This is a genomic window from Acinetobacter sp. I-MWF, from assembly GCF_025433935.1.
GTDB lineage: Bacteria > Pseudomonadota > Gammaproteobacteria > Pseudomonadales > Moraxellaceae > Acinetobacter > Acinetobacter guillouiae.
Window position 1 is genome coordinate 2,123,229 of the sequence record NZ_JAMBAR010000001.1, and the last position, 115,343, is coordinate 2,238,571.

Below are 115,343 nucleotides of genomic sequence, written 5' to 3' on the forward strand. Positions count from 1 at the left end.
TACGGTATTGCATGGGGTGCGATGGGGGCGGCAGAGTTTTGCTGGCACACTGCACACCAATATACGATGGATCGTAAACAATTTGGACGCCCACTGGCTGCGAATCAATTGGTGCAAAAGAAACTTGCAGATATGCAAACTGAAATTGCTTTAGGGCTGCAAATCGCATTACGTTTTGGTCGTATGAAAGATGAAAGCATTGCTTCTGTTGAAGGCACTTCACTGATTAAACGCAACAATTGTGGTAAAGCTTTAGATATTGCGCGTGTTGCTCGTGACATGATGGGTGGCAATGGTATCAGTGATGAATTCGGTGTCGCTCGCCATCTGGTCAATCTGGAAGTGGTCAACACCTATGAAGGTACCCATGATGTACATGCCTTAATTCTCGGGCGTGCACAAACTGGTATTGCTGCCTTTAGTAACTAAAATCAACTGTTTTAAAACAGGGATGCTTAAATCTAGCATCCCTAGTAGGATTTTTTGCCTTAAATTTTATAAAAACTAAGGTAAAAATAAATCAATGATAAAAGGATTCATCGTGAAAAATATCTGATTATTCTTTTAACTCTCATACTTAACTCTAGATTGATGCAATAAAAATAACAAAGAAATAAGTAGAGAGAAAGATAAAAAGTGACCGATGACTCATTTGGGAAAATGAGGTAGAGGAAAAATGAACAATGATGTTCGATCAGTTACAACTTCAACAAAATTATCCATGCCATCCAATATTGGAACCTTTGAAAAAATAGGCCCAAATACTTGGAAATGGGCACTTTTATTCGCCTATTTCGCTATGGTCGTTGATGGCGTGGATATCATGTTGTTGTCCTATAGCTTAACCAGTTTAAAAGGTGAGTTTGCATTATCTACTTTTCAGGCTGGCGCCTTAGGCAGTGCCTCTCTGGCAGGTATGGGAATTGGTGGAATTTTAGGGGGATGGGCATGTGATAAGTTTGGCCGCGTACGTACCATTGCCAATTCTGTATCGTTTTTCTCAGTTGCAACATGTTTGTTAGGCTTTACCCAAAGTTTTGAACAATTTATGGCATTACGATTTATTGGTGCGCTAGGGATTGGGGCACTTTATATGGCATGCAATACCCTTATGGCTGAATATGTTCCTACAACGTATCGGACTACGGTATTGGGTACATTACAAACCGGGCAAACCGTTGGATATATTGTTGCTACATTATTAGCTGGTGCGATTATTCCTGATCATGGTTGGAGAGTCTTGTTTTTTATCACGGTTATTCCAGCATTTATCAATATTTTCTTGCAACGCTTTGTACCTGAACCAAAGTCTTGGCAGCTCAACAAAATCAATCAGCTTCAAGGCAAAAAACCAGTTGAAGCTACAGTTCCCGAGAAACCGAAAAGTGGCAGTATTTATAAACAAATTTTTGCCAACTTTAAGCACCGTAAAATGTTTTTATTGTGGATGACTACGGCCTTCTTCTTACAATTTGGTTACTACGGAATCAACAATTGGATGCCAAGTTATCTAGAAACAGAAGTGCATATGAACTTTAAAAACATGACCAGCTATATGGTGGGTTCATATACAGCAATGATTCTAGGCAAGATCTTAGCGGGATATTTGGCAGATAAATTTAATCGTCGTGCGGTATTTGTGTTCGGTACTATAGCCAGCGCTGTCTTCTTACCTGTGATTATTATCTTTAATACACCAGACAATATTTTGTACTTATTGATCACTTTTGGTTTCTTATATGGCATTCCTTATGGCGTAAATGCGACCTATATGGCGGAATCATTTTCTACCGATGTCCGAGGTACAGCAATTGGTGGTGCATATAACATTGGGCGAGTGGGTGCAGCTATTGCCCCAGCAACCATTGGTTTCCTTGCTTCGGGCGGAACATTTATGACGGCATTTATCGTGATGGGTGCAGCTTACTTTGTTGCAGGGGTACTGCCTGGCTTATTTATCAAAGATCGTCAATATGACCCACAACAACAATAGTCAACGCTTGTTTAAACAGATTTAGTAAATCGTAAAATTGAGGGGTATTCACTTACTCCTGACATAGAGGTAAACATATGGGTGCATTACAAGGAATTCGAGTTTTAGATCTGAGTCGAGTACTTGCCGGTCCGTGGTGTGGGCAAGTTCTCGCAGATTTAGGCGCCGAAGTGATTAAGATTGAACGCCCTAAAGTTGGTGATGATACCCGTATGTGGGGCCCGCCTTGGATGCTTGATCAACAGGGTAAAGCGACACGAGAATCTGGATACTATCAATCTGCGAATCGCAATAAATCCTCCGTGGCAATTGATATGGCAACGCAGGATGGACAGCGATTACTACAACACATGGTGAAAACCGCAGATATTGTGATTGAAAACTTTAAAGCAGGTGCATTGAAAAAATATGGATTGGATTATGAAACCCTCAAGCATATTAATCCAAAATTGATCTATTGCTCTATCACTGGTTTTGGTCAAGATGGGCCGCGTGCAGAAGAACCGGGTTATGACTTTATCATTCAAGGTATGTCTGGCTTGATGAGTATTACTGGCGAGAAAGAAGGTGAGTTAGGGGCAAGCGCACAAAAAGTTGGTGTGGCGGTGGTTGATATTCAGACTGGGCTATATGCAACAATTGCGATTCAGGCGGCACTGATTTCTCGTCAGCAAACAGGTGTTGGACAATATATTGATATGTCTTTGTTGGATGTACAGGTTGCTGGACTCGCCAACCAAGGTATGAACTATTTAAGTTCAGGTATCGCACCTCAACGAATGGGTAATCATCATCCCAATATTGTGCCTTATCAGACTTTTAAAGCGCAAGATAAGGAGTTTATTCTGGCCTGTGGCAATGATAAACAATTTAAAGATTTATGTATTGCGATTGGAAAACCTGAATTGTTAGATCAACCAAACTATCTCCGTAATCAAGATCGGGTGAAATATCGTCAAGAATTGGTTGCTTTGTTGTCTGAATATTTTTTATCAAATACCGCGAAGCATTGGGTCGATGCAATTCATGCGATGAAAGTACCTGTTGGCGTGATTAATTCAGTTGCAGATGCTTTAGATGAACCCCAAATTCAATATCGTAAAATGGTGGTCAATATTCCACATACAGATAATCCTGATTTTAATGTGATTGGTTCACCGATTAAAATGACAGGAACACCTGTTGAATATCGTAATGCACCGCCACGCTTAGGAGAACATACCAAAGCGATTTTAGAAGAATTTTGTTCAGATGATGAATTGTTACAGTTAAAGCAACAAGGTGTTATTGAGGGTATTGGCTTATAGTCGGCTGATTTTAAAGAATATTGAAATCAACGCATAGGACCAATCAAAGTGATACCTTGATTGGGGTGCTGCAATGCCGCATTAATCATTCAAACCCTCCTTTTTAAGGAGGGCTGTTCTGAATTAATGATAATAACAATATGGAAGAATTACGCTGTAGTGGGAATAATCCGTTGTTGCATCAACACCTGTTGGGCAATATAAGGTTTTTCATCATCTTTAGGTTGAACTGCATGCCATTGATCATTGGCATCGAGTTCCCAAGCACGAATATTGTCCTTTAAATAACTGAGTAGCCCATATTCAATAATCTGTTTTTTAAGCTTTTTATCTTCAATTGGAAAGCAAGTTTCGACCCGAGAAAATAAGTTTCGACCCATCCAGTCAGCACTTGCGCAGTATAAGTCCTCATTGGCATTATTATAAAAATAATAAACACGAGTATGTTCTAGAAAGCGCCCGACAATAGAACGAACTCTAATATTTTCAGAAAGTCCTTCAATTTGTGGTCTTAAACAACAAATCGAACGAATAATCAGCTCTATTTTAACCCCAGCTTGAGATGCTTTATACAAAGCTGTAATCAGCTTAGGTTCAGTCAATGCATTGACTTTAATGATGATACGGGCTTTTTTACCCGCTTTTGCATGTGCTGTTTCTTGCTCAATCAAATGTAACAGCTGAGAGTGTAAGGTGAAGGGAGCATGAAAGAGTTTTTTTAACTTTAACAATTTACCCATACCTGTTAGCTCTTGGAAGATTTTATGTACATCTTCACAAATTTCATCATTTGTAGTCAGTAAACCATAGTCGGTATACATCCGTGCATTTCCAGCATGGTAGTTGCCTGTGCCAAGGTGTACATAACGTTTAAGTTTGTCGACTTCACGTCGCACAATTAAAATCATTTTGGCATGGGTTTTATAACCGACAATACCATACACCACAACTGCGCCAGCTTCTTGTAGAAGATTTGCGACGATAATATTGGATTCTTCATCAAAACGCGCACGTAACTCGATAATCGCTGTAACTTCTTTCCCATTGCGAGCAGCTTCTGCCAGCACTTGTACAATTTCTGAGTCTGGGCCACTACGATATAAGGTTTGTTTAATTGCTAAAACATTGGGGTCTTTTGCCGCTTCTTTGAGTAGATTGATAACGGGCTGGAAAGAATCAAATGGATGATGTAATAGCAAATCTTGCTTGCTTAATATTTCAAATATTTTATTTGAATTTCTTAAGGCTTTGGGAATAACGGCTTGATAAGGTTTAAACCTTAATTCTGGAATATCAAAATCAGTAATCAGACGTGTTAAATTGACAGGACCATTCACTTGATAAAGATGTTGTGGATCTAAATCAAATTGTTCTAGTAAATAATTATTAATTGAATTTGGGCAATTATCTGCGATTTCTAAACGAACTGCACGACCAAAACGACGTGAAGATAATTCATCTTTCAATGCCACTGCCAAATCATCGACATCTTCTGCCAAAGTTAAGTCAGCATTACGGGTGACACGAAATTGATAGCATCCTGTTGCCGTCATGCCGGGGAATAAATCACTGATATGCTGTTGGATAATGGCTGACAATAAAATGTAATGTTCTGCGCCGTCTGTGAGCTCGTTTGGTAAGCGTACAACACGCGGTAAGGAACGAGGTGCGGGTACAATGGCCAATTCAATCTGACGACCAAAAGCATCTTTTCCTTCTAAGGTGACAATAAAGTTTAAGCTTTTATTGACCAAGCGAGGGAAAGGATGAGCAGGATCTAAGCTAATTGGTGTTACAACAGGTTGTACTTGTTTAAAAAAGTAATTTTTAATCCATTCCGCGTGTTTTTCTAAAATATCATTATATTGGATGAATTTGACGCCATAATTTTCTAACTCAGGCAATAACACATGGTTTAAGGTGTCGTATTGCTCTTGAATCGCAAGATGTGCGTTATGTGAAATTTGCTCAAGAATGACTTCGTTTGGAATACCATCTGGCGCTGTGGTAATGGTTTTGAAGTCCAGTTGTTTCATTAATCCAGCGACACGAATTTCAAAAAACTCATCTAAATTACGTGAAAAAATAATGAGAAAATTCAACCGTTCAAGCAAAGGATGAGTTTCATCTTTAGCTTGGGCTAACACACGTTTATGAAATTCCAGTAAGGAAATTTCACGATTAATATAGCTGCTAGAGCTATGTTGAAATTCAGGCGTGGTTAAACTTTTTGAAGCGGGCATGATCTGCGTCATTTGAAACTGTCTTAACGACCTTGAAGGGCATAGTAAGTATTCTACATGACAAAATTGTTACAGATAGCTAAAATGTTAAAAATTGTCTTAATCTTAAACGATTAAAAAATATTAATTTTTTTTAATCGTCTGATCAGCTAGAAAAATAAAATCTGTTTAGACAAAATGCGAATTGATACAATGCACCAAGACAATATTATTACAAATTAAAATTTGCATTGCTCATTTTTGAGTTTTAGCTCATATGCTTTCTGTTCAGACATCAGTTTTATTTTTACATAATAAGGATTTTGACGTTGGAATTCATTTTCAAAAAGTAAATGACAATTTTCAAGCATTCCTTCCATCAAAAGTTGCTGAGTTTTTTCTTTACCCATGCTATTTGAGAACTGATTAAAATCTTTAGATGTAATTAAACCTTGCAAATCAACATGATCATGATACATATGAATTTTCTCAATCACTGTGTTTTGGTCGACTTGTACAGGCAGCACGCGAGAGTCTTCTTCACTTAACGCAGTTAAAACATCATCTAAATTTTGTTGATCTATAATTTTATAATCCTGTCCAATCAAATTCTTTTGAATCAAATAATCATCTAATTCAGTTGCATAACTACTTTGAGAAATGAGCATGTACATTGACATTGCGAATAAAGGAATTATTTTAAATTTCATTTGAATTATACACATATTAAAAATATGGATTTTATTATACTGAAACAAAAAATAAGCACCATAGTTGGTGCTTATTTATCTTAAAACAAAACAAATTAGTCTTTGTTTAAATTTTCATTGATTAAAAATTCAACCAAGGCTTTTTGTGCGTGTAGGCGATTTTCTGCTTCATCCCAAACCACAGCGTTTTTGTGATCCAGCATATTTTCAGAAACTTCTTCACCGCGATGTGCAGGTAGGCAATGCATAAATAGACAATCTGGATGTGCTAAATCCATTAATTTTTCATTCACTTGATACGCAGCAAACGCTTTTTCACGAATTTTTTGTTCTTCTTCTTGGCCCATACTTGCCCAAACATCTGTCACGATCAGATCTGCATTGACCGCTGCATCTTCTGCTGATTCAAAAAGTTCTACGCAATGTGCAAATTCTGAAAGAAATTCAGGTTTTGGTTCATAACCTTTTGGTGACGCGATTTTTAACTTAAAGCCCCACATATGCGCAGCTTCAATATATGAATTACACATATTGTTGCCATCGCCAATCCAAGCCACAGTTTTGCCATTGATCGAACCACGATGTTCAACAAATGTTTGTACATCCGCAAGTAGCTGGCAAGGGTGATGGTCGTCAGTTAACGCATTGATAACAGGGACTGTTGAATATTCAGCAAAACGTTCAACAATATCATGACCAAATGTACGAATCATCACGATATCAAGCATGCTCGATATCACACGTGCAGAATCTTCAATTGGCTCACCACGACCCAATTGAGTGTCGCGTGATGAAAGGAAAATTGCACTGCCTCCAAATTGGCTCATACCAGCTTCGAAAGATACACGAGTACGGGTACTCGACTTTTCAAAAATCATCCCCATGACTTTTCCAACAAAGGGTTGAAATACTTCGTTGTTGTGTTGTTTTCGCTTTAACTCTTGAGCACGTTCAATGATACGGTTAAGTTCAGCAGTGGATAAATCACGTAAAGTAAGAAAATGTCGTAGAGCCATGGTTACTCCACAATAATTGTTTAGTCAAAACCAATAGGGAAATTGACCAACAATTCATTGTTGGTGGTTGATGAAAATAAAAAGGAGAATCAGCTAATATACTATATGAATATGAAAACGCAAAAAAATTAGACCTTTTGATGGCCCTCTAAGAAGCGATCTACACAATAACTTACGCAATTGAATATTTCTTGATCAGATTCTTTGATTTCAATCCCCATTAAAATTCGCCATTCCAAATTTCTAAGAATTCCAAAATAAAATTGTGCTGAAAATAAAGGATTTGCACAGGTTAATATTTGATTTTCTACACAACGTTCCAAGGCACATGCAATAGAGTGTTGTACTTGCTTTGGTCCTTTTTCATGAATATAGACGGCCAATTGTGGGTCTTTTTGTGAACGTTCTAAGACCAAACGTATAAAAGCAATATTTTCAGGAATGATCATATGCTTATAAAAGTTAATCAAGGTATTGATCAAATATGCTCTGAGCTCATTCAACGCGGGGTTAAATGGAATGCAGATATCTTTAAAGAATAAATCACGACGATAGTCACAGATCGCTGTAAATAGACCTTCTTTACTACCAAAATATTTGTAAATCGAGGCTTTTGATCCGCCTGCATGATTCACGATGTCATCTAAAGATACCGCATCATAACCGTGCTCTAAAAAAAGATCGTTTGCACTAATCAGTAATGCCAAGCGACGTTCATGCCCACGTTTAGTTTGTGGAAAATCACATCCTGTAGCTTCAACTTGTGCTAAATCTTCGTTCATAAATTACTGAGGAAAAATGGGTTGTCACTATTATATCAAAGATGTCAATAAATTTCTTAGCAAACGTGCTATTGGAAAAAATGATTAAAAAAAGTGCATAAAAATGAAAAAATGAATCAAAATTCATTTTTCTTTGACTAAAGTTTTAGAGTAATATACCTAAATGGTCATATGCGAAATATAAATTATGGCTATACTCAAAACTCAATAAACAAGTGACCACTGTGGAAGGGAATATGACACAACAGACGTCTGCAGGCTTAAGATTTAGACAAGCTCTAGAAGTGGAAAAACCATTACAAATCATTGGTACAGTCAACGCTTATGCAGCGATGATGGCGAAACAGGTGGGTTATAAAGCCATCTATCTTTCAGGTGCTGGTGTGGCAAACTATTCTTATGGTTTACCTGATTTAGGGATGACCAGCTTAGACAACGTATTGGAAGATGTTCGTCGTATTACAGAACGTGTAGATACACCATTACTTGTTGATATCGATACAGGTTGGGGTGGTGCATTTAATATTGCACGTACAATTAAACAAATGATTAGTGCGGGTGCGGCAGCTGTCCATATTGAGGATCAAGTTGCACAAAAACGTTGTGGTCATCGTCCAAATAAAGAAATTGTTTCTCAACAAGAAATGGTTGATCGCATTAAAGCAGCAGTTGATGCAAAAACAGATTCGAACTTTGTTGTGATGGCACGTACAGATGCATTGCAAAAAGAAGGTTTGCAAGCCGTGATTGATCGTGCCTGTGCATGTGTCGAAGCTGGCGCAGATGCGATCTTTGCTGAAGCAATGACTGACATTACCATGTATAAAACAGTCTGTGATGCAGTAGGTGTTCCAGTTCTTGCAAATATTACAGAGTTTGGTGATACACCTTATTATACCACCCAAGAGTTAGCTGAACAGGGCATCAGCATGGTGCTATATCCATTGTCTGCAACACGTGCAATGCAAAAAGCAGCCCTCGAAGTTTTTCGTTCAATTCGTGAAAATGGTACACAAGTTAATGTACTGGATAGCATGCAACAACGAAAAGAACTTTACGAATTCCTTGATTATCACACTTTCGAAAACACCCTAGACAAACTGTTCACGCAGGAGAAATAATAAAATGGCTGAAGGAAAAGTACTTACAGGCGCTGGATTGCGCGGTCAAGTTGCAGGTAAAACAGCACTTTCTACAGTAGGTAAGAGTGGCGCAGGCTTAACTTATCGTGGTTATGATGTGCAAGACCTTGCGGAAAATTGCCAATTTGAAGAAGTTGCATACCTTATTTTCTTTGGTGAATTGCCTACAGCAGAACAGTTGGCGACATATAAAGCCAAATTAAAATCACTTCGCCAGTTACCGCAAGCTTTAAAAGAAGTGTTGGAACGTATTCCTGCTGATTCACATCCAATGGATGTGATGCGTACAGGGGTTTCAATGTTAGGAAATCTGGAAACTGAAAAATCATTTGATCAACAGCAAGATGTGGCAGATCGTATTCTTGCAACTTTGCCAGCGATCATTTGTTATTGGTACCGTTTTAGTCATGATGGTGTACGTATTGAAGAAAATACCGATGACGATTCAATCGGTGCACAATTCTTGCATTTACTACGTGGCGAAAAGCCAAATGAATTACATGAACAAGTAATGAATGTTTCATTAATTCTTTATGCTGAGCATGAGTTTAACGCGTCAACATTTACTGCACGTGTATGCGCTTCAACATTGTCTGATATGCACTCGTGTATTACTGGCGCAATTGGTTCACTACGTGGACCTTTGCATGGTGGCGCAAATGAAGCTGCGATGGAAATGATTGAAAACTGGACATCTCCAGAACAAGCCGAACGTGAAATGCTGGGTAAACTTGAACGTAAAGAAAAGATCATGGGCTTTGGTCATGCGATCTATAAAGACAATGACCCGCGTAATGGCATCATCAAAATTTGGGCTGAGCGTTTAGCAAAAGATGTTGGTGATACAGTGCTTTACCCAGTATCAGTACGTTGTGAAGAAGTGATGTGGCGTGAGAAGAAGTTGTTCTGTAATGCGGATTTCTTCCATGCATCTGCATATCATTTCATGGATATTGCAACAAAATTATTCACACCAATCTTTGTGATGTCTCGTGTTACTGGTTGGGCAGCGCATGTAATGGAACAACGTGCTGACAATCGTATTATTCGTCCAAGCGCGGATTATACTGGTCCAGAACTCCGCAAAGTTGTACCAATCACTGAGCGCTCTGCGGCGTAATGAATTGATCAAGATTGATAAAAGCAGTAAAAATAAAGCCTCTTAAGAGGCTTTATTTATTTAGGAAGCTGACCTGTAGGAAATAAAACAATAGCTTCTTCACGGCTATATCCTTCATCAAAAGGTAAGCTGAGTGATTCAAAAGTAATCAGCACCCCTTTGTTTTTTGGCAGTTCAAAAGCCTGTTTAAGTTTAATTTCTGGACTGTAACTGGTTAAATTCTGTTGAAGACTTTGATATTGCGGACTGGATATTGTAAATATCGAGGCATAAATTGTTTTAAATGAGTCAGAGCTTTCAGTATCAGATGGTCTTTGTTCGAGTAGATTAACGTTAAAGTCTTGAAGCACGATCTTTTTAAGCGGTTTAAGCTGAGTCTTTATGCTTGAAAGTTTTTGCTGAAAGGTTTGTTGATCTGTAATACCTGTAAAATTTTCATCGTATTTGAGCAGATCATAGCGTTTTTCACTCAGTGAATAGCGATAAACTCTTGGAATGTCATAGCTTGCTGAATTTTCAAGAATTAAAACCGCTTTTTTATCTGAATCATAGCCGAGGACTTCAAGTGAAATATTGCTATAACTTTTTGCAAAAGCGAGAGCGCTAAAACTGAATAAGAGCGTTGATGTGATTATTTTTAACACGATTTATCCTCATTATTGTATTGGTAAGAGCAAAACAGCATCTTCAACATCATAGCCTGTTTCTTCTGGAATGCCGAAATATTTAACCACAATCAGCAGCTTATTCTGATTTGGCACGACATAGTTCTGAGTGATTTTTATTGTTTTAGCATACTGTATAGCTTGTTGGTTTTTGCTTTTTAAAGAAGCTGTTGTAACTTTGTATATGGTTTTATATTGAGGAATCTTTTGGGATTGATCATGCCAAGCAGGGACGTAATGAGTTTGACTTTGCACCACTTGAATTTTTGCTGTATTGGCATTTCCTATAAGTAACGGTGTTAAACGCTTTTTAATTTTATTTAGGTCTTTTTCAAACTGGATAGCATCTTGATCATAGTCAATTTGATGCGTTTTGGGATTAATATATAACGATTGTACTTCAATCAACTTGTCAGGTGTTTTACTATTGAGCTGATAATAGTATAACTGTGGCAAGCGCCCACGCTCATCTTCATAGTGTCGTAACAGATAAAGTTTTTGTTGTTTTGCTTCATAACCCAATACTTCTATTGTTTGTCCACCACCGACAGTTGCATAACAATGTAATGACGTTGTAAGGATAGTGGTGGTGGTTATGTGTTTTAGAAATTTCATCCGCAAATATTCTTGATGTGTTTTAAGATATCTTGCTTAAATATTGTTTAGATTAAAATGGTGTTTGAGTAAAAATAAAAGCCAATATAAACTTAAAAAATGCGGAAGAATCAAAAACAGAAGATTAGGCTTCTTTTAACTATATAAATGCTAGATATAAAAAAGGAGATCATGATGATCTCCTTAATGAAATTTCGCTTGCAAATAATTAGAAATGTTCAGCAGTTGCTAAGTTCCACATTCTAAAATAGAAGTTTTCTTCATCTTTATTTTCACAACTGAGCAATTCGCCGTCTTTCATCCAAAAGTGCAATTGAGCATAGTTTTTGATTTCACGGTCATTGATTCGTTGTGCCAAATGATGTGCTTTAATCTCAGCAGGATGTTGTAAGCCAGCTGCAGCAATCATTTCCGCAAGCGCTTTTAAGGTGTTTTTTTGGAAACTAAACACACGGTCTGCTTTAGATGGCACATCAAGTGCTTTTTGACGTTCTTTGTTCTGCGTTGCAACGCCAACAGGACATTGGTTGGTATGACAACTTTGTGCTTGGATACAACCCACCGCAAACATAAAGCCACGTGCAGAATTGACCCAGTCGGCACCCATAGCCATCGTACTGGCAATATCAAAGGCACTGATAATTTTACCACTTGCACCAATCTTGATTTGCGAACGTAAACCTGCGCCAATTAAGGTATTGTTTACAAATAGCAGGCCTTCACGTAAAGGCGTACCCATATGATCAATCAGTTCAATAGGGGCAGCACCTGTACCGCCCTCTGAACCATCAACTACAATAAAATCTGGGGTGATTTTGGTCAGCAGCATGGCTTTTACAATGCTCATAAATTGCCAAGGTTGCCCGATACACAATTTAAAACCAACCGGTTTACCGTTGGATAGCTCACGTAATTGCTGAATAAAATGCATCATTTCAATAGGGTTGCTAAAAGCAGAATGGGTTGCTGGAGAAATACAATCCACGTCCATAGAAACCCCGCGTATTTCGGCAATTTCTTTGGTGATTTTATCTTTAGGAAGAATACCGCCGTGCCCTGGTTTTGCCCCTTGTGATAGTTTGATTTCGATCATTTTGATCTGAGGCAAAGCCGCTTGTTGCTTAAATTTTTCAGGATCAAACTTACCATCTAAAGTACGGCAACCAAAATAGCCACTGGCAATTTCCCAAACAATATCACCACCCGGTTCCAGGTGATAAGGACTTAAGCTGCCTTCACCTGTGTCATGATAAAAGTTGCCTTTTTTTGCACCAGTATTTAAAGCAAGAATGGCATTTGCACTCAAACTACCAAAACTCATTGCTGAGATATTCATGATCGAAGCGCTATAAGGTTGTGAGCACTGATCATTACCAATACTAATTCTAAATGTATTAAAATCAGCAGGTGTTTTGGGTGTCATCGAATGGGTTAAAAAACGATAGTCATCTTGATAGACATCAATAATAGAACCAAAAGGCTTATCTGCATTTTCATTTTTAGCACGTTGATAAACTAAGCTTCTTTGTGCACGTGAAAAAGGTAAGGCATCATCATCAGATTCAATGAAATATTGACGAATTTCAGGACGGATATCTTCAAAGAAAAATCGGAAATGTCCCATTAAAGGGTAATTTCTTAAAATAGAATGCTGTGTTTGGATGATATCGGCAAAGCCAATTGCGGCCAGTATGGATGAAATAATCCAAGCTAAATTCAGTACAGTATCTGAAAAAAAGTAATAAATATAATGACCTTCGTTAAAGAAAATAATCCAAGTCAAATATAAAGATACAAATATACAAAGGAACCAAACGGAATAACGGGAGAAAAAAGTATTGAGAAGTTGATGTCGAATTGCTTGAGCAGGACTTGCCATGAAGTAAATATCTCATTCTTTATATAGCGCTAAATTGCCCAAATTGATGAAAAAGCTCAAGTAATGATTTGTTAGACTTGAGAATGGTTCTAGATTAATAATTGAATGATTTATTTTCTAAACAATTTGAGTTAATTTAACTGAAATATTTATTCAATATTCGATGAAAACAAAAAGGAATCGAAAATGTTTGAAGAGTTTCTGACAAAATTGTTAAACCCCAGTATCAGTTTTTTAGCCATTTATGTTTCTGTGATCGTTGTTATTGCGTATATCGGGCTGTTCTTCCAGTTTTTTAAAATAAAAAATCTAAAGCAGGAAAACGAGACATTAAAGCATCAGTTAAATTCTCAAGCTCATTCAAATATCAGCTTGAGTAAGGATGAGGGAATTATTTCTTAAAACTATGTTGAAAGTAAATTGATAGAAATAAAGCCTGAATTTTCAGGCTTTATTTGATAAGTTTTAATTATTTAGCTTTGAAATTTTGACAGTAATTATATGATCGACCTTACTTCTGATGTAGAACAGGAATTATTAACAGCAATGGACAACTATAAAGCCATTGCTGAAGTGCTTATTGATAAATTAATTACAGAAACAGACCAACCTGAAAAAGAAAAAATTAACGCAGGACACTATTACGAAATACAAGATGCTGATTTTTTAAATGGACAAAAAACGCTATCGGAAGATTGGTCTTTTTTTGTGCATGGAGAACACTGTATGTTTGAGAATTTAATAACAGGACAAATTCTTGAAGTTTCGCTTGGAAACAAAGAAAGTATTGGCAATCTTGACCCATATTTCTTTTATAATTTTCTCAAGACAACAGTTGAATTCAATCACTTAACAAAATGCTTCGTTAATCCCTTTAGTAGTACTTTAGACTTTTTTGAAAAACTTGAACGACAAAAAATATTGACAATAGATTTCGGAGTTTATCGAAAACTATGAGAAAAAATAGTCTGATAAAAGGACAATAAAGTCACAGCAAAGTCTTTATCTCTAGTGGGATGAAGTGTTTACTTTTCTAATACCTATGAAAATTTATACTTTAGCAGAACTGAAGTGACTTAAACTCAATGCTTCGGTTAAGTCCTCAAGCTCACTCAAATATCAGCTTGAGTAAGGATGAGGGAATTATTTCTTAAAACTATGTTGAAAGTAAATTGATAGAAATAAAGCCTGAATTTTCAGGTTTTATTTAAGCGTTAAATTGTTAGAGTTAGATTGCGAATTTTATTCGTCAGTTGGAACAAGCATCAAGATAGACTCATTCAACAATCCCGCAATGTCTTCTAATATTTCATCATCAGACAATTCATGATTGAGTTTGACACTTTGTCCATCTGCAATCTGCTTTAAATGGGGTGCAAATTGTTCAGAAATACAAATCGATTCACCATTTGCCCAGAATAAAAATTTATGATCCTGTTCAAGATAAATTAATCGAGAAGCCGGCTCAATTTGTAGTAAATAGCCTTGTTCAAGAACTTCTTCTAAATCTCCAGTGCCAATCGCTTCAGCATCTGGAATATTTTCAGGGTACTTTGCTTCAGCCATTAGACTCATAATGGCATCTTCTAACACTTTAGAATTATTTAATTTCGCCAACAATTCAGCTTTTAAATAATCGAGTTCAGCTTGTGTTACTTGCCCAATCGGGTTTTGTTTATTCCGTAAGATGTCGATAAGCGGATTACGTAGTTGTTGGTCTTCGACAAATTTATCGCTGACACGATCCATCATGTCGGCAATATTCGGCATACGGAAACCAAAAGAGTAGGTTAGGCAATCGCCTTCTGCGACACCATAATGTGACAATCCTGGTGGGACATAAAGTAAATCACCTGGCGCTAAAACTTCATCAAAATTGATCTCCATTTCTGGAAGTAGCTTTAACGGCTGCCCTTCAACAAATTCAGATTCAGCATCACACATTTGTCCAAGTTGCCAACGACGGTGTCCATAACCTTGTACAAGAAATACATCATAAAAGTCAAAATGCTGACCTACAGAACCACCTTTAGCAGCATAAGAGACCATAATGTCATCACGACGCCACTGTGGAATAAAAGGAAATTTCTTCCAAAGTTCTGCTAAATCAAATGAATAATGATCTACAGCTTGAATCAATAAGGTCCAAAGCTTTGGCATTTTTTGAAAATCACCTTTGATGAGTGGTGATGATTTTACTGACCATTGATTTGGATCTTTGTCTTTTTGTTTGATTAGGCGTGCTGTGATGTTTTCATCCAGAGCAAGCTCCATGACATCATCTGGAACAAGGATATTGGCAATTTCAGGTAAAGCATTACGAACCAATAAAGGTTTTTTTTGCCAGTATTCTGAGAGGAATTGTTCAGCAGTAATTCCGCCAAGAACATCTAAAGGTAGGGACATGAAAATAGCCTAAGCAAATTTGAATCTATAATGTGGCTATTGTCTTATGTTAAGTAAAAGGGTGCAAGTTGATTTCTAAACCATAATTTTTAAATTTAGATTATAATGAATCAATCTTAAATTACTTTATATAAATTTAAAAAATGTTAAAAATCAAAGGATTATGCCTAGTTTTATGTTTGATTGTAAATGTATTTAGCATTAGTTACGCAGAACAAAACGTAAGTAATGCCTTTAAAATGCAGAATAAATATACTTATAGCAAAAAAATTAGAATAATAAAATCAGATGATTTTGATAAAAGTTTTAAAGAATTATTAGAAGAGGGCTATATATCTATTAAGTCTGAAGTTTTTAAAGAAAATACAGGTGACTATGATTATAAAAAAGTTGTAGAGCGAATGAGCGATAATGCTAAAAAGATAAGAGCAGAGCTAATTTTATTTAGTAGTGAAAATCAGGGTTCAAGTATATTTCAAAGTAAAACTGTTCACGCAATTCCTCGTATGGCTGGTTCCAATAAAAGTAATAATGTTTTTAACAATAGTTTAAATCAAGATAATATGGATGGGACCTATATGGGAGCTTTTACTAGAACTTCTAGTACCACCAAATATAACGTTAATTATTTAATTTTTTTTAATTCTAGAATGGGAATATATCCAGTCAATTTGTCAGATATTGACAAGTCAAATAATGGATTGCAAACTGGGGTAAAAGCAATGTTTATAAAGAAAAATACTCCAGCTGATGGCCAAATTCAAGAAAATGATATAATTATTAAAATAGGTAATGACGATATTATGAATGTGAATAGTTTTGTTGAGTCCTCAAATAGCTTGAAAAGCGGTTTTATTACCCTACAGATTCTACGTAAAGGGCAAAAAATGAATAAAATAATTGCTATAAATTAACATTAGATTGAACATGAAGGTAAATATCAAAAATACTTTCACCTTCAAATCCATAGCAAACTAAGGCAGTTGAACTCCCAACTTCCTTAAAATTCCACATAACTGAATCATTGGCATACCCATCAAAGTGGTTTGGTCTTGCCCAATCATTTGCTTAAATAAACCAATACCAAGACTTTCACACTTAAAGCTACCCGCACAATGCAGAGGTTGATCAATTTCGATATAACGCTCAATTTCAGCCAAAGTTAAGTCACGAAATTTCACATGATAATGCTCGACCAAGGTTTGTTCAAAACCAGAAGCCAAATGTTGCACACTTAAGGCTGTACTAAAAAAGACATTTCTGCCTGAATTGGCTTGTAGCTGTTGAATGGCTTTTTCTACAGATAGAGGTTTACCAATAAAATCTTGTGGTGCATGTTCACGCCAAGCCACCTGATCTGACCCAATCACAATTGCATTTGGATGATCTTGTGCAATGACTTGGGCTTTTTCAAAAGCCAAGCGCTTAGCCAAGTCATCGGCATGAGACTCGCCCTGTGGTGATTCATCGATTTCAGGAGAGATACAATGATAGTCTAAGCGCAAACGATTCATTAAATCTTTACGGGTTTGGCTGGATGAAGCCAAAATAATTTCAGGGTGATTCATCTTTGAATAATTCATGCCTAGTTATACTGCATATTCCATCAAGAGATCTAAGGGAACATACGCCAAAACAGCTTGATGACAGGCTTGTAGTTTTACACGAGGTGCCATATCGTTTTGATAGGCCTCAACCCAACGCGTCACACATAAACACCAAAAATCACCAGGTTGTAGTCCCGGAAAGCCGTGTTCTGGCAGCGGTGTAATTAGGTCATTTCCCACTTTTTGTGAAAAATTTAAAAATTCTGAAGTCATTTCAGCGCATACAGTGTGCTGACCGAGATCGGTTGTTGCTGTATGGCAGAAACCATTACGAAAATAACCTGTGATTGGAGAAAAACAACAACTTGCTAAAGGTTCACCTAAGACATTTAAACCATTGATTTTAGGATCGGGATGAAAAGACATAAGCGTATAGAATTTAAAAGTTCGCCCTATAATAATCAAATCTCAACTTTTCTACAGCTTTTCTACAAAAGTATCTAACCTTTTTTTGTGTAATCATTTAGAATCTACGCGATTTTTAATATCTATAAGAGAGCTATACATGAATTTTCAGCGTATGACTGACCTCGATTTAGCAGGCAAGCGTGTACTTATTCGTGAAGACTTAAACGTACCTGTTAAAAATGGTGTGATTACAAGTGATGCACGTTTACGTGCTGCATTACCGACAATTAAATTGGCACTTGAGAAAGGTGCTGCGGTCATGGTGTATTCTCATCTTGGTCGTCCCGTTGAAGGTGAGCCAAAAGCGGAACAATCATTAGCTCCTGTAGCAGCTTATTTAACTGAGGCACTTGGTCAAGACGTTAAATTATTTACAGATTATTTAGATGGTGTTGAAGTTGCAGCAGGGCAAGTGGTATTACTTGAAAACTGTCGTTTCAATGTAGGTGAAAAGAAAAATAATGCTGAACTTTCAGCAAAATATGCAGCGCTTTGTGATGTATTTGTGATGGACGCATTTGGTACAGCGCATCGTGCAGAAGCATCAACTGAAGGCGTAGCACGCTTAGCAAAAGTTGCAGCAGCGGGCCCTTTGCTTGCAGCTGAATTAGATGCTTTAGGTCGTGCGTTGCAAACACCTGAAAAACCAATGGTTGCAATTGTTGCTGGTTCTAAAGTTTCTACTAAACTTGATGTTTTAACTTCGCTTTCTGATATTTGTGATCAATTGATTGTTGGTGGTGGTATTGCCAATACATTCTTAGCCGCAGCTGGCTTCAATGTCGGTAAATCATTGTGTGAACATGATTTGATTGACACAGCGAAAGCGATTGCGGCAAAAGTATCAGTTCCACTTCCAACAGATGTTGTTGTGGCAGATGCCTCTGCAATCGACTTTGCCGATTTCTTAGGTTCATTGGCAAATGCTAAAGCAACAGTAAAAAAAGTTGAAGATGTTGCAGACAATGACATGATCTTAGATGTCGGTCCTGAAACTGCAAAAGCTTTTGCAGAAATTTTAAAAACTTCTAAAACGATCCTTTGGAATGGTCCAGTTGGCGTGTTTGAAGTGGATCAATTTGGTGAAGGTACAAAAACACTTTCTTTAGCGATTGCGGAATCTGAAGGATTCTCTATTGCAGGTGGTGGTGATACTTTAGCGGCAATTGATAAATACCAAGTTGCAGACAAAATTGGTTATATTTCAACTGGTGGTGGTGCATTCCTTGAATTTGTTGAAGGCAAAACACTTCCAGCTGTAGCGGTATTGCTTGAACGTGCTTAATTGAAAAATTATTTTAATTATGACGTTTATATGAAAGGCTGACCTCGTGTCAGCCTTTTTTATCTGAGAGATTCATTGTAAAGTAATAAAAATGAAATATAACTGCAATAAAATAGATCAAATCCAATCACCAACACTGGGAAATGTGATGAAATTTAAATTTACACTTGCAGCACTTCTTATTGCTCCTTTGGCATTTACTGCATGTTCTAAACAAGAAAAAGCACCAGCCTCAGAACAAACATCTTCTTCTGAAGCCGCTTCAGCAGAATCAGCAAACACATCTGCAGAACAACAAGCTGTGATTGATGCGCTTGATCAGCCTGTTTTGGATGAAAAAAATACAGATGTAGCTGCTGAAAAAGCAAATGCTCCAGCAGATGCGGCTACGCCAGCGACTGAAGAAGAAGCACCTAAAGCTCAATAATCTTTCTAAATGTTGTTATTTGTTAAAAGTCCCTGCAAACGCGGGGATTTTTTATGAAATAGTCAATATTGTTGCTGAATTGAAATAAAGCAACATGTAGAATATGGGGCATTACTTGGGAGGATATTATGGCTCTTATCTCATTGCGCCAACTCTTGGATCATGCCGGTGAACATAGTTACGGCGTTCCAGCGTTTAATGTGAACAACTTAGAACAAATGCGCGCAATTATGTTAGCCGCTGACGCAACAAATTCACCTGTAATTGTGCAAGCTTCGGCTGGTGCACGAAAATATGCAGGTGCTCCATTTTTACGTCATTTAATTTTAGCTGCAATTGAAGAATGGCCACATATTCCAGTGGTAATGCATCAAGATCACGGTACAAGCCCAGATGTTTGTCAACGTTCGATCCAGCTTGGATTTTCATCTGTAATGATGGATGGTTCTTTAGGTGCAGACGGTAAAACACCAACATCTTATGAATATAACGTTGATGTAACACGTCGTACTGTTGAAATGGCACATGCATGTGGTGTTTCTGTAGAAGGCGAAATTGGCTGTTTGGGTAGCCTTGAAACAGGTTTGGCTGGTGAAGAAGATGGTGTTGGTGCAGAAGGTGTACTTGATCATTCTCAACTTCTCACTTCTGTTGAAGAAGCTCGTCAATTCGTTGCAGATACCAATGTTGATGCTTTAGCAATTGCAGTCGGTACTTCTCATGGTGCGTACAAGTTTACTCGTCCACCTACAGGCGATATCTTGGCAATTGACCGTATTAAAGAAATTCATGCGGCACTTCCAAATACTCATCTTGTTATGCATGGTTCAAGCTCGGTACCACAAGAATGGTTAGCGATTATTAACCAATATGGTGGTGACATCAAAGAAACTTATGGTGTTCCAGTTGAACAGTTGGTTGAAGCAATCAAGCATGGTGTACGTAAAATCAACATCGATACAGATTTACGTTTAGCATCTACAGGTGCAATGCGCCGTATGATGGCTGAAAAACCAAGTGAATTTGACCCACGTAAATTCTTCGGTGAAACTGTTGAAGCAATGAAACAAATCTGTGTAGACCGTTATACAGCATTTGGTACTGCGGGCAATGCAGACAAGATTCGCCCAATTTCTTTAGAAAAAATGGTTGATCGTTATAAATAATCTTTGATGGTTGTTGATCACCTAAAAGCCCACTCATACCAGTGGGCTTTTTCTTGAATTATAGGGACTCGGTTCCGCATAAATTTTGCAATGATTGGTGAGATAAGAAGTAAATTATGGAACTCATATTTTCAGCAGCACTTTGTAGTGTGCTGGTTTCAATGCTTTTAAAATGGACCAAACAAAAAGGTTTTGATGCATTGCAAATGATTGCTTGGAATTATGCAATCGCCAGTGTATTGAGCTATATTTGGTTTAAGCCTGATTTGGCCCATATTTCAATCTCAAATACACCATGGTGGTTGATTCTTGGTTTAGGCGTTGTGTTACCCAGTATTTTTTTATGTCTAGCAAAATCATTACATAGTGCAGGAATTTTAAAAACTGAAATTGCACAGCGATTGTCTGTGGTTTTATCATTATTGGCTGCATATTTTTTATTCCAAGAACAATTTAACCAATTAAAAATGCTTGGTATCGGTTTGGGTATTGTGGCAGTTTTATGTATTGTACTTTCCCAGTCGAGTTCATCAAATTCATCCCTCAATCAGAAAGGGATCCTTTATTTACTCAGTGTTTGGGTAGGTTATGCTTTGGTTGATGTTTTATTGAAATATACAACCAGTCTGGGCTTACAGTTTCCAGTTACATTAACCTTGATGTTTATCTGTTCATTCCTATTATCTGTCGGTTACTTACTGATTCGAAAAACTCAGTGGAAGCTTCAGAACTGTATTGCTGGTTTGGCCTTGGGGATCATAAATTTTGCCAATATTGCTTTATATGTCAAAGCGCATATTTTATTAAAAGATTCTCCAGCCATTGTTTTTGCAGGGATGAATATCCTTGTGGTGTTATTTGGGGTCATTGCAGGGCTGTTAATTTTTAAAGAAAAGCTTAAAGTGATTACCGCTCTAGGACTGGTTTTAGGTTTGGCTGGGGTGGTATGTTTAGCCTTGGCAATATAATGACTTAACAGCAAGAAAGCTTCGCTGTTAATACGATTGCTGATCACTTTACAATGACATCAAACGGTAAATTTATAGATTAACTTGGTGGATATGAGATGGATGCATTTGAACAATTATTTATTCATTTAGATTTACAACTAAATAATATTCGCTTAGTACCACTGTCTTTTGAACACGAGCAAGGACTCGCTGAAGCGTGTCGTGATGGTGAATTGTGGAATTTACGAATTACCTCTACACCACATTACACAGAAGTTAAAAATTATATTGAAAAAGCACTGATCCAAAAAGCACAGGGCAGCCGTTATCCCTTTGTTGTCATAGAGCAAAGCTCAGGGAAAGTCTTGGGAACGACCAGTTATCACGATATTTTATTAAACGTAAAACGTTTTGAAATCGGCTATACATGGTATGCACAATCGGCACAACGGACCCATGTCAATACAAGCTGTAAACTATTGCTATTAGGGTTCGCTTTTGAACAACTTCAAGCCAATACCGTGGCGTTGCGGACTGATCAATTTAATTTTAAAAGCCAAAAAGCCATTGAACGTTTAGGTGCTAAAAAAGATGGCATTATTCGGGGTGATCAAATGCGTAAAGATGGTACGATTCGAGATACGGTGTTGTACAGTATTTCGCAAGGTGAGTGGAACAATGTAAAAGCACATTTACAAGACATGTTGGCACATTATAAAAAATAACTATTTTGTTGAATTATATTCGATTCAAGGGCATGCAAATGCCTTTGAAATCATTTGAAAGATCGTCATGGTGATTTCATATTTTGATCATAAAACTTTCAAAAACATAGCGGACAATGGAGGAGCATTCTTTACATTGGTGTAATTGCTATGAATCAAGATATCTTTTCAACGCTTTATACATCATTACAAACCCATCAAGTGCAGCTTTTACCACTACAAATAGAACATGAAAATGCTTTAGTTGAGGTATGTAAAGATGGCCGCTTGTGGGAATTGGAATATACATCGGTTCCACATTATTCTCAGATCAAGGCTTATATTGCCAAGGCACTTGAACAAAAATCTTTAGGAATACGCGTACCTTTTGTTGTTTTAAATCAGCGGAATGGTCGTATTGTAGGAACCACCAGTTTTCGCGATTTTATTTGGGAGGTACGCCGTGTTGAGATTGGTTATACATGGTATGCACAATCAGCACAACGCAGTCATATCAATACCAGTTGTAAGTTGTTATTACTTGAGTACGCATTTGAAAAACTACAAGCCAACTCGGTTGTATTAAGGACGGATATTCGCAATGTTAAAAGTCAAAGCGCCATTGAGCGTCTAGGTGCGCATTATGATGGTGTGCTACGTCAAGATGCGCTACGAAAAGATGGAACTGTTCGCGATACTGTTATATACAGCATACTCAAAGATGAATGGCAGGGCATTAAACAGCATTTAAGCCAGTTACTTAGCCAAAGCTATAAGGTTTAACTTATAAAGTTTGATTATGTATTTAACTACAATCTATATGTAAGCGATGTTGTTGGCAATGAATGCATTGAAACAGATAGCCTGTTAAATCACCGTCGATACTGAGGTGATCTTGGATAAGCTCTACTGGATAACCATTTTCCTCGATATCGGCTTTAACCTCATCCCAAATTGGTTTAAGCATTTCACTATCCGCATAAGCGATAAACTGACATGGTTCATTGCAATGCACGAGCCAAACTTCTTGTTGCCAACTATGATAACTTGGCGTTTTTAAGCAGATTTCATCTAAAAATTCAGGGTTGATTTTTTCGGAAGGAACATTTGGGTTTGAAGAAATACCTTCAATGCCACAATAGTCATTGTATTCTCCATCGTATTTTTGCGCTGCTGCACCATTGGCAATACACCACGGACAGATATAATCGGGTTCATCTATGCTATAGAAAGAACATACGTACTTTAAGTCGCGTTGTTGATTGCAAATTGAACAAATACCATCTTCTTTTTCAAACAGATCAAGTTTGTATGCATTGGGATGATATTTAAACTGAGGGTAATTCATATTTTTGATTCTTCTAGGCAAAGATTTTAACTATTGAATGCTAACAATAAAATTCTACCCGAAAACTTTCAATCAGTTCAGGTGGAACGCGTGTTGTTTGTCCATTGGTGCGCATAAACAGTTCGCCTTTGTAATACAAAGGACGGTCCGATTTATTACATTTAAAGACCAATATGGTTTTTCCTCGAATCTGTATTTCTTCTAGTGTGGTATAAATATTTGAAATTTTGTTACTTTCGTGTGCCAGTTTATCAATCAAACTCCGCTTCATTAAGTCGAGTGAATTATTAAAGTGTTCCGCAAGTTCATTTTCAATCCCTACAATGGTTAAATCATCAGCAACGCCTATAAATACATAGCCATTGCGGGTATTCATAAATGCAAAGCACGCTTTGACCCATTTATCTGATTTGCGGTTGGTTAATAGGTCAGTGGTACGTTCTTTAAATTCAATCCGTTGATTTTCACCCAGTTGAATTAAATTAAAATAGTACTCTGAACAGGATTTTTGCCGATAATGATTGAGTGTGGTCTTAATTTTTTCTAATGATTTATATGCGGCAACAGTTTCTAAATTATGAATATCTTGCCATTGGTAAATTAATTTAATCTTTAACTCGTTGGCTAAGTTGGGATCAGCAAGGTATTCAAAGCTCAAATTGAGATATTGTAAAATTTCTGTGTAAATAGCATGACTGGCAATTGGAATGGAAATTTTATTAAAGGTATTTCTTATTTTTTCTAAATTTTTGTGAAATTCAAAAGCTTCTTGGTAAAAGCTTAAATATTTAAACTCATTTAAAATATGTTCATAAGGGCGATGAAATGAGTTAGGAAACAGTTGCTTGGGCGGTATATGGATATATTTTTCAATCTGTTGAAAGTAATATCTTAAGGTTGGATACTTTAAGGCCTGATCAATATTGATTTCAAATTTCTCGGAAAGTGGCTTGGTGGTATAGGCTTGAAAAAACAGCAGTGTTTGGATTTCTTTGTATTTATTGGGGTAGTCATGCCAATGCGTTTCTAGAAACTCATTAAAATTCTTAAATTTATTGGTGAGATACATGTTCAAATCCATAGCAACACCTTTGATCCTCTATTGTTTGGTGTTCGGTATTTACAACAAATATGTCATCAGACTATTTATATATAGTTATTTATAAGTTAATTAAGTCAGGAAATAAAGCGTAAAACTTTAAATCGGATCGTGAAAGTTGTTAGAAAATATAACAAATATTTCAATTTGGTGAATAGCGCATTTGACTGCTTCATTTCGTCATTCATCGATAATTTGCGGAATCGCTAAACTTGGATTTTGGATAAATGATGCTAATCGTTCTTTTAATGAGGTGGCTCGTTCAGGAACAGCATCAATTGCAATCTCAGCGAGCCTCTTGACCAATTGTAAATCACCAGCAGCACCAGCTACATAGCAGAGGGTACACATGTGTGCGGGATGTAAGGGATTCATACAGGCCTGATGCGCTTTCTTGAGAAAATCTTCAGGCCAATGTGCTAATTGATTAAAGAAATTTTGGCTTTGACGATTCCACTCAGATACTAGAAATTGCACCATTTCGTTAGCATCTTGTTCATTTGAGGTATATGACCAGTCGTTGTCATGATCATTGATCAAATAAGGCAGGATCGAACTACGCCATGCACAATCGAAATCACGCATTTTTTCAATATCTAAAGCGTTACCTGTACATCGCATAACATATTCACCTAATGGGATGAGGTGAATACCGAGATTAACTTGAAAACAATGTCTTTTAATGGAGTGCTGTATATCGACGATTCGAATAACTTCTCCCTCAACCTGCCTAAATACATCGCCTTTTTTTATAAAGCCTTGTGCTTTTAAAATGGGATAAAACTGACGTTGTAATAGTTTGGAAATGACTTTTTTATCCATTAGATATATCCATGGTGAAGGCTAGCATTGCCATAGAAATTTAGCAGTTTTACCCTGAGGGCAAACAAACAGCCATTCAACTTGTAAGCCAAACGTTTTAACAGGAAGACCGCCAAAAGAGGTTTGATCAAGGTGTTGTGAGATTTGGTCTAAAATTAACAGTTGAGTCATGTTTATACCTTATTTTATTTGTATTTTAGCGCTGGGGGCGTTAGATCTTAACTGTGTACAACATATCCAAAGATTCCAACCAAGCTGCTCTTCTGGGTTAAGCCCAATGCAAGTCGAGGCAAGACACAACCTGTAATGATTGTTCCTTTCGGGTAATTATCAGAATTGATTTGTTCTAAAAGTGCTGAGTCACCAATCCGAACAAATGCACAGTCGATAAAATCGTGTTGTGCTGCAAACCAATCCATCATCTTGTGCCAAGGCTGAAAATATTCTGCTGGAGATTCTTCACCATCTTGTTCTACTTCTTTCCACCACTGTGTATTGGTTGTAAGCGGTTCAGTCGTAATGTTTGCCAAAGGAAAAATAGTATTGGCAAAGTATTGTTGAATCAGCTGAGGCGTAATTTTTTGGCTAGCTGAGTTTTGTGAATGCATGATATAAAAATCTTGAAAATAATCACCCGAGTTTGAACCCATGCCAACTTCAATATTTGCCATGATATTGGCGATTTCAGTGCTTAATTTTTGACAAAGTTTTAATTCATCGGGATCAATTTCATGCTGCAATGGGATATTTTGCTTTGAAATAGACCCATCATTATAAACGCTGGTAAAGCGCGAAATGATATTGTTAGGCCATTCATCTGTATCAGCACCCACATCATAATTCTGCATGCATTCAGATAATATTTTTAATCTTTCTTCACTTAACGCTAATTTTATACTCATGATTTTGCCAAATTTAATGATAAATCTTAATCATATAAACGGTAAATTCCAGTAAAGCGCTCACAGCCTTTTTGTGTTGTCGTCACAGACAAAATTGCTTTTTGGAAATTAAGCACATATTTACAGTCATGTTCATTGTCTAAAATTTGATTCTTTTTTTCAGGCGTGGTGTAAGCCAACAATGAGACAATTTGACTATCTTTACGGTTATTGGGATTTCGGTAGGCGATGCCTTCAACTTTAATCCGATCTTTAGTCAGTTGATGGATTTGTAAATGGGCGGGTTGCTTCGAAATTTTACCATGTTCATATTTAATGAAATGTTGGGTTAAACTTTGATTCATTGAGGTGTAAAAATTTAAGTCTTCTAGGCGAATATCGAACTGTTGTTTAAAACAATCGTTGCTTTTACATTGACTTAAACGGTTGAGCCACAAACGATGTGTATCATTGATTAAGCGTATTGGTGCATCTGTGACCAGATATGCAGTGAGATAGCTCTCATTTAATTGAGCGCGTAGTTCACTATACTGCGAACCACATAACTTTTTTAAAAGTGATGAATCTTGGTGCTTACAGTCAAGAGGCAGGGCATAAACAGCTGATGTACTGATACAGCTCAAAATGAGACCAGACAAGAGTGTTTTAATTTGATTAAATTCTGTATTCAACAGCATGATCGCTTATACTTTCACAATGTTTGCATACGTACTATAGCGAAAGAGAAAGTACGAATACAAGATTTTTAAATTTTAAAAACTGCAAAAGGAGCTAAGAATGATCATACCGATTCGTATTGGGCAGGGAATGGATGTACATGCTTTTGAAGAAGGTGATTTTGTAACTTTGGCAGGCGTTCAAATTCCACATACCCATGGTTTAAAAGCACATTCTGATGGTGATGTCGTATTACACGCATTATGTGATGCTTTATTGGGTGCATTGGCTTTAGGGGATATTGGACAGCATTTCCCAGACACAGATGCTGAATTTAAAGGTGCGGATAGCCGTAAGCTCTTAAAACATGTTTATCAATTAATTTTAGACCGTGGTTATAAATTAAATAATGCTGATATTACTGTGGCATGTGAACGGCCTAAATTAGCCAAACACAATTTGGAAATGCGTCAAAGTATTGCAGATGTGTTAGATGTTGATGTGACTCAAATTAGTGTTAAAGCAACAACCACAGAGAAATTGGGCTTTACTGGTCGTCAGGAAGGTATTTTATCCACTGCAACAGTCTTAATTTCTCATTTAGCAAAATAATTATTTTTATAGTTTAGAACTCTTACTTATCTATCTACTGAGAAATATTGATGCAGTGGTAGATAAGTTTTGATGTTTTCCGATTTTAAAGTGTTATAGTCAAATTTTAGCTACAAAAAAAGCCCTTTAAAGGGCTCTTTTCACATGCAAAAATTAGTTAGCTAACGCTTTAACTTGTGCATTCAAGCGGCTCTTGTGACGAGCAGCTTTGTTTTTATGGATGATACCTTTATCCGCCATACGGTCAATAACTGGAACTGCAGCTTTATAAGCTTCAGTTGCGGCAGCATATTCACCAGTAGCGATAGCAGCGATTGTGCGTTTGATATAAGTACGTACCATTGAACGCAAGCTTGCGTTGTGTTTACGTGCTTTAACGTTTTGACGAGCACGTTTTTTTGCTTGAGCAGAGTTTGCCACTCGTGCACTCCTTGAATTAGATGGGTCTGGGCGGGCTGAAACCACATCTGAAAACCACATCAGAGGATTATCACCAGCCCGTAAACAAGTGCCATATTGTGATTAAAGAGGCCAGTAAAGTCAAGTGTTGACATGCTTTGACAACATTTTTGTTGAAGAAAAATTTGAAATAAAACGTTAGATTAGTAATAAATCTAGGAGATTGTTTAAAAAATGACTAATTCGATAAAAAATGCGATTGTGATTGGAGCAACAGGTTTAGTGGGGCAGCGTCTCATTGAACAGCTCGATTTATTGACTGATTGTGAAAAAATTACAGTTGTTGTGCGACGAGAAAATCCCGACTTTTCAAAATTTAAAAAAGTTGAACAATTTGTATTGGATGATTTCCTTCTACTCAATGATCAAGATGTCAGCGGTTACACTCATGCATTCAGTTGTTTGGGAACGACCATTAAAAAGGCAGGTTCTAAAGAAGCTTTCTATAATATTGATTTTGAGATCAATGCACATTTTGCAGATTTATTTGAAATGACTGAAACTCATTTACTTTTAGTCAGTGCGATGGGGGCAAAAGCCTGCTCGCCAATTTTTTATAATCAAGTGAAAGGTGAACTTGAGGACTATATACAAAAGTTGAATTTATATCGTTTTTCAATTATTCGCCCATCGTTACTCCTTGGTGATCGAAATGAAAAGCGATTCTTGGAAGATGTAACGCAAAAGCTGTATGGTAAATTTTCGCATTTGGTACCCAATTCTTTTAAATATAAGCCAGTGACAGCACAACAAGTGGCTCATACTATGGTCGAGGCTGCTCAAACACAAACTCAAAAAATTGAAATTTATGATAATTTGCGTATACAAAATAGCAAATAATGGAGTGATAACGTGACTACAGTACCTTTTGTAACTTGTGATTTATTAGATGATCACCCAGACCAAGACATTCAAACCTTGATTCCATCTCTAGATGGCAAATTTTTTAGAAGTTATGGGGCGCGTAAAACCTTTGGTGGTCAAATCGTGACAGTCAAGTGTTTTGAAGATAACTCACGAGTGAAAGAGTTACTTGCTACAGATGGAACTGGCAAGGTTTTGGTTGTCGATGGTGGAGCATCCATGCGTTGTGCCTTGATGGGTGACATGATTGCAGAGTCAGCGGTTAAGCATCACTGGAATGGTGTAGTGATTTACGGCTGTGTACGTGATGTAGATGCGCTAGTTGAACTTGATCTAGGTGTCCATGCATTGGCTTCAATTCCACAAAAAAGCAATCGTAAAGGCATAGGTGAGGTCGATATTCCTGTGTATTTTGGTAGTGTCACTTTCAATTCTGGTGAATATATCTATGCAGATAACAATGGCATTGTGGTTTCAAAAGAAAAATTAGTGGATTTATAAAAAGCTTTATTTAAGCGAAAACAATCGTCTAGGGGGGTATAAAATGGTGCATCATCAAATTAAAGTTGTACAAGCTTTGGCTTCATCACTGACTGAGGGAGGCCGTGGTGTAACAGGAACTCCGTTTCCAAACCAGCCAGAAAAGGCTTTAAAGTTATATGAGTTTGAGGGTTCACCATTTTGCCGCCGTGTACGAGAAGTAATGACCTTGCTCAATTTGGATTATGAAGTCTATCCATGCCCTAAAGGTGGGACCAAATATCGTCAGGTTGTAAAAGAAAAAGGTGGAAAATTGCGTTTTCCGTATTTCATTGATGAAAATACGGGAACAGCAATGTACGAATCGAAAAAGATTGTTGATTACTTATTTAAACATTATGGTAAAACTGGCAAAACACCAAAGAAATATTCTCATTATCCTAAATACCCAACTGTAGCCATGGTGGGAACTATTATTAATGGTGCACGTGGGGTTTGGGTAAATAAAAAAATTGTTGATCGTGCAAGTCCAGCGCAATTATTGGAATTATGGGGGTTTGAAGCAAGTCCATATACACGAGTTGTGCGTGCTGTGTTAACTGAATTAGAAATTCCATTTATCTTTCATAATGTGGCTAAAGAGTGTTGGCAAGATCTAGGCCCAGCAGTTTTACGTTTAAAACCTGGTAAATATGTTCCTTTGGTCGGTGGCAAACGTGAAAAAATTATTCCTGTTATGGCGCGTGCAAAGCAAGATATTCAAGTGCCTTATTTAGAAGATCCAAATACAGGTGAAAAACTCTTTGAGTCAGCAGCAATCGTATCTTATTTACAGAAACAATATGGTTAACTCTATGTGTTAAAAGCACCTAACATAGGTGCTTTTAATTGAAGGATAAATGTGGGTTTACAAGAAAATTATCTTGAATATCGAAATCATATAAATACTTTAAAGACTGACCAAGGCTATATAAAGTATATTTTGAAAATTCAGCAGGTCGTGCATCAACGGCAGTTGGTATCTTGTATGAGTGATTCAAAATGGCTCAAACTTCTGCATGCAATGACAGACTTGGATTTTCCACCTGCATTTATTGTCAAATTGGTGACTGAAAATAAAGATCTACAAGCTGAAGATCAATTTGTGAAGAAAATTCCGTGGTATTTGGGTGATTGGCATCCTTTCTATCACGATGCTATGCCTGTATTTATTGCAATTGAATATTTAATTGTAAAGCCTATGCTGAGCAAACCGAGAGGAAGATTGATCAGTGATTTGATTTTAGATCAAACAGATCAATTTCGTACTTTGTTGCAGCATTTGAATATTGTGTTTGATGAAAAAAACAGTTGTTTTAAAATTTATGCTTATTACTCAAAGTAATTTTAAAAATAATGACAATAGAGGTGTCTGAACAAATAAGTCAAAACAGATTGCTTTAATCATTTTTCGCAACATTTCTATCCATATAAATATTGTGAATTAGTGGATTGTTAACGATAAAAACTTAAGCTTTAAAACAGCCTATGTTAGATTGTAACCAATAGAATATTTTGAGATAAATTATGACTTCAACTCGAATTCAACCTGTTATGAATCGTCCAGGGGAAAATGCCTTATTTATTGTTTTAGGATTAAGGCTTGGGGCTGAAGTAATAGATACAGTAATCGATTTTGCAGCAAATTTTTCAGCATTAACACGTAGTTTAACCAACCGTTATCCAGATGCACAATTTAGTGCGGTTATGGGATTTGGGGCAAATGCGTGGGAGCGTTTATTTCCTGATCAGGCTAAACCACAAGAATTAGAACAGTTTAAAGAAATTAAAGGGCCAAAATATACGGCTGTTTCAACAGAAGGTGATTTGTTTTTCCATATTCGTGCTGATCGTCAAGCGTTGTGTTTTGAAATGGCAGATATGATCAATACGCAATTAAAAGCCGTAAGTTATCCAGTGGATGAAGTGAATGGTTTTCGATATTTTGACGGTAGAGCGATTATTGGCTTTGTCGATGGGACAGAAAACCCAGAGCCTGAAATTGCAGCTGAATATGCACTGGTGGGTGATGAAGATCCAGACTTTAAAGGTGGCAGCTATGCATTTATTCAAAAATATATGCATGATATGGACAAGTGGCGTGCGCTCAGTGATGAAGAACAAGAAAAAGTCATCGGACGTAAAAAGTTTAATGATGTTGAACTGAGTGATGATGTAAAGCCTAAAACAGCACACAATGTAGTGAGTAAGGCGCATGATGCGGATGGCAATGAAATTAAAATCATGCGTGCAAATATGCCGTTTTCAAATCCATCTAAAAATGAATATGGCACCTTCTTTATTGGTTATGCACGCAAATTTAGTGTGACCCGACAAATGTTAGAGCATATGTTTCAAGGTGATGAAGAGGGTAATTTAGATCGTTTATTAGATTTTAGTACAGCAGTGACAGGAACCTTATTCTTTGTGCCTACTGTCGATTTCTTAGATGATTTAGGTGACGAATAACGCTGATGGTTTATGTTCAGGTAAATGGTCGTTTTAAAACGGCCTTTTACTGCGAAACTTTGTCATCTTTGTTATGATGAATCTCTGATTTAATTGAGTTTTAATGATGTTTGATAAAATTACAGCATTATTTAAGGGCAATAAAAATGGTCCTGAACAAGTTTTTCTACAAGAAAATAATATTCAAATTGATGCTGAGCATGGTTTTATAGTAGATGGTATTGTTTTAAATCGTGAGTTATCTGAACGGCTGGAATACTTTTCTAACCGAAAACTCAATAATTTTGATGATTTAAAGGCTTTGTTCTATAAAACAATTTTGATCAATGAAAAGATTGATTTAGAAATCGCGACGAACAACTATGTGCAAAGGCTTGGCAATACAGAAGAAAATTTAAAACAATTTAAAGAAATTATTCGAAAACTCAATGATTATTATAAAGCGTTTAAACGAGAAAAATAAATCCACTTAAGGCATGGATAACATTTAGTGGAATCAGAATATTTCACCAAAGAATAATGTGTGATGTAGCTTAGTTTTTTCTCTGTTATACAAATGACTATTCTCAATTCATTTGCAAGAGCTTCCATAGGCCTATAATCCTGTGAGTTTGTCTTGAGACTGATGTGAATTCTATCCTGATGAAGAAAATGCTGCTGTTGAGTCACTGCACAGATAAATAGAATAAATAAAATCACTCAACTGAATAAAGTCATCATGTTAAACTATTGCTCATGTCTTTTAGACCCTATGCGATTATGTTTAAACAAGAAATCTCTGACCTCAATTTAAAACAACTGAAAGCAGGCGAAAAACGCTGGATTGGCACAATGCTCGGTTCATCTGCAGCCTTATTGTTTAAGGAGATCGCAGAGAAATCGGATCAGCTTTTTGTATTAGTTGCAAAAAATAATCAGCACTTGGGACAGTTGGAAAGTGAATTAGAATTTTATGGGGTAAAACCAACAATATTTCCAGACTGGGAGATATTGCCATATGATCGTTTATCTCCGCACCAAGATATTGTCTCTGAAAGACTGTCGATACTTTCCAATATGCCACAAAAAGGTATTTTATTGGTCTCTGCAACCACCTTGGCACAACGTGTTGCCCCTACATCATGGGTATTGGGTGAGCATTTTGATATCCGCGTTGGTCAGAAATTTGCATTAGAACAACAAAAATTAAAACTGGTTCAGGCGGGTTATCATCTGGTTGATACCGTTTATGACCATGGTGAGTTTGCGGTACGTGGTAGCATCATGGACATTTATGCTTCTGGGCAAAATGCACCTATTCGTATTGATTTATTTGATGATGAAATAGACAGTTTAAAATTCTTTGACCCTGAAACCCAAAGAACAACAACAAAGTTAGAGCGTTTTACCGTACTTCCTGCAAAAGAATTTCCGTTAAAAGAAGCGCGTTCAACATTTCGTGATCGTTATGCAGAAAGTTTTCCAACTGCAAATCCCAAGAAAAACCCAATTTATCAAGATGTGTTAGAAGGCATTGCTTCTCCAGGATTAGATTTCTACTTCCCATTATTCTTTTCACAGCAAGCCATGCAAACACAAAGTTGTTTGGTATCGTACTTACCAAGTAATGCGATTGTCATTACAGATAAGCACATTGACGAAGGATTGTTGAGTTTTTGGACAGATGTGATGCGTCGTTACGAGGACCGACGCCATAATGCTGATCAACCGCTATTACCACCTGAAGAAATTTTTATACAACCGAATCAACTGTTTGAGTATTTAAATCAATTTTCAAGAATTATTGCCTCAACAGAAGCCATTGAATTAAAAGCAGGCTGTATCAATTTGTCGGTTGAATTACCACCACGATTGCCTGTAGACCCTAAACAAGACCAACCATTTAAAGCAGTGAAGCAGTATGTGGATGAGGCCAATCATCCTGTATTACTAGTGGCTGAAAGTGCTGGACGCCGTGAAACTTTAAAAGATGCTTTACGTGCAAGTTTAGGTGAAATTCCAGTTGTTGAAAGTTTTGCTGTATTTCAACAATCTAATTTCTCTGTGGCGATTACCAATGCGCCTTTGGATCGTGGATTGGTCATCAGCAATGATCTATCGGTTATTTCTGAAAACCAACTGTATGAACATAGAGTTGTACAGCGCCGTAGAAAACGTCAACAAGAGGTTTCAGAAGAGTTTCTGATCCGAAGTTTGACGGAACTCAATATTGGTGCGCCAGTGGTGCATATTGATCATGGTGTTGGGCGTTATGCAGGTTTAGTCACCTTAAATATTGATGAACAAGACTATGAGTTTCTGCAATTAAACTATGCAGATGATGCAAAAGTGTATGTTCCTGTGACCAATTTACATTTGATTAGTCGTTTTAGTGGAGGTGATCCTGATTTAGCGCCTTTACATAAATTGGGTACAGATGCATGGAATAAAGCAAAACGTAAAGCACTTGAACAGATTCATGATGTGGCAGCTGAATTGCTACATATCCAAGCACGTCGTCAGTCTAAACCTGGGATTAGCTTTGAGCTGGATCAAAGTGCATATATGCAATTTTCCAGTGGTTTTGCTTATGAGGAAACACTGGATCAGGCCAATGCCATTGAAGCGACCTTATATGATATGCAACAAGCCAAACCAATGGATCGATTGGTTTGTGGTGATGTTGGCTTTGGTAAAACGGAAGTGGCGATGCGCGCGGCATTTGTTGCTGTTCAAAATAATAGGCAAGTGGCTGTTTTAGTACCTACCACCTTATTGGCGCAACAGCATTTTGAATCATTTAAAGATCGCTTTGCCGATTGGCCAATTCGTATAGAGGTACTTTCGCGTTTTGGAACCAATAAAAGTCATACCAAAACCATTGATGATTTAATCGATGGTAAAGTCGATATTGTCATCGGCACACATAAAATTCTTCAGGAAAATGTGCAGTTTAAAAACTTAGGTTTAATGATTGTCGATGAAGAACATCGTTTTGGGGTACGTGATAAAGAGCGTATCAAAGCCATGCGTGCAGATGTTGATATGTTAACCTTAACTGCAACACCAATTCCTCGTACCTTGAATATGGCTTTTGGCGGAATGCGCGATCTTTCAATTATTGCTACACCGCCTGCACGTCGTTTAGCCGTCAAAACTTTTGTCAATGAACAAACCAATGAAACTATGAAAGAGGCAATTCTGCGAGAGTTGTTACGTGGTGGTCAGGTTTATATCTTGCACAATGAAGTAGATACCATAGAACGTGCTGCGGAAAATATTCGTCAACTTGTACCTGAAGCGCGTGTCGCGGTTGCGCATGGTCAAATGCGTGAACGTGAACTTGAGCAAATCATGCAACAGTTCTATCACAAAGAATTTAACGTGCTGGTCTGTTCAACAATTATTGAAACGGGGATTGATGTTCCCAATGCTAATACGATTATTATTGAACGTGCAGACAAACTCGGCCTAGCACAATTACATCAATTACGTGGTCGTGTTGGACGTTCCCATCATCAAGCCTATGCATATTTGATGGTGCCATCGATTAAAGGCCTTAAAGGTGATGCCGAAAAACGTTTAGATGCGATTCAAAGAGCTTCAAATCTTGGCGCTGGTTTTATGCTGGCTACGGAAGACTTAGAGATCCGTGGGGCTGGTGAATTACTGGGTGAACAACAAAGCGGTTCAATGAATGCAATTGGTTATAGCCTATATATGGAAATGTTGGCCAAAGCGACCAAAGCAATTCAACAGGGCAAGACCCCTAATTTTGATACACCACTTTCACTTACTTCTGAAATTACCCTGCATATGCCTGCTTTGATCCCAGATGAATATTTGGGAGATGTACATCAGCGTCTTATGTTCTATAAACGTATTAGTAATATCGATACTCAGGATAAACTTGACAACATCCGTATGGAGTTGATTGATCGCTTTGGTGTACCGCCATTACCAGTAAAACAACTGTTTAGTGTTCATCAAATTCGGGTTAAGGCTGAAGCCTTAGAAATCACCAAAATTGATATTGGGGCCAATGGCGGGGTGATCGAATTTTCACCTGATACACCTGTGCAAGCGATCAGTATTATTCAACTTATGCAGAAGCATCCAACTTGGTTCCGTATGGAAGGTGGGCAACGTTTAAAAGTGATGGTGATGCTTGAAGAAAATGACAAGCGAATTCAGTTTATTCAGGATTTGTTAAACAATTTACTGACAGAATTAAAGCGTTAATTTATCAGGATTTTGAGCTTAAAAAATGCTCAATCTGAGATTAAAAGTGCTTATGAATTTTTTCAGGTAAATCACTTGAAAAAATTCTGTGATTCTTTAAAGTGTAATTGTGATCAGGTTCAAAACAAACTGTGTTTATTTGTACCAAAACACAAGATAACCAATATTCACACGAAAACCGATGTGTTAGTATTAGCCATCCTTTTAATTTTGCGTCATTTATAAAGATATGTTTAGTTTGCATCCACAACTTGCTCAAGATACTTTTTTTGTAGGCGATTTTCCGCTTTCAACATGTCGTTTAATGAATGATATGCAATTCCCGTGGCTGATTCTTATTCCACGTGTTCCTGGTATCACTGAGTTATATGAACTAAGTCAAGCTGACCAAGAGCAGTTTTTACGTGAATCAAGCTGGTTGTCTAGTCAGCTTTCTCGTGTTTTTCGTGCAGATAAAATGAATGTCGCTGCACTTGGAAATATGGTTCCGCAATTACATTTTCATCATGTAGTTCGTTATCAGAATGATGTAGCTTGGCCTAAACCTGTATTTGGCCTGCAAGCAGTTCCTTATAGCAATGAAGTATTAGCTCACATGCGTCAAACTCTGATGTTGGCGTTACGTGGTCAAGGTGAGATGCCATTCGATTGGCGTATGGATTAAGTGTAAACAGCACAAGGGAAGTGTTTAATAAAATGACATTCGAGGTAAAATATTTTGCCATTTGAACGTATGTTAGATAAAGAGCCAAAGCAATTTGAGATATTCCAGCGATTTATGGGGTATTTGATTATTGCTTTGGTGGTCATGGTTTATTATTTCACCTCCCCAATTGCAAATTATCAATTTTATGTTCCTTTTTTTATAGGCTTTATTTTTATTGTTAGCCCTAAGCTATCGCGCTGGCTAGAATATTCATATGGCTCTAAAATTCGGAAAAACATCTATTTCTTAATTGATGTCATCGTAGTTTCTACCGCATTGGCTGCTGTACATCTAAGCCTCGTGGTTACTTTTGTGTTGTTATTTGCACTGATCTATACAGCGATTAACAACAAAATTTCATTTATGATGGGCTCTCTGGCAATTTTAGTTGCCTTTGTTGTATTTTATACCAATATTATTTTTATCTTTGGTTTTTATGATTATTTTCAGCAAACCAGCCCAGAGCTATCAGTCCTGTCTTTTATTAGCATCATTTTGTTTGTAAACATCGGAAATTATTATCAAAATCGCCGTATCAAAAGTGTAGAAACCAAGAAAAACACCTATTTCAATGAAATGAATCGCTATATTGAGTTATCAAATCAACTCAGTCGTTATGCGCCATTACAGCTTTGGCAAGCGATCATGCGTGGTGATACAGAAGCCAAGATTGAATATAAACGTAAAAAAATGACGGTTTTCTTTTCTGATATTCAAGGGTTTACAGAATTATCAGAAACATTGATTCCAGATGATTTGGCCTTTGTATTAAATGACTATTTAAGTCATATGACTGAAATTGCCAAACAATATGGTGCAACCATTGATAAGTTTATGGGTGATGCAATCCTGATTTTCTTTGGTGATCCTGACTCACAAGGTGTGGAGCAGGATGCGAAAAACTGTATTGATATGTCCATTGCAATGCGCCAGCAGATGAAATTTCTCCGTGAACGTTGGGTGAAAATGGGCTATGCACCTTTACATATTCGTATGGGGGTAAGTACCGGTTATTGTCACGTTGGGAACTATGGTGCTGTGCATCGTATGGCGTATACCATTGTGGGGCGTGATGCCAATTTAGCAGCGCGTTTGCAATATGCTGCGGATATCGATGAAATTTTGGTTTCAGATGAAACCTATAAGCTGATTAAAAATGATTATCTCTGTGCACCAAAAACTCCGATTGAGCTGAAAGGGATTCAAGGTAAGGTACGCACTTGGCAAGTGATGGAAAAATATTCAGCGACCAAGAATGAAAATCAACAATGGTTTGATTATGAGTATAAAGGTTTCCACTTGGTGCTGAATTTAGAAGAAGTGCAAAACTTTGAATATCCAGAGCTGGTTGAAGTATTAGAAAAAATGGTAGAACGGATTAAGGTTCAGCAAAAACTTACTAACTCTCAAGGCGTTGCAAAGCTTAATATTGAAGATGAAGTCAACTCAAATTATTTGTAAAATCCTTAAATATTAAATTAAATACCTAAGCCATCAAAAATTATCAAGACATTAAAAAACCACTCATAAAGAGTGGTTTTTTGCCTACATGAAAAGCAATTTAGTGGTTTTCAGAAGCGTGGTTAATTGTATACTTTGGAATTTCAACTTCCATATCTTCGTCTGTGATTTTAACTTGGCAAGATAGACGCGAATCGGGTTCTAAGCCCCAAGCACGATCAAGTAAGTCTGCTTCAACATCATCCATCTCTTCGAGCTCATCAAAGCCTTTACGTACAATCACATGGCAAGTGGTACATGCTTTAGACATGTCACAGGCATGTTCGATTTTAATACCATTATCGAGCAAGCTTTGGCACAGATTGGCGTTTGGTTCAACTTCAAACTCAGCACCATTTGGACAAATTGTTGCATGAGGTAGTACTTTAATACGTGGCATAGTCGTTACCTTAAATTAGTTTGAGTTAGACCAATCATCAAGTTTGGTGCCTTTGAGTGCATGATCAATGTGTTGATTCATACGTTCTGCAGCAAAGGCATCGCTATAAGTTTTTAACTGTTCAACAGCATGCTCAATCGATTTGATATCGTTTGTTTCAAGCTGGGCTTTTAAAGCTTCAGCGGCATGGGTGAGTGCAGTCAGTTGTTCAGTGCTGAGCAGATTGGAGTCAACCTTTAATGCTTGTGTTAAGGCTTCAAGTTCACGCTGTGCTTCAACTTTAGTTTCATTGAGATGACGAAGATTTTTATCTTCTTCAGCGAATTTATAACCTTCTAAAAGCAAACGTTCAGTATCGGTTTCAGACAATCCATAAGAGGGTTTAATGTCGATTTGCGCATTGACCCCTGATGTGGTTTCTTTGGCTGAAACAGTAAGCAGGCCATCTGCATCGACCTGAAAAGTGACTTCAATACGTGCCTGACCTGCGGTCATTGGTGGGATACCATGTAATACAAAACGACCTAAGCTGCGGCAATGCTCAACTAAGTCGCGTTCGCCTTGCAAGACATGGATCAACATGGCAGTTTGACCATCTTGATAGGTGGTGAACTCTTGACGGCGTGCAACAGGAATGGCTGTATTGCGTGAAATTAAACGTTCAACCAAACCGCCCATAGTTTCTAGACCAAGGGACAGCGGGGTAACATCTAACAGTAATGAACCATCTTTAGAATTTCCAATGAGCTGATTCGCAGTGATCGCAGCGCCAATCGCCACAACTTCATCAGGATTGATGGTACAAAGTGGTTCTTGCTTAAATACTTCACGCACGACTTTTTGTACAGCATAAGAGCGGGTTGAGCCACCAACAAGAACTACATTTTGAATATCATCGAGTTCAAGTTTTGCATCACGCATGACACGTTTACATACATTGATCGTCTTATCTAATGCCACTTGAATGATTTCTTCAAATGTCGTGCGATCTAGCGTGAGGTGGTGTGTTAGAACTTTAATATCAACGGAGGTTGCATCACTGAGTGCTTCTTTGGCTTTACGCGCAGAAACAATAAAGTGCGCATATTCTGCATCATCTAAAATTTCAATATTGAGTTGTTTTTTTGCCCATTTCACAATAAGGCGATCTAGGTCATCGCCACCTAGTGCGGTATGACCGCCTGTGGCTAAAACTTCAAATACACCTTGAGAAAAACGCAAAATAGACACATCAAATGTACCGCCACCTAAATCATAAATGACATAGTTACGGTCTGTTGTTAGGTTGCTCTCTTGATCCAAACCATATGCAACAGCTGCAGCGGTAGGTTCATTGAGTAAGCGTAATATATTTAAACCCGCGAGTTCAGCTGCATCACGTGTAGCTTGGCGTTGCGCTTCATCAAAGTAGGCTGGAACCGTAATCACAGCGCCATTCACCGGATTGCTTAAACTTTGTTCAGCGCGATCTTTCAGTTGTTTTAAAATTTCTGCGGAGATTTCTACGGGTGTTTTACGACCTTGCGCTGTTTCAAATGCTGGCATTTCATTATCAGCACCCGCAAGCGTGTAAGGGTGTTGAAATTTAACATCTGCTTTAGAACGGCCCATAAAGCGCTTAACAGAAACAATGGTATTTTTAGGGTCAGCAGTAATAAACGGTTTTGCTGCATCGCCATATTCGGTTGAATTTTTAGAATAATGTACAATAGAAGGAAGTAACACGCGACCTTGCTCATCGTTCAGTACTTTGGCTTTGCCTGATAATACCGTAGCAACAAGAGAATGGGTTGTCCCTAAGTCGATACCAATCGCAATACGGTGTTCATGTGGCGCACTTGATTGTCCTGGTTCAGCAATTTGCAAGAGTGCCATTTGTCACATCCTTAAAATAAAAACTAAAAACAAATTCGGGTAAAACATATAATGAAAGTTAAAATTTAGAAATCATCATCTAAACTAAAATCTTCATCATCTAAAAGCTGATCTTCGGCTTTATCAATATCATTCATGACTTTTTGGAAGAATCGTAACTTGCGCACAGTGTCGCGTGCTTCAGCCCAATCTTCATCCTCAAAATCAATTTTGAATTCACGAACTAAGCCATCAATCCATTGTTGGACTTCTTTTTTTAAAGAATGCAATTGTTCAGTATTGGTTGCTTCATCAAGCTGCTCACGAATTTCTAAAGCAGATTGTAAGAACTCAAAATCACTAATTGATTGATCTAAGTGATGATCTTGCTTTTTGAGTGAAAGTAGATAAGCAGCACGACTGTCTACATTGGATAAAGCTTTATATGCCTGATTAATTTCACTTGATTTAATCAAAGCTTTGTCTTTATCTTCAGCTTTATCAGGATGATATTGCTGTTGTAGTTTTAGGAAATTAGCTTTTAATGTCGCTAAATCAATATCGAGTGCTTCCGGGAGATCGAACAACTCAAAATGACTCATGGGAGATACTCATCCACGATGTTTTACAGGAAAACGGTGTAATTAAATGTGATTAAAACAGTGCAAGACACTGTTTTAACATGAGAAAAAGCAGGGCAGATTATACAGTGAAAGATTCACCACAGCCACATTCACCTTTTTTATTTGGGTTATTAAACTCGAAGCCTTCATTGAGACCATTTTTAACATAGTCCATTTCCATACCATCGAGATAAACCAAACTTTTTGGATCTACAAAAACTTTTACACCAAACTGCTCGAACATTTGATCATGAGTGTCGATATCATCAACAAACTCAAGTACATAAGCTAAGCCAGAACAGCCTGAAGTTTTCACACCAAGACGAATACCTTCACCCTTACCGCGATTCTTTAAGTAATTGCTGATATGAGTTGCAGCATTTTCAGTTAGATTGATCATGAAAACTCCGTTAAAAAATCATCTGCTAAATTTGACGAACAGATATTAGGCTTTAGTTTTCTTGCTACGGTAATCTTCAACAGCAGCTTTAATTGCATCTTCTGCAAGTACAGAACAGTGTACTTTTACAGGAGGAAGTGCAAGTTCAGTTGCGATGTCGATATTCTTAATCGCCTGTGCTTCGTCAAGCGTTTTACCTTTTAACCATTCGGTTACGAGTGAACTAGACGCAATTGCAGAGCCACAGCCATAAGTCTTAAAGCGAGCTTCTTCAATTACACCACTGTCATTCACTTGGATTTGTAAACGCATTACATCGCCACATGCAGGTGCACCCACCATACCTGTACCAACATTTTCTGCATTTTTATCCAACACACCAACATTACGAGGATTTTCGTAATGATCTATTACTTTTTCGCTATAAGCCATGTTGCTTCTCCAAACCTCGGGGTCAGCGTTGATAATATGTATTTCTACAATCTAATTTGGTGGCATTTTACTGATTTTCAATAAAATGCCGCGTTTTGATTTCAAGGAACTTAGTGTTCAGCCCATTCAACTGAATTTAAGTCGATCCCTTCTTTGTACATATCCCAAAGCGGAGAAAGCTCACGCAATTTCTCAACAGCAGCTTTAGTAATCTTAATTACATGATCAATGTCTTCTTCAGTCGTATAGTGACCAAAGCTAAAACGAATTGAACTATGTGCTAACTCGTCAGAAAGACCGAGGGCACGAAGTACGTAAGAAGGTTCAAGTGTTGCAGATGTACATGCTGAACCAGAAGATACAGCAGCATCTTTTAACGCCATCATCAATGATTCACCTTCTACAAAGTTGAAGCTAACATTTAAGTAGTTTGCAACATTGTATACAGGGTGGCCATTTAAGAAGACTTGTTCTAAATCTTGTAAACCGTTCCAGAGTTTGTCACGGAGTACACGTAAACGAGTTTGTTCAGCCTGTAAAGATTTGCCAGCAAGTTCAAATGCTTCACCCATACCGACGATTTGATGAGTTGCAAGTGTACCTGAGCGCATACCACGTTCATGACCACCGCCATGAATTTGTGCTTTGATACGAACACGTGGGCTACGGCGTACAAATAAAGCACCAATGCCTTTAGGTCCATAAACCTTATGACCTGAGAAGCTCATCAAATCAACTTTCATGGTAGAAAGATCGATTTCCACTTTACCCGCAGCTTGTGCAGCATCTACATGGAAATAGGTTTTATTAGCACGTGTTAACTCACCAATTGCAGCAACATCTGTCACAGTACCAATTTCATTGTTCACCATCATCAATGAAACAAGTAACGTATCTGGACGAAGTTCAGCTTGAACCATTTCTGGGGTAATTAAACCAGTTTTAGGTTCAGGTTCAAGATAGGTAATCTCAAAACCTTCTTCTTCTAATTCACGACAAGTATCTAAAATTGCTTTATGTTCAATTTTACTTGTGATGATGTGTTTGCGTTTAGAACCGTAAAACTGAGCAACACCTTTAAGGGCAAGGTTATCAGATTCAGTAGCACCAGAAGTCCAGACAATTTCGCGTGGATCGGCTTTTACTAAATTTGCGACTTGTTCACGTGCATATTCAACTTTTTCTTCAGCTTGCCATCCATAAGCATGTGAGCGAGAAGCAGCATTACCGAATGTACCATCAAAGGTTAAACACTCCATCATGCGTTCTGCTACTTGAGGATCAACAGGCGTAGTTGCTGCATAGTCAAGATAAATCGGACGTTTCATGTCAAATACCTGTAACCGATAAAAGGGCTGAATCAAGAGGTGCTGAATTTTGGCGAACCGCAACGGTTTGTACGTTGTCACGAGCTACTAAATCCGCAAGGGTGATTTTAGCTAAATAATCGGCAATATGGAGAGAGAGTTCTTGCCATAAATCGTGAGTTAAACACATTGCACCATTTTGGCAGTTGCCTTTGTGGTCACAACGAGTCGCATCAACGGTTTCATTTACAGCTTCAATAATTTCTAAGACAGTAATTTCTTCAGCATGGCGCGCTAAGTGATAACCGCCATTTGCTCCACGAACACTTGAAACTAAGCCATGACGTTTAAGTTTAGCGAACAATTGTTCAAGATAAGCGACAGATATCGTTTGGCGGGTTGCAATTTCTGCAAGCGTAATCGTTTGTTCAGGTGGCTGCAATGCTAAGTCAAGTAGTGCAGTCACTGCATAGCGACCGCGAGTAGTTAGGCGCATGATTCGATACACATGTTTTAGACTAGATGTATGAATTTTATGAATCCTGACTAAAATAGTCAAGTATTTTTAAGTTTAATTCTGACTAATTTAGTCAGAATTTATTATTTGAACAAAAATTACTGGAAAATTTCAATTTTTGTTCAAGTTTTATGAAAATATTTGCCAAAGATTATACACGACTAATGCCATAAATAGGAAGCCCAATACGCCTAAAGCCGTATATAAACGTTGTTGGTTGAGCTGCAAGCGTTTAACACGATTTTGATATTGTTTCACTTCAACTTGGAGTGTGTTGATCTTAGAGCGTTGCTGATCAATCTTTTCAAGCAAAGGGGCAATGCGTTTTTTTGATGCTTTTGTCTGGCTGTCATCATCTGGATTGGTTAACCATTGCTTCCAGTCTGAAAGCAATTTAGGTGCAGTTAAGTGTACAACCAGATCACGGAACTGTTCCTTGAGCAGGTTATCGCCTTCCAGACGCATTTTTTTCATGCTACGACGATTAGCAAAGACAAAAATTTGGATGAAATCGATGAGTGTGCTACTCACAGAAAGGTCAATGGCTTTTTCTGGAGGCTGTAAATCAAAAAGAATACCACGATCTGTAAATTGAACATAAAAGTCAAAATAAGGAATATAACTATTCATTTTAATTGTAATCTGCTGTCCGACGAATTTTTTTGCCTGTAAGCGAACAACACGATCATGTTTTAATACGAAAGAATAAATGGTTTCCAATATAATCATGACAATGTTTAGCAACAAACGAGAATGACCTTGCTTTTGTTGCGATTCATTCATAAAAAATTCCTATAGCAAAACAGAGAGTCCGATCTCTAAATAAATTTGAAACAATCTCATCCATGACTTGAAACACAATATTTCAACAATGATATAAAAATTATCTTAATAACCATTGTCGAATTGCCAAGTGTTCCTTAACATTAAAACAATTACTTTGCTTTGTAGAACAGTTTAGCAAAAGGTTCAATAGTTTTATTTGATAATATAGCAATATTTTCTACATAATTTGGTCATATAGGTCATTACACGCTGGAGTTTGGGGTAAATGGAGCAAGATATGAAAAAGAGCAACAAAGAACAAACGGATCTTTATGAAGATCAAAATGAGTTTGATGAATCTCAAATAAAGCCTAGAAATCATAAAAAGTCAGCATTAGATTTCAGAAAATATACAAAACAAATCTGGTTGGCAGGGTTGGGAGCGTTCTCCAGAGCCGAAGAAGAAGGCAATAAACTCTTTGATTCTTTAGTCAAGGTGGGTGAGGAGCTTGAATCCAAGACAGTTGAAGTCACAGATCAGACAGTCAATAAAGTCACTGAAAAAACCAAAGAGTCAGTTGCAGAAACCAAAGACAAGGTTGAAAAACTTTTAGATCAGCGTGTAAATCATTCATTAAACAGAATTGGTTTAGTGACTGCTAAAGATCTTCAGCATTTGGAAAACTTGATCCTGCAACTCCACAATAAGGTCGATGCATTGGCTGAAGAGAACCAAAACTTACGCGACCAATTGCTAAAAAAAATGAAATAATTACCATTAATCCAAAAAAATCGTAAATTTTAGTCGTAATTTTTGTGAAAAGCGTGTTTGGAGTCTTGCGTTTCCCCCCAAAGCATTGCTATAAAGTCGTCATGGCCTTTGATCTACAGCCTTGGAACTTAAACAAACGATATAAGAGGACGTAATCTTCATGAATAAATCAGAATTAATCGATGCGATTGCAGAAAAAGGGGGATTGTCAAAGTCCGATGCTGGTAAAGCATTAGATGCGACTATTGCTTCAATTGGTGAAGCGCTTAAAAAAGGCGACACAGTGACTTTAGTCGGCTTTGGCACATTCAGTGTTAAAGACCGTGCTGCTCGTACTGGTCGTAACCCTAAAACTGGTGAAGAGCTTCAGATTAAAGCAAGCAAAGTACCTAGCTTTAAAGCTGGTAAAGGCTTAAAAGACTCAGTAGCTTAATCTGAGCTTGTTAAAAGCGCGCCTTTGTGGCGCGTTTTTTATGAAATATATTAAATTATCAGTGATTGCTCGTTCATTCATTTCACAATTTCAGTTAGAATCCTTACGAAATATAATATTGGAATACTCATGGAATCGTTTCGCACTCTCATAAGGGGCTGGTTTGGTAAAGTTCTCCTTGTGTTATTTTTAGCGCCATTTGCTGTGGTTGGTATTGAAGGCTATTTCAGCGGTGGGCAAAAAGCAGACGTAGCTAAAACTGTTAATGGTCAAGATATTTCTAAAAAAGAGTTAGAAACGGTTACAAAAGGCTATACAGATCAATTATTGGCAAATCCTGCTATACATGGGGATGAGTCTTTATTGAACAAAGAATTTATTGCAAATAAAGCACTTGATTACCTGATTAGCCAAAGTCTTTTAAGACAACAAGCTGATAAGTTAGGTGTGACTTTGAGCGATGCTCAAATTGAACAGAAAATTGCACAAATTCCAGCATTTCAGGAAAATGGTAAATTTTCAAATACACTATATGCAAATTATTTACGTTCACAGGGTTTAACTAGCCAAGCATTTATCCAAAATATTCGCCAAGATTTTGCCTTAAGCATTTTGAGCTCTACAATTTCGGATAATGCACTGATCAGTAAATTGGATATCCAGCAAATTGCCAACTTGCAATCTGAACAACGTGAATTATTCTTATCAAGCGTTAAACTTGATGACTATAAAGCCAATGTTAAAGTGACCAATCAGGAAATTGCGGATTATTACAACAAGCATCAAAATAAGTTTAAACAAGTTGCTTCAGTGGATGTGGACTATGTCGTGCTCAGCCCAGCGACATTGACACAGCCAAATGCGGCAGTGACTGATGCTGAATTACAACAAGCTTATACTCAGTTTGTCGAGAAATATAAGCAAAGTTTGAAGCGAGATGTTAAACATATTCTGATCACGACTGATTCTCGTACGCCTGAGCAAGCTGCTACACTTGCAAATGAAGTGTATGCAAAAATTCAGGCAGGTACATCATTTGCTCAAGCTGCTGCGCAATATTCAGAAGACCCTGATTCTAAAGCGAAAGGTGGTGCACTTGCTGCCTATGCGCCAGGTGCCTTTGGTGATGATTTTGATAAAGCTGTCAACTCAACCAGCAATGGTCAAGTGTCTAAGCCTGTTAAAACTCAATTCGGTTATCATTTGATTGAAGTGAATACACCAGTAGATTCAGTACCATCGTTTGAGTCAAAAAAAGCTGAATTGACTGCTGAAGTTTTAAAGAATAAATCTGCTAACTATTTCTCTGACACTGTAAATAGTTTAAATGAGCAAGTGGTCAACAGTGATGCATTGGATGTGGTTTCACAAGCAGTGAAGACTGTTCAAGTTCAATCTGCAAATAATGTGAATTTAACGACAACCAATCCAGTTCTTGCTGATCCTGCTGTTAAATCTAAACTGTTTAATGATGATGTGAAAAGCGGAAATACGACGGCATCAAGTAATATCCAAACTGCCAATGGTGATGTTGTCTGGGTTAAAGTTCGTAAGTATCATCCAGCCGGTGTACAGCCTTTAGCGCAAGCAACTGCGCGTGTAAAAGCACAATTGATTGAACAAAAAGCGTTTGATGCTGCGCATGCAAAATTAAATGCCATGATTGCGGATTTCAAAAAATTGCCAGCGCAAGAGGTTACTGCGAAATATCAGTCTAACTTTGTCCATGCAGGAACATTTACTCGTTCAAAAGGCCTTAAGCGTGAGATTGAGCGTGTTGCCTTTAGTCAGCCAGTACCTAAAGCAGGCATGTGGTCTGTCAGCACTGCGAAACTGCCAAATGAGTTAGTTGTTGTGGCTGTAGCGAATGTGAAAAAAGTAGATACTGCTCAGATGGATCCTGCTGAAGTTCAGCAACTTACGCAAATGTATCAGAAGTTCCGTGGTGAACAATTATTAGATGATTATTCGCGTTATTTAAAAGCACAAGCAAAAATTAAATAATTGATCTTCTCTGATAAAAAAAGCGCCTCGGCGCTTTTTTTATGTGAAATGGAAAATAGCGTGAGTACAGGAGCTATATCACTAAGATGTGATTAGCGGATGTCTCTAATCTTTTTTAGATCTGATTGCGATATTGGCTTGGGCTAAGTTCAAATTGTTTCTTAAACGCCTGGCTAAATGCAGTTTCAGATGAATATCCCACTTGGTGTGCAATCTGCTGAATAGGCAGTTGTCCCTGTTTGATTAGCTGGCTGGCAAGACGTAAGCGATGTTGTTGCAAGTAGGCTAAAGGTGTTTCCCCAATAATTTGATTAAATAAACTGGCAAATTTAGAACGCGACATACAACAGGTTTCAGCTAAGCTTTCTACGGTCCAGCTCTGTTCTGGACGGCTGTGGATAGCAGCAAGGGCATTTGAAAGTTCAGGGTGCACGAGGGCATTTAACCAGTTATTGTGATCTTGCATTTGCTCAATATAGTCACGTACACACTCGATCATCAAAATACTGACGACGTGATCCATAATTTTATTTTTACCCGCCATGGTTCTACGCGTTTCAGCAGAAACAAAATATAATCCAATTTTAAGCCATTCAGGTGCTTCATCACTCAAGGCATTTTGTATATGCAAATATGGTGGCAGTGCATTGATCAATGGACGAGCCATGATTGCATTCATATGGCATCGTACAGAAAGGATAAGGGTCTTTTCTGAGCTTCCTTGACCAAATTCGATTGCGTCTTGTCTTAATCCATCAAATAGTGATTCTATATTGAGGCTTTCAACTAACTGCGTGTCTAAATGATTTTTTACCGTGTGTGCTAATCCTGCTGGGATTAAAAACATATCGCCGGTTTGTAGTGCAACAGTCATTTTGGGTGAAAATTCTAAATAAGCATTTCCATACAGAACTATATGTGCGATCACGGCATCTTGTTTTGGGCTCTGAAATGACCAATCACCTTGAGCTTGAAGGTAAATATATTCTGAATGGTTGAGATGAATATCATCAAAAATTTTACTTAAAGCATCCATAGATTCAGTTCAAATTTCCTGTTCTCAAATAATAAAAATGTTTCATGCTATTAAAACATGTGCGCAAAGGACAAACTCTATGTTGAAGATGCCAAAGACTTTTTCATAGGTTTTATGGACGCTTACAACTGTCTTTAAGTTGAATTTTACATAAATATATAACTAAGTAGAAAGATAGGGAAGATATAGCCATGAATGCACCAGTTCAACTGACAGAGCAGCAATTGCAACAATTAAAACCAAAGTCAGGTTTGGCACTTGATAAAAAGCGTTATCTTTGGATGATTAGTCCATCACTTCCAGTGATTGGGTTAGGAATTTTAGCGGGATATCATGTTGCACCTAAGCCACTGAAAAAAGTTTTTGCATTGGGTGGGCCACTGGTACTGCATGTGATTATTCCAGCCATAGATTCATTGATTGGTAAGGATAAAAACAATCCGACCAGTGAAGATGTAAAATTACTTGAGCAAGATCCATATTATTCACGTTTGGTTAAATCCTTTATTCCGATTCAATATGTCGCCAATGTATATGCTTGTTATTTGGTGGGACGTAAACAAACATCTCTTTTAGATAAGATTTTGCTAGGTGTCTCAATGGGTGCAATTAATGGTATTGCCATTAACACAGCACATGAGTTAAGCCATAAGCATGACCGTATGGACCATATTTTATCGCATTTGGCATTGGTTCCATCAGGTTATAACCATTTCCGTATCGAACATCCTTATGGACACCATAAACGCGCTGCAACGCCTGAAGATCCAGCCTCATCGCAAATGGGTGAAACGCTCTATGAGTTTTTACCACGTACCGTCATTGGTTCATTTAAATCAGCGATTGAAATTGAAACTAACCGTCTTAAACGTAAGGGCCTTGGATTCTGGTCTAAAGATAATGAGTTATTGCAAGGTTGGACAATGACCGCAGCATTCCATTCATCCATGGTCGGGTTATTTGGTAAAGGTATTTTGCCTTATTTGGCAACCCAGTCAGCTTATAGTATTACGTTGTTTGAGATCATCAATTATATTGAGCATTATGGTTTGTTGCGCCAGAAAGATGAAAATGGCAAATATGAACGCACAATGCCTGAGCATAGTTGGAACAATAACAACATCGTAACGAATTTATTCTTATATCAGTTACAACGTCATTCAGACCATCATGCCTTTCCGACACGCCCATTCCAAGCATTACGTCACTTCGATGAAGCACCTGAATTGCCAAGCGGTTATGCAAGTATGCTGTTGCCAGCGATGATCCCGTCGTGGTGGTTTAAAATTATGGATAAGCGGGTATTTGATCATTACAAGGGTGATTTAAATAAGGCCAGTATTTATCCAAAACGCCGAGCAAGCATTTTTAAAAAGTTTGGTGTCGTGGACAAGTTGTTGAATAAGTAAAATTTAATTTTAAGATAAAAGCCCAGAATTGGGCTTTTATTGTTTTTGAGCATTAAAAATATCCCAGCATTTTTTAATGTTGACTAACGCTACTTTTGGTTGTGAGCCATCCTTATTAAAGCATAGGCACTTGTCGCTTAATTTTAATGAATGTAAAAAAAATCCCTGAAATACTATCTTTCTTTTTCTGTTTATTTCATAGTATTCATTAATGGTATTTTAAATTTACAAATGTAATTTGGAACTTCGTATGAAATGGGAAGAAATAGGCAATCAACCGTGTTCAATTGCGCGTACATTATCTGTATTGGGTGATCGATGGACCATGCTTATTTTACGTAATGCTTTTATGGGCTTACGTCGTTTTGATGATTTTCAAGAAAATTTAGGTGTGACAAGACATGTATTGTCTGAACGGCTAAAACGTTTGGTTGAGCATGAAATACTGGTTAAAGTGGCTTATGTCGATCGACAAGAGCGTTATGAATATCGCTTAACTGAAAAGGGCTTAGATCTATACCCTATTTTATTAACCATGGTGGCATGGGCGGATAAATGGATGGATGAGGGGCTGGGTGCACCTATGGTGTATCAACATACCGTCTGTGGGCATGAGTTTACTCCGGTATTGGTATGTTCAGAATGTCAGCAGGCGGTGAATGCGAGACAAGTGAAGCCAATCGTTACCTCAGCGTTTTTTCAATACTTAGCACAGAAAAAATTAGCTTGATTTAATTACTCGCTCGGTGTGTATAAAAAATATATAGAACGCAGATTTATAATGTTAATATTTTTATTTAAAAATCAGTAATTTTTCTGTGAATAAGGATTTGCATAAACACGATGACAAGATACGATCAAAGTAGTATTTTTTGATATGGATTATAAATTTAATTAAAATTCATATGCTTATGTTGTGGGTGTTTGAGATCAATAAGCTGACTACAAAAATAAACGCAATTACATCCAAAGTTCTTTTATATTTCTTAAAGTAAGCTTAAAAATTTTTATTTGTATATTTAGAAGAATATTATGAGTTACACAAAAAAGATGGAACAACTTGTTGCTTCAATTCAGCAACAAAACAGGATGTTAAAACTAAGTTTTCCTGATAATAATGTGCCTTTCGCAAATCAAATGGTTGCCAACCATATTGTTGCGACAGAAAATTTTAATCAAGATTTTGAGTTCAAAATAGAAATTCTTGCGGATAGTTTAGACATCCCACTCAAAGAAATGATCGGAAAAATGGCAACTGTGGAAATGAAGCGTTTCGATGGTTCTTCACGTTTTTTTAATGGCTATATCTTTAGCTTTAAATTTTTAAAGAATGACGGCGCATATGTCAGATATGAAATGGTGCTTAAACCGTGGTTAGCATTTTTAAAGTATCGTCAAGATTGTCAGATATTCCAAGAAAAAACATTAAAGGATAGAAGTTCTAAGCTTTTTGAAAAATGTATCAATCACGATGTTGCTTGGAATATTCGTGGTGAAGATCCTGAAACAACTTTTTCTGTTCAGTTTAATGAAAGTGATTACAACTATTTGCAACGCCAATGGGAAGCGGCTGGGTGGATTTATTGGTATGAACACCGTAAAGATAGTCATACGTTGCATATTATTGATCAATCCACAATTACAAACTCGATTCAAAATCAGAACCAAGAACTCATTTGGAGAGGTAATGAAGCACATAATACTGGTGTGGGCGTTATTTCAATTGCTGATCAATCACAAATGAGTTTTAGCAAATATACAGCGAGCAGCTTTGATTTTAAATCACCTGATCCTTTACAGGCTGAATTTAGTTCGTCTCATGCACCAGACCAACTTACGGATTTAGAAAACTATACGTACTCAGGCGCATATGGGTTTAAAGACTTTGATCAAGGTAAAAACGATTTGGTGTCAAGAAGCCAAGCTGATTTTGCGTTGAATAATCAAAAGTTTATGGTTGCCAATGATGCTTATGCTGAGATTGGTCATTGGTTTAAGCTATCTCGGACCGGAGGTGAAGAAAAAGAATATTTGGTGACAGGTATTCAGCACAGCGCAGGAAATAATTATTTATTCGAAACAGATCGTGAAACTGCGCAATATCGCTGTGAAATGACATGTATTCAACGAGATGTTCCTTGGAAGCCTATACTTTACTTAAATAGTCAAATGACTCGAATTTATGGATTACAAACAGCGATTGTGGTAGGACCATTAGGTGAAGAAATTTATACCGACAAGTATGGTCGTGTTAAAGTCCAATTCCATTGGGATCGTTTAGGCAAAAAGAATGAAGAATCATCTGCTTGGGTGCGTGTAGCTACGGCTTGGGCGGGCAGTAATTTTGGTATGGTTTCTATTCCTCGGATAGGACAAGAGGTTATTGTGCAATTCTTAGAGGGTAACCCTGACCGACCGATTATTACGGGAAGTGTTTATAACGAAGATAATTTACCACCTTGGGATCTTCCGAATAATGCAACACAGTCAGGTATTCTTTCACGTTCGTCCACAGGTGCGACGATCGATAATGCCAATGCGATTCGCTTTGAAGATAAAAAAGGTGCTGAGGAAGTCTGGATTCACGCAGAAAAAGACCAACGAATTGAGGTTGAAAATAACGAATCTCACTCTGTCGGTGTGGATCGCTCCAAAACTGTCGGTAGCAATGAAACAGTTAGCATTGGCGCTGATCGTACAGAAACGGTTGGAAATAATGAAACGATTAGTATTGGTGTAAATCGTACGGAAACCGTTGGAAGCAATGAGACTATTAATATTGGAGCAAATCGTACCGAAACCGTAACAGGTAACGAAACCATCACCATCCAGCAAAACCGTACCAAAACTGTTGTTGCAAATGAAAATGCCAGTATTTCACAAAATCAGTCAGTTTCAGTGACTCAGAATCAATCGACTTCAGTAGGACAAAATCAAACAGTCAATGTGGGTTTAAATAAAGTTGAAAGTATTGCTGTTGCTAAAGCTTTAAATGTAGGTGCTGCTTATGCTGTGACAGTTGGCGCAGGGCACGCTTTAACTGTTGCTGGTGCGATGAATACAGCTGTTGGCTTAGCACAATTTGAACAAGTGGGTTTGGCAAAAAATGTCAGTGTAGGAAATAGTTATAATATTGATGTTGCAGATAAATTTGAATTGCAGGTGGGCTCAGCAAGTTTAGTATTGAAGTCTGATGGAACGATCACAATTTCAGGGGTTAAGATTTTAATTGAAGGTGAAACTTTGGTACAAATTAATGGTAATGATGTTGATATTAATTGATCTACATAGTTTCAAATATTTGATTTGATAAATCAGAAAGTGGGTATTTTAAATATTTATATTTTTATATTGAGAATTTAAAGTGGAATTAGAAAATCAAACACCATTTCCTGCATTACTTTATAGTGCAGCAGATCCAAATAAAGAAGAACATCAAATTGTGGTCATGAAAGTGAGTTACAAGATTGTTCGAAATGGCAATGATCAGTGGAGTTTGGAGTTAATCACAGATGGTTCTATACCATTATGTCTTGCTGATGAGTTTTGGGGGGAAGTTGGACACAGTAGTGTAAAAGTCGAGAGTGATTTAGCCCCTTATAAACCTTTTTGTGATGTTATTTTAAATGGCAATGCATATACGCCTGAAGCGAAGGAAATGACTGCAATTGCAGTGCGCTTAAAAATCAGCTACCCAGAACCTCTGTCGGAAATTGACAAACCTCAAGAACCTATACCATTAAATCCTTTAATGTCTTTGACTGAATCACAAAAAAGACAATGGCAAAAAGATCAGGAAATTTATCAACACGCGTTAAAGCAACAACAACATCGGAAATATATTACTCAACTTGAAAAAACCTTAAGTGTGTTGGGTGAAAGTGAGTTTAAACAAAACACTTTGATGCCTGGATGGAAACGAACATCAATAAAACCGTTTACACAACTGCCTATACGTTGGGATTATGCTTTTGGAGGGCATCATCATTTAAATAAAAGCAGTGATGGCACAGGTATCACTTTATATAATGAGATGTGTTTTACCAATCCACTTGGGCGAGGTTGGGTTGAAGATGGTTATTTCGATGCGTGTGAAAAGGTAAATTCTTATCGTAAAAAAGATGAAAAAATCGAAAACTTTAAAACAATTGCAGCTCCACGTATTGAATATCACATGCAACGTCAGCCGAAGCCTGCATTTGTTAAGCATCCTAAAAAGACCACACTTACTGCAAAGATCATGGACAAGGTGAGTGAACAATATCCTTATCAACCTGCAGGTTTTGGATTTCTGGGACGACCATGGTCTCCTCGAATTGCTCTAGCAGGCACTTATGATGAAAAATGGTTAGAAGAGCAACATCCTTACCCACCCCAGGATACAGACTATGCGTATTGGAATGGTGCACCTAAAGATCAGCAAATTGAATTTTTTTACCCCAATGCCCGTTTAGAACTTTGGAATTTAACCAAACCAGAAGATTCAAATAAAGGTTATTTAAAAGTTGATTTTTTAGGGCACCGTCCCTTTATTGTGATGTTTTTTGAAAGTGGTGGAGTAGTTCCGTTTCCAATGATCACTGAAACGGTATTCATTGATACAGACAATATGACCATCAGTTTAACCCATAAAGCATGGATTCGTTCAGATACAGCCCCAATCACCAAAGTTGAAGCACGTTTTAGTGACCAAGCTGAAGGTGTGTTATTTGAAATGGCATCTTAAAAATAATAGAAAATAATAAGGAAAAAATATGGCTGATAATTTAATGCTTCGAAAAGAGTCGGGTTGGATGGTGGTATTTACATGCCCAGATGTATGTAAGACACCACCCAATATCCCTGTGCCTTATCCAGTTGTGGCATTTTTAAAAGATTCAGCTAAAGTTCAAGATAATGTTAGAGCGAATAGCCATCCTTTTGTTTTACATGATAAAAGTTGTGTATCACGTACCATTGGTGATCAACTCGGTATTTTAAAAGGAATTAAAAGCCAAACGGTGGGTGGCGAGTGTTATCCACTTGATAAAAGTAATACTTTTAAAGTTCATGGAAAGTGGACGGTTCGAGTCGATGATGGCTTTTGGATGAATGGCTCTGACGGTAAGACAGGCAATACACGGGGTAAAGTGGTCAAAATGCCATCTCTTAATGAGATGTTAAATACTGCTTTGGATGGCTTGCAACTCGCGTTAGATGTGGTCGGATTGATTCCAGGGCTAGGAGAAATTGCTGACGGTTTAAATTGTGTCATATGTCTTGCACGTGGAGATTATGCTGGTGCGGCACTTTCGGCTGCTGCTATGATTCCCTTCGCAGGTTGGGCTGCGACAGGTGCAAAAGTCGGACGTAAAGTTGTTAAAGCTGCTGATAAGGCAGCCGATGCAGCAAAATTAGCGAAAAAGGCAAAAAAAGCTAAAAATGGAGCAAGTTTTAAGGGCAAAGGTAAAAAACCGAAAAAGTGTAAGCCTTGTAAGAAAGCCGCAAAAAAAGCTTTAAAAGGGAAGCCTGTAAATCCTATGCAAGGTTGTAAGATTTTAATGGGAGATATGGATACTGATTTCTCATTAAACTCAGCATTTCCTTTAGTTTGGCAGCGTAGCTACGCGAGTAATAGTGAAATAGGCACTGTACAGAATCCATATACATGGTTTGGTCAGGGATGGGATTGTCCATATGCGATCCAAATTAAAGTTCTACCTGCACATGATCGAATTGATGTGCTATTGCCTTTTGGCAGAGTGATTGAATTTCCTTTTTTAGAGGTGGAGGATAGTTTTTATTCAATTCATGAGGATTTCACACTCATTCGTGAAGTTGAAAATGAAACAAATGAATCTAAATCTTATAAATTTCGCATTGCCATTGGTACACTAGAGTCAGCATCCACTTATTATGAATTTCACCATCAAGTCGAAAACCTAAGCAAAAAGCCTGAACACTTGCTATTGTGCACAGGCACTTACGACCTTTATGGTAACCGAATCGGGCTGGAGTACTTACATAAAGATGAAGTCAGAAAAAATTATCCAAGTCATATTGTAGATAGTATAGGACGTGTACTGGCATTCGATTTTATTGAAGTTCAAGATCACATACGACTGAAACAGATAAAGCTCTTACAAGGTTTGGAAACACGAGATCCTTTAGACATCGCATCTGCAATGCATGCCTTTTCATTACAAGAAAGATTGTTTCAAGCTGAACATGAAGCCCATCGAAACTTTGAAAATTTAGACGATGTTTTAAATGTCAAAGTTTTGGTGCGTTATGAATATTCCAAAGATGCTGACTTAATCAATGTTTACATTGATGATAGTCCTGTTGAAGCGAATGAACCTTCACAATACAAATTGCGTCTAAGTCGCAAATACGAATGGAAAAATCATATTCTTACTGCACATCACGAGATTGGTGGTGTGAGTAGTTTTTATGAGTATAATGAATATTCGCCTCTAGGGAAGGTTACTCGACATTGGATCAATACGGGTGAAGAGTTTATATTTGATTATCAGGCAGGATTTACCAATGTTATTTCAGCACCTAATACAGTAATAGAAAAAGTAGAAAAATTTTACTACAATGATACTTTCGATTTAATCCAATATGTGGATCCAAAAGGTTATTCCGAATATTATACTTACAATAATTCAGGTCAGCTTCTCAAAAAGACCGATGCTGATGGCGGTATTACAGAATACCAATATAGTGGTGCAGAACTGACAAAAATTAGAAGCCTAATTGACTATCATCTGGTCACAAAACTTCCTATTTGGCGTGAAATTTCATTATCTTGGACAAATGGTCATTTAACTCAAGTGACTGATCCTTTAGGGCATAATCAAACAACAGCTTATGACTTTGCTGGACAACCTCTAGTCGTTACTGATGCTTTGGGACAAAAAACTCAAATTAAATATACGCCTACAGGCATGGCTTATGCTGTTGTTGATGCCAAAGGGGGTCATAAGCATATGTTATGGGACAGATATGCAAATTTGCAAAAATACAAAGACTGTAGCGATAAAATTACCCAATATGATTATGACCATTATGGGCGTTTAATTGCTGTCAAAAATGCTTTAGGTTATGAAACTAGATTTAAATACTATGCTCGTCAGGAGCAACCGTGTGAAATTATTTATCCGGATCAAAGTATTGAGCATTTTAAATATGATGTTTTAGAACGTTTAGTAGAGTATCGAGATGCTTTAGGACGAACGACTGGCTATCAATATAGCCATGACAGTTTACCTATACGTCGTATAGATCCTGCCAATGGTGTTGTCAGCTATCATTATGATCAATTGCGCCGTTTTGTTGGATTAACCAATGAAAATGGTCAAATGTGGACTTTGGAGTACGATAGCAATGATCAAGTCATTGCTGAAACCACGTTTGACAATATACGAACTGAATATGAATATAGCCCAGCAGGGAAATTGGTTAAGCATCGACAATACACTGAAAACAAGCAAGTACGATATGGTACAGTCTTCAAACGGGATATGCTTGGACAGTTATTAGAACAATATATTGTCGATCATCAAGATTTGACAGAGAAAAAGCGTATACGTTACGACTATGATTTAGCTGGGCAATTGCTACAAGCTCGTAATATGGACAGCCACGTTAAACTGAGTTATGACGAGATTGGGCAACTTACAAAAGAGCAGTTAATTGCACACTGGTATAATGAAATTTCCCAAGAACATGTACAACGTTCACATAATCTGACACATTTATATGATGAACTGGGTAATCGCATAGAAACAATATTGCCCGATGGTCGAAAATTGAAAACCATGTACTATGGTTCTGGTCATGCTTGGCATTATGCATTGCAAGACAGCGAAGGTATACATGAAATCAGCAGTTTAAAACGCGATAACTTACATCAGGAATGTGAACGGACACAGGGACAACTCCATACTACCTTTAAACTTGATCCAATGGGACGACTGACTGAGCAGCAAGTAGCTTGGGAGAGAACTCCAGCTCGTAAACGTTTAGAGCGCTTGTATGATTATGATAAAGCGGGTCAGTTGAAAGAGATTTTAGATAAGCGTTATCTTTATCAAACCGCTTCTCAACAAAATGCTCTGGCAATTGGAACGACTGATAGTCATGGTTGGCAACGTAAACAGATCTATCAATATGATGTATTGTCACGATTAACAAGTAGTGAATTGATAACACAAGGTCAGAGTGAAAACTTTATACAAATTCGTGAACGTTTTGCATTTGATCCTGCAAGTAATATTTTACCAATTACATCGAGTGATGAAAATAATGCTTCAATATCTAATCATCAAATAAAAGACAATCGTGTCAAACATTTAGAGCAATCACATCAAACTGTTGATTTTGAATATGATGACCTAGGGCGGGTAATTCAAAAACGGATTCAGATGAAAGATCAACAAGCATTTGGTTATATTCAGCAACATTTGAGCAATAACCATGTCTTACATCAGTTGAGCACTCGACAGATTGATTTAGATTGGGATGAGCAGAACCAGTTAAAAGCATCGACATCGATAAAGCCTGATGGTTGTGGTGGACAAGAAATTATTCAAACACAATATTGTTATGATCCATTTGGTCGCCGTATCGCTAAACAAAGCCAAATCTATAAAAAGGCATTAATTACGCATCAAGTAAAGCTCAAAACGAGAGCTATCGAAAAACAAGACATTCAACCCAATCTTGAAAGTTCGAATCGGCTTGGCTCTTCAATTAATTTCAGTTTAGGTGGTATGAATTCGAGTCAGCCGAGTGCACTGAGCCGCTCCATTACCCAACCTACTTCAAAAACAGTACAAACAGAACAATTAACATTGATTCAAAAACAAGCCGTCTGGAATGTTTGGGATGGGAATAGAATTTTACAAGATTATAATGGCCTGCATGTTTTTACGACTGTATATGAAGCAGATAGCTTTGTGCCTCTTGCCCGTCTAGTCTGGCTTGAGGATAAATTAACTGAAGCAGCCAATGATGATCTATTACCCCATGTGGACACAGAAAAGATCAATCAGCTGAAGCACATTGCTTTACAGAATATTGGCGAACTTGAAGGGCTAGGTAGTCTCCAAACAATACCTGAAGTTGCAAATGATGAACAGCGACGACACTCAGCATATCAGATCTATTGGTATCAAAATGATCATTTGGGAACACCACGAGAACTGACATCTCACTCAGGTGACATTGCATGGGACGCAGTATATCAGGCGTGGGGTAATACAGTTGCAGTTGAGTGGCAAGCTGTTGAAGCACAGCCAATTGAATTGAATGCCATCGAAAAATCTTATCTTTTACAACCGCATCGTTTTCAGGGGCAGACTTATGATATAGAAACAGGTTTGCACTACAACCGTTTTAGGTATTATGATCCTGATGCTGGAAGATTTGTGAGTCATGATCCGATTGGTTTATTGGGTGGTGAAAATCAATTTCAATATGCGCCGAATCCTGTTGAATGGGTGGATCCATTTGGATTAAGTTGGTTGGGTATCGCGTTAAGTAATGGACATTCTATTCCTATAGGAATGACAAATCCACATGGGCACCATATTGTTTTTAAAGGGGATTATATAGGTAAAGCTCAAGCGCCATTTTTAAAACGTTCGAAGAATATCTTAGCAAAATATTCAATTAATGTTTTAACTGATCCTGCTAACTTAATGATTGCGAATAATGGTGAAGGAGTACATACCGCGAAAAATGCTGAGAAAGTAACTAAAGGGTTAGAAAAGGCTGATAAAAAGATTCAAAAAGATTTAGCGTGTGGAAAAATAGCACAAGATGATGCAGATAAAGCTATGAGAGTTGCATTACAAAAAATTGGTAAGAGTGTGTTTGGAGGATATAGATAATGTTAGATTGGCAAAGTAGGCAAATTGAATTTTTAAAAGAGTGTATAATGAATGAAACTATTTGTTTATATCATTACATGAAAGATAAACAGGACGAGATTTATGCTGTGAGTTTAATTGTTGATTCTGATATTCTAACAGCTTATTTAGCTGTTTCTACATACGGTAGTCTTAAAAATAAGCACAAAAAAAAGAAATGGGATTCTGAAGAATGGTTATTTACGATAACTGATGATAGTGTGAAACCATGTTTAGACGATTTTACCCAAATTATTGTAAAAAGGTATAGGGAAGAAATTATACCTAAATTTAAAGATGGTTTTAAATATACAGATGAGAAAAAGGCAAATTTAGAAATGTATATTGAAAGTTTAAAACAAACGAAGTTGGATTTGACAGGAAAAATTGACTCGTCATTTAATAATGTTGTTTTTTTTATAAATTTACCTGGTGAACCTAAAATTATTAAAAAATCGGCAAAAAGTATTAATGGGAAATCAGAACTTTTGGATGAACTATTGAAAGAAATTTAATTTTTACAGGCTGTTATATTCTAACATGTGTAATTAATCTATATATGCATTTTAATGGTTTAATAAATATTTGATAGGTTAATAATGGACATTACTTATTCTTTAATTCATGGTTAAAACACTATATTTATTAAGAATTATTTAAATGATGAAAAAATTAAATAACTTAGAAATATGTAATTCGGAGCGATCATATGGGAATTGGTTCAAGCCCAAAAGTTGGAAAAACAAGTCAAACCTGTCTTCAAGAATTTACAATTCATTTTAGACGTGCAGAGGACAGAGTGTATGATGGTCGTTATGGTTTTGATTGGTACCGTCCAGAATTTTTTAAAAAAATGACCTATTATCAACCCTTAACATCTAGTGAAAAAAGGATTGAAGTTGCTTTAGTGACTGGCGATATAGATACACTCAAAAGCACTTATACACATGGGCAAAAAACAAAAATTTTGCCTTATGGTAAAGAATATATACCTGCATGGTTGGCTATTTACTCAACAGAGTGGCTTAATGTTCATCGTTCGGGTCAAGGTGAGAACTATAGTGTATCACTAGATTTAGAGCTAAATCTAATTGAAGATAAGAATGATGGTGAATTAAATCCAATTGATAAAAATAAAGAATTTGAGTTAAAAAATAATGGAACTATTCTTAAGTTTGAAGCATCAAACCCAAATATTGTCATTGATCCTTCAGAAATGAATATTAATCGATTTCTTAGTACTTTTGGAAATAACAAAAAATTATCAAATCAAGAAAATGATCAGAAATATTTAGTTTCAAATGCAGTTAATATTGTATGTAAAAGTGCATTGGAAAACCATGAAGAGATTTTAGTCTATGCAGAAAAAAATGGTTGTAAAGAAGTTGTTGGTCAGCTCATGCTATACCATAATGCTGTGATTCCGACTTTAAAACTTATATTTGTAGATGTGATTACTAATGAAGAAAAAACTATACGTTCATATGATTATGAAGATTTTTTACAAAATAGATCATTTAACCAAGCTTTAATTAATGTAGAAATAATAAATGCTCCAGCATTCGATTTTAGAAAGTATCGTAAAAATGATGTTGATGTAAATATTTCTTTAAACAAACTTAATATCAATGATACCAGTTATTTTTTAAGTGATTTAAGTAAATTTTATAAACAATATCAAGATAAAAATTTAGCAATAAAAAACTATGTTTTTGTAACAAATGTTTCTAAAAAAGAAGGCGTTGGTAGTGGGGGAGAAAGTGTCGTCTTATTAAAATGTCCTGAGAATATATTTAATCAAGTTGTTGTACATGAGTTGGGACATCGTTTTGGCTTGATTCATTTGTTTGACTCCCAAAAAATTAATCCCCAAGGCAAGTCTTTTCAGTTTTTACGGGGTTTGACAGGTAATTTTTTGGATTATGATCATATAAAAATTGATGAGAAAGAAAAAAATAGTAAGACTAAGTCAAGGGCTATACCCAATCCCACTTTTTCGTTGAGCTATTTTTTCAAGTACCAATGGGATTTACTTAGAAAAAGAGTGAAATAATCTATTTATCTAAGCCCTAATCTAGAGGGGGTTCATTCACCTTAACATATATGTGAACGGATCACTGTCTATAAATAGATTACAAGCAATTTGCAGGTTTAGGGATACCCGCCAAACGGCTTAAATGGCGGGCAACCAGTCCTGTATTAAACTTATCTTGTAGAACAGCATTATCAATTGCTGGATTGATCGTTTTCATTAAAAATTTAATCAGTGGACGAGTTGCTGGAGAGTGGCCAAACTGGGTATAAAATTGACGTACTGCATGCAACACTTCAAAATGCCATGGGGTCAGTTGTAGATCTAAACTTTGTGCCAACTCTTGGGCAACCTGTTCATTCCAAATGGTGTAATCTACTAAATGACCATCTTGGTCTAACTCAAAGCTCATAAAACAACCTAAACAAAACAACTTAAACAATGTAACTTTTGATCAACAAAACATCAAAGATTGATTTTTAAAAAATCGAAGATAATTGACAACCTAGCTCACTATTTTAAACTGATACAACGGCTAAAGTCTAAAACCAACTGAGCAAATTGTGGGTAAGAAATTGATTTAAAATTTTCAGGAATGGATTCAGATAAAATTTCAGCATCATTTTCAAGAAGATAAAGATTCTGTTTGTTTGTTAAACGCTGATCTGCTGCAAACAGTACCGCATCACCCATTAAAACAATGTGATCATGAGAACCATACAGTTGATCCAACTGATTCAATATATGGTCTGTATGTATAAAAGAAGATTGAATTAAATAAAGTGTTTTATCTGACATTTGAACTTTCCATCCACAGCTTACCAATACAACACATGATCAAAAGACTGAATAAATTCAGCATTCAGTTCTACAAATTCCAACTCTTGTTGTGATTGAGTAACAAAAGTCGAGGATTTATTCATATTTTCTACTAAAACTGGTGTTAAATCATAGAATTCAAAGCTATCGACCAGATTTGAAGCAAGCTTAAATACGTGATTTAATTGGCTAAAAGCCATTTCTGATTTAAGTAGGCTTAATCCAGCGTCTTTAAGTAACACTTTGACTTTAAAGCCAAAAGTTGCAAGAACCATGGTTGCTGACAAACTTTCATGTACCTGCAATGTATTTAAATTTGCTTGGGTTATCACAACGAGCACAGTATTCACACAAATTACCTTTTAAATGCAACACGCTAATGGGATGATCAACTTAGAATTGAATGATACGATCTGTAGATTGAACAGCATCTGCAAGTTCGCCTAAACCCACAAGTTCAAAGCCTTTTGCAAGATTATCGGCTGGAATTTGGTGACGTTTGGCATTCTCTTGATCTGTTATCCCCCGCGCTAATGCAGCACTCACACAGACAGGAAGTCGAATTGAGAGTTTTTTCCATTCTACAGATAAATTACGTTGATCGTCAGGAACCCATTGCAAGTTGTTCGCAACTTGTACACCATCTTGATAAAAGAAAACACGAAATTCTTGATCTTCAGCTTGCAGTGCTTGAGCTAAACCCAATGCATGCCATGCATGGATTGAAGTCGGTGCTGCGGTGATTAGTAATAAAGTACTCATTTGATGGCGATTCACTTGGAGAATGGACAGTTTGCAACATTCAAACTTGATAATGATAGGTAGTATACAATGATTTTAGTGACTGGTGGTTTAGGCTTTATAGGCTCGCATGTGGTTTTAAGTTTGCTAGCTCAAGGGCAAGCGGTCGTCATTGTGGATAATCTAGCCAATGCCAATCTGCAATGCTTAGAGCGCTTAGAATTTATTACAGGAATGTATATTCCTTTTGTCAAAATTGATATTCGTAATACTCCCGCTTTAAATAAAGTATTTGAACAATATTCCATAGATACCGTTGTGCATTGTGCGGGTTTTAAGTCCATTGAAGAGTCAAACCTAAAACCACTTGAATATTATAATGACAATCTCAGTTGTATTATGAGTTTATTACGTGCGATGCAGCGTACCGGTGTCAGAAATTTGGTACATCTTTCTAGTCTTATGGTTTATGCGCAATCGAGTTTAGAGCTGAATGAACAAACCACATTTAATTATAGTTATCCCAATCCTTATATAAAATCTCAGCAAATGATTGAAGAAATCATTAAAGACACCTTTAAAACTGATGAAGAATGGAAAATTGCCATTTTAAGGGTTTCAAATGTAGTTGGTGCATTTGAGCATGGTATCTTGGGTGAATTTGTTGCACCACTACCTAAAAATGTTGTCCCTTTGGCTTTACAAGTTGCAGCTCAACAACGTGATCTAATTGAAGTACAACGTAATTCTGAGACTGAGGATAAAACGACTGAGCGTAGCTTTGTGCATGTACTTGATGTATGTGAAGCAATTAAATCAACTATTCTTTGGCTACATGAGCAGGGTAATGTTTATCAAAGTTTTGATATTGCAGGTCCTGTCAGTTCGATACAAAACCTGATCCACTTGATCGAAGAGGTTACGGCGAGTCAAATCCATCAAATTGATGCGGTGTATAAATTAGATGAATTGGATCAGGTTGCATCTACCAGCCAAAAAGCTTTTGAGGTTTTAAAATGGAAAGCACAACGCTCGCTTAAACAAATGATTGAAGATGAATGGCGTTTTTATCAAAATACCTTAAACAATCGATAAAAATCCAAAATAGATGATTATTGTAAATAATTATCATTTACATGTTTGGTTGATTTGTTTAGCATAATCGCTTCGCTGAAGCTGGTGTTTTTACGCACATGTTGTCAAAACAAGCTTTAACTTGAAAATAAGATATGGATAAAGAAGAGGTTGAAAATGCAAACACGTATTGAACATGACACAATGGGCGATGTTGAAGTCCCAAGCGAAGCAATGTGGGGCGCACAAACTCAGCGAAGCGTAGAAAACTTTAAAATTGGTACAGAACATATGCCACGCCCGATGATTCGAGCGATGGGGCTGGTCAAAAAGGCAGCGGCAATAACCAATGCCAGCTTAAACCAAATTCCGCATGATCTGTCACAGTACATTGTCGATGCTGCCGATGAAGTAATTTCAGGCAAATGGGATTCACAATTTCCTTTGGTGGTTTGGCAAACAGGTTCAGGTACGCAAAGTAATATGAACTGTAATGAAGTCATTGCCAATATTGCCAATCAAAAATTAGGTAATCCATTAGGTTCGCAAAAGCCAGTGCATCCGAATGATCATGTCAATCGTGCACAATCTACCAATGATTCATTTCCAACAGCGATTCATGTGGCTGCTGCGGTACAAATCAATGAGTTGCTTATTCCAGCAGTAAAACGCTTACGAGACACTTTACATCGCAAATCTGAAGCGTTTGACGATATTGTTAAGATTGGCCGTACTCATTTACAGGATGCAACACCACTTACATTAGGACAGGAATTCAGTGGCTATGTTTCACAGCTGGATCATGGACTAAAACGTTTACAACAGGCATTGGTGTGGCTCTATGAGTTACCACTTGGTGGAACCGCTGTTGGTACAGGTTTAAATGCGCATCCTGAATATGCAGACAAAGCAGCGGAAGAATTAGCCAAACTGACGGGATTACCATTTATCAGTAATCCCAATAAGTTTGAAGCACTTGCTGGTCGTGATGCTGCTGTATTTGCTTCTGGTTCATTGAAAACCTTAGCTGCGAGTTTAAATAAAATTGCCAATGATATACGTTGGTTAGCAAGTGGACCACGTTGTGGTTTGGGCGAGTTGCGTATTCCTGAGAATGAACCAGGTTCAAGCATTATGCCTGGTAAAGTCAACCCAACCCAATGTGAAGCAATGACCATGGTGGTTGCGCAAGTAATGGGGAATGACACCACGATTAACTTTGCAGGTGCAGCGGGAAATTTTGAACTGAATGTTTATATGCCTGTGATTGCATATAATCTTGTTCAGTCGATTCAATTGCTTGGCGATGCATGTAACAGCTTCGACGAACACTGTGCTGTAGGGATTGAGCCAAATCGTGAAAAAATTGATTACTTCTTACATAATTCATTGATGCTGGTAACAGCACTGAATCCTGTGATTGGTTATGAAAATGCTGCTAAAGTTGCTAAAACGGCTTATAAAGAAGATAAGACTTTAAAAGAAGTCGCGATAGAACTTGGTTTTGTCACGGCTGAACAGTTTGATGAAGTGGTACAACCTGAAAAAATGGTACGTCCAAACGCGAAATAATGAGTTATAAGCGACTATGCTTTTGATGATTTATTGATTAAGCATCAGTTGTCTAAAAAAGCACCTTAAGGTGCTTTTTATTTTGAATTTGGAGGAGTTATAGGACTCGCATTAACCATGTTTCTTCCGAGCTTTATAGTCACTTTTATTATGTGATGACCCTCTAATTGAGCGCCGTTTTCTCAAAATACTGAACAGCAGGTGAACGTGACATATAGGCTAAAGCCTGCTCAGTATCGCCTTCATGAATTGGGTTAAACTTTGGAGAGGTCCAACGTAGAGTGGCTTTCCATAAGTATTTAATGGTCGGTAGGTGATCTGTTTTGGTTGCAGTTTTTTCAAACTCTCGAATAAAAGCAAAGAATCCACGGCGCATTAATTTTTGGATTTGTTGATGTTCAGTATCTTGTTGGCCCAGACTACGAGCAAAATCAACGAGGAAGTAAATAAAAAGCGGAAAAATTCCCATCATAATGATTTGTCTGGAAACATAAAAACCTAGCTTTTGTTGTAATAAATGCTCAAACAAATCATAAGCGACACAACGATGTTCAACTTCTTCCGCAAGATGCCAGCGGAATAAATCAGCCATAGCTGGATCTGCTTTATCCCAAGATTTGCTATCAAGTGTCCATTGCCCAATTGTACCTGTAAAGTGCTCGATCGCTGCAATAACACCTACACGAAAGATTAACCAATATTCGTCAAATTTTTTTCCTTTTAAAAAAGGAATTCCTAATGGTTTGTCACCTAATAAAATGTTGAAAACAAGATGGGCACGATTTAATGGTTCTTGTATGTCATAGCCATTTTCTCTTAAAAAGTCTTGTACTTTTTCATGCGCGCGTGCATGTGCAGCTTCTTGACGGACAAAGCCAATAACGTCTTGTTTTAATTTTTCATCGCTAATATGTGGAAGGGTTTTATTAAATACTCGACAGAACCAAAACTCGCCCGCAGGCAAAAGCATATTGATACCATTGGCGATATGTGAACAGAGTGGATCATCTGGCATCCAACATACAGAAGACTCAGAAAAATCGAAATATACTTTTCTTGCTTTAATTTGATGACTTTCCGTGATCATTGTGGTTATCCAACATGAAACTGTTAAGAGATTAAAAGTTTTTACCATTTAGAATAATTAGCGACCATATCCTTTGAGGACACTTTTTTTGTGATTTGTACTCTTTTGAATAGAAAATATTGCTTTAGAAATTTAATATTATTTGTTTAAGTTATTGATATTGTTATTTCTTAATTTAAAAATCCAGAAAATAAAGACGTGAAAAGCAATGTGGATTAGATGATATAAAAATAATTTTAATGGGTTGAATCATCTATAGAAATATCAAATTTCTATATTGAAATACTGAGATTTAAACTCAGCGATTGTTCAACAAAAAAAGAAGGATAATTCACGAATTATTGATTGGTTTAGATTGATGATTTTACTAAGTTTTATTTTATAAGCTCTGCATTGTTTTTAAGTTGTAATATTTATTTTTATTTATATATCATATATTTATAATTTTACAGTACTTGGGTTAGTTGTTGGTTTTATCGATTTTATTAACAATTTTTAATTTTATTTTTCAATAAAAATTAATTTATAGTGTCAGCTCAACTTTATAATATTGACTCAGGTATAACATGAATAAAAGAAAAGTTATTACAGTCTTCATTACAAGTGGCATGGTCACTTTTGCCATAGCCGCAACCACGCTATCACCAAACCAGAATAACCAGAGTGGGATCATTCCAACAGGCTATGATGATCTGATATTTAGTGTATCCAATGGCAATTGGGTAAAGAATATTTCCTTACCGAATGTAGCAAAAGAAGGTGCCTTAATTACAATTCAATCAACTGCGGGTTATGACAGTGATATTGATTTAAGTAATGTAAATATTGAAAAAAAAGGCGTTCTCACACTAAAGTCTGGAAACAGTTATCGTTTTAAATTTAGTAATGGAAAATGGGAGTTTTATGCGCCTGAAATTGCCAATTTTACGCCTGAAAAAAATGGCAATACCATTCCAGTATTTCAACAATCACAGGCTCAATATGTTGTAAGTGATGCTGCTTGGACTGAGACAATTCATTTACCGCAAACAGGTCAGAATGGCCAGATCCTTGTGGTTAAGTCTAATGCGCTTAAATCCTCCAAAATTAATTCACAAAATGCATTATTTCCAAGTACATTGGTTGTCAATAAAAATGATGCATATATCTTTCAATATAATCAAGAACTGAGTAAATGGGTTCCACTGTCTGTTCCGACACGTATTATCAACGTGATCAATGGTAATACTGCGGCATTAAATACGGCTTTGCAAAATTTAACTGCACCTAAAACAGAAATTCGTTTTGCTGATGGGGCATGGGTGTCTTCATTAAAATTACCGCAAACAGCAAACGACCGAGATCGTATCATTGTTAGCTCAACTGCAAGCTGGCAATCAGTGATTGAAAATGAAAAAACCAATACCACTGCAACCCTAAAACTTAACAAGGGCAATCGTTACGAGTTCATTTATATTGCAGATAAATCGTATTGGGTGTTGGCTTCGTCTCCTAAAACCTTATTCACTGCAAACACCGCTGCACAGGGATTCACATTTAAAACCCCTGTCGTTGAAATAACCGCTGATAATGCGCAATGGGCGCCTGTTGTAAACTTGCCAGCGGCTCAGTCTGGTGACAAGGTTATCTTATCTAATTCTGCGGATACAGCGTTTACAGTTTCGGCTAGCAATATTAGCGCAAGTTTGAAAAAAGGCGATAAAATCCGTTTGGTATTTAACAATGGTGTTTGGAATACCGATAGTTATCAGATTGATTTGCTACTTGTGAATAGTCCCGTAGTCAATGACAAACTTGGTGCAACTGCTGCAAAAATTCAAGCCCGTGAAGCACTTAGATTAACCAATGAAGCGCTTGAAAACTCGCAAGCAAAAGCCTACTACAAAGAAGTCGGATACTTGGATTATCGAATTCCTGGAACGACACTCGGTGATGCGATTAATTTAGGGCGTTCAGATACCACCGTACAAGCGGAAAGAACCAGAACAGGTGCTGATGCGATATATACCATTACAGATCATTTGGGTTGCGGTCTCGCTTATGTAAATAGCACACCGAGCAAGTACAACATGATCGGATCACATAACTATGGTTGTGGTATCACCGCAATGCGGCATGAGTTAGGGCATAACATGGGACTCGGACACAGTTTTGATCGAACCACAGGTTATAACTGGGGATTTGGTCATCCTTTAGGCAGTACCATTATGGGTGGAAATCAAATTGGCTTATATTCGAGCCCAGATATCTATAGCCCTGAATATGGCGTGCGTTTAGGTGAAACTGACAAATTTGATGGCTTAAGAAAAATTAATGAGAATGTTGAAGCCATTTCAAAATTTCTAGTGGCGGTTAATCCATAATGAATAAACGGATATATCTCTTTATTTCCGTTGTTTTAACTGTTTTGGTGGTTTCTTTGTTGGCTTGGTTCATCTCAGGTCAACAGGAGACAGCTGATACAGCTAAAGCGATTGCGCCTAAACAAAATGAACAAATCGATCAAGTGAATTCACTGCAGCTAAATACAAATCTAACCGAAACACAAGTATTGCAACGTATAAAAGACAGCCATGCTCGCCGTAAACTTGTAACGCTGGATGAAGACAAATTACGTGCAGGAATTTTCAATCAACAGATGTTCAATTTGAGTACTGTTGATACCGTGTCTATGCATAATCCTGTTCCTTTGACAGATGCACAAAAAAAAGATGGGCGAATATTTCTGAGGAATGACCTATATACCTTAGAGGCGAAGAATGTCGGCGATCAAATCGTATTTAATGTGCCAGGCTATGGTTTAAACAGACAGGCCGCTATAGAACGTATAGAGGTAGATCCGGATGAAGATATTGTCAGTTGGTCAGGCTCTCTAGAAGGAGGAGATCAAAATAATGAGAAGTTTCATATTACTCAAACCATTAAAGACAATTTTACCATGGGTATGATTACAGCAGATGGTAAAACCTATGCCATTTTGATGAAAAATGGCTATGGATGGGTCAATGACGTTGCCAATGAATCTGCCGCACTTGAGGCAGCGGAAAAGGAGACGGATCATGTACATTAATTTTTTTAATCTAAAGACATGATTTATTCTCTAAACTTGAAGTAGCAACAAAATGAGTGTAGTAATTACTGCGTCATAACAAAGATTTAGACACCTCGAAAGGTGTCTAAAATCATCATTTATTTAAAATTATTTACGAACTGAATCAAGTACTTCTTTGTTTGTCACAACTTCTTGTGCTTTTGAATAACTTTCAATCAGTAATTGATAAGCAGGGAAGATTTGAGTGTACACTTGAGCCCATTCAGCAGCATCTTCACGGTTCCAAGTTTGTTGAATTTCTGAAGCAACCGCCGCTGTATCCATCGGTACCGCACCTGCTTGAACCACACGTGCTAAGGTAATTTCTTGTGCCATTTTGCTATACGTACCTGATGCATCAACCACAACAAAAACTTTATAGCCATCTGCAATTGCACTAATCGCTGGAAAAGCCATACACACGCTGGTAATCGTACCCGCAATAATCAGGGTCTTTTTACCTGTTGCTTTAATCGCTTCAACGAACTCTTGATTATGCCAAGCATTAATTTCGCCTTTACGTGCGACATATTTTGCATGGGGTGCATTTGCGTGTATTTCAGGAATAAGTGGGCCATTGGGGCCTTGAGGAACTGATGCTGTGGAAATGACAGGAATGTTTGATAATGATGCTATTTTAGCTAAGGCTGCTGTGCGTTGGCGTAGTTCTGTCATTGGCATATCTGCAACGGTTTGAAATAAACCACTTTGATGATCAATTAACAGCATAACGGAATCATTTACATCAATCACTGGGGCTTGGCCATTAAAATTAGCTGGAGTAGACATTTTATATATCCTTAGTTAAGCAATCATTTGCTGTTTTAATACTAACAGTAGGACAAATATTGAATTATGCTATTTATATGACATATTGTCTTATATGGAGAACAGTTGCGATATTTAAGGGGATATGATGAAAGACTTAAATGACCTATATTATTTTACCAAAGTGATTGAATATGATGGATTTTCAGCTGCAAGTAATGCGTTGGGTGTGACCAAATCATTGTTAAGTCGAAGAGTTGCGGAATTGGAAAACCGTTTAGGAGTAAAACTTCTCAATCGAACCACCAAAAGAATTTCGATTACGGATGTCGGGAACATATATTTACAACACTGTAAAGCAATGCTTGTGGAAGCTGAATCAGCTGATGAGGCAATTGCATTGTTAAGCGCAGAGCCAACTGGAATTGTAAAAATTTCTTGTCCTACAAATTTATTGCATATTAATGTCAGTAAAATGTTGAATAAGTTTTTAGCACGTTATCCGAAAGTTAAATTACATGTTGAAGCGACAAATAGAAAGGTAGACTTGTTTAATGAACGTTATGACGTTGCAATTCGAATCAGACCCTTACCTTTAAAAGATAGTGATTTGATTGTACGTAGCCTATCCATTTCAAAACAATTTATTGTCGCAAGCCCTGATTTGTTGAATCAACATTTCTTGATTAAAACACCAGAAGAATTAACAAAATTACCTATTTTAATGATGGAGTCTTTGTCCTTTGAATATCATTGGGATCTTTATAATTCTAATAATGAATTATATGTGGTTAAGGATGAGCCGAGGCTAACCACTACAGATTTAAGTGCATTGCATTTAGCGACCTTAGATGGCTTGGGAATTGCAAAACTACCAGAATTAATTATTGCTGAAGACTTAAAAGCGGGCAGGCTGGTTAAAGTGATTCCTGAGTGGGAACCGATGCCAGAGCTTATTCATTTGGCCTATACTTCTAGAAGAGGTCTATTACCATCGGTAAAAGCTTTAATCGAGTTTTTGGTCACTGAGTTTGATCAAGTTTAGTTCTTTACAAGAATCAGCTTTATTCGCCCACCAATATCTTTGATCGACCACAGGTGAATACTGCAATTGGCATTGAATAAACTGTCATAATTGTTAGAATGCATTTCTTTCGCTGTTTTCATGTTATTTTTATTTTGTATTTAGGCTGCAAGATGACCAATAACGTTATAGTAAACAGTATTTTAATTAAGGATTTTTTAATGTTATCAATTTATTTAACAGATGTTCAGGAAAATGTGCAGTTTAAAGATTACCCTGGTGAGCACCCTGTTAAATTTATTTTAAATTTCAAAAAGATTTTTCCAAGTGTAATGGAAATTTTACTCCCAGTACTTCCTGATGATGAAGACTTGGATAAAATGACTTGGGAATCTACAACTGAAGATTTTGAGATTTTTAAGAAACTCCTTACAGGTTGGGGTGTGATTGAGTTACGTTTACAAGCGATTAGCCAATATAAGAATAAAAATTTCGCAGACCAACTGCTTAAACAAGCTCAAGCCAAACGTAAAGAATTTGCAAAAAAGCAGCAACAATTGTCTACGGTTGAACTGGACTACTTATTTATGCATGAAACACATGCATTGATTGACGCTGAATTGGTTGAGTTAGGTGAAAAATTCTATTTACCTACTTTGCGAGATATTTGGAAAAATACTGTACCTGCCAAAGTGCTGAATGCTAATTTCTAGTCAAACATAAGCAATAGATTGAAATAATCAAATTCATACATAAAAGGCAGTTTAAAACTGCCTTTTATTTTTTATTCATCTGTTTAAGTTTTTTAAATTGTAGGCCCAAGCGTATAAAACATAAAAAATAGAATAAATATTGAACTGATGATACTTAATACATTTAAAACTTTCATTTTTTAACCAATTGCGATATCTAAATTTTGAGTGGAAATATTTTTAATGCTTAGATTTTATTCGGCAGTTGTTTAAGCATGATGACAATGATTTAAATGAGGTCATTCATTTAGCAAGTCTTTATGATTTAATTTTAAATGTTGGCACTTCTTATTCAATCTTCTTTATTACGCGTTTGTACGATAAAACTTATGATTGTGGCTAAAATTATCTCAGTCTTCGTTATGAAAGTCGAAAATAGATTCGCTATTATCCTTCATGCTTTACGATGTATACATCTCATGCTCAATTTTAAACTACAACGCAAGCCAGTTATGAAATGTCAACAGCCCCTTATATTTCTGCTAATTCACTTTTGCTTAGAAACATATGACAAAAGTAGATATTTCTAGCAAGATTTTTTATGTTGTAATACTTTTGATTTTAATCAATTCATACTTGTTATGATTTTTTAAAATATCTTGATAATCTTTTTTAAAGTATCGGATTTCCCCGGGGATATATCCAAGGATATTCAGCAATGTCGAATAATTTTTTAGATTTAATTCATAAACGCCGTACAATTTATGCGATTGGACGTCATGTTAATCAATCTCCTGAGCATCTTACTGATTTGATTCAGCAAGCGATCAAGCAAAGTCCATCTTCTTTTAACTCGCAATCATCTCGTGCAGTGATCTTGTTTAATGCTGAACATGAGAAGTTCTGGAACTTTGTAAAAGTTCAACTGAAAGCTTATGCCAAAGATGAAGCAAGTGCCTTAAAAACAGAGACTAAAATAGACAGTTTTATCGCAGGCTTTGGTACCGTTCTTTTCTTTGAAGATTTAGATGTGATCCAAAACTTACAGGAAAAATTTCCAGCATATGCAGAAAACTTTCCGATTTGGGCTGAACACTCTACAGCAATCGCACAATTTTCAACGTGGACAGCCTTAAATAGCGAGGGTATTGGTGCGTCCTTACAGCACTACAATCCAATTGTCGATGAACAAGTTCATGCGGAATGGGATATACCCAAAACTTGGAAACTTCGTGCACAGTTGGTATTTGGTTCAATTGAAGCAGAGGCTGCTGAAAAAGCCTATATCGATGATGCTGTGCGTTTTAAAGTGTTTAAATAATTGTTTTATTTTCTCTAGCTTCTTGGCTTGCTCAGCCAAGAAGCTTTGCTATTGAAAATGCTAATCAATCTATTGATCTAATTATACAAAGTGTTGGTTATCTAGACCCAATTTCTTTTCGCAGATTGTTTAGAAAAAAAATCGGCTTAACACCCTTAGAATATCATTGTAGATTCAGTCGTCGGGTATAAGCTTTTCAATTGAATTTAGCTTGAAAGTTGGGCTGGTGCTATTTACTCACTAAAAGCTGAGGCGATGATGGATGCTTTTTTAAGTTTTATTGATCATTGCTATATAATAAACAAATCATTAAAAAAGAAAACGATTTCCAAAAAAGTGCTAAAGAGGCTTTGATTTAAAATTTAAATGTACTATAGTAAAGCTAGAAAAGTTGAGTAATATGCTTGGTTTTTATGCAGTTGATTCTTTATTTCAAGTTAAAGATCTACAGTTAAAAGCAAACTTATACTTTTTTCTATCTCTCTCAATATGAGCAATCAATTGTGTTAAGAAGCAGTGGTCTGTTGCTGGCATTTGCAACAGTATTTTTACAGCTTGCGGTTTTTTTACAGCCGTTATTACCTGAGCAGTATCAAATTGCTCCGGTCTGTGAAGACATCACTCAAGCTTTATTGCGACCAACACATGCACATCTTCATCATGAGCAAGAATCTAGTTTTATTCATCACTATTTGCATTTAGATCAAGCCCAGCAAGCAAGCAGCTCAAGTCATGATCATCATGACATTAACCATCAATGTCAGTATTGTGTGGTATATGGCAATTTAGTGATGCCACCAGAAATTGGCGTAAAAGAAATCCTAGTGCGTATTCAAGTACGTTTAATGGCTTATGTTGAAAACTTTCAGCATGTCTATTTTCAATTACAACGCCTGTTTCTGATTCCTCAAGGGCGAGCCCCACCTGTAGTCTTTGCATAACACATTCACCGATCCATAGGTTTAGCATTTTTAAATAAAGGCTTTAAAGCCATGCGATCGTATTTCGAATTTATTGTGTAGAGAATGATCATGATTTTTCAAAATTTCCTCGATTTGCAGGAAAGCAGGTTTTGCATGCTATTTTTAGCATTGTTTAAAAATACAGCAAAAAGAAAACAACAGATTGTACGGAATGTTCAGGCGTATGCTGAGTTTGTACAACAAAAAATGTTTAACAATGTATTTAAAACTCAATCTTTACCAACTTTACCAATGAATAAGGTGATGTCATGGATCTAGGATTAACTGCTTTAGAATTGGCGCGTATTCAGTTTGCTTTTACTGTTTCTTTCCATATTATTTTTCCTTCAATTTCTATCGGGCTTGCAAGCTTTTTGGCTGTGCTTGAATGGCGCTGGTTAAAGACTCAAAATCCTGTTTACCAAGATTTATTTAAATTCTGGGTGAAAATTTTTGCTGTCGCTTTTGGAATGGGCGTGGTTTCTGGTGTGGTGATGAGTTATCAGTTTGGAACAAACTGGAGTGAATTTTCACGTGTTGCGGGCTCGGTAACCGGTCCATTACTGGCTTATGAAGTGCTGAGTGCATTTTTCTTAGAAGCCGGTTTCCTTGGTATTATGCTTTTTGGTTGGGGGCGCGTAGGTCCTCGGGCGCATTTCTTTGCAACGGCTATGGTGGCGATTGGTACCTGTATTTCAATGTTTTGGATTTTATCTTCAAACAGTTGGATGCAAACACCACAAGGCTTTAGCATCGAAAATGGGATTATCGTGCCGCAAGATTGGTTTGCAATTGTGTTTAACCCCTCATTTCCTTACCGTTTAGCCCATATGGCTGCTGCAGCATTCCTTGTTTCAGCCTTACTGGTGGCTGCAACTGCTGCTTGGCATTTATTAAAAGGACGCCGTGACGCATTAATCAAAAAATCGTTTTCTATGGCATTGTGGATGATTCTGGTCCTTGCACCATTACAGGTTCTCATCGGTGATAATCACGGTCTAAATACCTTAAAACATCAGCCTGCTAAACTTGCGGCGATTGAAGGGCATTGGGAAACCAACAAAGGTGAGGGTATGCCGCTATATCTGTTTGGTATTCCAGATATGCAAGCAGAAGAAACTAAATATGCTATCGGTATTCCAAATCTTGGTAGCTTAATCATGACCCATACACTGGATGGTGAGGTAAAAGGCTTAAAAGAGTTTGCACCTGAAGATCGTCCTAATTCTACTGTGGTGTTCTGGAGCTTTAGAATCATGGTTGGAATGGGCATGCTGATGATTTTACTCGCCGTGATGGCATTGTTTCTACGCAAAGGCGGCAAGCTTTATGAAAACAAATGGTTACACCGTTTTGCTTTTGCTATGGGACCTTCAGGATTTATTGCCTTGCTTGCAGGCTGGTTTACCACAGAAGTTGGTCGTCAACCGTGGGTGGTATATGGAGTGATGCGAACCAAAGATGCTTTATCTCCAGTTTCTGCGGAACAAGTCGGCCTCACTTTAATTATTTTCGTTGTGGTGTATTGCATCGTATTTGGCATCGGCATTTACTATATGTTGAAATTAATGCACAAAGGTCCACAATTTATCTACGCCACACCAGAAAGTGTAGCGCATAGTGAAGAAGCGGTTATTTTAGCCTCTAAACGTCCATTGACGAGTGTTGAAGATAGCGTTGATTCCAATGAACAGGAGCGGAAATAATGATTGATTTATCTCTGATTTGGATTGTCATTATCGCCATTGGTGTATTCATCTATGTAGTATTAGATGGTTTTGATTTAGGGATTGGGATTTTATTTCCCTTTGTTAAAGATCAACACGAACGTGATGTGATGATGAACACTGTTGCACCTGTTTGGGATGGTAATGAAACCTGGATGGTATTGGGCGGTGCAGCATTATATGCTGCGTTTCCAATGGTCTATGCCACTGTATTGTCTGCATTATATATGCCAGTTATCCTTATGGTGATTGCTTTAATTTTCCGTGGTGTGGCTTTTGAGTTTCGTTTTAAGGCCAATCGAACCAAGCATTTATGGGACAAAGCTTTTATTGGTGGATCAATTCTTGCCAGTTTTTTCCAAGGGATGATTCTTGGTGCGTATATCCAAGGGATTAAAGTTGAAAATCATATGTATGCAGGTGGTGGTTTAGACTGGTTATCGCCGTTTACTGTGTTTACAGGTATTGGTGTTGTTGTACTTTACGCAGCACTGGGTTGTGGATGGTTAATTTTTAAAACTGAACTTGATTTACAAGATCGTATGTATCAGTTGATGCCTAAATTAATCGTTGCTTTGTTTGTCATCTTTGGCGCAGTCAGTATTTATACCCCGATGGCGCATCCTGAAATTGCAGCACGCTGGTTTAGCCAACCACAATTGATGTATTTTAGTCCTGTACCAATATTGGTGGTGCTGTTTACTTTTCTTGTGCTTCGCGCATGTAAAAAGCGTTATGAACTAAGCCCATTCCTTTATACTTTGGCTTTGGTTTTCCTTGCTTATACTGGGTTTATCATCAGTTTGTGGCCTTATGTGATTCCACCATCAGTGACCATATGGGAAGCTGCCGCGCCACAGAGCAGCCAGTTATTTGCTTTAATTGGTGCATTGATTTTAATTCCAATTATTTTGATCTATACCGGGCTTTCGTATTGGGTGTTCCGAGACAAAGTTCGAATTGGTGATGAAGGTTATCACTAAACTTAAAAGTCGCATGTTTAGTTTTTGGCTTGAGTAAAAAATAGCCTAAGCAAGATTAAACATGCTGCAGAGTAAAAAATTAAAGCTTTAAATGAGGTAAGCAAATATGAAACTATCTCAAACGCAATGGTTTGTCGTGTTATGGCTAGGTGGATTTCTAACATTGGCGATTATTGCTGGTTTTTTTAGAATGTTGATTCAATTGGCCTACTAAGGTTTTGCTAAATTAAAAATGAGGAACTGTGTTCCTCATTTTTAATTTAATTTTTTGTGTTAGCGAATGGACAATAAAAATAATCTGTATCTAAGCGGCTTCTAAAAAATTAATAAATCTTTTTCATTAATCAAAAAATGATCATCTTTGATTAAATCAGACCAAGGGTGAAAACGGTTTGGTTTTTATTGAATGGGTTATATGACGTGACAAAGGTAAATTGTTTTTTTAAATAGATGTTACTCGGATTGGGCTTAATTCTATGTGGTTAGAATTCTCTCTAGTACTTTAAAAATAATTTGAAAATCATCCTCCTCTAACCAAGCTGAATTACTAATAGTAAAACTTTGTGCTGCGAAGCTTGTTGCGTTTGGTGTATCGGCATGTATATGCGATAACGCTGGATAGTGGGAAATTGAACGTACAAAAAGTTTGGTTATGCCTAAACCTGAGCACCAAAGTTCATCTAATATTTTTTGACATAATCTTTCATTTTCTACAAAACAAATCAAAAATGGAAAAGTTGCCTGAGTATTTATCTGTTCATCAAATATATGTAAGTTTGGCAATAATCTTAATTGTAAGATACGCTTTTTAGCTCGCTGTCTTGCTTGTTGCCAATGTAGCGGAAGGCGTGTGCTGGCATGTGCTGCAACTTGACTGCGCCATTTCCCAAGTTGATGAATAGGAATGCTGTCTAGATCAAAGTTATCGCCTACAGCTGTGATTTCATCATGGTTTTCTAGCGCCTTACGCAATGGTTTGCCATAGAGCCATGTTAAAGTTGCAGGACGATAAAGCAAACTATACGCCATCAATTCCAAACAACGTTTCAGCTCCCATTGCTTGAGCAAAGGTAATGTTAAGGAACTTTCATAAAGTTGCTGGTTGATTTCTAGATCCCGACTAAACAATACACCTCCTTCAGCACTGGTTAGTCCTTTGCCAAAAGCCAGACTAAAAAATGCAATATCTCCAATTTGCCCTACGCTTTGATAATGGGTTTTAGCACCCATAGATTGAGCAGCATCTTCAATGATAAAGGTCTGATAATGTCGGGCAATTTCTTGGACTAAGCTAAAATCATAAACCAGACCGGCAAAATGAGTCACCACAATTGCCAAGGTATTTGCATTGGTTAACTGTTGTAGTTGTTGAATCTCAAAATTTAAGCTATTGGTTTCTATGTCACATAGAACGGGCGTTAATCCTATTTTCTCAATCGCCAGTGCCACCAACGGACATGTCCATGCTGGAATAATGACTTGTTTACGTTGTGGTTGTCTTTTTTCTAGCGTTTGCAAGGCAAGAATTAGAGCAACTGTACCTGAGCAAGTTAAACTCGGTTCAGGAATATTGAGTAAATGGCTTAGATATGTGGATAGATCTGTTTGATGAGCAGAAGGAAACAGATCTCTAAAATTAATCGTGAGGCCATTGGTCGGTGGGATTTCTTTTTTCATATTTAGATGTCGTAAGTCATATTCCTATGTATTGGTTCAAAGAGGGTGTGGTTTTACTTCAGTACTTCATTGGTTGAAAGATATTGTTTTGACTCATCTTTTGCTAAGAAAAGTACACCAATTAAAATCAGTGTTGCGCCTAGTACTTTTGCAAAGGTGAGTGGTTCATTAAACAACCATATAGATAGAAGCGTGACGCTAATCAACTCCAAATGTGATGCAGCAAAGGCAGGCCCAACAGGTGCATGTTTGAGTAAAGTCATCCATGTAAAAAAGGCCCCGATATAGCCAATAATTGCCCCATAAATCCAATAATGACTCAAGATACGGATTAACCAAGCCATATCATAAGTCAGTGGCATTGCATGGATGGACGCAAATTTAAAACTGATTTGGGCCAAGGTGTCAAAAGACATTAATATGATAAAACCGATGATATAAAATAACTTCATGTGCCTAATCCCACAACAGTGACGCCTAAACTAATTAAGATGACACCGATCAGTCGATTACGTGTGAGCTTTTCATTAAAAAATAAACGCCCAGCGATAAGGATGACAACGATATTGATACTGCCTAACATCACACCATCAGACAATGGGACTAAGGAAAGGAAAATAAGCCAAGTGAAAAACTCAATGATATAACTGGTGATACCAATCCAAATCCAGGGGCGTATTGCCATTGCTTTCCAATGTGCAATGCCATCATGTTGAGTATTTTCTGACGCTGCTGCCTTAAAAGCCAGTTGACCGACAGTATCAATGACAATAGTTAGAAACCAGACAGCAGCAATAGCTAAATTCACGCAGGTTCACCATGTTTTAAATTCGCTTCAACAGTGCTTATTTCAGCTGACTTTTCTACAGGGTTGGAAATAACAGCCAATTGTTGATGTTGTTTGATGAAATTTAATGATGCTTCAATGACTTGTTTACGATCGTTATCAATCGTGATCATATGGTAGCTTTCGTAAAGCCAAATTAATTGTTTTTGGCCCGATACTTTGTCATAGATCAACTGACTATTTTTTTTATCCGCAATATCATCATGAAATGCATGTAAACAAAGCGTCGGAGCGGTAATTTTGTATAAATTTTTACCAACATTTTTGGATAAGCGCTGCATCTGATAAAGTGAATGCCAAGGATTACCTGGCAATCCAGCTTTACTACTATCGTCACTTTTCATGGCTTCTAGAATACGCATACGCAATTGTTGGTTTTTAATGCCGTAAGGCTCAGTTTCATCAAAGGCACTATTTTTAAAAATATTTAAATGCGAAACGATAGGTAAAACGATAGGGGCGAGTATTTTTGACCATCGTGGAATACTCCAACCATCAAATTTAAATGTTGGGCTATAACAAATCACTCCAGCAACTGGATGTTCTGAAGCATATTTAAGTGCCAATAACGAGCCCATAGATAATCCAATGACAAATATTTCATCAGTATGCTTTTTTAATTCTTCAGCAGCTTGGCAAATACTTGAATACCAGTCTTCCCATTTGGTTTGGACTAAGTCTTGCATTGTTCCGCAATGTCCTGCGAGCTGTACGGCTAAGACACTATAGCCCATTTGCTGACAGGGCTTTGCCACACTACGCATTTCATTAGGTGTGCCTGTTAAACCATGGATCAGTAGTACACCAGTACGACTTCCATTGATGAAGAATGAGTTATCTTTAATCATGCAAGCACCATAATCGTTGGATCAAGTTCAAAATCACTCATCAGTAACTTTTCTAAAGGTTGATGAATTTCTGTAATATTTTTAAAAGGCGTATATAAAATTTGTTTTTCGCGGCAATGTTCAATCAGGGATTTTTTTGCAAAGACATAATTTGCACTTTCGGCAAGACAAAAATCTGAACGACCATCGCCAATTAAAATAATATTTGCCTGATGATTCATCTCAGCAATTTTGCATTTACAGGTGCCACTTGCACTTTTACAGGCTAAATTGGTATTTGGAAATTCTAATCGCCATTGGTATTCATTTATTTGAACCAAATGATTCGCGATAACTGGAAGATGTCCTAGATTATACTTAGATAAAATATATTGAATCACCAGATCTAAACCATCGCTGACAATGGTCAGTGGTATTTTATGTAAGGCACTCAATTGCACCAAATCTAAAAAACCAGCATCAATTTCTATTTGATCTAAGCATTGATAAAACGCTTGTTGATTCATATGTAATAAAGCAATTTGTTGTTGCATACATTGCTTTGAGCCAATCAATCCTTGTTCCCATTGCTGCTCAATGGCTTGCCATCCATCTAAGGCAAAAGTTTCCAATAAATGATCAGTTGTATCATTTAAACTAATAGTCCCATCAAAATCACATAATATATGCCAAAGGTTTTGTGAGGTCGTATTCTGTTGCGGGCTTATCAGGAACATAATAAGTTTTACCACTGTTATTTTAATAAACTTGTCACATAAATTAATTTTCGATTCTTAATTAAATCTTATGAGGAATTAGTGGCAAAAAGATGACGTCGCTGTATTGTAAAAAAGTGTAATTTATTAAAATTATTTAATTTATTAAAAATGAATAGCTTATTTTTTTATCGCCTCAAATTAAAAGAATTTAAAATTCATATTTTTGACTGAATTAAGTTTCGGATCACAAAACAAAACAATGTTAATGGAATTTTACTTTTTTTTAAGATTCGCATAAGAAAGCAAATTCATATTTAGCCCACATCGCAAATATGCTGATTTCAGATTTGAAGTCATTATAAAAATGCGTTGAATGGACCGAAATATGAATAATCATTTAAAACCCATAAAACTTGCGCCGATTATCGGAATACTACTTAGTTCATCATATGTATATGCAAATGGTGATCAGCCAGCAACTTTAAGTATTGGTGCAAATTACACTGTCGATTTTCAGCCATATAAAGGAAAACGTACCTATCAGAGCTTACTTCCTACAGCTTTCTATGATAACGGTCGCGTTTATTTAGAAGGCGATGAAGCTGGTGTTTATCTTTTAAATGATGATCACAATGAACTGCGGTTAAATGCTGCATACGATGGTAATAGTTATGACCCAAGTGGAGAGCTGACTGGACTACAACGCCGTAAATGGTCAGTCATGGCGGGTGGTAGTTATATGCGAATTACACCATTTGGTGGTTTTAAAGCTCAGATTGGAACAGACGTACTTTCTCGAAGTAAGGGCACGATTGCCACAGTATCTTATTTAGCCGAAATCAGTCGTGGTAAATGGTCTTTTTATCCTGAAATCGGCGTGCAATGGAACAATGCTAAATATAACCAATATTACTATGGCGTAAGTTCATTAGAAGCCCAACGCACAGGTATCAGTTCTTATCAACCCAGCACAAGCTTTCATCCTTTTTTAGGGATCGCAGCTGATTACCAGATTTCAAAAGATTGGAGTGCTTTTGGCACTTTAAACGTCGATTTTCTTTCAAAGGAACAAACAAATAGTCCAATGATTGACCGACGTACAGATATTTATCCATCCATCGGCATCAAATATAAATTTTGAATGTAACTCATTTCTCCACTCAGATTTTGTTTCAAAACAAAACTGAATCAATTAAAAGCTCGAAAAAGGTAACAACATGAATATCAAAGAAAACCATCTTTTTTCAGAAGGTCAGGCCATGACAAAACGTGAACCATTAGATGAAGCACAACTCTTGGCGGATGAAGCCAAATATTGTTCATATGGCGATACCGTGCATTATGTCAATCCGCCTAATATTTTTACAGATTGTCGAGGTAGCTATGTTTACAATGACCAAGGCACACCGTTTCTTGATCTTCAAATGTGGTATTCAGCAGTTAATTTTGGTTATAAAAACCCACGCCTAGACCAAGCATTAATTAATCAAATTCATACCTTACCTCAAATTGCCAGCCAATATTTACACCCAACTAAAATTGAATTGAGCAAAGTCATTGCCGAAGATATGTTGAAAAAGACCGGCGAAAAGGGACGTATTCACTATAATGTTGGTGGATCACAAGCGATCGAAGATTCATTGAAATTGGTGCGAAATTTCTGTCATGGTAAAAGCCGTATGTTTGCTTTTGAAGGCGGCTATCATGGTCGAACTTTAGGGGCTTCTTCAATTACCTCAAGCTATCGCTATCGCCGTCGTTATGGTCATTTTGGTGAACGTGCTCAATTTATTCCTTTCCCATATCCTTTTAGACGTCCTAAAGGGATGACAGCTGAAGAGTATGCAGTAAAACTTGTGGCTGAGTTTAAACGCTTATTTGAAAATGAATATCATGGTGTTTGGGATCCTAAAGTTCGCGAAAGTGAATTTGCCGCTTTCTATATTGAAACGATTCAAGGAACAGGTGGTTATGTCATTCCACCTATGAATTTTTATCCAGAGTTAAAAAAAGTTTTAGATGAGCATGGAATTTTATTGGTTGTTGATGAAATCCAAATGGGCTTTTATCGTACTGGTAAATTGTGGTCATTTGAACATTTCGGTATCACCCCAGATGTATTGGTATTTGGTAAAGCTCTGACCAATGGTTTAAATCCGCTTGCAGGCGTTTGGGCAAAAGAAGAAATCATTAATCCTGAAGTTTTCCCTGTTGGATCAACGCACTCGACTTTTGCATCAAATCCATTGGGTACGGCAGTGGGGCTTGAAGTCATGAAAATGCTGGCCGAGAAAGATTATGAAAAACAAATTATGGAAAGTGGTGCATATTTCCTTGAAGGCTTAAAAGATCTACAGAAACGCCATCCTGAAATTGGTGATGTTGATGGGTTAGGCTTAGCTTTACGTGCAGAAATATGTCAAGTGGATGGCTTTACTCCAAATAAAGCATTATTGGACAAAATGGTAGATATTGGTCTTTCAGGTACTTTGGAGTATCAAGGTGAAAAATGTGGTCTAGTCTTAGATGTGGGCGGCTATTACAAAAATGTGATTACATTTGCACCAAACTTGGAAATCTCACGTGCTGAAATTGATCAAGCAATGGTTTTATTAGAGCAGTTATTACTACGTGCTAAAAAAGAGCTGTGATTCAGTAGGTTGAATTTATGACAATGCAAACCGATCTCAATCAATTGGAACCACATTCACTGGTAGGTGCTTTTATTCAGCATCCACCTAAGATGTTTGATGTAAATGATTCAAGCGATTTTTTAACTTTTTTTACAACAGATTTTAATCTACTCACGACTTTAGATCTTCCTGTAAAAAAACGCATTGAATCTACATTAGGTTATTCATATTGGGGTCGGTTTTTGCATTTAAAAACATGTTTTATTGGAACGACCGTAACCGAATATAGCCCGCTTATCAGTAGTTTACCGGTCAGTGATTTGCTGCAACAACTCAAGCAACGCATAGGCCAGCAAAGTTTAACGATTATTAAAGATTTACCGATAAATTCGCCCTTATTAACTGCGCGGGAGAATCTCTATAGTCAGCAATTCATTGAAGTTGCAGAGCGTGCCGGTTTTCTGGCGATAGAAGGGCAAGCTTTGGCTTATGTGCCAATTGATTTTGAAAATCGAGAAGATTATTTAGCAAAATTTTCAAAAAGCCGCCGTAAAAATTTGAAACGCAAGTTGAAAAGCTTAGACGATTTACGGGTTGAGATACTCGATACAGGTGCACAACAATTTGCACAGCACGCATTTCGAGCGCAGTTATATCAGTTATTTTTAAATGTTTACAATCAAAGTGAGGTTCACTTTGACTTACTCACTGCTGAGTTTTTTGATGAAATTTTGCAAGATGCTGAGAATGGTGGCAAAGTCTTTTTGTATTGGAAAGCGCAAATTTTAGTGGGATATAACATTTGTTTTGAGTACCAAGGGAATCTTGTTGATAAATATATTGGTTTAAATTATCCCTTAGCCATTGAATATAATCTTTATTTTATCAGTTGGTTCATCAATCTGGATTATGCCAAACAACATCATTTAAAATTTTATATTGCTGGCTGGACAGATCCAGAAGTAAAGGCTCAGTTGGGTGCTAAGTTTACTTTTACACGGCATTTAGTATGGATTAAACAACCTATATTAAGATTTGTACTCAGACGACTACGCCATTTGTTTGAAGCAGATGCACATTGGCATGAAAGTATGCAGGAGTCAAAATCATGAATAGCATTAGGCAACATGTTGTTCTCAATTTTGATGGTTCAGTTGAGATTTCGAATGCTGCCCAAAACATCGATCTTGCCAGTTGGCAAGAACAAATCCGTTTTGGATGTCATTGGAAAAAATTTCAGCAGCTTGAAGATTATCTAGCCAAGCAATTACCTCCATCAGATCAATTGGGTTGTGTATTTATGGGAAGTGGTGATTATCATCATATAACCCAGCTGCTTTTAAAACGGATAACAAACAATGAACCTGTTCATTTAATTGTTTGTGACAATCACCCTGACAATATGCGTTATCCGTTTGGAATACACTGCGGTTCATGGGTGTATTGGGTCAGTCAATTGCCACAGGTTGCCCGGATCGATGTGATCGGCATCAGCTCAAGTGATATTAGCTTAAAACATGCATGGGAAAACCATTGGTCTCCTTTATATAAGGGCAAATTGCATTATTGGAGTATTCAACAAAAGGCGAATTGGACCCAATGGATTGGCGCACAACATGCATGGCATGGTTATGATGAGCCAGACCAATTAATGTCAGATTTTTTTAATGAAATACAAAAAATTGATCTACCCATATATTTATCTATAGATAAGGATGTGTTGTCTAAAGATGTGGTGATGACCAATTGGGATCAAGGGCATTTTTTAGAAAAACATTTGCAGGATCTAATTCAAACTTGTTCAGCGCGTCTAATCGGAGCCGATATTACTGGGGATGTCTCAGCTTTTCATTATCAAAGTCGATTGAAAAGGTTTTTAAGTGAATCCGATGGGCAACAAGAGCCGACCCAAATTGAAATTGCTCAATGGCAAATACATCAGCAAGCATTAAATCAAAGATTGCTTAACAGTATTCATCACGCCTGGAAAATAGATGAATAAAACAGATCGTATTCGGTCTCATGTTATAACAACAATTATTTTTGATTTACGATCTTGATCATGTATACCGCAGCAAGAGTTTTTTCTGATGTTTTAGCTTATTATCTTAAAAAAGTAGGACTAAGATCATTGTAAAACAACAAAATAGCCTAAGCAAAATTATATAAATACAATTGGATTTTCTCTTTTATAATGACATAAAAAGTACTTTATCTAATTTAAAATGGATTTTATGTCGTGTTTGAATCATTTTCTTGCCAAGATGAATGGTTAAATACCGATTCATTCTGATCAAAGTTTTTATTATCCATAGTATAAATGGCTGGCATTGTTGAACTTTAGTTTTTGAGGATATCTAGATAGAAATAGGGCTCTAATTGACGAATTTCTGTGGGTTTAAGACCCGCATCTAACAAGTATTTTTCTCTATTTTCGAGAACATCACGGACATCCTTAATACATTCTCTGGCTTGATCTAGGTTTAGTCCAAAGGCGTTGCTACGACTGATAAGGTTGTCATAGCTTCCAAACCGTCCATCATTGCCTAAAACCAGAGCATGTTCATTTGGAAATGAGCTTGGCATACCATGAGGTAAAACATCAAAAAGCGGGCTTAAAGCATAATGTTGTTTTTTCATGTCATACATCAAAAAACCATGATTTTTTAAATGATCGTCAGTATTGCTAATCATGACATTCAGTACCATCCGCTTATATAGTTCTTTTTGATTACTGATAGCATCAAAACAAATCTGACTACAGACTTTGGCAATATTCATATAGGACATTTTAGGATCTCCTATACGAATTTTCTGAATATTGAGCAAACTATTGGCACTGATATAGTGTTTTTTACGTTCAGGGCAATTTCGATCAAAGCGTTCAACTAAGAGAATAGGGCGACCGGCACATTCTGTTAGTTCGGCATTACATGTATTGAGCCCCATGTCTCGTGCCATATTCAGCGAAGCATATTCAACTTTACAGGTATCAAACAAATCATCACTTTTATTAAATTTGGCAATCCATTCCTTATTCTTATACATCACAAGGGTTTTGGGTCTGGCTCCGCCCATTGAAGCCCCGTTATATAACAGCTTATTTAATTCGAGTTGCTCAAGTTTCATCTCAAACGGATCTCGTTTTTTTTCGATGAGTTCAGTAATTTGTATAAAAGTTTCTAATTCTGCATATTGAATGATATTTGAATTGTTTTTTATATGCGATTTAGACAAGCTTCCAACAATACAGCCGACTGAATTTCCTTGTGAAGCGAGTAACCATTCCAATTGATTTAATGGTGTTCTACGGTGTAAGGCATTGGTTAAGCGTTTACCCCAATTGTCTGGTGTTGCATCTGCAAGTACACCAAAACCATCTTTAGAAATAGTTTCATATGGTTTGTTATAAGACTGAAAGCTTAGATTAAGTGGATCTAAAGGGAAGGCATCTGCACGTTGTAAGTATGATTGACCATAAAGAAAGCGATAAATTGGCTTTTCATAAGAATAGTGTGCAGCAATTGTTGGCTGGGAGCCTGTATCTATGAAAACATAACATCCTTTAACTTCATCCATGTTCATTTACCTATCAGAAATCATCACTAATTACAGACTGTTTTTTTAATCTTGCACGTACTGAACTATTACGATTTTCGAGTGCCAAGCCAACTTCATCCAACTCAGGATTCGCGAGTGAGCCTAGGGTATGTTCAAGGCCAAAGATCACTAAAACTGAAATCACATTTTTTAGGCTGGTACTTGGATCACCTTTTTCCATACGTGAGATCGTTCGGTTATCTACATGAATGCGATTGGCCAAATCATGAATGGTCATATTACGTCGAAGTCGGGCTTTTTTGATATTTGTCCCAATTTGAGTCAACATGTCTTCCACACCATCAAGCATAAAATTATGCGCCGAAGTTCTCATCGCAACATCATCCAAAACATGACATAAAATGTATACTATCATGGTTAACATGGATTTTATGTCTTATTTTTATAATTTGAGTTCAATGTATTGATGCTGAATGGAATAGTTAAGTAGCTTAATTTCACCTACTAGAATGAAGAAAATCATCAAGAATAGGAATGATAGTAAATGAGCGGCTTAACTGCATGCTAAATCCAATCGTTTATAAAATAGCCTAAGCAAAAATTTTAGAAATTTCTTCTCTTAAATAAATATGCCTAGAATTTTCATTTAGCGCACCGTGCCAATAAATTCCCATATTTAATACAGGTAGATCAATAGGATGCTCAAAAATATTGATACTTTGATCAACTTGTAAATGTGCCAGTATCTGCTTTGGAATGGTTAACATCGCATCAGGATATTGTGCTAAAACTTGCAGGGCAGTTGAATAATGCTGACAACGCATAAAAATCTGACGACGAAATTGCGCTTGATTTAAATATATATCCTCTAAAAGCAAACCAGTACGGCGTGAAGAAACACCGATATGAGGTGATGCAAAATACAGTTCAGAATTGATATTTGTATGCTGAGAACAAATCACAAAATGATCTTGAACCAAATTTTGATAATTAATTTTATCACCATAATTTTGTTCTAGATCAATGACAAAATCGACTTGTTGAGCAGCTAAATCAGCAATTACATTTTTGCGGTCAAGCTTGGTGCTTAGAAATTGAATGGTTAAATTCAATTTTTGAAAATGATAAATCAATTTAGGAAAAATAATCGGTTCAATTTCATCATGTATTGCAATGCGTAAGGTTTGTACTGAACTGGGATCAAATTGTTGTTTTTGTTTGGAGATATTTTGAAAAGCAAATAAAGCATTTTGTACAGATGGATAAATCTGTTCAGCAAAAGGGGTAGGCAGCATTTTACTCCCAGCGCGAACAAATAAATCATCTTGCAAATGCAGCCTAAGTCTTTGTAAAGCATGACTTGCAGCAGACTGAGTAATGCATAAAATCTTTGCCGCTTTTGAAATATTTCTTTGTTCATAAATGGTGATAAAAAGCGGGTATAAATTAATATCAATATGATTGAAAATCGACATATCAAGATTGGTTTTATTATGAATCATATTCATAGTGAGGTATTGAATTAAATCATTTGGTTCATAATAGGTTTTCAGCTAAGGTAAAGTAAAGAGTCACTATTCAAATATTTATCCATATATTTACAGGAAGATAAGCATGTTTGAACTTTCAGCACGTGCGCAAGAATTTGTAGAACGTACCCAAGCCTTTATTAAAAATGAAATTGAACCTGTAGAAGCTGATTTTTGGAATGAAGTCCATCATCTGAATCAAGGCGGTGATTGGACAAAATGGCAATGGCCAGCACAACTTGAAGTCCTGAAAAATAAAGCAAAAGCTGCTGGACTTTGGAACATGTTTCTACCAGATCCAGTATTGGGTGCAGGTTTATCTGTACAGGAATATGCTCATATCGCAGAACTGTCAGGCCGTAGTTTAATCGCACCCACAGTATTTAATTGTAATGCTCCAGATAGTGGCAATATGGAAGTGCTATGGCGTTATGGTTCAGATCAACAAAAACAACAATGGCTTAAGCCGTTATTAGAAGGAAAAATCCGTTCAGTATTCTGTATGACTGAGCCAGCAGTTGCTTCATCGGACGCAACCAATATGCAGGCGACTGCAGTGGTAGATGGTGATGAAATTGTATTGAATGGTCGTAAATGGTGGTCTTCAGGTTTGGGAGATCCAAATGCGAAAATTATTATCTTTATGGCGCATACGCCTGATGAAAGCAAAGATCGTCATCATCAGCATTCCATGGTTTTAGTGCCTGTAGATACTCAAGGCGTAACCATTGAACGTATGTTACCCGTGTTTGGTGATTATGATGCGCCACATGGTCACGGCGAAATTAGTTTTAATCAAGTTCGTGTACCTGTAAGTAATTTTATTGGTGGTGCTGGACAAGGGTTTGAAATTGCACAAGGGCGTCTAGGTCCGGGTCGTATTCATCATTGTATGCGATGCATTGGTGCTGCTGAAAAAGCATTAGAATTAATGATTGATCGAGGAATGAGTCGAACTGCTTTTGGTAAAGAAGTGCTTAAATTAGGTGGAAATTTAGAACGTGTGGCAGATGCTCGTGTTGCGATTGATCAAGCACGACTGTTAACCCTGTATGCGGCGTATAAAATGGATACTCAAGGGACTATGGCTGCGCTTACCGAGATTTCCGCCATTAAAGTTGTTGCACCTTCAGTTCTTGAAAAAGTAGTTGATATGGCCATTCAAATTCATGGTGGCATGGGCGTATCACGAGATACACCTTTAACAGGATTCTTTGCTCAAGCCCGCAGTTTACGTTTAGCGGATGGCCCAGATGAAGTGCATAAAGGGATGATTGCAAAATTAGAATTAAAAAAACGAGGTTATGGCTCGCGTAAAAAATAACAATTTGCTGATAAAAAATAACTGCTTTATGTTAGAGGTGTTATATATAAAGTAGTGAGCAAGTGAAGTTTTTAGTTAAAAGTATCATTCTTTATAGATGTATGGTTTAAAACATAAGATTCAGGGAAATAATATGTCAGTCATTGATATTGGTGGAAGTATACGTGAAGGCGAGGAGCTGGACATTCGTGCTGTCGGAAATTGGCTCATTGAAAATGGATCTGAAATTTCAGGCAATGTAGAAGTGACTCAATATTCTGGCGGAGCTTCAAACTGGACCTATCGTTTAAAATATGACAATGCTGATTTAATTTTACGTCGTCCACCCAAAGGGACAAAGGCGAAATCTGCACATGATATGGCGCGTGAATATCATGTACAAAAATGGCTTGCACCATACTACCCAGTTCTTCCTGAAATGGTCGCGCTGTGTCAGGATGAATCCGTAATTGGTTGTGACTTCTATGTGATGAAACGCATTGAAGGTATTATTCCGCGTGCCAAACTGCCCCCTGAACTGAATTTTACTCAACAACAAGTACATGAATTATGTATTAATGTCTTAGACAAGCTGATTGAATTACATCAAGTTCCATATCAAGGCACCGAACTCGAAAAACTTGGAAAAGGTGATGGGTATTGTCGTCGTCAGGTTGAAGGTTGGGATGCACGTTATGTAAAGGCACACACTATCAATGTGCCGAGTTTTAAATTTGTACGTAAATGGCTTAATGAAAATATTCCTGCTGACTCAAACACGTGTTTGATTCACAATGATTGGCGTTTTGATAATGTCATTCTTGATCCTAAAAACCCAACCCAAGTGATTGGTGTATTGGATTGGGAAATGGCAACTATTGGTGATCCTCTTATGGATTTAGGTTCTGCTTTGGCCTATTGGGTGGAAGATACAGACAACCAAATTTTTAAATCAACCCGTCGCCAGCCTACACATTTAAAAGGGATGCTTACCCGTAAAGAAGTGGTTGAATATTATTTAGAAAAAACCGGATTAAAACCTGATAATTGGGCATTCTACGAAGTATTTGGTATTTTCCGTTTAGCTGTAATCGCACAGCAAATTTATTATCGTTACTATCATAAACAAACAGATAATCCTGCTTTTAAAGATTTTTGGATTGTGATTCATGCCTTACATATTCGTGCATTAAAACTTATCGGTTTACAAAAAATTGAAGCCAATGAAGTTGCACAGAAATATCTTGAAAAATTTAAGGAAATTTTAGGAAAATGACCACAATCTACCTCGTTCGTCATGGACAAGCGTCATTTGGTGCAGAGAGTTATGACAAACTTTCACCCAATGGCGAGTTACAAGCCAAACTATTGGGGCAATATCTCGATAAAATTTTGAAAGAAGAGCCTTATGTGGTTGCAGGTTCAATGTTACGCCATCAGCAAACAGCAAGTTTTGCTTTGGCTGAAAGTTTTTCCGATGCTCAAATTGTGACTGACCATCATTGGAATGAATTTAACCACCAACAAGTTTTTGCTCAATATGATCCGCGTTTTAATCAACCGCATCTACTTCAACAAGATGTTGCCAAAGAAAAAAGTCCACGTGCCTATTTGGCAAAAATTTTTGAAGGGGCAATTGACCGTTGGACTGGTGGTGAATATCACCATGAGTATGACGAATCTTGGCCAGATTTTAAAAACCGTGTAGAAACGGCTTTACAGAATTTATGTGATGAGTTAGTGAAAACCAAACCTCGCTATGCAATCGTATTTACTTCTGGCGGAGTTATTTCAGTTGTTGCAGGAAAACTCTTGGAGTTAAGTGCCAATAAAACCTTTGCATTGAATTGGGCAATTGCCAATACCAGTTTAACCACATTAAGACTGGTGGGAAATGAACCGCAATTACTGAGTCTGAATGAACATCATTTTATTAAGGCTGAAGATCCGCAATTATTGACGTGGATTTAAAGTCGCACTTTTAGAAATATAAAAACAGTTTAAGGAATTTGTCATGGCAAAAACCATTTTAATCACAGGCGCAAGTTCTGGAATTGGTGCAGGAATGGCACGAGAATTTGCGCAAAAAGGTTATAACTTAGCCGTCTGTGCGCGTCGTTTAGAGCGTTTAGAAAGCTTAAAACAAGAGTTGGAGTCTAAATATGGTATCAAAGTGATTGCCAAAACTTTAGATGTGACCAACTATGAGCAAGTTTTTCAAGTCTTTCGAGCTTTTAAGCAGGACTTTGGTAAGCTCGATCGTATCATTGTCAATGCAGGTGTTGGTGATGGTCGTCGAATTGGCAATGGTAAATTTGAAATTAACCGTGCAACTGTAGAAACCAATTTCATTTCTGCACTGGCACAGTGTGAAGCCGCTGTTGAAATATTCCGTGAGCAAAAGTTTGGTCATCTGGTTGTGATTTCTTCTATGAGTGCACTTCGTGGTATGCCTAAACACTTGACCGCATATGGAGCAAGTAAAGCTGGTGTAGCTGCTTTAGCGGAAGGGATACGTGCTGAGTTAATTGACACGAAAATTAAAGTTTCTACGATTTTCCCTGGTTATATTCGTACTGAAATTAATGAAGGGGCAAAAAAACTGCCGTTTGAGGTCGATGTTGAAACAGGTTCTCATTTATTGGTTAAAGCAATTGAAAAACAACCTGTTAAAGCTTATGTACCACAATGGCCTTGGTTACCGATAGGACTAGCCATGAAAATATTGCCATTAAAAATTGTAAATAAACTCGGTTGAGTTTTATTTAGCTTTAAAAGACCCAACAAGGGTCTTTTTTATTGCATTGCATAGATAAAGCTTTAAAATCTAACTGGATAAAAAATAATGAGAATTTTAACATGTTTATCGTATTGGGTTTTTTCCTGACCAGCTTTTTAGTTTTTCTTGCGCGTATCTTGTATCTCTTCTTTTTTGAAAAGCACTGTGAAATTCAACAATGCCTTATGCAAATCGATGATATTCAAAAGTTAATGTATCTTGGTATCATTTTAATCGGGACCTATAATGCCTATTTGATGAGCAAAAGCAGAAAGTATGCGGTTTTAATTTTTGAGTTTATTGGTACATTTATATTTGCTTTTGCCTTAAATTTTGTTGATTTAGCCCAATAGCAACTTGGCCATACAATTAAGTAAAATCGACATTGAACTTTATGATTTTAATACTGCGACAAGCTATATCTGACTCTGACTGATTTTGAGATAGCTTTGTTGGATTGGTACTCGAATATGCTTTTAAAAATCTCTACCATTGTTCTCGTTCCCGCATTAATTCTTCAAGGTTATCGCGTCAAGAAAAATACACTTCGATTAGCTGAACCTCAAGGATTGCGAAAAGGTGTTATAGGACAAGGAAAAGCACTATCTATTTTAATTTTGGGTGACTCTGCTGCCGTAGGTGTGGGGGTTGAAGATCAACGTGAAGCCTTATTGGGGTGTTTACTCGATGAATTAGCCTCTAATTTTGAAGTCACTTATCAATTAGAAGCGAAAACGGGGGATAGCACCTTAGAAATTTTGCAAAGAACCAAACAATTAGACAATCAGCAGTTTGATGTTGTGATTACATCGGTTGGAGTAAACGATGTCACAAAACTTATTTCACCACAAAAATGGATTCAGCAACAAAGGGGGCTTTATACAGAAATTGAAGCTAAGTTTTTGCCAAAGATGATTTTAGTTACGGGTGTCCCCCCAATGAATCTGTTTCCAGCATTACCAAATCCACTGGGATGGTTGTTTGGACAGTATTCGAGTGCAATGAATCAGAAGTTAGCCCAATTCATCGAAAATAAAATCAATTATCAATTGATTCGTTTTGATTTAGCCCATTTTAAAACTTTAAATTTACAAATGGCACGTGATGGTTTTCACCCGAGTCAGGAAATTTATCAAATTTGGGCAAAACAAATTTCACAGTGTATTTTTAGCAAATTCATGTGATAAAATTAAGCAAATTCAAAAAGAACATAAAATATGAATTATTACGCGAAAACTCTCTATTAGGTTTTAACTACCTAATGAGAGAAATATGGATAAACTGAAACACCTTAAACAACAATACGTAAAAGTTGTTAAGAAAGGTTTAACTGGCGATTATGATGATGAAATTTTTCCAAATCGACAAGATACTTGGTATCGCCACTACAGCGTTAAACAAGAAAAAAGTAGTTTTTTCTTGCACGAGATTGAGTATAAATCATCTTATTCTCTTAAACTAAGACGCAGACGAGGTAGGGCATTGATGTGTTCTTGGACGACTGAACATCCACCTGGTTTTTGCTATGGTGGAAAAAACTGGAAACACCATTCAAAAAGAAAACATCAATACTACCGTGAAAAGAACTAAAAATAGGGAGCTTTTAAGCTCCCTATTTTTATTTAGATACCACTAACTTAAGATATTTTATATAAAACATATATTTAATCTAAATTTTTTTAAAAATTTTAAGCGCTAAAACTTGATAAATGACCATCACTATTTTGTATCTTTACACTGAATATTTTCTTTTTCTTTGTAATAGTTTAAAGCAATATCTAAGTCTGAAAGTAATTTAGCTTCAGTATAGTTCTCTGGATTTAATTTAAGTAAATTTGGCATGTAATTCGATTTGTATTCTTTAGGATAATCTTGACATACGATTCTGGTCTTATCATCCAATGTCGTATTTGGATCATCAAGTTGATCAAGATATTTACTAATCATTTCATCTGATTGTTCAAATTGTGCAGTGAGGGTGGGTCGATCTGTTTGCGCAGTTGCATGCTGCTCAGGCTCTTTATTGCAAGCAGACAGGGCAAGGATCAAGAATAATGCTGTAAAAAGTTTAATGTTCATAACGAATTGATTTTTAATGTTAAGAAAAAGTTTTCGGTTGTATAAAGTCAGTTAATATTTAGATAAATCTTAAAGAACCTTAACTATCAAATATATTACCGAGATATGCAATGATTTTTATTACCATATCTTGAAACTGTTACAAATTCAAGATATTTAATTATTTTATTTGAAATTTCCGATTAAAAACAGCACATCGCCAAGTTTTGTATTTTTTATACGGGTGGAATTGACGCAACAACTTTTATTAGTGCTAAGAATATTGATTAAGACTTTGTTCTATATGAAATTTCTAGTAATTTTTTAAAATCAGTAATCACAGCAGCAGTAAAAATTGCCCTCATCATAAAGAGATTTGACAAAAATAACCTTGTCAGAATATTGTAAAACTTATTTAAAAATAATAGCTTAGTGTGAGGTTGAAAAAATCAGATAATGTGTTGTGTTAAATAAATTTTTTGTAAGGTTTATTTCTGATCTCAACCTGAGTATCTTATCCCCAAAATATTAAGAGGGTATTTCATGAAAAAATTATTCATTATTGCTTTAACAACCTTAGCATCAAGTTTCTCCTTTGCAGAGAACTTACAGTGTGAAAAAAGCTATGAGATTTTTAATAAGCAAGCTGACAAGGAAGTCGAAATACTAAAAAATGGTTCACTTGATGATGTTCTAAAATTTTATGATCAGATTGAATATGACCGTAAACTTAAATCCAAGCATCAAGGAAAAACCTTTTCTTCAGCTGACTGGATCAGTGATGCTGAGTATAGAGAAGACATTAAAACAATACAGGATTTAGCTAAAGATGGTTCTTATAAAAGTATAGATTCTTCCTTTTTAAAACCAAAGTTAAATTATATCTCCAGTGTAGGTGAAATTTGTGTTGTTCCTATGCGATTACAAGATGAATTTTTCAAAAAACCTATGCTGACTGAGGCGGACGTTATTTTTGTACGCGACATTCAAACAAATGAATGGCGAAGATTTATTTATTTAGGCGTTGAAAATAAAAAGGATTTTAATGAATTCTTTCCAGATTTTCCTAAAACCACAAGATTACCTAAAATGTTAATAGATAACAAAGATTTTGCAGAGAGCACTTCAGAACTTACGTTCTTAATGTTACAAGAAATGGGTATTGAAATAACTGATGAAGTAAAAGAAATGGTTCAAGCTGAATCAGAACCTTTGAGAGTTAAGTTAAACGAGAATGGCTACTGATTTTTATTGTGTAAGTTGCATTTAGACCACCTACGGGTGGTTTTGTTGAATAAGCACAACAATCGATTAAGTTGGTTAATTAAAAGAAAAATGGATAAATTTACGATTTAAAATCTTTAATATAAAATTAGAAACAACTACCCATGCTTAGCAAGTAAAAATGTTAAGATAAAATTATAATTCTTAAATTATTTCTTATTTATAAATGACTGATATCGAAATAGAAACCCACCCACTTAAACCATTTCTTCCTGCAAATGCCAAGCTGTTGATGCTTGGTAGCTTTCCACCGCCTCAAAGCAGATGGAAGATGGATTTTTATTATCCGAATTATCAAAATGATATGTGGCGGATTTTTGGGCTTATTTTCTTTGAAAATAAAGACCACTTTTTAGATTTACCCAATAAAAATTTTAAAGAACAACGTATTCGCGAATTCTTAATCGAAAAAGGTATCGCAATTTTTGATACGGCGTATCAAGTTATTCGCTTAAAAGGAAATGCCTCAGATAAATTCCTACAGATTAAGACCCCCACAGACCTAGCACAGCTTTTAACGCAAATTCCTGAATGTAACAGCATCATGACCACTGGAGATAAGGCAACAGATACCCTGATGTTATCTATGCCTGAAGAAACTGAAAAGCCACAGATAGGGCAATCCTCACAAGCTATATTTGCTGGACGAGAGATAGGTTTATATCGGATGCCTTCTTCATCAAGAGCGTATCCATTAGCACTGGATAAGAAGGCAGAGGCATATAAGAACTTATTTAAAGAAACAGGCTTACTTTAAGTAAGTTTAAACTCATAATTTGGCATCATACTTTAAATGATTCACTAATCAGTAGAGAAGAAAAAGTCAGTTTGAAAATTTTTAAGAATACTGTTCCTATAAGCGTTATATTGGGTTGTCCCAATATCTGTAATTGACTGTTTTTGTTTTAGCTTAGGCATTTATCCTATTGTACTTGATTAAATCGATATACAGATATAGCCAATAAATGCTTAAGCTTTTCCATTTTCTATGCAAATCGTTTTGCCAGAGCAACACAGATCACAACTGCAAAACAAACAACAATCATTGCAAAACTTACATGCTCACCCAATAGAACCGCTGAAAGCATTAAACCAATAAACGGTTGTATCAATTGAATTTGTCCAACTTTGGCAATTCCGCCCAACGCTAAGCCTTTGTACCAAAAAATAAAACCGATCAACATACTAAACAGCGACACATAGATTAAACCAATTATTTCAGGCCAATGAATATTTGCAAAGCTTGCAGGTAGGTAATATAGACTTGAGATAAGCATCAAGGGTAATGCAACCACTAAAGCCCAACAAATCACTTGCCATCCACCCAGTTCTCTTGAAAGCTTTCCACCTTCAGCATAACCCAGTCCACAGACAACAATTGATGCAAGCATATAGAGATCGCCCACACTAAAACTTAAATTACGGTTTTCATAAAACATAAAACCAACCACGATGGCACTACCAATTAAGGCAAATAACCAAAATTGTGTAGCAGGTTTTTCACCCCCACGTAAAACTGCAAAAATTGCAGTCGATAAAGGCAAGAGACCAACAAAGACAATAGCATGTGCTGAGGATACTGTTTGTAAAGCTAATGCCGTAAATAATGGAAAACCAATCACCACACCTAAAGCCACAATAACCAATGATTTAAATTGAGCAAATGAAGGCTTTGATTGCTGTAAAATAAACAAGCAGATTAAAGCAATACTTCCTGCAATGGCTGCCCGAGCTGTGGTTAAAAATTCTGGACTAAAACCCATGACGGCAATACGGGTTGCGGGCAAAGAGCCAGCAAAAATCGCTACACCAATAAAACCATTCAGCCAGCCAATATTTGTTTTATCCATCATCAATTACTCAGTCAATTTATGATGATTTAAGCGCTATTTACTGGAAATATATATGTACACTACAGTACAATTTTAAATAACTGTTATGCTATTTTTACCATTACAATTCTACTCAATCTAACGGGTTTTCTCAGATTTCTTATCTTTAAAATATGTGGTTTTTAAATGGCAAAAACTAAAATTGAACAAACAGTGCTGATGATTAAAAATCAAATTTTGAATAAAAGTTTGATTGCAGGTTCACGCTTACCTTCAGTCCGTCAGTTTGCTACACAAACAAACTGTTCTGTTTCAACGATCGTTGAAGCCTATGCCAGATTAGTTGCGGAAGGTGTTTTAGAATCTCGTCTTGGTTCTGGTTACTATGTGTTAGGTAAAGCCGAACCAATACAAATGATTGATACTGAAATACAGTATCAACGTGAAATAGATCCCTTATGGATTTCAAGGCAGTCATTAGAGGCGAAGACGGATGTGCTAAAACCGGGTTGTGGCTGGTTACCGACCACTTGGATGCCTGAACAATCGATCCGTAAAGCGTTAAAACAAGCTGCCAAATCTGAAATCATCATGCTCACTGATTATGCAACACCACATGGACATTTGGAGTTACGTAAATTTATTGCCAGAAAAAAAGAACTGTATGATTTAAAGTTTAAATTGAATCAGATTCTTATTACTGACTCAGCAACCCAGTCCATTGATTTAATTTTTAGACATTTGCTTAGCGCAGGTGATGTGATTTTGATTGATGATCCTTGCTATTTTAATTTCCGCGCCTTGATTAAGGCACATCATTTAAAAGCCGTTCCAATTCCATTTACAGAAACGGGACCAGATGTAGAAAAATTTGAACAAGCATTGAATTTAAAGCCTAAAATCTATTTAACCAATTCAGGGATCCATAATCCAACAGGGGCCACGATTTCGCTACAAACGGTTTATCAAATTTCTAAGCTGGTTGAGAAAACTGATTTATTGATTATTGAAGATGAAATTTTTGCTGATTTTGAATATACACCAGCACCACGTTATGCTTCATTAGCAGGTTTTAAGCATGTCATTCAGATTGGCAGTTTTACCAAAACTCTTTCAGCAGCAATTCGTTGCGGTTATATCATTGCAGAGTCAGAACTGATTGATCAATTGATAGATTTAAGAATTGCAACCAACTTTAGCAATAGTCATTTAAATGCAGAAATTATTTATCAAGCTTTAATGGACAGCAGTTATCCTAAACATTTAGATTGGTTAAAGAAACATTTGCTTAAAGTCAGCAATGAAATGATGCAAAAGTTGGGGCAACTCGATATAAAACCGTGGATTGTGCCAACAGCAGGGATTTTTTTATGGTGCAAATTGCCAGATGGTATACAGGCTGCGGAATTATCAAAGTTATGTCTTAAACAGGGCGTAATTCTAGCGCCGGGTAATTCTTTTAGCCAAGCTGAAAATGCAGGACAGTTCATGCGCTTTAATGTTGCACAATGTGTGGATAAAAAAGTCTTTGATATTTTGGCGATGTCAATTCAGCAGTTAAAAATAAATAACTTACAAAGTTAGTGAAAATCCGTTTCCTTATTGCTTTAAAATATGGGTAAATAGTAAGCAAATTTATATTGATTTCAGTGGAATAATTATAATGAGTGTTCAGGATGTACCGAGTCCAATTGATTTAAAAAATCAACAAGATGCATTGCAATGGGCAAATGAAGCCAATGAAAAACGCCCATGGCGTTATGAGTTTTTTGATTATTATGTGAATTTAATTCAAAAAGCAGCCAAAGAGAAACACTATCAAACTGATCAAAACGCGCAGTTCAATATTTTAGAAATAGGTTCAGGTCCTGGTTTTCTTGCCAAACATTTCCTTACCCAGTGCGCTGATATTGAATATACAGCACTAGATTTCTCTGATGCAATGCATGAGCTTTCTAAAAGTAAGCTACTTTCTTCTGAGTTAGATAGAGTGCAATATCTGATTGCTGATTTTAAAAATGAAGATTGGCGCGATCAGCTTGGACAATATGATGCCATCATTATTCATCAAGCTTTACATGAGTTACGCCATAAAAACTATGCAAATCAATTTCATCAACAAGTAAAGACATTATTAAAACGTGATGCTCTGTATCTGGTCTGTGACCATATTTTTGCATCAGATGCGATGAGCAATAATGACTTGTATATGTCGAAACATGAACATTTTCAAAGCTTAAAATATGCGGGCTTTACTGACATAGAACTGGTTAAAGAGATCAAAGGGCTCTGTCTGTTTGAGTGTTATTTGTAGCAGTAAATTTTTAATAATTTTGGTATATGCGTTGTCATTACACTAAAATTACATCATCCATTCAAGTGGCAAATATGAGACACTATACATGACAAATCGTTGGAATCGCGTAGTTTCAGGATCAACTTTATATTCAATCACTTTGCCATCAGCACGATGATCTAGCCAGATCAGTTCACCTTGCGGATTAAGTTTTAACTCATAAGCAACCCTAAATAGGGTTTGATCCAATAGATTTGAAATTTGCTCTTGTAAAGGATCTGATTGAACAACCAGTCCAACTTCGGTATTGATATTGAATGATCTTGGATCTAGGTTAAATGAACCAATAAAGACTTTGTCATCAATATTGATAAATTTTGCATGCAAACTGGATTTATTTTTGCCTTTTTTCGGAATGATATTTCCTGTGAGGACCTCATACCAAGTACGGCGATTGCGTTCTATATAGGGTTTAAATTCATAAAGTTTTGCGCCTCCTTTAAGCAGGTCAACTCGATACTTTTGATAAAACGCATGGACAAGCGCAACATCATTTGCCATAAAGGAGTTGGTTAAAATTCTCACTTTGACATTTTGTTTAGGGAATTGATTGATGAAATCCGTTCCATTTTTTGTAGGAACAAAATAAGCGGCAATCAAATCCATTTCTTGTTTGGGGTCACCCAAATGTTGGTGAATTTGGTGTGAAATTAATTCATTGCCGTGTGCCTGTCCTAAACTTTTCTTTGGAGAATCTGCCAGAAAATCGGCATAAGCCCAATTGATTTTATTTTGATTAAGCTCATTGGCGAGCTCTTTTTGCTCAAGATTTACCTTTTCATCTGTAGTATGTTCAGCTTGTTCAAGTCGTTCAAAGCTTTTTCGCAAAGTTAATAAATCGTGTTCAGAACCTTTATGAATAAATTGATCAATCGGATAGCTTAATTGAAAATTCCAAAAGTCGGTAAAAACTTCATTTGCACGATTGACTGCTTTACCAAAAAATAAAATATCCATATCAGTAAATTGGAAAGATTCACTGGCATCAAAATATTCACTGCTGATATTTCGTCCGCCTGTCACAGCAATTGCACCATCAGCAATAATTAATTTATTGTGCATTCGATGGTTGATTCTGTTCATTCTAAAAATATAATCCATTACACGAAAGTGTCGGAATTTATAAGGATTGTATAATTTGATCGAAATGTTTGGATGTGTCAGCAATGCACTTAATTGCCGATCTATTTTTGTTCCATTTTGATCATCGATTAATAAGCGTACTTTTACACCGCGGTCAGCAGCTTTAAGCAATTCGTGTAGCATTAAATTGCCAATAAAATCATCCGCCCAAATATAGTATTGTAAATCAAGTGTATATTTGGCTTTCCGAATCAGGTGGATACGTGACGCGATACTTTGGAAAGCATCATTCATGGCTAAATATGCAGTGAGACCTTGAGTAAGCATCTGTTTTGCTTGAGGCTCATTGATCCAATGCTCTGCATATACTTTAACTTGTTGTTCTTGTTCTGGTTGATTCATAGGTAAACTACATCCAGTGATTGAAAAAGCCAAAATAACGAAGGGAAGTGAAGTCTTTGAATGATTCATTCTTTCAATGAGTACTTTAAATTTTACTAAATCATATCATCAAGTTAATAGTTGAATCTGTAAAGAGAAAAAGGTTACTGTAGTCCAACTGTTAAAACACAAACCTATTAGGATATTTAGCTATGAAATCACGTGCTGCTGTTGCATTTGGTCCAGGAAAACCTTTAGAAATTGTGGAAATTGATGTAGCTCCCCCACAAAAAGGCGAAGTCCTTGTTAAAATTACCCATACAGGGGTTTGTCATACAGATGCATTTACTTTATCAGGTGATGATCCAGAAGGCGTATTTCCAGCAGTTTTAGGCCATGAAGGGGCTGGTATTGTTGTCGAAGTTGGTGAAGGTGTAACTTCAGTAAAACCTGGGGATCATGTAATTCCTTTATATACGGCAGAATGTGGCGAATGCTTATTCTGTAAATCAGGCAAAACCAACCTGTGTACAGCCGTTCGTGCGACACAAGGTAAAGGGGTTATGCCTGATGGAACGACACGTTTTTCTTATAATGGTGAACCTATTTACCACTATATGGGTTGTTCAACTTTTAGTGAATATACTGTCGTTGCTGAAGTATCATTGGCTAAAATTAACCCTGAAGCAAATCCTGAACATGTCTGTTTGCTGGGTTGTGGTGTAACGACAGGGATTGGTGCAGTCCATAACACAGCAAAAGTACAAGAAGGCGATTCAGTTGCTGTATTTGGTTTGGGTGGTATTGGTCTGGCTGTTGTACAAGGTGCACGCCAAGCGAAAGCAGGTCGGATCATTGTTGTTGATACCAATCCTGAAAAATTTAAGTTGGCAGAAGAGTTTGGTGCGACTGATTTTGTTAATCCAAAAGACTATGACAAACCTGTTCAAGAAGTGATTGTTGAAATGACAGGTTGGGGTGTAGACCATTCATTTGAATGTATCGGCAATGTCAATGTGATGCGTTCAGCGCTTGAATGTGCTCATCGTGGGTGGGGACAATCAGTCATCATTGGTGTAGCAGGTGCAGGTCAAGAAATTTCTACCCGTCCGTTCCAGCTTGTGACTGGTCGTACATGGAAAGGAACCGCATTTGGTGGGGTAAAAGGCCGTACACAATTGCCAGGTATGGTTGAAGATGCGATGAAAGGTGATATCCAACTTGCACCTTTTGTTACCCATACAATGGGCTTAGATAAAATTAATGAAGCATTTGATTTAATGCATGAAGGTAAATCAATCCGTACAGTGATTAACTTTTAAGCTTAAATACTGAGCACCACCAAGAATCAGTGATACATCATGTATCACTGGTTTTTATTTGCATGATAAATGTATGAGTTTTATATATTAATTTTCTAAGCTTATCTTTTTTTGTTATGTTATGGCTTTAAAGCAAAAAATCAAAATAGGTCGTCTTATGAAAAATGTTGCAATTTTAGGTCTTGGTATCATGGCTTTAACCGTATCAGCATGTTCTTCGCTTCAAACCAATGCAACGCCAGATCAAACAGCACAAAACACTCAAACCACATGTGTTGCTGAACGTGCGGCTCAATTGATTGGTCAAAATGATATGTCTGAAGCGAAAATTAAGCAGCTTACACAAGCATCAATCGTACGTAAAGTTGCACCAAATCAAGGGGTAACTATGGATTATCGTATTGAACGTGTGACAGTAACTGTAGATCCTGCGACCAAAAAAATTACCCAAGCGACTTGTGGTTAATGACACAAATTTAAGTCTTATATGATTGAATAAATATTGATTTGTTCAATCATGATTTTAAAGTTTAATTTAATAAATTCGCTTCATTTATTCGACACAAAACAATCATTATAAAAAAACTAAAATAACAATGTTTTGCTACTGAGTTACAGATAATACTTGCTTAAAGCAGTTTTTTTGTTATGTTTTAAGCTGTACTTTTGGATGTGTAGCGTTAGAGCACAAGACTTCAATTCATTAGCTATTATTAAAACCTTATGAAAAGACTATTTTTAATCCTATTTGCGATTTTGATATCAAACCCAATATTTGCTCAGAATGAAAACTATAAAATTGCCATGGATAATTTTATAAACAACTATAATGCTGATCAGTATGAAAAAATTTATGATGAATTTTCTGTTGAAATGAAAAAGACATTGCCGCTTGAAAAGACAAAGCAATTTTTCTCAGGATTGAAATCTCAGGCAGGAAAAATTGAAAGCAAAGAATTTCTCAGCGATCAACAAGGAAGTTATCAAAGTTATAAAACCAAGTTTGAGAAAATGGTGTTGACGGTCAATATTTCGCTTGATCAAGAAAATCATATCAAGGGACTTGTTATGAAGCCTAATGAAGTCCAAAAAGAGATAAACAGTAGTAATACTGTGAATGCGCTTAACGCTTATCCAAAAGAAATCTCAAACATCATTTTTTCGAATAGCCAAAATTTTCCAAATAATACGCAACTTTCTATTGCAGTCGTTCAAAATCAAAAAGTGAAATATTATGGGGTTATAAAAACTGATGGCAAGATCAAACCAATTGAAAACCAGCATAAGGTTTTTGAAATTGGTTCTATTACGAAAGTTTTTACATCGACCGTTTTAGCTTCGCTTGTTGATGAAGGAAAAATTAAATTAACAGATGAAATCAATCCATTTTATCCATCTTTAAAATTTAAAAATAACACTCAACTGAATTTTAAAGACTTGGCTAATCATACTTCTGGTTTACCACGCTTACCTGAGAATCTAGATTTATCGAATCAAAGTAATCCCTATAAAGATTATGGTAAAAGTCAGATTGAACAATACCTTAAAGATGATTTGAAAATTGAAAATGAGCGTGAAAAAAAATATGTTTATTCCAATTTAGGGGCGGGGTTATTAGGCTATACGCTTGGCGTATCACAAGGAAAAAGTTTTCAAACGTTATTACAAAAGAGAGTTTTTGATAAATACACAATGAAAAACTCATTTGTAAACTCGCAAAATCTACATGATAAGTTAGTAAAAGGGCAAAATCCTGATGGAAAAATCGTATCAAATTGGGATTTTGACGTTTTGTTTGGTGCTGGCGGGCTATTATCAACCACAGAGGATTTAGCAAAATTTGCAATCGCACAATTCGATCCTAAAAATACCGAATTGACTTTAACACGTACACCGACCTTTGAGATGAACAAAGATATGAAAATCGGTTTAGCTTGGCATTTGTTAAAATCACAAAATGGAAAAGATTTGGTTTGGCACAATGGCGGAACTGGTGGCTATTCATCTTCAATGGCAATAAATGTTGAGGATAAGACTGCTGTTATAGTGTTATCTAACCTCTCAGCTTTTCATCCAAAAACGAAAAACATTGATAAATTATGTTTTCAGCTCATAGATGAGAAGCAAAAATAATATTTGGATTTTACATATAGAGAAACTTAACACTGCAAATATTTTGAGTAGATTGGAGATTTACTTTTAGTTTGACCAGTACAATCCGCCATATAGGCAATAAACCATTGGCGGAAAGTTTTTCAAAATGATCAGAATGAAGTAATACTTTTAACTCAGTAAAAATGCTTCATTTACTCCAGATTGCTTAACAAAACAATCATCATGAGAGACCAGAATGACAGCACCTTTAAATTGCTCAATGGCTTGCGCAAGTAATTCTCGTGACTCGATGTCTAAGTGATTTTCAGGTTCATCCAATAACAATAAATCAATATTTTGATGATGCTGACTTATTCCAAGTAATGCAACTTTAAGTTTTTCGCCACCACTGAGTTGCCCCAATTTTAAGAGTGCTTTTTCGCGGCGGATACGCAGTTGACCTAATAAATTTCGCCATTCAACCTCCAGTATATCTGGATTAAATTTCGCTAAATTCTCGATCACAGAAAGATCATCATTGAGTAAACTAAAATTTTGATCCAAATATAAACTTTGTCCAGTAAAGAAAATTTCAGTACTTTGTGATTGATCAATTATTTTTAATAAGGTGGATTTACCCACGCCATTTGCCCCTTTAAGCTGGATTTTTTCACCGGCTTGGAGTGACAACTTTATGTTCTGTGTGGTGGCATAAGGCAATTGTAAATCGTGAATTCTTAAAATTTCACCTTGCTTAGATGATTGAAATTGAAAGTCAAATCGTTGTGGTTTAATTTTTTCTAATGCTGTTTGTTTCTCCTGTAAACTGCTTTGTGTTTCATCAGCTTGGCGAATTTGCTGTGCACGTAATTTCCCAAAACTTTGCCCAGCTTGCTCTTTTTTAAAATCCAGTAGAATCTTGGCTTGAGAGTTCGAGTCACGCAATTGAACACCTTTACGTTGACGTTTTTGTGCTTTCATTAAATTATCATGCTGTTGTTGCTTTAACTGTTTAAATTCACGTTTTTCTTGTTGAATGGACTGAGTTAAGGCATGGATTTGTTGTTGGTGCTGTTGAACATAGTCAGCATAATTTCCCGAAACATGTTGTAAACCTTGCGCGGTTAAAGCATAAATATGCTGCACTTGATTCAGCAATTGAAGATCATGACTAATAATACAAACTCCCGCCTTATGTGCCTGAATCGATTCAATTAACCATTTTCTTGCCATGGCATCTAAATGATTACTTGGCTCATCTAAAAGTAGATAATGATCTTGTTTTAGAAATAAGCGACACAAGGCTAGCTTGGTTTTTTGACCTTCACTTAAGTAGTGTATGGGAAAATTTAAATCAAGCGGCAGTTGTGCATTGCTTAAAATTTGTTGCCATTTTTGAGGTAAATCCCAACAGTTTTCCACCAAATCATAATCTTCAAAACTGGCACTACTGTTTTCAATACGCTCAAAAGCATTGTGTAGATGAGCAATGTCTAAAGCTTCAGCTATGGTTTTGGCATTTAATCGTTGTAATTGTGCTAAATAATCATGTTGAATATGCCATGCAATTTGCCCTGAATAGGCTAAATCTGAATGCTGTTGTAGGTGTAATAGTTTAAAAAGTAATGATTTTCCCAAACCATTACGGCCAATCACAGCAGAATTTTGCCCTGAAAAAAGTACAAAATTTAGTTGCGTAAATATTGTTTGAGTGGGGAATGCCAAACTCAAATTTGAAATAATACATGCTTGTTGCATTCAATGATCCTCATATAGAGGATGCACAAAATAGTATTTAATAAAAGCTTTAAATAACAGTAGATTATTTAATTTATCGTAAAGACGGTATCAGAACTAAAAGATAAGTGTAGCCTTGAGTAGAATCTATTTTGCACATCAAAAATTAAATAAATAATGATGAGAAAATGACTTACTTCATTGGCGTTACTCTTTTAAGAAAGGGGATAAGAATGCTTATTGTATAAAAATAAATCTGTATGTCAATGTTAAGCTTTTAAAATGCTCATTTAAAAAAGAATCATCTCAAAAACTTAACTCCCTTATGAAAAGGGAGTTAAGTGGCAGTTGATTGATTCAATCAACGCTTATCAATTTATTTAAGCAGTTGCTTTAATGACTTCTGCAACAGATGTTGCTACATAATCAATATTTTTTAAATTTAAGCCCGCTGCACACATACGGCCACTACGTAGCAAATAAATGGCATATTGATCTTTCAATATATCCACTTGTTCAGCAGTTAAACCGGTATAGCTAAACATGCCTTGTTGTTCTGTAAGGTAATCAAAATTACGACCAGGTAAAGCAGCAGTTAATTTTGCCTTTAATAGTTCGCGCATTTGGATGATACGCTCACGCATTTCTTTAAGTTCTGCATGCCATTTTTCAGTTAATATTGCATCATTCAATACATTATCAACCACTAAGGCACCCGTTGTAGGTGGGCTTGAGTAGATACGGCGTACAGTTGCTTTAAGCTGACCTAAAACTTTTTGTGCAGTTGCTTGGTCATCACAAATAAAGCTTAAGCCACCAACACGCTCACCATATAGTGAGAAAATTTTAGAGAATGAATTGCTAACAATGAAATTCAATCCTGACTTGTCTAAAGCACGAATTGCATAAGCATCTTCTTCTAAGCCTTGACCAAAACCTTGGTAAGCAATATCTAGGAATGGAATTAAATCACGTGCTTTCAATACTTCAATTACACGATCCCATTCAGCAGGTGTTAAATCTGCGCCTGTTGGGTTATGGCAACAAGGGTGAAGAAGAACAATGCCTTTTGCAGGGATTTGCTGTAAATCCTCTAACATGCCTTCAATATTGACACCATTGGTTGCTGCATCAAAATAACGGTAGAAATGTGAATTGATTCCCGCACCATTAAAAATCGCAATATGGTTTTCCCACGTCGGTTGGCTCACCCAAACATCAGATTCAGGAAAGTATTTTTTTAGAAAATCTGCGCCTACTTTAAGTGCACCAGAACCGCCTAGAGTTTGAATGGTCACTGCACGACCATCTTTACGTGCTTGGCTATCTGCACCTAAAACCAGTTTCTGGGTTGCTTCGTTATAAGACTTTGAACCATCCATCGGTAAATAAAGCTTTACCTTGTCATTGCTTGGTTCAATATTTTTCAAAGCCGCTTTTACAGCGTCTAACTGAGGAACAATTGTGTCCTCATTATAATAAAGACCAATACTTAAATTTACTTTGTGTGTCCGTTCATCCTTACCAAAGGCTTCCATTAGAGAGAGAATTGGATCACCTGCATAAGGATCTACATGTTGAAACATGGTCTAAAGTCCTAAATCAATCGAAAAAATCAAGTCTGATAATATAGGTAATTCAAACCCCGACTCAACAGTAGATTAAAGTTTATTTTTTATTATTTATTCAACTTTAGATTAGGGTCTGTAGACAATTCGTCTACGTTTGCGACTACGTGTGTTTTTTAGGCGATACTAGGCGCGAAATATGAAATTTAGTCATTCTAAATGAGTAGTTCGTAACGACGTAGCGGCAAAAAACACGCTAGTCCCCGCTGCGCCTTGCGCTGCAAACAAAGCAGTGCTTTGTTCTTGCTCAGGGTTGTGGCTAAAATTATCTCAGCCTACGTTATGAAACTCGAAAATAGTCTCGCTATTCTCTTCGTTTCCTGCCTCGCCTGCTCAATTTTAGTCTACAACGCAAGCCATTTATGAAATGTCAACAGACCCTAAGCTCATCGCACATTTGTCTATATTTATAGCCAAATGTGTATTCTCTACAAAATAAAGGATAAATAAGATAAAACTTAAACAGTGTATCAAGTGCGGTATTGGAAGAGAGATAGTTAAGATATTGATTGTTTTTAAGTCGCAGTATTGTTAATGAATGATAAAACTATTGTTCTGCATTTCTCTTCTTGTCATCATAGTGCAAGCGCAATATTTAAATTCTGGATGGTTTTTAATGTTACTGAATTATCAATACGATCAAGCTCAAGATAGCCATGGGACTCAAAAAACCACACTGGTATTGATTCATGGATTATTTGGAAGTTTAAGTAATTTGGGCATTATTGCACGTGAATTTCAAGGTAAATTCAACTTATTGCAAATTGATGTTCGAAATCATGGCCATTCTGCACATTCAGATGAAATGAATTATCAATTGATGGCTCAGGATGTTTTGCAAACACTTGATCATTTAAATATTGAAAAGTTTATTGCGATTGGACATTCTATGGGTGGAAAAATTACAATGAAACTTGCAGGTTTAGCGCAAGATCGTATGCAAAAAATGATTGTCTTGGATATGACACCTTTTGCATATCAAGAAAATCACCATGATCAAATTTTTAAAGCCTTATTTGCGGTTGAAAATGCACAAATTGAATCTCGTAAAGAAGCTACAGAGATTATGCGTCAATACTTAAAAGAAGAAATGGTGATTCAATTTTTATTAAAATCATTCAGTAAGGGGAAATGGCTGTTTAATGTCCAAGCCTTATTTAATCATTATGCTGATATTTTAAGCTGGGAAAATCAGCAGGTGAATCCTATTCCAGCATTGTTTATTAAAGGCGGAAACTCACCCTATATCTCAAAAGCTGAACATTTTTCTGCAATCGAAACCCAGTTTAGTCATAGCCAAGTTAAAGTCATTGAACAAGTCGGGCATTGGTTACATGCTGAAAAACCGGCTGTAGTCAATCAAATGATCTCTGGATTTATAGAATGAGGTTTTAGACTCTGAATAAATTAAAACAGCATATTTAAAGGTAATATGCTGTTTATAAATGATTATTTTGTAAATACTACCAGTTCTTTAGTCCAGTAGGGTCAAGAAAGTGTCTTGGTTTTGAATTTTCCATTGAGTACAAGATATGAAATTAGACCTAAAACCAAACCCCAAAATGCACCCCCAACACCAAATAAACTGATATTGGCCGTCGTTGCGAGAAAGGTAATAAGTGAGGCTTCTCGGCAATCAATATCACTCATCGCATTTGCAAGACTTCCAGCAATTGTACCTAATAATGCAAGTCCTGCTAGAGTGCTTATAAAAGCGACTGGAAACGCTGCAAAGGCAGCTGCTAACGTTACACCAAAAATTCCAACAAGAATATAAAACACACCTGCGGCAATCCCTGAAATCCAGCGTTTTGATGGATCTTCGTGGGATTCCTTTCCAGTGCAAATTGCAGCAGTGATCGCAGCAAGATTAAATGCATGTGTACCAAACGGAGCCATGAGAAACGAGCCTAAGCCTGTCACGATAAGAATCGGTTTAGCATTGGTGTGAAAACCATCATTTTTAAGAACCAGTAAACCTGGCATATATTGTCCTATTAAGGTAATTAAAAATAAAGGTAATGCAACACTCAGTATCGAGTTTATAGAAAAAGTTGGTGTGGTAAAAATAGGCGAGGCTAATTTTAGTTCAAATCCAGAGAAATCAATTCGTGATTGTAAAAGTAAGAAAATAAAGCCAAAAACCAAGACACTAATAATGGCAAATCTTGCAGAAAAACGTTTGGTGATCAGGTAAATAAAAAATAATGAAATCGCCAAAAAAGGATCAATTGTCATATTGGTAAAGGCAGCGATCCCAAATTGCAATAAAATACCTGCCAAGAGACCAGATGCAATACCCGCTGGAATTAGACGAATCAATTTTTCAAAATAGCCCGTAATTCCCAAGAACACAAATGCCAGTGCAGAAAGTAAATATGCGCCAATTGCTTCGGAATATGGCACAGTTACAAGCGTCGTAATTAAAAATGCAGCGGCAGGCGTAGACCATGCAGTGATAATGGGTTCGCGGGTATACCAACTTAATAATATTCCTGTGATACCAACCCCTATAGAAATAGACCATACCCATGAGGCAGTGAGTTCAGGGCTAAGACCAGCCATCCGCGCAGCTTGGAAGATTAAAATAAAGGTACCACCATAATTAACAATGACCGAAATTAAACCAGCCATAATGGGGGGAAGAAAATCATTAGAATGATGCTGAAAAGACATAAACTCTACCCCTAAGATTTTAAAAAGAAGTAGTAGAGTGTATTTTTAATGTGGTATTGCCATAAGATACACTTTTAATATTTTTTAAGGTACCAGTTTGCTAATATGACTTTATTTTCTGCCTTTTTTACTTAACTTTGGTAAAGGTGAAGGCGTTAAGAATGGTTTTTATATTGCTAAGTACAATGAGAGTAGTGCTTTGAATGCAGCGAAGAAAAATACCCTCAATTTAGGTTTCTTAATGATTTTTTGAATTTCATAGATCGTACAATATAAACAGTTATTACAATTAAAAAACTATTGAAACAAGAGTTCAATAATAAATATGAGTTTATCCTCTAAGATTGAATATTAAATAAATTTTTCGATAGGATAAAAGTATGAGCCATAGTAAGCAACTCACCATATTTGATGTCTTAAAATTTAGTCATGAAAAGCAAAGAGAATTATCTGATAAGTTAATTGAAACTACTGGCAATTCAGAAGAAAGAAAGCATTATTTCTCATTGTTGAAAAATGAATTATTTGCACATGCTGTGGCTGAAGACAGGTATTTTTACATACCTCTTATGATGACAGATGCAGGTTTGAATATTACAAGGCATGCTCTGTCTGAGCATCACGAAATAGATGAGCTACTTGAGCAACTTTCTGAAAAAGAACTCAATAATCCGAGTTGGTTACGTATAGCAAATCAGCTACGTAAGCTTGTACATCATCATTTAGATGAAGAAGAGCATAAATTTTTCCAACAATCGGGCAAAATTTTAAAAGATGATGAAAAACTAAGCTTAGCTAAAAAATATCAACATGAATATGATAAATATATTGATAAAGACAAAACGAGTTTAGTTCATCAATGATTTAAACTTTTTTAAATTTAGTTAGATAGATAAGCCAGATTTGAAAACTGATCATTTGATGACAAGAATGCCAATCAAATTGATTGGCATTCCTGAAATAGCAAATTACTTAGATAAAATCTACAATGTTTGCCACTCATTTCTTGCTTCTTCTGAATTTTTATTCAAAATTACGTTTCCATCTTTTATTTCACTCACCCAATTTATTGGAATCAGATGATGTTCATTATGTTCATCATCACTTCGAGTCAATTTAATTGAATCTTGTCCCTCAAGATGATCAACCTTACCGATCTGTGTACCACATGAAGCAATTACTGAAGCATGTTCTTTAATATCGTTTGCATTAACGTTACTCATAATGTTTGCTCATCTATTGTTCAAGTTGAAATATCAGTCTAAGACATTTAAAAATTAGTGATGTAAGTATTTTAAAGTTTTAAGTTTTGTTGAGTTAATAATGTAAGATTTATGGGTTTATTTAATTTATCAATGTCATTTTTGAATAAATATATAAAATTAAAAATAATGTTATTCTGTTCTCAATTAATTAATTTTGTTATGATTTATTCGTTCGATTTTTGTGATGTAATTATAATTTATAAGATTTATTGAGGTTTTTTTGATTATTTTATTTGTTTTTGGTCTTAATGGGGGTGAAATTATATTACTGTAAGCTTTTATTTTGTAATGTTTTATTTTTAAATAATTAACGGTAAGGTTTTAATATGTTGTATTGTAATTTGATGTTATTTATTTAAAAATTTCTAAAACGACAATACTCAATGGGGCTGGGGTTTTGAGCTGAGTTTATTTTAATTTAGTTAATTTTATTTTGTACAAACCCTTCTTGAAACTATAACAAATAGTAATATTAAATAAAAATATTTAATCTAGGATGATTATCGTTGATTGATTAATTGAATTAATAACTTTTATCAAAATAGAGGATTAAATATGTCAAATTCTAATATAGATAACGAAGTAGTTAAGAATCTCAGTAAAGAACAACGTGACCAATTGAATGCCGATCCAATTTCCGGTGAGCCAGGCGCACACCCAATCGGGACAGGTGTTGGAGCCGCAGGCGGTGCAGTAAATGGTGCAGCTATTGGAGCTGTTGGCGGACCTGTAGGTGCTGCAGTCGGTGGAGTAGTAGGTGCAGTTGTTGGAGGATTAGCTGGAAAAAGCATTTCTGAAGCTGTAAATCCAACTGATGAAGATGTTTATTGGCGTGAAACTTACAACACTCGCCCTTATTATAAAGACACGATTAACTTATATGATAATGTAGATTACGATCGTGATTATCGTGATGCTTATCAGCTAGGGTACACTTCTAGAAGCAATTACCCTTATGAAACAAAGTTTGAAGAAGTTGAAGCAGATCTTAAGCTTCAATGGGAAAAAACCAAAAGAGAGTCTCGTTTAAAATGGGAAGAAGCAAAGCATGCAGTAAAAGATGCTTGGGATCGAGTAACTCGTTAACAGATTCTCAAAAAATAGCCCTTCAATGTAAGGGCTATTTTTTTGTCACTAGTAAACAAATGACAGCAATCCACTACAACCATTAATTGTGATAACATATTGAAAATACAAGTGAATGCAATGATATGCAATCTATACCAATCCAATACAGACTGAGTGGATTTTACTTTTGGTATTATTCAATAGTTGGAACTTTTTTACCGTATTGGAGCTTATATCTTCAAGATCAAGGATTTAATTATCAAGAAATCGGATTACTGTCCTCTATAGCCATTTTAACCCGTATATTTGCACCCTTTATTTGGGGATTTATCGCAGACAAAACGGGCAAACGAATGTT

Annotated in this window: 115 protein-coding genes and 1 pseudogene (2 of these 116 cut by a window edge); 69 read left to right on the forward strand and 47 right to left on the reverse strand. The window is 36.6% G+C overall.

From position 1 onward, the window contains the following. The 3 genes from M2R48_RS09835 to M2R48_RS09845 form a co-directional block, all read left to right on the forward strand. Positions 1–429, forward strand: the end of a protein-coding gene (locus M2R48_RS09835; protein ID WP_262085987.1) for an acyl-CoA dehydrogenase. The gene continues 795 nt to the left of window position 1, outside the view; the window shows 429 of its 1,224 coding nt (coding positions 796–1,224); its start codon lies beyond the left edge, outside the window; the stop codon is at positions 427–429. Positions 430–676: 247 nt separating this feature from the next. Further along, positions 677–1,993 (forward strand): MFS transporter, encoded by a 1,317-nt coding sequence (locus M2R48_RS09840; RefSeq protein WP_034610301.1) that lies wholly within the window; start codon positions 677–679, stop codon positions 1,991–1,993. A gap of 77 nt (positions 1,994–2,070) precedes the next feature. After that, positions 2,071–3,300: a CaiB/BaiF CoA transferase family protein gene (locus M2R48_RS09845; protein WP_262085988.1), complete on the forward strand. Its 1,230-nt coding sequence runs from the start codon at positions 2,071–2,073 to the stop codon at positions 3,298–3,300. 149 nt (positions 3,301–3,449) lie between these two features. On the opposite strand, the gene ppk1 is transcribed toward M2R48_RS09845, so the two are convergent. From ppk1 to M2R48_RS09865, 4 genes are all read right to left on the reverse strand, one after another. Continuing rightward, positions 3,450–5,555, reverse strand: a complete 2,106-nt coding sequence (ppk1, locus tag M2R48_RS09850) for a polyphosphate kinase 1 (RefSeq protein ID WP_262085990.1) — start codon at positions 5,553–5,555, stop codon at positions 3,450–3,452. A gap of 206 nt (positions 5,556–5,761) precedes the next feature. Then, a complete protein-coding gene (locus M2R48_RS09855) occupies positions 5,762–6,232 on the reverse strand; it encodes a hypothetical protein (RefSeq protein WP_004720706.1) in 471 nt (156 codons plus the stop codon). Between the two features lie 95 nt (positions 6,233–6,327). Further along, positions 6,328–7,248: an ornithine carbamoyltransferase gene (gene argF, locus M2R48_RS09860; protein WP_004720705.1), complete on the reverse strand. Its 921-nt coding sequence runs from the start codon at positions 7,246–7,248 to the stop codon at positions 6,328–6,330. Positions 7,249–7,376: 128 nt separating this feature from the next. Next, positions 7,377–8,030 carry a TetR/AcrR family transcriptional regulator gene (locus tag M2R48_RS09865; protein ID WP_004720703.1) on the reverse strand — a complete coding sequence of 218 codons (654 nt, stop codon included), beginning with the start codon at positions 8,028–8,030 and terminating at the stop codon, positions 7,377–7,379. Positions 8,031–8,266: 236 nt separating this feature from the next. Between M2R48_RS09865 and prpB the strand changes: the two genes are divergently transcribed. Then, positions 8,267–9,151, forward strand: coding sequence for a methylisocitrate lyase (prpB, locus tag M2R48_RS09870; protein WP_004720700.1), 885 nt, complete (start codon positions 8,267–8,269; stop codon positions 9,149–9,151). Between the two features lie 4 nt (positions 9,152–9,155). Next, a complete protein-coding gene (gene prpC, locus M2R48_RS09875) occupies positions 9,156–10,292 on the forward strand; it encodes a 2-methylcitrate synthase (RefSeq protein ID WP_004821331.1) in 1,137 nt (378 codons plus the stop codon). Between the two features lie 56 nt (positions 10,293–10,348). Here the strand turns inward: prpC and M2R48_RS09880 are convergent, their stop codons facing one another. The 3 genes from M2R48_RS09880 to M2R48_RS09890 all read right to left on the reverse strand — a co-directional run bounded on the left by M2R48_RS09880 (position 10,349) and on the right by M2R48_RS09890 (position 13,451). Beyond that, on the reverse strand, positions 10,349–10,936 hold the full coding sequence (locus tag M2R48_RS09880; protein WP_262085991.1) for a hypothetical protein: 588 nt from the start codon (positions 10,934–10,936) through the stop codon (positions 10,349–10,351). 12 nt (positions 10,937–10,948) lie between these two features. After that, on the reverse strand, positions 10,949–11,572 hold the full coding sequence (locus M2R48_RS09885) for a hypothetical protein (RefSeq protein WP_166782533.1): 624 nt from the start codon (positions 11,570–11,572) through the stop codon (positions 10,949–10,951). 208 nt (positions 11,573–11,780) lie between these two features. Next, positions 11,781–13,451 (reverse strand): FMN-binding glutamate synthase family protein, encoded by a 1,671-nt coding sequence (locus tag M2R48_RS09890; protein ID WP_004821337.1) that lies wholly within the window; start codon positions 13,449–13,451, stop codon positions 11,781–11,783. Between the two features lie 186 nt (positions 13,452–13,637). Between M2R48_RS09890 and M2R48_RS09895 the strand changes: the two genes are divergently transcribed. Together M2R48_RS09895 and M2R48_RS09900 are read left to right on the forward strand one after the other, a co-directional pair. Next, entirely contained in the window at positions 13,638–13,853 is a 216-nt protein-coding gene (locus tag M2R48_RS09895; protein ID WP_262085992.1) for a hypothetical protein, read from the forward strand. Positions 13,854–13,952: 99 nt separating this feature from the next. Then, entirely contained in the window at positions 13,953–14,408 is a 456-nt protein-coding gene (locus M2R48_RS09900) for a DUF6896 domain-containing protein (RefSeq protein WP_262085993.1), read from the forward strand. A 285-nt stretch (positions 14,409–14,693) separates the two neighbouring features. Here M2R48_RS09900 and M2R48_RS09905 read toward each other — a convergent pair whose 3' ends face one another. Continuing rightward, positions 14,694–15,857, reverse strand: a complete 1,164-nt coding sequence (locus tag M2R48_RS09905; RefSeq protein WP_262085994.1) for a cupin domain-containing protein — start codon at positions 15,855–15,857, stop codon at positions 14,694–14,696. 143 nt (positions 15,858–16,000) lie between these two features. Between M2R48_RS09905 and M2R48_RS09910 the strand changes: the two genes are divergently transcribed. Further along, positions 16,001–16,771 (forward strand): PDZ domain-containing protein, encoded by a 771-nt coding sequence (locus M2R48_RS09910; protein WP_262085995.1) that lies wholly within the window; start codon positions 16,001–16,003, stop codon positions 16,769–16,771. 60 nt (positions 16,772–16,831) lie between these two features. On the opposite strand, the gene M2R48_RS09915 is transcribed toward M2R48_RS09910, so the two are convergent. After that, positions 16,832–17,425 (reverse strand): Maf family protein, encoded by a 594-nt coding sequence (locus M2R48_RS09915; RefSeq protein ID WP_262087474.1) that lies wholly within the window; start codon positions 17,423–17,425, stop codon positions 16,832–16,834. 21 nt (positions 17,426–17,446) lie between these two features. Beyond that, positions 17,447–17,830 (reverse strand): DUF2237 family protein, encoded by a 384-nt coding sequence (locus M2R48_RS09920; protein WP_004720680.1) that lies wholly within the window; start codon positions 17,828–17,830, stop codon positions 17,447–17,449. A 139-nt stretch (positions 17,831–17,969) separates the two neighbouring features. Between M2R48_RS09920 and M2R48_RS09925 the strand changes: the two genes are divergently transcribed. The 6 genes from M2R48_RS09925 to M2R48_RS09950 all read left to right on the forward strand — a co-directional run bounded on the left by M2R48_RS09925 (position 17,970) and on the right by M2R48_RS09950 (position 23,187). Beyond that, positions 17,970–19,157, forward strand: a complete 1,188-nt coding sequence (locus M2R48_RS09925) for a phosphoglycerate kinase (protein WP_004720679.1) — start codon at positions 17,970–17,972, stop codon at positions 19,155–19,157. Positions 19,158–19,305: 148 nt separating this feature from the next. Continuing rightward, the gene (locus M2R48_RS09930; RefSeq protein ID WP_004821354.1) at positions 19,306–19,584 is read left to right on the forward strand and encodes a hypothetical protein; all 279 of its coding nucleotides are present in this window, start codon (positions 19,306–19,308) and stop codon (positions 19,582–19,584) included. A gap of 128 nt (positions 19,585–19,712) precedes the next feature. Further along, on the forward strand, positions 19,713–20,750 hold the full coding sequence (gene fba, locus M2R48_RS09935) for a class II fructose-bisphosphate aldolase (protein WP_004720677.1): 1,038 nt from the start codon (positions 19,713–19,715) through the stop codon (positions 20,748–20,750). Positions 20,751–20,866: 116 nt separating this feature from the next. Further along, on the forward strand, positions 20,867–21,718 hold the full coding sequence (locus M2R48_RS09940; protein WP_262085996.1) for a DMT family transporter: 852 nt from the start codon (positions 20,867–20,869) through the stop codon (positions 21,716–21,718). Between the two features lie 98 nt (positions 21,719–21,816). After that, the gene (locus M2R48_RS09945; RefSeq protein WP_151957371.1) at positions 21,817–22,425 is read left to right on the forward strand and encodes a GNAT family N-acetyltransferase; all 609 of its coding nucleotides are present in this window, start codon (positions 21,817–21,819) and stop codon (positions 22,423–22,425) included. Between the two features lie 150 nt (positions 22,426–22,575). Beyond that, the gene (locus M2R48_RS09950; RefSeq protein WP_105712725.1) at positions 22,576–23,187 is read left to right on the forward strand and encodes a GNAT family N-acetyltransferase; all 612 of its coding nucleotides are present in this window, start codon (positions 22,576–22,578) and stop codon (positions 23,185–23,187) included. Positions 23,188–23,209: 22 nt separating this feature from the next. On the opposite strand, the gene M2R48_RS09955 is transcribed toward M2R48_RS09950, so the two are convergent. The 6 genes from M2R48_RS09955 to M2R48_RS09980 form a co-directional block, all read right to left on the reverse strand. Further along, on the reverse strand, positions 23,210–23,752 hold the full coding sequence (locus M2R48_RS09955; protein WP_105712724.1) for a CbrC family protein: 543 nt from the start codon (positions 23,750–23,752) through the stop codon (positions 23,210–23,212). Positions 23,753–23,792: 40 nt separating this feature from the next. Beyond that, positions 23,793–24,833 (reverse strand): helix-turn-helix domain-containing protein, encoded by a 1,041-nt coding sequence (locus tag M2R48_RS09960; RefSeq protein ID WP_105712723.1) that lies wholly within the window; start codon positions 24,831–24,833, stop codon positions 23,793–23,795. Between the two features lie 198 nt (positions 24,834–25,031). Beyond that, a complete protein-coding gene (locus tag M2R48_RS09965; protein WP_262085997.1) occupies positions 25,032–25,673 on the reverse strand; it encodes a DUF4304 domain-containing protein in 642 nt (213 codons plus the stop codon). Between the two features lie 21 nt (positions 25,674–25,694). After that, positions 25,695–25,844 (reverse strand): hypothetical protein, encoded by a 150-nt coding sequence (locus M2R48_RS09970; protein ID WP_171287872.1) that lies wholly within the window; start codon positions 25,842–25,844, stop codon positions 25,695–25,697. 47 nt (positions 25,845–25,891) lie between these two features. Then, on the reverse strand, positions 25,892–26,575 hold the full coding sequence (locus M2R48_RS09975) for a hypothetical protein (protein WP_262085998.1): 684 nt from the start codon (positions 26,573–26,575) through the stop codon (positions 25,892–25,894). A 26-nt stretch (positions 26,576–26,601) separates the two neighbouring features. Then, on the reverse strand, positions 26,602–27,252 hold the full coding sequence (locus M2R48_RS09980) for a hypothetical protein (RefSeq protein WP_004720662.1): 651 nt from the start codon (positions 27,250–27,252) through the stop codon (positions 26,602–26,604). Between the two features lie 100 nt (positions 27,253–27,352). On the opposite strand from M2R48_RS09980, the gene ispF reads away from it, so the two are divergent. Then, complete coding sequence (gene ispF / locus M2R48_RS09985) at positions 27,353–27,844, forward strand: 2-C-methyl-D-erythritol 2,4-cyclodiphosphate synthase (protein WP_004720660.1); 492 nt, start codon at positions 27,353–27,355, stop codon at positions 27,842–27,844. A gap of 153 nt (positions 27,845–27,997) precedes the next feature. Here ispF and rpsT read toward each other — a convergent pair whose 3' ends face one another. Continuing rightward, positions 27,998–28,264, reverse strand: a complete 267-nt coding sequence (gene rpsT / locus M2R48_RS09990; protein ID WP_004720657.1) for a 30S ribosomal protein S20 — start codon at positions 28,262–28,264, stop codon at positions 27,998–28,000. Positions 28,265–28,477: 213 nt separating this feature from the next. Between rpsT and M2R48_RS09995 the strand changes: the two genes are divergently transcribed. The 9 genes from M2R48_RS09995 to M2R48_RS10035 all read left to right on the forward strand — a co-directional run bounded on the left by M2R48_RS09995 (position 28,478) and on the right by M2R48_RS10035 (position 38,543). Further along, entirely contained in the window at positions 28,478–29,143 is a 666-nt protein-coding gene (locus tag M2R48_RS09995; protein WP_262085999.1) for a nucleoside-diphosphate sugar epimerase, read from the forward strand. A 12-nt stretch (positions 29,144–29,155) separates the two neighbouring features. After that, a complete protein-coding gene (gene rraA, locus M2R48_RS10000) occupies positions 29,156–29,668 on the forward strand; it encodes a ribonuclease E activity regulator RraA (protein ID WP_004720654.1) in 513 nt (170 codons plus the stop codon). 43 nt (positions 29,669–29,711) lie between these two features. Further along, positions 29,712–30,497: a glutathione S-transferase N-terminal domain-containing protein gene (locus M2R48_RS10005; RefSeq protein WP_262086000.1), complete on the forward strand. Its 786-nt coding sequence runs from the start codon at positions 29,712–29,714 to the stop codon at positions 30,495–30,497. A gap of 150 nt (positions 30,498–30,647) precedes the next feature. Then, positions 30,648–31,031, forward strand: coding sequence for a DUF6678 family protein (locus tag M2R48_RS10010; RefSeq protein ID WP_315972855.1), 384 nt, complete (start codon positions 30,648–30,650; stop codon positions 31,029–31,031). Positions 31,032–31,213: 182 nt separating this feature from the next. Continuing rightward, positions 31,214–32,155: a Dyp-type peroxidase gene (locus tag M2R48_RS10015; RefSeq protein ID WP_004720648.1), complete on the forward strand. Its 942-nt coding sequence runs from the start codon at positions 31,214–31,216 to the stop codon at positions 32,153–32,155. Between the two features lie 106 nt (positions 32,156–32,261). Further along, positions 32,262–32,618, forward strand: a complete 357-nt coding sequence (locus M2R48_RS10020) for a hypothetical protein (RefSeq protein WP_244015908.1) — start codon at positions 32,262–32,264, stop codon at positions 32,616–32,618. 296 nt (positions 32,619–32,914) lie between these two features. Beyond that, complete coding sequence (gene mfd / locus M2R48_RS10025) at positions 32,915–36,376, forward strand: transcription-repair coupling factor (protein ID WP_262087476.1); 3,462 nt, start codon at positions 32,915–32,917, stop codon at positions 36,374–36,376. Between the two features lie 229 nt (positions 36,377–36,605). Continuing rightward, positions 36,606–37,040, forward strand: coding sequence for an HIT domain-containing protein (locus M2R48_RS10030; RefSeq protein ID WP_004720642.1), 435 nt, complete (start codon positions 36,606–36,608; stop codon positions 37,038–37,040). Positions 37,041–37,094: 54 nt separating this feature from the next. After that, the gene (locus M2R48_RS10035) at positions 37,095–38,543 is read left to right on the forward strand and encodes an adenylate/guanylate cyclase domain-containing protein (protein ID WP_004720640.1); all 1,449 of its coding nucleotides are present in this window, start codon (positions 37,095–37,097) and stop codon (positions 38,541–38,543) included. Between the two features lie 100 nt (positions 38,544–38,643). Here M2R48_RS10035 and fdx read toward each other — a convergent pair whose 3' ends face one another. From fdx to M2R48_RS10075, 8 genes are all read right to left on the reverse strand, one after another. Beyond that, positions 38,644–38,982, reverse strand: a complete 339-nt coding sequence (gene fdx, locus M2R48_RS10040; RefSeq protein ID WP_004821379.1) for an ISC system 2Fe-2S type ferredoxin — start codon at positions 38,980–38,982, stop codon at positions 38,644–38,646. 15 nt (positions 38,983–38,997) lie between these two features. After that, the gene (gene hscA, locus M2R48_RS10045; RefSeq protein WP_262086002.1) at positions 38,998–40,857 is read right to left on the reverse strand and encodes a Fe-S protein assembly chaperone HscA; all 1,860 of its coding nucleotides are present in this window, start codon (positions 40,855–40,857) and stop codon (positions 38,998–39,000) included. 65 nt (positions 40,858–40,922) lie between these two features. Beyond that, positions 40,923–41,438 (reverse strand): Fe-S protein assembly co-chaperone HscB, encoded by a 516-nt coding sequence (hscB, locus tag M2R48_RS10050; RefSeq protein WP_004720634.1) that lies wholly within the window; start codon positions 41,436–41,438, stop codon positions 40,923–40,925. Positions 41,439–41,538: 100 nt separating this feature from the next. After that, complete coding sequence (gene iscA, locus M2R48_RS10055; protein ID WP_034610390.1) at positions 41,539–41,859, reverse strand: iron-sulfur cluster assembly protein IscA; 321 nt, start codon at positions 41,857–41,859, stop codon at positions 41,539–41,541. A gap of 45 nt (positions 41,860–41,904) precedes the next feature. After that, positions 41,905–42,291 carry a Fe-S cluster assembly scaffold IscU gene (gene iscU, locus M2R48_RS10060; protein ID WP_004720629.1) on the reverse strand — a complete coding sequence of 129 codons (387 nt, stop codon included), beginning with the start codon at positions 42,289–42,291 and terminating at the stop codon, positions 41,905–41,907. A gap of 110 nt (positions 42,292–42,401) precedes the next feature. Next, positions 42,402–43,619, reverse strand: a complete 1,218-nt coding sequence (locus tag M2R48_RS10065; protein ID WP_004720627.1) for an IscS subfamily cysteine desulfurase — start codon at positions 43,617–43,619, stop codon at positions 42,402–42,404. A gap of 1 nt (position 43,620) precedes the next feature. After that, complete coding sequence (locus M2R48_RS10070) at positions 43,621–44,094, reverse strand: Rrf2 family transcriptional regulator (RefSeq protein ID WP_004720625.1); 474 nt, start codon at positions 44,092–44,094, stop codon at positions 43,621–43,623. A gap of 150 nt (positions 44,095–44,244) precedes the next feature. Further along, positions 44,245–44,898: a hypothetical protein gene (locus tag M2R48_RS10075; protein WP_004720623.1), complete on the reverse strand. Its 654-nt coding sequence runs from the start codon at positions 44,896–44,898 to the stop codon at positions 44,245–44,247. A 268-nt stretch (positions 44,899–45,166) separates the two neighbouring features. Between M2R48_RS10075 and M2R48_RS10080 the strand changes: the two genes are divergently transcribed. The 3 genes from M2R48_RS10080 to M2R48_RS10090 all read left to right on the forward strand — a co-directional run bounded on the left by M2R48_RS10080 (position 45,167) and on the right by M2R48_RS10090 (position 48,089). After that, on the forward strand, positions 45,167–45,652 hold the full coding sequence (locus M2R48_RS10080; protein WP_004821389.1) for a phasin family protein: 486 nt from the start codon (positions 45,167–45,169) through the stop codon (positions 45,650–45,652). A 160-nt stretch (positions 45,653–45,812) separates the two neighbouring features. Next, positions 45,813–46,085, forward strand: a complete 273-nt coding sequence (locus M2R48_RS10085) for an HU family DNA-binding protein (RefSeq protein WP_004720620.1) — start codon at positions 45,813–45,815, stop codon at positions 46,083–46,085. Between the two features lie 129 nt (positions 46,086–46,214). Then, positions 46,215–48,089: a SurA N-terminal domain-containing protein gene (locus M2R48_RS10090; RefSeq protein WP_262086003.1), complete on the forward strand. Its 1,875-nt coding sequence runs from the start codon at positions 46,215–46,217 to the stop codon at positions 48,087–48,089. Positions 48,090–48,204: 115 nt separating this feature from the next. On the opposite strand, the gene M2R48_RS10095 is transcribed toward M2R48_RS10090, so the two are convergent. Further along, the gene (locus M2R48_RS10095) at positions 48,205–49,125 is read right to left on the reverse strand and encodes an AraC family transcriptional regulator (protein WP_004720615.1); all 921 of its coding nucleotides are present in this window, start codon (positions 49,123–49,125) and stop codon (positions 48,205–48,207) included. A 191-nt stretch (positions 49,126–49,316) separates the two neighbouring features. Here M2R48_RS10095 and M2R48_RS10100 point away from each other — a divergent pair, with 191 nt between their 5' ends. The 7 genes from M2R48_RS10100 to M2R48_RS10130 all read left to right on the forward strand — a co-directional run bounded on the left by M2R48_RS10100 (position 49,317) and on the right by M2R48_RS10130 (position 62,486). Then, the gene (locus M2R48_RS10100) at positions 49,317–50,534 is read left to right on the forward strand and encodes an alkane 1-monooxygenase (protein WP_096734064.1); all 1,218 of its coding nucleotides are present in this window, start codon (positions 49,317–49,319) and stop codon (positions 50,532–50,534) included. 250 nt (positions 50,535–50,784) lie between these two features. Beyond that, the gene (locus M2R48_RS10105) at positions 50,785–51,264 is read left to right on the forward strand and encodes a winged helix-turn-helix transcriptional regulator (protein ID WP_262086004.1); all 480 of its coding nucleotides are present in this window, start codon (positions 50,785–50,787) and stop codon (positions 51,262–51,264) included. A gap of 302 nt (positions 51,265–51,566) precedes the next feature. Further along, entirely contained in the window at positions 51,567–53,816 is a 2,250-nt protein-coding gene (locus M2R48_RS10110) for a type VI secretion system Vgr family protein (RefSeq protein WP_262086005.1), read from the forward strand. A gap of 82 nt (positions 53,817–53,898) precedes the next feature. Next, positions 53,899–55,260 carry a DUF2169 domain-containing protein gene (locus tag M2R48_RS10115; protein WP_262086006.1) on the forward strand — a complete coding sequence of 454 codons (1,362 nt, stop codon included), beginning with the start codon at positions 53,899–53,901 and terminating at the stop codon, positions 55,258–55,260. 28 nt (positions 55,261–55,288) lie between these two features. After that, positions 55,289–60,415 (forward strand): PAAR-like domain-containing protein, encoded by a 5,127-nt coding sequence (locus tag M2R48_RS10120; RefSeq protein WP_262086007.1) that lies wholly within the window; start codon positions 55,289–55,291, stop codon positions 60,413–60,415. After that, the gene (locus M2R48_RS10125) at positions 60,415–60,948 is read left to right on the forward strand and encodes a DUF4303 domain-containing protein (RefSeq protein ID WP_262086008.1); all 534 of its coding nucleotides are present in this window, start codon (positions 60,415–60,417) and stop codon (positions 60,946–60,948) included. The genes M2R48_RS10120 and M2R48_RS10125 overlap by 1 nt, the downstream gene beginning before the upstream one ends. A gap of 194 nt (positions 60,949–61,142) precedes the next feature. Next, positions 61,143–62,486, forward strand: a complete 1,344-nt coding sequence (locus tag M2R48_RS10130) for a hypothetical protein (protein ID WP_262086010.1) — start codon at positions 61,143–61,145, stop codon at positions 62,484–62,486. Positions 62,487–62,565: 79 nt separating this feature from the next. On the opposite strand, the gene M2R48_RS10135 is transcribed toward M2R48_RS10130, so the two are convergent. The 4 genes from M2R48_RS10135 to tusD form a co-directional block, all read right to left on the reverse strand. After that, on the reverse strand, positions 62,566–62,877 hold the full coding sequence (locus M2R48_RS10135) for a TusE/DsrC/DsvC family sulfur relay protein (RefSeq protein ID WP_004821403.1): 312 nt from the start codon (positions 62,875–62,877) through the stop codon (positions 62,566–62,568). Positions 62,878–62,978: 101 nt separating this feature from the next. Continuing rightward, the gene (locus tag M2R48_RS10140) at positions 62,979–63,263 is read right to left on the reverse strand and encodes a DsrH/TusB family sulfur relay protein (protein WP_239045683.1); all 285 of its coding nucleotides are present in this window, start codon (positions 63,261–63,263) and stop codon (positions 62,979–62,981) included. Between the two features lie 20 nt (positions 63,264–63,283). Continuing rightward, positions 63,284–63,634 carry a hypothetical protein gene (locus M2R48_RS10145; protein ID WP_262086011.1) on the reverse strand — a complete coding sequence of 117 codons (351 nt, stop codon included), beginning with the start codon at positions 63,632–63,634 and terminating at the stop codon, positions 63,284–63,286. Positions 63,635–63,677: 43 nt separating this feature from the next. Next, positions 63,678–64,046: a sulfurtransferase complex subunit TusD gene (tusD, locus tag M2R48_RS10150; RefSeq protein ID WP_262086012.1), complete on the reverse strand. Its 369-nt coding sequence runs from the start codon at positions 64,044–64,046 to the stop codon at positions 63,678–63,680. Positions 64,047–64,115: 69 nt separating this feature from the next. Between tusD and M2R48_RS10155 the strand changes: the two genes are divergently transcribed. Both M2R48_RS10155 and fumC read left to right on the forward strand, forming a co-directional pair. Continuing rightward, on the forward strand, positions 64,116–65,120 hold the full coding sequence (locus M2R48_RS10155) for an SDR family NAD(P)-dependent oxidoreductase (RefSeq protein ID WP_262086013.1): 1,005 nt from the start codon (positions 64,116–64,118) through the stop codon (positions 65,118–65,120). 156 nt (positions 65,121–65,276) lie between these two features. Continuing rightward, positions 65,277–66,671, forward strand: coding sequence for a class II fumarate hydratase (gene fumC, locus M2R48_RS10160; RefSeq protein ID WP_004821410.1), 1,395 nt, complete (start codon positions 65,277–65,279; stop codon positions 66,669–66,671). Positions 66,672–66,834: 163 nt separating this feature from the next. Here the strand turns inward: fumC and M2R48_RS10165 are convergent, their stop codons facing one another. Further along, positions 66,835–67,758, reverse strand: a complete 924-nt coding sequence (locus M2R48_RS10165; RefSeq protein ID WP_262086014.1) for a metal-dependent hydrolase — start codon at positions 67,756–67,758, stop codon at positions 66,835–66,837. A 566-nt stretch (positions 67,759–68,324) separates the two neighbouring features. Here M2R48_RS10165 and cpaA point away from each other — a divergent pair. Together cpaA and cpaB are read left to right on the forward strand one after the other, a co-directional pair. Further along, entirely contained in the window at positions 68,325–70,121 is a 1,797-nt protein-coding gene (gene cpaA / locus M2R48_RS10170; protein WP_262086015.1) for a metalloendopeptidase CpaA, read from the forward strand. Further along, positions 70,121–70,828, forward strand: coding sequence for a metalloprotease secretion chaperone CpaB (gene cpaB, locus M2R48_RS10175; RefSeq protein ID WP_262086016.1), 708 nt, complete (start codon positions 70,121–70,123; stop codon positions 70,826–70,828). The genes cpaA and cpaB overlap by 1 nt, the downstream gene beginning before the upstream one ends. A gap of 129 nt (positions 70,829–70,957) precedes the next feature. Here the strand turns inward: cpaB and M2R48_RS10180 are convergent, their stop codons facing one another. Further along, the gene (locus tag M2R48_RS10180) at positions 70,958–71,638 is read right to left on the reverse strand and encodes a hydrolase (RefSeq protein ID WP_262086017.1); all 681 of its coding nucleotides are present in this window, start codon (positions 71,636–71,638) and stop codon (positions 70,958–70,960) included. Between the two features lie 127 nt (positions 71,639–71,765). Here M2R48_RS10180 and M2R48_RS10185 point away from each other — a divergent pair, with 127 nt between their 5' ends. From M2R48_RS10185 to M2R48_RS10225, 9 genes and pseudogenes are all read left to right on the forward strand, one after another. Next, positions 71,766–72,662, forward strand: a complete 897-nt coding sequence (locus M2R48_RS10185) for a LysR substrate-binding domain-containing protein (protein WP_262087477.1) — start codon at positions 71,766–71,768, stop codon at positions 72,660–72,662. A gap of 200 nt (positions 72,663–72,862) precedes the next feature. Continuing rightward, positions 72,863–73,354, forward strand: coding sequence for a hypothetical protein (locus tag M2R48_RS10190; protein WP_004821426.1), 492 nt, complete (start codon positions 72,863–72,865; stop codon positions 73,352–73,354). Between the two features lie 697 nt (positions 73,355–74,051). Next, positions 74,052–74,654 (forward strand): nitroreductase family protein, encoded by a 603-nt coding sequence (locus M2R48_RS10195; protein WP_209826227.1) that lies wholly within the window; start codon positions 74,052–74,054, stop codon positions 74,652–74,654. 71 nt (positions 74,655–74,725) lie between these two features. Then, a pseudogene (locus M2R48_RS10200) lies at positions 74,726–74,845 on the forward strand (GlxA family transcriptional regulator); the annotation flags it as partial. Between the two features lie 312 nt (positions 74,846–75,157). Continuing rightward, positions 75,158–75,595 (forward strand): DUF2946 domain-containing protein, encoded by a 438-nt coding sequence (locus M2R48_RS10205; RefSeq protein WP_004720578.1) that lies wholly within the window; start codon positions 75,158–75,160, stop codon positions 75,593–75,595. 135 nt (positions 75,596–75,730) lie between these two features. Then, positions 75,731–75,895, forward strand: coding sequence for a hypothetical protein (locus M2R48_RS10210; protein WP_262086018.1), 165 nt, complete (start codon positions 75,731–75,733; stop codon positions 75,893–75,895). Continuing rightward, a complete protein-coding gene (locus M2R48_RS10215; protein ID WP_004720575.1) occupies positions 75,886–77,322 on the forward strand; it encodes a cytochrome ubiquinol oxidase subunit I in 1,437 nt (478 codons plus the stop codon). The genes M2R48_RS10210 and M2R48_RS10215 overlap by 10 nt, the downstream gene beginning before the upstream one ends. Beyond that, on the forward strand, positions 77,322–78,326 hold the full coding sequence (cydB, locus tag M2R48_RS10220) for a cytochrome d ubiquinol oxidase subunit II (RefSeq protein WP_004821432.1): 1,005 nt from the start codon (positions 77,322–77,324) through the stop codon (positions 78,324–78,326). Before M2R48_RS10215 ends, cydB begins: the two co-directional genes overlap by 1 nt. Positions 78,327–78,432: 106 nt before the next feature. Continuing rightward, complete coding sequence (locus tag M2R48_RS10225) at positions 78,433–78,540, forward strand: DUF2474 family protein (protein ID WP_004821434.1); 108 nt, start codon at positions 78,433–78,435, stop codon at positions 78,538–78,540. A 260-nt stretch (positions 78,541–78,800) separates the two neighbouring features. On the opposite strand, the gene M2R48_RS10230 is transcribed toward M2R48_RS10225, so the two are convergent. Genes M2R48_RS10230 through M2R48_RS10250 form a run of 5 tightly spaced genes read right to left on the reverse strand, consistent with a single transcriptional unit; the run spans position 78,801 to position 82,414 of the window. Further along, positions 78,801–80,003 (reverse strand): DegT/DnrJ/EryC1/StrS family aminotransferase, encoded by a 1,203-nt coding sequence (locus M2R48_RS10230; protein ID WP_262086019.1) that lies wholly within the window; start codon positions 80,001–80,003, stop codon positions 78,801–78,803. A 53-nt stretch (positions 80,004–80,056) separates the two neighbouring features. Further along, complete coding sequence (locus M2R48_RS10235) at positions 80,057–80,455, reverse strand: DMT family transporter (protein WP_262086020.1); 399 nt, start codon at positions 80,453–80,455, stop codon at positions 80,057–80,059. After that, positions 80,452–80,811, reverse strand: a complete 360-nt coding sequence (locus M2R48_RS10240) for an EamA family transporter (RefSeq protein ID WP_004821440.1) — start codon at positions 80,809–80,811, stop codon at positions 80,452–80,454. Before M2R48_RS10240 ends, M2R48_RS10235 begins: the two co-directional genes overlap by 4 nt. Further along, entirely contained in the window at positions 80,808–81,698 is an 891-nt protein-coding gene (locus M2R48_RS10245; protein WP_262086021.1) for an alpha/beta hydrolase, read from the reverse strand. The genes M2R48_RS10240 and M2R48_RS10245 overlap by 4 nt, the downstream gene beginning before the upstream one ends. Continuing rightward, entirely contained in the window at positions 81,695–82,414 is a 720-nt protein-coding gene (locus tag M2R48_RS10250; RefSeq protein ID WP_262086022.1) for an MtnX-like HAD-IB family phosphatase, read from the reverse strand. Before M2R48_RS10250 ends, M2R48_RS10245 begins: the two co-directional genes overlap by 4 nt. Positions 82,415–82,781: 367 nt before the next feature. Here M2R48_RS10250 and M2R48_RS10255 point away from each other — a divergent pair, with 367 nt between their 5' ends. From M2R48_RS10255 to M2R48_RS10270, 4 genes are all read left to right on the forward strand, one after another. Continuing rightward, positions 82,782–83,537 carry a MipA/OmpV family protein gene (locus tag M2R48_RS10255; RefSeq protein ID WP_262086023.1) on the forward strand — a complete coding sequence of 252 codons (756 nt, stop codon included), beginning with the start codon at positions 82,782–82,784 and terminating at the stop codon, positions 83,535–83,537. Positions 83,538–83,613: 76 nt separating this feature from the next. Then, positions 83,614–85,047 (forward strand): aspartate aminotransferase family protein, encoded by a 1,434-nt coding sequence (locus M2R48_RS10260; protein ID WP_004821449.1) that lies wholly within the window; start codon positions 83,614–83,616, stop codon positions 85,045–85,047. Between the two features lie 23 nt (positions 85,048–85,070). Then, on the forward strand, positions 85,071–86,141 hold the full coding sequence (locus M2R48_RS10265; protein WP_262087478.1) for a GNAT family N-acetyltransferase: 1,071 nt from the start codon (positions 85,071–85,073) through the stop codon (positions 86,139–86,141). Further along, positions 86,138–87,031, forward strand: a complete 894-nt coding sequence (locus tag M2R48_RS10270; protein WP_262086024.1) for a hypothetical protein — start codon at positions 86,138–86,140, stop codon at positions 87,029–87,031. The genes M2R48_RS10265 and M2R48_RS10270 overlap by 4 nt, the downstream gene beginning before the upstream one ends. A 338-nt stretch (positions 87,032–87,369) precedes the next feature. On the opposite strand, the gene M2R48_RS10275 is transcribed toward M2R48_RS10270, so the two are convergent. The 3 genes from M2R48_RS10275 to M2R48_RS10285 all read right to left on the reverse strand — a co-directional run bounded on the left by M2R48_RS10275 (position 87,370) and on the right by M2R48_RS10285 (position 90,098). After that, positions 87,370–88,608, reverse strand: a complete 1,239-nt coding sequence (locus tag M2R48_RS10275) for a type II toxin-antitoxin system HipA family toxin (protein ID WP_262086025.1) — start codon at positions 88,606–88,608, stop codon at positions 87,370–87,372. Positions 88,609–88,621: 13 nt separating this feature from the next. Next, a complete protein-coding gene (locus M2R48_RS10280; protein ID WP_051065603.1) occupies positions 88,622–88,963 on the reverse strand; it encodes a helix-turn-helix transcriptional regulator in 342 nt (113 codons plus the stop codon). Between the two features lie 217 nt (positions 88,964–89,180). Next, positions 89,181–90,098: a LysR family transcriptional regulator gene (locus tag M2R48_RS10285; protein ID WP_262086026.1), complete on the reverse strand. Its 918-nt coding sequence runs from the start codon at positions 90,096–90,098 to the stop codon at positions 89,181–89,183. Positions 90,099–90,204: 106 nt separating this feature from the next. On the opposite strand from M2R48_RS10285, the gene M2R48_RS10290 reads away from it, so the two are divergent. The 7 genes from M2R48_RS10290 to M2R48_RS10320 all read left to right on the forward strand — a co-directional run bounded on the left by M2R48_RS10290 (position 90,205) and on the right by M2R48_RS10320 (position 95,791). Beyond that, positions 90,205–91,443, forward strand: a complete 1,239-nt coding sequence (locus M2R48_RS10290) for an acyl-CoA dehydrogenase family protein (protein WP_262086027.1) — start codon at positions 90,205–90,207, stop codon at positions 91,441–91,443. 133 nt (positions 91,444–91,576) lie between these two features. Beyond that, complete coding sequence (locus M2R48_RS10295; RefSeq protein ID WP_262086028.1) at positions 91,577–92,698, forward strand: phosphotransferase family protein; 1,122 nt, start codon at positions 91,577–91,579, stop codon at positions 92,696–92,698. After that, a complete protein-coding gene (locus M2R48_RS10300) occupies positions 92,695–93,393 on the forward strand; it encodes a histidine phosphatase family protein (protein ID WP_004720559.1) in 699 nt (232 codons plus the stop codon). The genes M2R48_RS10295 and M2R48_RS10300 overlap by 4 nt, the downstream gene beginning before the upstream one ends. A gap of 43 nt (positions 93,394–93,436) precedes the next feature. Continuing rightward, positions 93,437–94,180, forward strand: a complete 744-nt coding sequence (locus M2R48_RS10305; protein ID WP_004720558.1) for an SDR family oxidoreductase — start codon at positions 93,437–93,439, stop codon at positions 94,178–94,180. Positions 94,181–94,281: 101 nt separating this feature from the next. Then, positions 94,282–94,554 (forward strand): hypothetical protein, encoded by a 273-nt coding sequence (locus M2R48_RS10310; RefSeq protein WP_056511068.1) that lies wholly within the window; start codon positions 94,282–94,284, stop codon positions 94,552–94,554. Between the two features lie 117 nt (positions 94,555–94,671). Next, positions 94,672–95,385 (forward strand): SGNH/GDSL hydrolase family protein, encoded by a 714-nt coding sequence (locus M2R48_RS10315; protein WP_262086029.1) that lies wholly within the window; start codon positions 94,672–94,674, stop codon positions 95,383–95,385. A gap of 88 nt (positions 95,386–95,473) precedes the next feature. Beyond that, positions 95,474–95,791, forward strand: a complete 318-nt coding sequence (locus tag M2R48_RS10320) for a hypothetical protein (protein WP_056511074.1) — start codon at positions 95,474–95,476, stop codon at positions 95,789–95,791. Positions 95,792–95,920: 129 nt separating this feature from the next. Here the strand turns inward: M2R48_RS10320 and M2R48_RS10325 are convergent, their stop codons facing one another. Beyond that, a complete protein-coding gene (locus M2R48_RS10325) occupies positions 95,921–96,280 on the reverse strand; it encodes a hypothetical protein (RefSeq protein WP_262086030.1) in 360 nt (119 codons plus the stop codon). A gap of 522 nt (positions 96,281–96,802) precedes the next feature. Here M2R48_RS10325 and M2R48_RS10330 point away from each other — a divergent pair. Beyond that, a complete protein-coding gene (locus M2R48_RS10330) occupies positions 96,803–97,504 on the forward strand; it encodes a hypothetical protein (RefSeq protein WP_262086031.1) in 702 nt (233 codons plus the stop codon). A gap of 205 nt (positions 97,505–97,709) precedes the next feature. Beyond that, positions 97,710–98,300 (forward strand): uracil-DNA glycosylase family protein, encoded by a 591-nt coding sequence (locus M2R48_RS10335; protein ID WP_262086032.1) that lies wholly within the window; start codon positions 97,710–97,712, stop codon positions 98,298–98,300. 229 nt (positions 98,301–98,529) lie between these two features. On the opposite strand, the gene M2R48_RS10340 is transcribed toward M2R48_RS10335, so the two are convergent. Then, the gene (locus tag M2R48_RS10340) at positions 98,530–99,393 is read right to left on the reverse strand and encodes a DMT family transporter (protein WP_262087479.1); all 864 of its coding nucleotides are present in this window, start codon (positions 99,391–99,393) and stop codon (positions 98,530–98,532) included. A 168-nt stretch (positions 99,394–99,561) separates the two neighbouring features. Between M2R48_RS10340 and M2R48_RS10345 the strand changes: the two genes are divergently transcribed. Next, complete coding sequence (locus M2R48_RS10345) at positions 99,562–100,959, forward strand: PLP-dependent aminotransferase family protein (protein WP_262086033.1); 1,398 nt, start codon at positions 99,562–99,564, stop codon at positions 100,957–100,959. A 79-nt stretch (positions 100,960–101,038) separates the two neighbouring features. Next, the gene (locus tag M2R48_RS10350; RefSeq protein WP_262086034.1) at positions 101,039–101,689 is read left to right on the forward strand and encodes a class I SAM-dependent methyltransferase; all 651 of its coding nucleotides are present in this window, start codon (positions 101,039–101,041) and stop codon (positions 101,687–101,689) included. Positions 101,690–101,737: 48 nt separating this feature from the next. Here the strand turns inward: M2R48_RS10350 and M2R48_RS10355 are convergent, their stop codons facing one another. Then, a complete protein-coding gene (locus tag M2R48_RS10355) occupies positions 101,738–103,216 on the reverse strand; it encodes a phospholipase D family protein (RefSeq protein WP_262086035.1) in 1,479 nt (492 codons plus the stop codon). A gap of 191 nt (positions 103,217–103,407) precedes the next feature. On the opposite strand from M2R48_RS10355, the gene M2R48_RS10360 reads away from it, so the two are divergent. The 3 genes from M2R48_RS10360 to M2R48_RS10370 all read left to right on the forward strand — a co-directional run bounded on the left by M2R48_RS10360 (position 103,408) and on the right by M2R48_RS10370 (position 106,650). After that, positions 103,408–104,517, forward strand: coding sequence for an S-(hydroxymethyl)glutathione dehydrogenase/class III alcohol dehydrogenase (locus tag M2R48_RS10360; RefSeq protein WP_004720535.1), 1,110 nt, complete (start codon positions 103,408–103,410; stop codon positions 104,515–104,517). 157 nt (positions 104,518–104,674) lie between these two features. After that, the gene (locus M2R48_RS10365) at positions 104,675–104,983 is read left to right on the forward strand and encodes an I78 family peptidase inhibitor (protein WP_262086036.1); all 309 of its coding nucleotides are present in this window, start codon (positions 104,675–104,677) and stop codon (positions 104,981–104,983) included. 257 nt (positions 104,984–105,240) lie between these two features. Next, the gene (locus tag M2R48_RS10370; RefSeq protein ID WP_262086037.1) at positions 105,241–106,650 is read left to right on the forward strand and encodes a beta-lactamase family protein; all 1,410 of its coding nucleotides are present in this window, start codon (positions 105,241–105,243) and stop codon (positions 106,648–106,650) included. A gap of 150 nt (positions 106,651–106,800) precedes the next feature. On the opposite strand, the gene M2R48_RS10375 is transcribed toward M2R48_RS10370, so the two are convergent. Further along, positions 106,801–108,369 (reverse strand): ATP-binding cassette domain-containing protein, encoded by a 1,569-nt coding sequence (locus M2R48_RS10375; RefSeq protein ID WP_262086038.1) that lies wholly within the window; start codon positions 108,367–108,369, stop codon positions 106,801–106,803. Positions 108,370–108,728: 359 nt separating this feature from the next. Then, positions 108,729–109,934: an aromatic amino acid transaminase gene (locus M2R48_RS10380; protein WP_262086039.1), complete on the reverse strand. Its 1,206-nt coding sequence runs from the start codon at positions 109,932–109,934 to the stop codon at positions 108,729–108,731. Positions 109,935–110,592: 658 nt separating this feature from the next. On the opposite strand from M2R48_RS10380, the gene M2R48_RS10385 reads away from it, so the two are divergent. After that, positions 110,593–111,363 (forward strand): alpha/beta fold hydrolase, encoded by a 771-nt coding sequence (locus M2R48_RS10385; RefSeq protein WP_262086040.1) that lies wholly within the window; start codon positions 110,593–110,595, stop codon positions 111,361–111,363. Positions 111,364–111,464: 101 nt separating this feature from the next. Here M2R48_RS10385 and M2R48_RS10390 read toward each other — a convergent pair whose 3' ends face one another. Beyond that, on the reverse strand, positions 111,465–112,652 hold the full coding sequence (locus tag M2R48_RS10390; RefSeq protein ID WP_262086041.1) for a benzoate/H(+) symporter BenE family transporter: 1,188 nt from the start codon (positions 112,650–112,652) through the stop codon (positions 111,465–111,467). A gap of 380 nt (positions 112,653–113,032) precedes the next feature. On the opposite strand from M2R48_RS10390, the gene M2R48_RS10395 reads away from it, so the two are divergent. Further along, positions 113,033–113,515, forward strand: a complete 483-nt coding sequence (locus M2R48_RS10395) for a hemerythrin domain-containing protein (RefSeq protein ID WP_262086042.1) — start codon at positions 113,033–113,035, stop codon at positions 113,513–113,515. A 120-nt stretch (positions 113,516–113,635) separates the two neighbouring features. On the opposite strand, the gene M2R48_RS10400 is transcribed toward M2R48_RS10395, so the two are convergent. Then, positions 113,636–113,875, reverse strand: coding sequence for a DUF2171 domain-containing protein (locus tag M2R48_RS10400; RefSeq protein ID WP_262086043.1), 240 nt, complete (start codon positions 113,873–113,875; stop codon positions 113,636–113,638). Between the two features lie 597 nt (positions 113,876–114,472). On the opposite strand from M2R48_RS10400, the gene M2R48_RS10405 reads away from it, so the two are divergent. Both M2R48_RS10405 and M2R48_RS10410 read left to right on the forward strand, forming a co-directional pair. Then, the gene (locus M2R48_RS10405; protein WP_262086044.1) at positions 114,473–115,003 is read left to right on the forward strand and encodes a hypothetical protein; all 531 of its coding nucleotides are present in this window, start codon (positions 114,473–114,475) and stop codon (positions 115,001–115,003) included. A 125-nt stretch (positions 115,004–115,128) separates the two neighbouring features. Continuing rightward, a protein-coding gene (locus M2R48_RS10410; protein ID WP_262086046.1) for an MFS transporter crosses the window boundary here: on the forward strand, positions 115,129–115,343 show its beginning. 949 nt of this gene lie beyond the right edge of the window; 215 of the gene's 1,164 nt are visible here — the first part of the coding sequence; the start codon lies at positions 115,129–115,131; the stop codon falls past the right edge of the window.

Excerpts from the sequence above, each read along its gene's own strand:
- M2R48_RS09840 (WP_034610301.1), top strand. The coding sequence starts at position 677 with ATGAACAATGATGTTCGATCAGTTACAACTTCAACAAAATTATCCATG.
- M2R48_RS09845 (WP_262085988.1), top strand. The coding sequence starts at position 2,071 with ATGGGTGCATTACAAGGAATTCGAGTTTTAGATCTGAGTCGAGTACTT.
- ppk1 (WP_262085990.1), bottom strand. The coding sequence starts at position 5,555 with ATGACGCAGATCATGCCCGCTTCAAAAAGTTTAACCACGCCTGAATTT.
- M2R48_RS09855 (WP_004720706.1), bottom strand. The coding sequence starts at position 6,232 with ATGAAATTTAAAATAATTCCTTTATTCGCAATGTCAATGTACATGCTC.
- argF (WP_004720705.1), bottom strand. The coding sequence starts at position 7,248 with ATGGCTCTACGACATTTTCTTACTTTACGTGATTTATCCACTGCTGAA.
- M2R48_RS09865 (WP_004720703.1), bottom strand. The coding sequence starts at position 8,030 with ATGAACGAAGATTTAGCACAAGTTGAAGCTACAGGATGTGATTTTCCA.
- prpB (WP_004720700.1), top strand. The coding sequence starts at position 8,267 with ATGACACAACAGACGTCTGCAGGCTTAAGATTTAGACAAGCTCTAGAA.
- prpC (WP_004821331.1), top strand. The coding sequence starts at position 9,156 with ATGGCTGAAGGAAAAGTACTTACAGGCGCTGGATTGCGCGGTCAAGTT.
- M2R48_RS09885 (WP_166782533.1), bottom strand. The coding sequence starts at position 11,572 with ATGAAATTTCTAAAACACATAACCACCACCACTATCCTTACAACGTCA.
- M2R48_RS09890 (WP_004821337.1), bottom strand. The coding sequence starts at position 13,451 with ATGGCAAGTCCTGCTCAAGCAATTCGACATCAACTTCTCAATACTTTT.
- M2R48_RS09895 (WP_262085992.1), top strand. The coding sequence starts at position 13,638 with ATGTTTGAAGAGTTTCTGACAAAATTGTTAAACCCCAGTATCAGTTTT.
- M2R48_RS09900 (WP_262085993.1), top strand. The coding sequence starts at position 13,953 with ATGATCGACCTTACTTCTGATGTAGAACAGGAATTATTAACAGCAATG.
- M2R48_RS09905 (WP_262085994.1), bottom strand. The coding sequence starts at position 15,857 with ATGTCCCTACCTTTAGATGTTCTTGGCGGAATTACTGCTGAACAATTC.
- M2R48_RS09910 (WP_262085995.1), top strand. The coding sequence starts at position 16,001 with ATGTTAAAAATCAAAGGATTATGCCTAGTTTTATGTTTGATTGTAAAT.
- M2R48_RS09915 (WP_262087474.1), bottom strand. The coding sequence starts at position 17,425 with ATGAATCACCCTGAAATTATTTTGGCTTCATCCAGCCAAACCCGTAAA.
- M2R48_RS09920 (WP_004720680.1), bottom strand. The coding sequence starts at position 17,830 with ATGTCTTTTCATCCCGATCCTAAAATCAATGGTTTAAATGTCTTAGGT.
- M2R48_RS09925 (WP_004720679.1), top strand. The coding sequence starts at position 17,970 with ATGAATTTTCAGCGTATGACTGACCTCGATTTAGCAGGCAAGCGTGTA.
- M2R48_RS09930 (WP_004821354.1), top strand. The coding sequence starts at position 19,306 with ATGAAATTTAAATTTACACTTGCAGCACTTCTTATTGCTCCTTTGGCA.
- fba (WP_004720677.1), top strand. The coding sequence starts at position 19,713 with ATGGCTCTTATCTCATTGCGCCAACTCTTGGATCATGCCGGTGAACAT.
- M2R48_RS09940 (WP_262085996.1), top strand. The coding sequence starts at position 20,867 with ATGGAACTCATATTTTCAGCAGCACTTTGTAGTGTGCTGGTTTCAATG.
- M2R48_RS09945 (WP_151957371.1), top strand. The coding sequence starts at position 21,817 with ATGGATGCATTTGAACAATTATTTATTCATTTAGATTTACAACTAAAT.
- M2R48_RS09950 (WP_105712725.1), top strand. The coding sequence starts at position 22,576 with ATGAATCAAGATATCTTTTCAACGCTTTATACATCATTACAAACCCAT.
- M2R48_RS09955 (WP_105712724.1), bottom strand. The coding sequence starts at position 23,752 with ATGAATTACCCTCAGTTTAAATATCATCCCAATGCATACAAACTTGAT.
- M2R48_RS09960 (WP_105712723.1), bottom strand. The coding sequence starts at position 24,833 with ATGGATTTGAACATGTATCTCACCAATAAATTTAAGAATTTTAATGAG.
- M2R48_RS09965 (WP_262085997.1), bottom strand. The coding sequence starts at position 25,673 with ATGGATAAAAAAGTCATTTCCAAACTATTACAACGTCAGTTTTATCCC.
- M2R48_RS09970 (WP_171287872.1), bottom strand. The coding sequence starts at position 25,844 with ATGACTCAACTGTTAATTTTAGACCAAATCTCACAACACCTTGATCAA.
- M2R48_RS09975 (WP_262085998.1), bottom strand. The coding sequence starts at position 26,575 with ATGAGTATAAAATTAGCGTTAAGTGAAGAAAGATTAAAAATATTATCT.
- M2R48_RS09980 (WP_004720662.1), bottom strand. The coding sequence starts at position 27,252 with ATGCTGTTGAATACAGAATTTAATCAAATTAAAACACTCTTGTCTGGT.
- ispF (WP_004720660.1), top strand. The coding sequence starts at position 27,353 with ATGATCATACCGATTCGTATTGGGCAGGGAATGGATGTACATGCTTTT.
- M2R48_RS09995 (WP_262085999.1), top strand. The coding sequence starts at position 28,478 with ATGACTAATTCGATAAAAAATGCGATTGTGATTGGAGCAACAGGTTTA.
- M2R48_RS10005 (WP_262086000.1), top strand. The coding sequence starts at position 29,712 with ATGGTGCATCATCAAATTAAAGTTGTACAAGCTTTGGCTTCATCACTG.
- M2R48_RS10015 (WP_004720648.1), top strand. The coding sequence starts at position 31,214 with ATGACTTCAACTCGAATTCAACCTGTTATGAATCGTCCAGGGGAAAAT.
- M2R48_RS10020 (WP_244015908.1), top strand. The coding sequence starts at position 32,262 with ATGTTTGATAAAATTACAGCATTATTTAAGGGCAATAAAAATGGTCCT.
- mfd (WP_262087476.1), top strand. The coding sequence starts at position 32,915 with ATGTTTAAACAAGAAATCTCTGACCTCAATTTAAAACAACTGAAAGCA.
- M2R48_RS10030 (WP_004720642.1), top strand. The coding sequence starts at position 36,606 with ATGTTTAGTTTGCATCCACAACTTGCTCAAGATACTTTTTTTGTAGGC.
- fdx (WP_004821379.1), bottom strand. The coding sequence starts at position 38,982 with ATGCCACGTATTAAAGTACTACCTCATGCAACAATTTGTCCAAATGGT.
- hscA (WP_262086002.1), bottom strand. The coding sequence starts at position 40,857 with ATGGCACTCTTGCAAATTGCTGAACCAGGACAATCAAGTGCGCCACAT.
- hscB (WP_004720634.1), bottom strand. The coding sequence starts at position 41,438 with ATGAGTCATTTTGAGTTGTTCGATCTCCCGGAAGCACTCGATATTGAT.
- iscA (WP_034610390.1), bottom strand. The coding sequence starts at position 41,859 with ATGATCAATCTAACTGAAAATGCTGCAACTCATATCAGCAATTACTTA.
- iscU (WP_004720629.1), bottom strand. The coding sequence starts at position 42,291 with ATGGCTTATAGCGAAAAAGTAATAGATCATTACGAAAATCCTCGTAAT.
- M2R48_RS10065 (WP_004720627.1), bottom strand. The coding sequence starts at position 43,619 with ATGAAACGTCCGATTTATCTTGACTATGCAGCAACTACGCCTGTTGAT.
- M2R48_RS10070 (WP_004720625.1), bottom strand. The coding sequence starts at position 44,094 with ATGCGCCTAACTACTCGCGGTCGCTATGCAGTGACTGCACTACTTGAC.
- M2R48_RS10075 (WP_004720623.1), bottom strand. The coding sequence starts at position 44,898 with ATGAATGAATCGCAACAAAAGCAAGGTCATTCTCGTTTGTTGCTAAAC.
- M2R48_RS10080 (WP_004821389.1), top strand. The coding sequence starts at position 45,167 with ATGGAGCAAGATATGAAAAAGAGCAACAAAGAACAAACGGATCTTTAT.
- M2R48_RS10085 (WP_004720620.1), top strand. The coding sequence starts at position 45,813 with ATGAATAAATCAGAATTAATCGATGCGATTGCAGAAAAAGGGGGATTG.
- M2R48_RS10090 (WP_262086003.1), top strand. The coding sequence starts at position 46,215 with ATGGAATCGTTTCGCACTCTCATAAGGGGCTGGTTTGGTAAAGTTCTC.
- M2R48_RS10095 (WP_004720615.1), bottom strand. The coding sequence starts at position 49,125 with ATGGATGCTTTAAGTAAAATTTTTGATGATATTCATCTCAACCATTCA.
- M2R48_RS10100 (WP_096734064.1), top strand. The coding sequence starts at position 49,317 with ATGAATGCACCAGTTCAACTGACAGAGCAGCAATTGCAACAATTAAAA.
- M2R48_RS10105 (WP_262086004.1), top strand. The coding sequence starts at position 50,785 with ATGAAATGGGAAGAAATAGGCAATCAACCGTGTTCAATTGCGCGTACA.
- M2R48_RS10110 (WP_262086005.1), top strand. The coding sequence starts at position 51,567 with ATGAGTTACACAAAAAAGATGGAACAACTTGTTGCTTCAATTCAGCAA.
- M2R48_RS10120 (WP_262086007.1), top strand. The coding sequence starts at position 55,289 with ATGGCTGATAATTTAATGCTTCGAAAAGAGTCGGGTTGGATGGTGGTA.
- M2R48_RS10125 (WP_262086008.1), top strand. The coding sequence starts at position 60,415 with ATGTTAGATTGGCAAAGTAGGCAAATTGAATTTTTAAAAGAGTGTATA.
- M2R48_RS10130 (WP_262086010.1), top strand. The coding sequence starts at position 61,143 with ATGGGAATTGGTTCAAGCCCAAAAGTTGGAAAAACAAGTCAAACCTGT.
- M2R48_RS10135 (WP_004821403.1), bottom strand. The coding sequence starts at position 62,877 with ATGAGCTTTGAGTTAGACCAAGATGGTCATTTAGTAGATTACACCATT.
- M2R48_RS10140 (WP_239045683.1), bottom strand. The coding sequence starts at position 63,263 with ATGTCAGATAAAACACTTTATTTAATTCAATCTTCTTTTATACATACA.
- tusD (WP_262086012.1), bottom strand. The coding sequence starts at position 64,046 with ATGAGTACTTTATTACTAATCACCGCAGCACCGACTTCAATCCATGCA.
- M2R48_RS10155 (WP_262086013.1), top strand. The coding sequence starts at position 64,116 with ATGATTTTAGTGACTGGTGGTTTAGGCTTTATAGGCTCGCATGTGGTT.
- fumC (WP_004821410.1), top strand. The coding sequence starts at position 65,277 with ATGCAAACACGTATTGAACATGACACAATGGGCGATGTTGAAGTCCCA.
- M2R48_RS10165 (WP_262086014.1), bottom strand. The coding sequence starts at position 67,758 with ATGATCACGGAAAGTCATCAAATTAAAGCAAGAAAAGTATATTTCGAT.
- cpaA (WP_262086015.1), top strand. The coding sequence starts at position 68,325 with ATGAATAAAAGAAAAGTTATTACAGTCTTCATTACAAGTGGCATGGTC.
- cpaB (WP_262086016.1), top strand. The coding sequence starts at position 70,121 with ATGAATAAACGGATATATCTCTTTATTTCCGTTGTTTTAACTGTTTTG.
- M2R48_RS10180 (WP_262086017.1), bottom strand. The coding sequence starts at position 71,638 with ATGTCTACTCCAGCTAATTTTAATGGCCAAGCCCCAGTGATTGATGTA.
- M2R48_RS10185 (WP_262087477.1), top strand. The coding sequence starts at position 71,766 with ATGAAAGACTTAAATGACCTATATTATTTTACCAAAGTGATTGAATAT.
- M2R48_RS10190 (WP_004821426.1), top strand. The coding sequence starts at position 72,863 with ATGTTATCAATTTATTTAACAGATGTTCAGGAAAATGTGCAGTTTAAA.
- M2R48_RS10195 (WP_209826227.1), top strand. The coding sequence starts at position 74,052 with ATGTCGAATAATTTTTTAGATTTAATTCATAAACGCCGTACAATTTAT.
- M2R48_RS10210 (WP_262086018.1), top strand. The coding sequence starts at position 75,731 with ATGCTATTTTTAGCATTGTTTAAAAATACAGCAAAAAGAAAACAACAG.
- M2R48_RS10215 (WP_004720575.1), top strand. The coding sequence starts at position 75,886 with ATGGATCTAGGATTAACTGCTTTAGAATTGGCGCGTATTCAGTTTGCT.
- cydB (WP_004821432.1), top strand. The coding sequence starts at position 77,322 with ATGATTGATTTATCTCTGATTTGGATTGTCATTATCGCCATTGGTGTA.
- M2R48_RS10225 (WP_004821434.1), top strand. The coding sequence starts at position 78,433 with ATGAAACTATCTCAAACGCAATGGTTTGTCGTGTTATGGCTAGGTGGA.
- M2R48_RS10230 (WP_262086019.1), bottom strand. The coding sequence starts at position 80,003 with ATGAAAAAAGAAATCCCACCGACCAATGGCCTCACGATTAATTTTAGA.
- M2R48_RS10235 (WP_262086020.1), bottom strand. The coding sequence starts at position 80,455 with ATGAAGTTATTTTATATCATCGGTTTTATCATATTAATGTCTTTTGAC.
- M2R48_RS10245 (WP_262086021.1), bottom strand. The coding sequence starts at position 81,698 with ATGATTAAAGATAACTCATTCTTCATCAATGGAAGTCGTACTGGTGTA.
- M2R48_RS10250 (WP_262086022.1), bottom strand. The coding sequence starts at position 82,414 with ATGTTCCTGATAAGCCCGCAACAGAATACGACCTCACAAAACCTTTGG.
- M2R48_RS10255 (WP_262086023.1), top strand. The coding sequence starts at position 82,782 with ATGAATAATCATTTAAAACCCATAAAACTTGCGCCGATTATCGGAATA.
- M2R48_RS10260 (WP_004821449.1), top strand. The coding sequence starts at position 83,614 with ATGAATATCAAAGAAAACCATCTTTTTTCAGAAGGTCAGGCCATGACA.
- M2R48_RS10265 (WP_262087478.1), top strand. The coding sequence starts at position 85,071 with ATGCAAACCGATCTCAATCAATTGGAACCACATTCACTGGTAGGTGCT.
- M2R48_RS10270 (WP_262086024.1), top strand. The coding sequence starts at position 86,138 with ATGAATAGCATTAGGCAACATGTTGTTCTCAATTTTGATGGTTCAGTT.
- M2R48_RS10275 (WP_262086025.1), bottom strand. The coding sequence starts at position 88,608 with ATGGATGAAGTTAAAGGATGTTATGTTTTCATAGATACAGGCTCCCAG.
- M2R48_RS10280 (WP_051065603.1), bottom strand. The coding sequence starts at position 88,963 with ATGAGAACTTCGGCGCATAATTTTATGCTTGATGGTGTGGAAGACATG.
- M2R48_RS10285 (WP_262086026.1), bottom strand. The coding sequence starts at position 90,098 with ATGAATATGATTCATAATAAAACCAATCTTGATATGTCGATTTTCAAT.
- M2R48_RS10290 (WP_262086027.1), top strand. The coding sequence starts at position 90,205 with ATGTTTGAACTTTCAGCACGTGCGCAAGAATTTGTAGAACGTACCCAA.
- M2R48_RS10295 (WP_262086028.1), top strand. The coding sequence starts at position 91,577 with ATGTCAGTCATTGATATTGGTGGAAGTATACGTGAAGGCGAGGAGCTG.
- M2R48_RS10300 (WP_004720559.1), top strand. The coding sequence starts at position 92,695 with ATGACCACAATCTACCTCGTTCGTCATGGACAAGCGTCATTTGGTGCA.
- M2R48_RS10305 (WP_004720558.1), top strand. The coding sequence starts at position 93,437 with ATGGCAAAAACCATTTTAATCACAGGCGCAAGTTCTGGAATTGGTGCA.
- M2R48_RS10310 (WP_056511068.1), top strand. The coding sequence starts at position 94,282 with ATGTTTATCGTATTGGGTTTTTTCCTGACCAGCTTTTTAGTTTTTCTT.
- M2R48_RS10315 (WP_262086029.1), top strand. The coding sequence starts at position 94,672 with ATGCTTTTAAAAATCTCTACCATTGTTCTCGTTCCCGCATTAATTCTT.
- M2R48_RS10320 (WP_056511074.1), top strand. The coding sequence starts at position 95,474 with ATGGATAAACTGAAACACCTTAAACAACAATACGTAAAAGTTGTTAAG.
- M2R48_RS10325 (WP_262086030.1), bottom strand. The coding sequence starts at position 96,280 with ATGAACATTAAACTTTTTACAGCATTATTCTTGATCCTTGCCCTGTCT.
- M2R48_RS10330 (WP_262086031.1), top strand. The coding sequence starts at position 96,803 with ATGAAAAAATTATTCATTATTGCTTTAACAACCTTAGCATCAAGTTTC.
- M2R48_RS10335 (WP_262086032.1), top strand. The coding sequence starts at position 97,710 with ATGACTGATATCGAAATAGAAACCCACCCACTTAAACCATTTCTTCCT.
- M2R48_RS10340 (WP_262087479.1), bottom strand. The coding sequence starts at position 99,393 with ATGGATAAAACAAATATTGGCTGGCTGAATGGTTTTATTGGTGTAGCG.
- M2R48_RS10345 (WP_262086033.1), top strand. The coding sequence starts at position 99,562 with ATGGCAAAAACTAAAATTGAACAAACAGTGCTGATGATTAAAAATCAA.
- M2R48_RS10350 (WP_262086034.1), top strand. The coding sequence starts at position 101,039 with ATGAGTGTTCAGGATGTACCGAGTCCAATTGATTTAAAAAATCAACAA.
- M2R48_RS10355 (WP_262086035.1), bottom strand. The coding sequence starts at position 103,216 with ATGAATCAACCAGAACAAGAACAACAAGTTAAAGTATATGCAGAGCAT.
- M2R48_RS10360 (WP_004720535.1), top strand. The coding sequence starts at position 103,408 with ATGAAATCACGTGCTGCTGTTGCATTTGGTCCAGGAAAACCTTTAGAA.
- M2R48_RS10365 (WP_262086036.1), top strand. The coding sequence starts at position 104,675 with ATGAAAAATGTTGCAATTTTAGGTCTTGGTATCATGGCTTTAACCGTA.
- M2R48_RS10370 (WP_262086037.1), top strand. The coding sequence starts at position 105,241 with ATGAAAAGACTATTTTTAATCCTATTTGCGATTTTGATATCAAACCCA.
- M2R48_RS10375 (WP_262086038.1), bottom strand. The coding sequence starts at position 108,369 with ATGCAACAAGCATGTATTATTTCAAATTTGAGTTTGGCATTCCCCACT.
- M2R48_RS10380 (WP_262086039.1), bottom strand. The coding sequence starts at position 109,934 with ATGTTTCAACATGTAGATCCTTATGCAGGTGATCCAATTCTCTCTCTA.
- M2R48_RS10385 (WP_262086040.1), top strand. The coding sequence starts at position 110,593 with ATGTTACTGAATTATCAATACGATCAAGCTCAAGATAGCCATGGGACT.
- M2R48_RS10390 (WP_262086041.1), bottom strand. The coding sequence starts at position 112,652 with ATGTCTTTTCAGCATCATTCTAATGATTTTCTTCCCCCCATTATGGCT.
- M2R48_RS10395 (WP_262086042.1), top strand. The coding sequence starts at position 113,033 with ATGAGCCATAGTAAGCAACTCACCATATTTGATGTCTTAAAATTTAGT.
- M2R48_RS10400 (WP_262086043.1), bottom strand. The coding sequence starts at position 113,875 with ATGAGTAACGTTAATGCAAACGATATTAAAGAACATGCTTCAGTAATT.
- M2R48_RS10405 (WP_262086044.1), top strand. The coding sequence starts at position 114,473 with ATGTCAAATTCTAATATAGATAACGAAGTAGTTAAGAATCTCAGTAAA.